Genomic DNA, 94483 nt, shown 5'->3' with positions numbered 1-94483 from the left:
TTCTGGTCAAAGGAAGTGGCATAAGCAAACATGCCGTACATATTGGTCACACTGCTGGTGTTCCAGGAGCTGATGTCCTGGTCAAAGGCAGTGGCATTCCAAAACATCATGTTCATATCGGTTATGTTACTGGTATTCCAGGAACTAATATCTGCGTTAAAGCTGCTTGCATAGCCAAACATTTTGTCCGTACTGCTAACACTGCTCAGGTCGGGAGCATCGGTGGCCTTAACCTCCATATTGCTACAGCCCCAAAATGCACCCTCCATCGTGCTCCAGGATATGCTGCCCCATTGGTCTACGGAAAGCAGCTTCTCCTTATCCCCTGTGTTGTTGAATTGTATCGCAGTAAGGGTCCCGTTCCCGGAAGCAGCATCCCGAAGGGCCACTTGTATCTTCCCGGAGGTATAGTTAAGCAGAGGGACATTCAAAGTGATGGTCCCGCTCTGGTCCAGCAGCTCATAGGTGCCGTCATTGCCCAGGTCCACATCGTAGGTCCCCACTGCGGGAATGGTAATGGAACTGCTGTTGGAGGTTCCGGGCTTGTTGGTGTCCCAGGTGGTGATGAACTCGGTCTGGGCATACAGGCCGGTGGTAATCAGGAAGGATGTAAAAAAGGTAAGTAAGGGCCGCTTCAGGCCCGTTGCGTAATTTGTCCCCATAATCTAAATCAGTTGTATGAATTCTCCTATTAAGCTAGTGCCTTATGCTCAACACTTTAAAAGGAAAGTAACAACTGTCTCTATTTGAAAATAAATGTGTGTTCCGAGTGGGGAGTAATAACAGCTTTCAATGAGCTCCTCATGACCTTCCGGAGGATAAGATTGCCGCCAATTTGCTCCGAAATAGGATTTTATGAGCGTTGAAATCCGAACCAATTGATAGGAATCTAGCTTATTTTTCTTAAAAATTTTATTTTCCTTTTTTCCCTTCTATTATTAACTTGTAGGAAATCAAAATGTTATGAGAGTTTCCTGTAGGAGTCGAATAAATCTTTGTGATTTTGTAATTCTCCTTTCCCTCCCAAATATTGCTTTTAACCAAGCTACTATGGTATAAACCGACGCTCTAATATGAAAACCCTCAAAAAAAAGAAATTAACCATAGCAGGTATCTCGGTATTCGCCTGCTGTCTTTCTCTTTGGTTCGTTTCCTGCCAAAGCCAAAAGGATGAATGGCAGCCGCTGTTCAATGGTAAAGATCTTGACGGATGGGTGGCAAAATTCCACCATCATGACTACGGTGACAACTATGCCAATACCTTTAGGGTGGTCAATGGGGCCATACAAGTGAATTACGATGATTATTCGGAGTTCAACGAGCGCTACGGACATCTGTTCTACAAGGAAGCTTTTTCTAAATTTCACTTAAAATTTGAATATCGATTTACGGATCAATGGATGCCGGATGCGCCGGACTATACCTATCGCAATAGCGGTATCATGTTTCACTCCCAGGACCCAAAAACCATATTAAAGGAACAGGATTGGCCAATTTCTGTGGAGTATCAGATGTTGGCGGATGAAGGTAAAGGGCCGCGGCCAACGGGTAATATGTGCTCCCCGGGTACTGAAGTGATTTTCGAAGGCTCCATGGATCCCAGACATTGCATCAGTTCAACTTCCGAAACCTATGCCTGGAACCAATGGGTTAAGGGAGAACTTGTGGTATACCGTGATTCATTAGTGATCCATAAGGTCAATGGCAAGGAGGTACTGCGGTACACACAACCCCAAATAGGTGGTGGGGTTGCCAATCGCTTTGACCGGGCTATCAAAATAGATGGAAAACTTCTAAGTGAGGGTTATATTGGCCTGCAAGCTGAGGGCCAAGGGGTGGAATTTAAGAATATTATGATCAAGGAGTTGGATTGATATCAGGAAGTCTTAGCACAAAACAAAGTCTTAGTAAATTTCGACCTTTATTTCATTACAAGTGGGCAAACTGGGTTAGTTCGCTTAGGACTAAAAATAAGAAACCCTGACGCTTCGGTCAGGGTTTCTCGGAATATGTGGTCCCACCTGGGCTCGAACCAGGGACCCCCTGATTATGAGTCAGGTGCTCTAACCAACTGAGCTATAGGACCATTGTAGTTAATAATATGTCTTGAACCGCCATTTTCTGTATCCCAATCTAAGATACAATTCTATTATTCAAGCAGTTCTGTCAGGTGCTCCCTGCCTGCCGATACCGACAGGTAGGCAGGTAACCAACTATACCCCGCCTGCCTCGTACAGTCGGGCAGGTATAAGACCGGTGTACTTTCAATAAGTTATTTTGAGGCCGTCGGTTCACTTTTCATCCACCCTCAAAATTCGGACTGCAATATTAGAATTTATTTTACTCCTGCGCAAATAGTATCCGCCGAAGCTTTAGCGTAGGAGGATTGTTCTTCTTTTTCCCCACCCTTGTCCTCCGTAGCTTTAGCGCAGGAGAATTCTTTACTATTTACCCCTCGACTGCGCTCGGGGTGACAAAAAGAACTTTCCTACTGCAAACTGCCAGCTGAATCTAGGCGTCCTGGCACAACTCCACCAGCACTCCATTGGAGCTCTTTGGGTGTAAAAAGGCAATCAGCTTATTGTCCGCTCCCTTTTTCGGGCTTTCATGCAACACCCTGAAACCTTCAGCCTTCAATCGCTCAATCTCCGCCTGAATATCATCCACCGCAAAAGCGATATGATGGATCCCCTCACCCTTTCTTTCCAGGAATTTGGCGATCGGACTGTCCGGATTTGTCGCTTCCAAGAGTTCTATTTTGTTCGGGCCCGACTGAAAAAATGAGGTGCGTACACCCTCCGAGGCCACTTCCTCTACCTTGTAATGCGCCTGGCCAAAAAGCTTTTCAAAAACGCGGTTAGAAGCCTCCAGGTCCTTTACCGCTATACCAATATGTTCTATTTTCTTCACTATCTTAGGTTCTACCACTAAATTACGCAATACTATCCGTATTTTTGCCCTATGGAAACACAAAGACAGAAAAAGATCGCCGGGGTTTTGCAAAAAGATCTGGCAGACATTTTACAGCGGGCAGCAACCGATGGTGGAATGAGGGGTACGCTGATCTCTGTTTCCAAAGTTTCAGTCACCACAGACCTGTCCATCGCCAAAGTCTATCTGAGTATTTTCCCTTCAAAGAACAGCGAAAAACTCATGGCGGGGGTTAAATCCAACCAACACCTTATAAAACACGAGCTGGCCCGGCGCACCCGAAATCAATTGAGACGTATCCCGGAACTCAGCTTCTTCCTGGACGATTCCCTGGACTATATAGACAAGATCGATCAATCCCTGAAAGGAGGCGATAACCCCATTGAAAAACCGGACCTCCTGGCAAAACGAAAAAAATCCTAGCCTTTCTGATTGAATTTCCCGGCTTACATAGCAAAGAGGTACCTGAGGTCCAAAAGCAGCCAAAATGCGGTAAACATTATCAACTTCATTACCTTCCTGGTCATTGTTATCGGGTCTGCCGCCTTGTTCATAGTACTATCAGGCTTTGCAGGCCTCAAAACCTTCAGCTTATCGTTTACCAACACCTTTGATCCCGACCTCAAGGCCACCCCGGCTTTCGGAAAGTCCTACACGCTAATTGCAGCTCAGGAGGAAGACCTGGCCAAAATTGAGGGAATCGCATCCTTCTCCAAAGAACTGGAAGAGCGGGTCTATCTAAATCACCAAAAGAAAAGCCATATCGCCTACATCAAAGGCGTAGACGAAAACTATATCCGTACCACAGGGGTAGACAGCACCATGTATATCGGACAATGGGGTATTGACGCCCAACAGGCAGTCGCCGGGATAGAAATTGCCAATCTGCTGGGGATGGCCGTGCAGGACTACCGCAGCCCCATGCTTATTCTTGCTCCCAAACCGGGAACGGGCTCCTTAAGGCCACAATCCTTCGGAGACCAGTTGTACAACCAACTTTCCGTAGTATTATCTGGTGTCTATGCCATAGAGGAGAACCTGGACAAAAAGTACGTGATCACTGCCCTGCCTCTGGTGCAGGCGCTACTTGAAAAAGACAGCACCCAGGTATCCGGGGTGAATTTTAAGTTGATGCCTGAAGCAGACGAGGAGGCAATTCGAAACCAGATCTATGAAGTATTGGGGGATGTTGTTCTCGTACAGGACAGACGGCAACTCAACAGTACGCTCTACCGTATGTTAAACACCGAAAACGTCGCTACCTACCTCATTTTTACCCTGGTTCTGATCATTGCCCTCTTCAATGTGGTTGGGGCCATCATCATGATGATACTGGACAAACAGCAAAACTCCAAAACCCTCTACAGCCTGGGTACCACCCTCAAAGAATTGCGAAGGATCTACTTTCTCCAGGGGGTTATGGTCACCAGTTTTGGCGGGTTGATAGGTGTAGTGGTCGCTTCCCTGCTGATTTGGTCCCAAATAGCATTCGGATGGTTGATGATCACTCCTTCCCTGGCCTATCCGGTTGAATTCCGCCCAATTAATGTGTTTATTGTACTGGCCACAATTGTAGTGTTGGGGGTGATCGCAGCTAAGATCGCCAGTAGCAGGGTAAACAGAAAAATGTTGGCCTGATCAGGCAAATACGTGATCTCCGAATTTTTCCAGAACCTCATCAAAAGCGGCAAATACATCCTCTGAGGCGTCGCTGGTAACCATTTTCATCCGATACTCCTTAAAGTTCGGAATACCTTTGAAGTAATTGGTGTAGTGACGCCTGGTCTCAAAAACCCCAAGCTTTTCGCCCTTCCAATCTATAGACATTTGCAGGTGCCTTCTGGCGGCGGTTACCCTTTCCTCCATAGTTGGCGGATCCAGGTGCTCACCGGTTGCCAAAAAGTGTTTTACCTCCTTGAAAAACCAGGGATAACCAATGCTGGCCCTGCCTATCATGGCCCCGTCCAGACCGTAATCGTCCCGCATCCGCTTTGCAGCCTCCGGACTGTCTACATCCCCGTTCCCAAAAACAGGAATATGCATTCTGGGGTTGTTCTTCACGGCGGCGATAGGGTCCCAATTGGCATTGCCCTTGTACATTTGCACCCTGGTACGCCCGTGGATAGCAATGGCCTTGCAGCCAACATCCTGCAGGCGTTCCGCCACCTCAACGATCTTAATGGAATCGTGGTCCCAACCCAGCCTGGTTTTAACGGTAACCGGCAAATGGGTGTGCTTTACCATGGCCTCAGTCAACTTAACCATGAGCGGAATATCTCTCAAAATCCCCGCTCCGGCTCCCTTGCATACCACTTTCTTAACAGGGCATCCAAAATTGATGTCGATGATATCCGGGTTGGATTTTTCTACGATCTCTACGGAACGCAACATGGAATCCAGGTTGGCACCGAAGATCTGTATACCTACCGGACGTTCTTTCTCATAAATGTCCAGCTTCATCACGCTTTTCGCCGCATCGCGGATCAGCCCCTCTGATGAAATGAATTCCGTATACACCACATCCGCACCCTGCTCTTTGCATAGCGCACGGAATGGCGGATCACTTACATCCTCCATAGGTGCGAGGAGCAAGGGAAAATCCGGAAGTTCTATCTTATCTATCTTTACCAACTGTCTCAGATATCTTTTGCGACTGCAAAATTAGTCAAAATTGCGCATTTGGGCCCATTTGCCGCATTTTCATGCATCGAAAAATAGCTTCATACCAAAAATAGAACAAACAATAACCGTATCTTTGCCCTCTCAAATTGGGCTAACAGCTCCTGTTGATAGGGTTCAACACTTATGAAGAACATTCGCAACTTTTGCATTATCGCACATATTGACCACGGTAAAAGTACCCTGGCAGACCGCCTGTTGGACTTTACCGGATCTGTAACTGAAAGGGAAAAGCAGGACCAGTTGCTGGACAATATGGACCTAGAGCGTGAAAGGGGGATCACCATTAAGAGTCACGCCATCCAGATGGAATACGAGTACCAGGGAGAATCCTATATCTTAAATCTAATAGATACTCCCGGACACGTGGATTTCTCATACGAGGTTTCCCGTTCCATTGCCGCCTGCGAGGGGGCATTATTGGTTGTCGACGCCGCCCAGAGCATACAAGCCCAGACCATCTCTAACCTTTACCTGGCTTTGGAAAACGATCTGGAGATCATACCCGTACTGAACAAGGTAGATCTACCCAGCGCCAATCCTGAAGAAGTTACAGACGATATTGTGGATCTGCTTGGATGCTCGGCTGAAGAAGTGATCCCGGCCAGTGCTAAGACCGGTATTGGAATTGAGGATATCCTGGAGGCCATCATAGAAAGGATCCCGGCTCCGGAAGGTAATCCGGAAGAGCCGTTGCAGGCCCTGGTTTTTGATTCGGTTTATAACCCATTCCGCGGAGTGGAAACATACTTCCGGGTGGTAAACGGGTCCATTCACAAGGGTCAAAAGATAAAATTCGTAGCTACCGGTAAGGACTATTTTGCCGATGAGGTGGGAACCTTGAAACTGACACAGCAACCCAAGCAACAGATCAATACCGGAGATGTGGGCTACCTCATCACCGGGATCAAGGATGCCCGAGAAGTTAAAGTCGGGGATACGATTACCGATGCCAACAAGCCCACAGATAATGCGATCGCCGGATTTGAGGATGTAAAACCTATGGTATTTGCAGGCATTTACCCTGTGGATACTGAGGATTTTGAGGAATTGCGTTCTTCCATGGAAAAGCTACAACTCAACGATGCCTCTCTTGTTTTTACCCCGGAAAGCAGTGCGGCCCTGGGCTTCGGATTTCGTTGTGGTTTCCTGGGGATGCTCCATATGGAGATCATTCAGGAGCGCCTGGAGCGGGAGTTCAATATGACTGTGATCACCACCGTTCCAAACGTAAGTTATCACGCCTATACCACTAAAAATACCGATCAGTCCATTATTGTTAATAACCCTTCCGACCTTCCCGATCCGTCTACGGTAGACCGGGTGGAGGAGCCTTATATTAAGGCCACGGTGATCACCAAGTCGGATTTTGTTGGAAATGTGATGTCGCTTTGCATTGAGAAGCGGGGCCAGATCACCAACCAGACTTACCTCACTCCGGAGCGGGTTGAATTGAATTTTGATATGCCGCTTGCGGAGATCGTCTTTGATTTCTACGACAGGCTAAAAACCGTCTCTAAGGGTTACGCTTCGTTTGACTACGCCCCGATCGGGATGCGGGTTTCTAAATTGGTGCGGGTAGATATACTGTTGAATGCCCAGCCCGTGGATGCGCTTTCGGCCCTGGTTCATGCGGATAACGCCTACCACATCGGTAAAAAAATGTGTGAAAAGCTCAAAGAGCTTATCCCAAGGCAGCAGTTTGACATTCCTATTCAGGCCGCTATCGGTTCCAAGATCATTTCCAGGGAAACCATCAAAGCGCTCCGTAAAGACGTGACCGCAAAATGTTACGGAGGGGATATTTCCCGAAAAAGAAAGCTTCTGGAAAAACAAAAGAAGGGTAAGAAACGCATGCGCCAGGTAGGCAATGTAGAGATCCCACAGCAAGCGTTTATGGCCGTACTTAAACTCAATGACTAGGGCTTTGCAGCACTGATCCGACCAGGGTAACAGCCAGCTCTGCTTTTTCTGACAATTTTTGCAAGGAATTAAATATTCCCGTATTTTGAAGGGTCAAAACCAAATAACTCGTTAGAGTTCTCCAAACCAAATGACCACATATATTGCCCAGTTTACGGCCAAACACCGTATTATTCAAATTGAACAGAATTCCATTTTTATCTGGCGCCAGGAAGGAGGTGAAATAGATGAAACCTTACTTTCGGACAAGATCACCCGGGAATCATCAGTGCATTTTTATCAACTTGTAGCAGGAAAGGGATACGAAATAGCCAGCAATGATATTTCAGTGACTGTATGGAAAACTGAGCCTTTTGCCGGATGATCGCCTTAGGCGGGTAAAGCCTTGTTTACAACGCTTTCCTCGTCGAACATTTTTCCGAGATAGACCAGCTGAAAGCCGTCTGTGATCGCCTGTACATCTTTGCTTTGGGATGAAATGATCTTGAGGTCTCCTTCAGGATCCTTGAGGAATATGGGTACGATATCATTATCTGAATTACTGATTGCCAGCAGTCGATCGTAGTGCGACTTGTCTTTCAGGGCTATCTCGTGAATCGCCGGAAATTTACGGCTGGCCTCTACAAGCTTGATGAAATCATCCGTATGGGAAAACAGCCCTTCACGGGGAGCCCCTTCCGGATTATTCATTTCCTCGTTGCTGACCAGGCGAAAAGATCCATTTTCGCCAAATTGCTTTTCAAACTTATCAATGGCGTACCGGTTGATCTCCGTATTGCCGGTCAACGCCATCAAATACCCCACATCACTTAGCTCAATATTGTCCGCAAGGGTGTCTGAATATACATTGGCGTTAATCGCTTCCAATCCCAATTCCTTAGCCTGTTCTACATTGGTAGGGTTATTGTCTATAAGCACTACATGCCGGTCATTCTTTTTCAGGTATTCTCCTATCAGTCTTGAAAACTCAGACGCGCCTATTATGAGGATACCGTTAGACTGTTGCAGGAATACTCCCAGTAACCTTGCGATATATCTCGCGGTGGTAGCGTTCAATAAGACCGTTCCCAAAACCACCATGAACACCAGCGGGGTGATGTATTCCGCGCCCGGCTCTCCTTTTATTAACAATTTAGAACCGAAAAGCGAAGCGATACCAGCTGCTACTATACCTCTGGGGCCCACCCATCCGATAAAGAGTTTTTCATTCGTTCTAAGTGAGGATCCCTGTGTACTCAAGAGTACCCCCAATGGCCTGACAACGAAAACTATTACCGCAAAGAGTATGGCTGTGTTCCAGTTGTAGATCAATTCCAGGTCGCTGATATTCATATTCGCCGCGAGCAGGATAAAAAGGATAGAGATCAACAAGACACTCAGGGATTCCTTAAAATATAGCAGTTCTTTGAGGTTTGGAAGATCCATATTTCCCATGACCATCCCCATGATCACCACAGCCAGCAGGCCGGATTCGTGTGCAAAAACATCTGATTCCACGAAGACCAGAAGCACCACCGAAAGCGACACCACATTGAGGAGGTAGTGAGGGATAAAATTACGCTTAATGGCAAACGCCAGGGCATGAGCAAATGTAAATCCGAAGGTAAAGCCAAACAAAATGATCTTTCCAAATTCTATCAGAGCAGTCTGGGTATAAGCCTGCCCTTCTCCCACACTGATAAACTCAAAAACAAGTACTGCAACCAGCGCGCCAATAGGGTCTATAAGGATCCCCTCCCATTTTAATACGGCTGATATATCCTTTTTTAAGGGAATATTTCTAAGAATGGGTGTAATTACCGTAGGACCGGTAACAATGATCAGGGCCGAAAACAAGAAAGACATCTGCCAGCTCAGGTCAAAAATAAAATGAGCGGCTATACCAGCCGCAAAAAAAGTAACCAGGGTCCCCACAGTGATCAGCTTGGTGATCACCGGACCAACATTCTGAATTTCAGAACGCTTTAGGGTTAAGCCCCCTTCAAAAAGTATTATGCTAATTGCCAGGGAAACAAAGTAATAAAGGCCTTCGCCCGGGAAAAGTCCGTTCTTTCCGTTCCAAATGGGTTCAATTAGCTTAGAACCATCTGCAGTAAACAAGGTAGCGATCGGTCCAACGAGCAGGCCAATGAGGATAAGCGGTAAGATTGCGGGTAGTTTCAACCGCCATGCCATCCATTGCGCCAATATTCCCAGGATAATAATCCCTGCCAGTTCTAACATGCCCTTGTTTTGTGCGAAATTTACTGTTTTTATTTTAGAAATGTGCTATCCTCAAACTGAGTCGTAACAGCCGTAGAAAAATAAGGACAATTGTGCAGCGAGGCCTTACCGGAAAATTTGGGGCCAAAAAGAATTCTTAAAAGGATATGTTAAAAAATCTGAGGGTCTCCACGCTATCCCTACAGCTTTTCTTATTTTGCAGCCGCTTAGAAAAATAGATAATGACCTTATACCCCATAGAGACAGGTAATTTTAAGTTAGATGGCGGCGCCATGTTTGGGGTAGTACCGAAATCGTTATGGACCAGGACCAACCCGGCAGACCATAATAATATGATAGACCTGGCCGCGAGAAGTTTACTTATAGAAGATGGCAACCGCCTTATACTAATAGATACCGGGCTAGGCTCCAAGCAATCCGAAAAATTCTTTAGTCATTATTACCTCTGGGGGGACCATTCCCTGGATCGATCCCTTGCCAGCGCGGGATTTCATCGGGACGACATTACGGATGTCTTTATGACCCATCTTCACTTTGATCACTGCGGAGGCAGTGTACAATGGAATAAGGATAGAACCGGCTATGAACCCGCATTTAAGAATGCGGTTTTTTGGTCTAACCAGGCGCATTGGGAATGGGCAACCCAACCAAACGCCCGGGAAAAGGCATCTTTTTTAAAGGAAAATCTGCTTCCTATGGAGGAGAGCGGACAGCTGAAGTTCATCCCTGATCCGGAATCGGATTTTGTAACAAGTTCGGAGCTGGGATTTGATATTCTCTTGGTCAACGGACATACGGATAAGCAAATGATCCCCCATATCTCCTACAAAGGAAAAACCCTGGTCTTTGCCGCAGATCTCATCCCTACTGCAGGGCATATTCCACTTCCTTATGTGATGGGATACGATACCAGGCCTTTGCTGACCCTGAAAGAGAAGGCGGTTTTCCTGGAAAAAGCGGTAGAAGAAGAGTACATCCTTTTTATGGAACACGATGCAGTGAACCAACTCTGCACCTTAAAGCAAACAGAAAAGGGCACCAGGCTCGATAAAAGCTATACATTCGATGAGATCTTTAATTAAAATACTATTTGGTATATTTCTCATTCCCTACCTGTCTTCCTGCCAGCAAGGGCCACTTAAAAGCACGGATTTTTCCGAAGAAGCTGCATTTACAAGTGGAATTGAAGGCCCGGCGGTAAATGCGGAAGGACTGCTTTTTGCCGTAAACTTTGAGAAAGAAGGCACTATAGGAAAAGTTGATCAAAACGGAAAGGGAGAATTGTACCTAACACTTCCCGAGGGCAGTATAGGCAACGGGATCCGTTTTGATGCTGATGGGAATATGTTTATAGCCGATTACAAAGGTCATTCTGTGTATAGGGTTAGCCCCGGAACTTCCGTTCCGGAGATATGGGTCAGGGACACCACCATGAATCAACCGAACGATCTGGCCATGGATTATAAAGGCGGCATTTACCTCAGCGATCCCAATTGGGCTGAAAGTACCGGAAATTTGTGGTATGTTTCTCCGGATCGCAAGCTGATACGATTAGAGGAAAATATGGGTACGACCAATGGGGTTGAGGTTAGTCCGGATGGAAAATACCTCTATGTTAACGAGTCCGTTCAAAGAAAAGTTTGGCGATATTCCATAGATGAAAATGGCAGGGTTTCAGGTAAAGCCCTCTTCCACTCCTTTGAGAATTTCGGGATGGATGGGATGCGATGCGATATGAAAGGAAATTTGTACATTACGCGCTATGGCAAGGGTACCGTAGCCATTCTAAACCCTGACGGAAAATTGCTTGAGGAAGTAATATTAAAAGGGAAAAAGCCTTCTAATATAACCTTTGGAGGTGCAGATGGTACTACCTGTTTTGTCACTTTGCAGGATCGGGGTTGCCTGGAGCAGTTCTCCGCACTAAATCCCGGAAATCATTACAATAAAATACACTAATAATTAGCAATCATATGAAGATCCGTTTTTTTAAATTACTCTGTGGTCCGGCTTTAGGGATACTTATACTAAGCGGCTGCGGAGGCACATCCCTTATACTTACTCCTGTAGAGAATATAGACAATGTACCCTTGAAGATCACGGAGCTCAGTGAATCTGAAAAGAGATCCTGGGGTCATGCAGACCTTACCACGGATACCATTCCCGGAATGAGTGTTAACCGCGCCTACAGAGATATCATCGGAACTAAAAAGGGTAAAAAAGTAATCGTAGCCGTAATCGATTCCGGAATGGACCTGGAGCACGAAGACCTTGATGGCGTTCTGTGGACCAATAAACGTGAAAGGCCAGGGAATGGGAAAGACGATGATAAGAATGGCTATGTTGATGACATTCACGGCTATAACTTTTTAGGTGCTTCATACAATGAGCAACTGGAATTTACCAGAATAGTAAAACTCAAACTGGCTGATGCCGATACTCAATTGAAGGCCAAAAGCCAATTAGACTCTGAAAGCTCACAGGCCAAACAGAATAAGCAACAATATGAGCAGATCCTGCAAACCGTGAAAAATGCCGATGAGGCAGTAAAAAAGCATCTTGGAAAAGACACCTACGATAAAGAGGATATTACCCAAATCAAAACGGAGGATCAGGCCATGCAACAGCATATTGGCGTTTTAATGCAGATGTATTCTTTTGCAGACAGTATTCCTGAAGTACTGGAAGAGCTTAAAGACGGTATTAACTATTTTTCCGAACAGCTCAACTACCACCTGAATGCGGAATTTGACGGACGTAAGCCCGTAGGTGATAATCCTTATGATTTTGATGACAAGGGATATGGCAATGGTAATCCTCAAAACATGCTCAAAGACGAAAGTCACGGAACACATGTTGCCGGGATTATCGGAGCTGAACGCGATAACGGAGTCGGGATGAAAGGAGTTGCCAATAACGTAGCGCTTATGAGCCTGAGAGCAGTCCCCAACGGAGACGAATACGATAAGGATATCGCCCTGGCGATCCGCTACGCGGTAGACAATGGAGCCAAAGTGATCAACGCCAGTTTTGGAAAGTCCTTTTCTCCCAATGCAGATTGGGTTTACGATGCCATTAAATACGCAGCGGAAAAAGACGTGCTTATCGTACATGCCGCGGGCAACGATGGGAACGACCTCGATAATCCCGCAAATCCAAACTTTCCGAATGACCAGATTAACAATGGCCCCGAATTTGCGGACAATGTGATCACGGTAGGTGCCCTGGCCAGCAAATACGGTTCGGAAATGGTGGCTTCTTATTCCAATTACGGAGCAATAAATGTGGATGTGTTTGCACCGGGTTCGGATATCTATTCCACCCAGCCCGGAAACAAATACGAGTTTAGTAACGGTACCTCATTTGCGGCACCGGGGGTTTCAGGGATAGCGGCGCTGATCCGCTCGCATTATCCAAAACTTACGGCTTCAGAAGTAAAAAAGATCATAATGACCTCTGGTCTCAGGGTAAAGACATCTATTATAGTATCCGGAGATGCTTCCAAGGCCAGTTATATGGACAAGATCTCAAAATCAGGAAGGATTGCCAATGCCTATAACGCTTTGATCATGGCGGAACAGGTCGCTAAAGGAAAACTAAAAGTCTAGCACAAACAAAAAGTATATGAAAAGATTGATGTGGCCTGTAATGGCGCTTTTGTTCACAGTGGGAGTTGCAGCACAGCAAAATTCCTACTGGCAGCAGCATGTAGATTACAAGATGGAGGTTAATATGGATGTGACCAACTTTCAGTATTCCGGGAAGCAGAAACTGGTTTATACCAACAATTCTCCGGATGTCCTGAACAAGGTATACTACCATATGTATTTTAACGCTTTTCAGCCGGGAAGTGAAATGGATATCAGGCTTCAGAACATCAAAGATCCTGACGGCCGTATGTTTGTAGATGGCAATAGCCGTATAGCCGCACTGAAACCGGAAGAGATCGGTTACCTCAGAGCCACTTCCCTTACCCAGGATGGTAAGGCGGTAGACTATTCCCTGGAAGGTACGGTTTTAGAAGTAAGTCTGGCCTCTCCCATACAGCCGGGATCTAAAACTACTTTTGATATGGTGTTCGAAGGGCAGGTACCCGTTCAGATCAGGCGTTCCGGAAGAAATAATGCCGAGGGGGTCGCACTTTCAATGAGCCAGTGGTATCCGAAACTGGCGGAATACGACTTTGAAGGTTGGCATGCAGACCCCTATATCGCCAGGGAGTTCCACGGGGTCTGGGGTGATTTTGATGTCAAGCTCACCATAGACAAGACCTATGTTGTTGGCGGAAGCGGTTATTTACAAAATCCCCAGCAGATAGGCCATGGCTACGAAGCGCCTGGCTCTAAAGTAGACCGCCCAAAAGGCAAAACGCTGACCTGGCATTTTATAGCGCCAAAGGTGCATGATTTTATGTGGGCCGCAGATCCGGAATACATTCACGACACTTTGCAGATGGAGAATGGCCCCTTACTGCATTTCCTCTATAAGAACGATGAGGATATCCTGGAGAACTGGAAGAATTTACAGCCCAAGACCGCGGACGCTATGACCTTCTTCAACAAGAATATTGGCACTTACCCCTACGATCAATACTCCGTAATCCAGGGTGGGGACGGCGGAATGGAATACGCTATGAGTACGCTGATAACGGGTAAACGTAGTTTTGGTAGTTTGGTGGGAGTCACCGTTCACGAGCTGGCGCATTCCTGGTTTCAGCACGTGCTGGCCACGAATGAAGCCAAGCACGCCTGGATGGATGAAGGCTTCACCACCTTTATTTCCAGCCTTTGCATGAATGAAATAATGGATCAGAATAAGGTTAACCCTTTTGAGGATTCCTACAAAGGCTATTTCGCCCTCACCCAATCCGGCAGGGAGCAGCCACAGGGCACTCATGCAGATCGCTACGACGTGAATTTCGCCTATGGCATCTCTGCTTACAGCAAGGGATCCGTCTTTCTCTCGCAACTTGGGTATGTTATTGGTCAGGATAAGCTTATGGAGACCATTCGGAAATACTATGACGATTTTAAATTCAAACATCCAACACCTAACGATTTCAAAAGGACCGCGGAAAAGGTTTCCGGGCTGGAATTAGGATGGTACCTGCAGGATTGGACGCAAACGACCAATACGATTGATTACGGTATAAAAGAAGTGTTAGCCGAAGGTGATAACACGCGGATAAACCTCGAAAGAATAGGGCTTATGCCTATGCCCGTAGACGTTCTGGTGGTTTATAAAGACGGGAGCAGGGAAACCTTTTATGCACCTTTGCGGGTTATGAGAGGAGAAAAAGAAAACCCCTATCCCGGGCTGGAACGCACTTTACTACCAGACTGGGCCTGGGCCTATCCATCTTACGGATTTCAGGTGGGCAGACCGCTGTCCGAGATCCAGGCGATCTCCATAGATCCCTCCCAACTCATGGCAGATGTAGACCGTGAGAATAACCTTTGGCAGGCCGAAGAACTGGATATTAAAGATTAGGCGCCCGGACGAAACCAGGATGTTTTCCTGTAGTCTTTGGTACGGGCAACACGCTCCCTGGAATTGAGTAGTATGCGGTCTTCTGCCAGTTCCCGGTTTCGGTATCCCAAAATATGGAAGAAGGGTTTGGTGAAAAAGCGGGCAATTCTGGTGTTGACCAGCAATTGCTCCTTTCTATTCCGGGATCGGGTAACACCTGGAAGCAATAGCAACAAATTCTCCAGGCGAAGTTTGCGCACTATTCTGGAAATCCACAGGGCCCAAATAGGGATCTTACGTATGAGAAAGAACCCTTCTTTTCCCTGAGCCTGGTAAAGCGGCATGAATAGAACAGCCTTTTTCTTTGTAAAAACTACCTTTCCGTTATGCTCGGCCAAAATGGTTCCCTTGGCGACATCTCCGAAACTTTCAAAACCTTCTATCATTTGGTATTTATCCCCGGGTTCTATCTGGTGTTTGTGAGTTACTTCATAAAAATTCCCAATACTTTCCTTTACCATACTGCCCAGTTCCGCCGAAAACCTCTCGTGGATCCTATGCCCATCATCCTTCATAAATCCGGTGTAAACCAATGTCAACCACATAAAGGCAATGGCAGCCTGAACAGCCTCCGGGTCGTTATGCTGGCCGGATTCAAAACCGAGAGAAACGTAACCCAGCGCATTGATATAACTCAACAAAGGTCCTTCCAGAAATTCTTCAATGCCCAAGATGACAGGTACAGGGAATTGTTTTGAAAAATCCCTGTTGATCAAGGCATCATTTATGGTTATAAAGGGAGCGGTTGGACTGGAGGTAGTATGAAGGTCAAAAAAATAGAAAGGTGGTGACCCCAGACTAAGGACCTTCTTAATGATGGAGTAAAGCTCCACAAGTTCAATTTCTTCCGTGGTCCTGGAAGCCTTCTCTTTCCCGGTGATCCTGGAGATTTCTTTGGTGGTCCAAAGCCGGTTCAGGTCCTGCTCCACAAACCGTTTGCCGATAGTACCGGCCGGTATATTTCCGTGGATCCCGAAGAGCGAACCCTTATATCGCTCCTGATTGCCCTCCAGGGTGGAGAATACATGCTGTATCGCTTTGAGTCCGGCAGGTTCATTGCCATGAATACCGCCGAAAAAAACCAGAGTAGGGCCTTCGGGTTTTATGATTTTCCCTATAAAGCGATCTTCTTCGGTATCAGGCAAGGGGTCTTGTTTTTTTAGGAGCAAAGTGTCAGAGGTCATTTGAAGTGATTATCCCTACCAACCGCTTTCCCTGGAGGACGGGCAGGCAGTTTATGTTGTTGGACTGCATTAAATCCTTAGCTTCGGCATGGCTGGCGGATTTGTCAATGGTGATCAGGTCGCGCTGCATCAAAGCATCAATACGTCCCCTCAGGATTTCAGGTTCATCCAGGTACTGCTCCATATCCTTCCAGCTTAGCAACCCTGAAAGCTCCTGTTTCTTATTCAATACGGGCATATGATGTATGTCCTTCCATTGCATGGTTTTCAGAACTAGTTCTAAACTGTCATTTTCGAGGACTGTAATAACCCTCGTATTCATAATGTCCTTCACCTTCCTGGCTTCGTCTTTTGTAGCAAACTCATCTCCACGTGGCAATTCCCACGCGTCTACAGCATATTTTTTGTTCTGCCTTTCATGCATTGCAGCCACCAGAATTCTAAGCGCTTCGGGTCTGTTGGCCTTCTTTCTTAAAGATCTGTAGGCCTCCGTGATCCATCGCGAGCCGCCGCGGGTTTTTGCCCTCCGTTCTATTACGGACAGATAACGCTCAACGTCTTTTGGCTCCAAGTCCATTTTGTAAAGTCCCTTATACGCCATGGGCAGGAGGGTGTCCAGAATAAGATCCCTGCTACTGCAAAGTTTACCATCCCAATAGAACTGAGATGCCATCCCGTACCTGGCGGCATTAAAAAAGTTGCCTTTTACGTCTTTGAAATCCATCCGCTCATGAACATTATCCCATTCCGCGGGCCTTCCCTGCATGATACCTACCCAGAACATCATATTAGCGATCTCATCCTCTGTTGTCGGTCCTGCAGGAATATAGCGGTTCTCTATTCGCAGATGGGGTAGCCCGTCCGTGATACCATAGCACGGGCGGTTCCATTTATAGATGGTTCCGTTTAGCAATCCAAGCGCCTTTAGTTTAGGGGTCATTCCTCCCTTGATCTCCTCCCAGCTTAAATCGTTGAAATCTCCTGTGATCAGGCTTCGATAACCGATAATTTCGTCTTTCAAAAAGTCCGCGATGGTCCCTTTTACCCACTGGTTGCCGAAACTTACCCTGGATTCCCGCTCGTTAAGCACAAAGGAACTGGGCCTGGTATCAATGCTCTGGGTAAAAAGTGCGATCCGCGTTTCTTCCCATAGTTCCTTACCCATTAGAAGTGGTGAGTTGGTACAAATGGACAATACCGGACCGGAAATGGCCTGTGCCCAATTGTAAGCGCTTATGAAATCTTCAGGATCTATTTGCAAATGCGCCTGGAAACTGGTGTTACAACCCTCGTACAATATAGAATCGTGATATAGGTTTATCTCGTCCACCCCTTTAATATGCAATTCGATGTCCTTCTGTCGGATCTCCTTTATGGATTTGTTCAAAAGATCGTATCGTTTGGCAGGGGTCATATAATCCTTTTCCAGGTGATCGGAGCCAATTGTTGGCAAAATACCGGTCAGTACAATTTTAGAATCGTGTTTGTCCGCTACCTGGCTTACCTTATCGAGCAATAGGTCTAACTGCCAGTGAAGTTCAGAAAAGCAGGAGCCTTTCAGCACCAGGGGATCCAGGTTGATCTCAAGATTATACCGCGTAAGTTCGTGAGTGAAATGGGGATCGTTTACCTCCTCGAGAATGTCTCCGGCATTGTTATTGGGTTCCCAATTGTTTTGCGTCACACAAAACTCTTGTTCCGCCCCTATTCGGATAGGTTTCCGCTCAAATCGTTTTTCTTTGATCAGAAATTCCAGAATCTCAATCTCCTTGAGCAACTGAGAGATATAATTGGCCTTGTCCGCGTGCCTTTCAAATCTTTTAACCTTAAGTTCTCCCATGTGAATAAATTAGCTAAAGAGCAAGGTAGACCGGTTTTTCCCGATTTTAAATGACAATTGTCATACGCAAGGGTCTCATTATATTTGCTAATTTTGATCTTTATGCGCTTTACCTTTCCCAAAAGTGAGAAACTGAAAAGCAAAAAGCTTATCGGGGAGTTGTTCTTAAATGGGCAAAGCATTACAGTATACCCTTTGCGTCTCGTTTACCTCAAATTATCAGATCCCGGCCCCGTTGCTATTCGCGCCGGAGTTTCCGTTCCTAAAAAAAAGTTCAAAAGCGCCGTAAAACGGAACCGTATCAAAAGGTTATTAAGGGAAAATTACAGGCTGAACAAACACCGTTTTTTTAACAACATAGAGGGAAACTTTGCGTTTCTATTTTTATATATTGGAAAAGAAATGCCGTCATACCGGCAGCTAGAGAAGAGTATGTCAGGCGTTATTCAAAAATTCTTAAGCAAAGAAGGCCATGCACAAATTGACCCGTAAAAAGATATTGATCCCGGTTTTTGCCGTTGTCCTGCTCATCGCAGGAAGTAGCTTTAAAAGCGATTTTTTCGAGATTGCCAAGCAAATCGAAATTTTCACCACGCTTTTCAAAGAGCTCAATATGAATTATGTGGATGAGACCAATCCGGCAGAGCTCATGGACACAGCCATTAAAAACATGCTAGAAGATCTGGACCCATACACCAAATTCCTCAATGAACAGGATGTTGAGGCTTATAAGATCAACAATGCCGGTGAATATTCGGGAATAGGGGCACTGGTCCGCTCCTATAATGAAAAACTGCTCATTGTAGAGCCCTACCAGGGTTATCCTGCGGACCAGGCAGGTCTCAAGGCAGGAGACGAGATCATCAAGATAGGGGATATTACCATTTCCGACTTTAAAGACGATGCCAGTGAGCTTTTGAAAGGCGCCAACAATACCAGTGTGGATGTGACTTTCCTGAGACAGGGAGAAACCAAGACCACCACCATAAAGCGCGAAGCCATAGAGGTAGATGCCGTACCCTACTACAAAATGGTAGGTCCTAATACCGGTTATATAGTTTTGTCTAAGTTCAATGCCAAGGCATCCTCCCAAACCAAGTCGGCCCTGATCGACCTTAAAGGTCAGGGTGCTGAAAAGATCATACTGGACCTTCGGGGCAATCCCGGCGGCTTGTTGTCAGAGGCCATCAACGTTACCAACCTTTTTGTTCCCAAGGGAGAGCTTATCGTTACCACAAAATCCAAGGTTAAAAAGTTTAACAGGGAATACAAGACCAGGAATAAGGCAGTGGATGAGGAGATCCCCTTAGTGGTACTTGTCAACGGAGGAAGTGCTTCCGCGAGTGAAATCGTTTCCGGCAGCCTTCAGGACCTGGACCGCGCGGTGATCATAGGAGCCAGGAGCTTTGGGAAAGGTCTGGTACAAAGGCCTTTAAGGCTTACCTACGGCACACAGCTAAAAGTTACTATTTCCAGGTATTATACGGCTTCGGGCAGATGTATTCAGGCGCTCGATTACTGGAACCGGGACGAGCAGGGTAATGCCGTAAGGAATACCCGCTTTAAGGACTTTACCACCAGAAACGGACGAAAAGTCCAGGACGGCGGGGGAGTGATGCCGGATGTAGAGGTGGCTGAAGCCAGAACCAATGTGCTAACACGTGCTTTGCTAAACAATCACGTGATCTTTGATTTCGCAACACAGTATTATTATGGTCACAAGTTGTCAGACGTTGGGTCCTTTAATTTTTCAGATTCGGACTTTAGTGATTTCAAGACCTTTGTATCTCAGAGTAATTTTGACTTTGAAACCAAAGCTGAGCGCGCTTTAAAGGAGGCAATGTACGGTGAGGACAAAGCCATTTTCGGATCGGATTTGCACGAAAGTTACAAGAGCCTGTTGGTTGAGATCAACAAGACCAAGCTAAGCGCACTGGACAAGCATCAAAAAGAGATTCAGAAGAATCTGGAAGATGAGATCCTCAAGCGTTATTTCTACAGGCAGGGTTTGTACGATTATTATCTGGACCACGACGAGGCTATCATGACAGCGTCCGCGATTTTGAAAGATAGTTCCAGATATTCAGAAATTCTGAGGTAGCTCCTACCCCTTCCCAATAGGCCGAAGCCCTTTTAAACAGGGCTGATACCAATTTGGTTTACCTTCTGATAAAATAGTATAGAGTAAATTCCTAACTTCATGCTATCTTGCTCAGTATGGAAAAAATGTCATGAAGGGACCCGGGATCTTTTTAGCGCAATTTGTGGGAGATGATGCTCCCTTTAACTCTCTTGTTTCCATGGCAAAATGGGCCTCAGATCTGGGGTACAAGGGAGTACAGGTCCCAAGCTGGGATCCCCGATTGTTCAACCTGGATCTGGCCGCTGAATCCAAAGCTTATTGCGACGAAATTAAAGGGTCACTCCGAGATGAGGGACTTGAGCTTATAGAACTGGCCTCCTATCTCCAAGGTCAGGTTTTGGCCATGCACCCTGCCTATCAAAAGTTATTTCAAGGCTTCTATCCCAAAGGCCTGAAGGGACAAGAATGTGTACGATGGGCCACAGCTGAACTTCAAAAAACTATCAGGGCTTCCGCTCATTTAGGCACTACCAATATTTCTGTAATGTCTGGCGGACTGGCCTGGCCCTACATTTACCCCTGGCCACAAAGATCTCCTGGTCTTATTGAAGATGCTTTTGACGAATTGGTTGCACGTTGGCTTCCCCTGCTTAACCAGGCTTCGGAGGCTGGAATTACCTTCGGTTATGAGCTGCACCCCGGTTCTGATTTGTTTGATGGCGCAACCTATCAAAAGTTCCTGGACAAAACAGATGAACATCCGGCTGCATGCCTTACTTATGACGCCAGCCACTTTCTATTGCAACAACTGGATTATCTTGATTTTATAAAGATCTTCAAGGATAGAATTAAGGCCTTTCACGTGAAAGACGCGGAATTCGTTCCGGATGGTATGACCGGTGTTTACGGAGGATATCTGGATTGGAAACAAAGGGCTGGCCGCTTCAGATCCCTTGGGGATGGTGAGATCAACTACAGCAGGATCTTTAGTATGCTCACCGCCGCCGGATATGAAGGCTGGGCCATAATGGAATGGGAATGCTGTATAAAAAGCCCGGAACAGGGCGCCACAGAAGGTGCCGAATTTATCAGCAGGCATATGATCGAACTAACAGATCGCGCTTTTGACGACTTTGCCGGAAGTGAAACCGATTCCCAACTGAACAATGAGTTATTGGGGCTCTCAGAAGAACCTTAAGTAGTGTCTAAAACGGTAAACATAGGAATTATAGGGACGCAGTTTATGGGAAAAGCCCATGCCAATGCCTATAACCAATTACCCCGGTTTTTTGATACCAGCGCAAATCCGGTTTTGCACACCGCCTGTTCCAGAAACCGGGAAAAAGCCAATGAATTTTCAGAACAATTTGGTTGGTCCAAAACAGAGACGGATTGGCGTAAAGTAGTAGCCAACGATGAGATTGATCTGATAGACATTTGCACCCCGAATCACTTACATCATCCCATCGTTATGGAAGCCGCAAAGCAGGGAAAAAATCTGCTTTGTGAAAAGCCAATGGCGCTCAATACCCGTGAAGCCAGGGAAATGCATGAAGCCGCTGAAGCCGCCGGAATAATTCACATGATGATCTTCAATTATCGCTATGTGCCGGCGCTGGCGCTGGCAAAAAAGATGATCTCAGAAGGAGATATCGGAAGGGTATATCACTTTAACGCGGTTTACTATCAGGATTGGCTTACAGATCCTGAGTTCCCTTATGTCTGGCGGCACAATGTTAAGGAAACCGGTTCCGGAGCACACGGGGATATGAATGCCCATATTGTTGACCTGGCCAGGCACCTGATAGGAGAGTTTGAGGCAGTAAGCGGAGTGCAGGAAGTATTCATCAAAGAAAGGCCAACAGGTAAAGGGAACGAAAAAGCTAAAGTTAGCGCGGATGATGCCACACTTTTTCTCGCCAGGTTTCGCCAGGGCGCATTGGGGACTTTCAATGCGACACGCTTCGCCAACGGCTTTAAAAATCACCTTAGAATAGAGATTTTTGGCAGTGGGGGAAGCCTGCTCTTCAATTTGGAGCGATTGAATGAACTACAGTACTTTTCCGCCGGTGATAATCCAGACAAACAGGGTTTCCGAAACATTCTGGTGACGGATAGATCTCACCCCTACCTCGAGGCCTGGTGGCCTCCAGGTCATATCCTGGGTTGGGAACACACTTTTGTACATCAGTTTTCGGAACTCATAGAAGGTATTTCCCTTAAAAAAGCGGTTACCCCCAACTTTTATGACGGACTAAAATGCCAGGAAGTCCTGGATAGTGTTGTCACTTCAGCTCAAAAAGAAAAATGGATTCCCATAGGAATAGATGATTAAAATATGATAGCGGACAAACAAATAACCACTTTGGAAAAAAAGGCCAGGGAAATACGAAGGGAGATCGTGGAGATGGTTTACAGGGCAAATTCCGGCCATGTTGGCGGCAGCCTGGGAGCTGCAGATATACTGACGGCGTTGTACTATCATTGTATGCGGATTGATCCGAAAAATCCGGACTGGGAAGATCGCGACAGATTCATACTTTCAAAGGGGCATTGTACTCCGGTGATATACGCGGTCCTGGCTGATTTGGGATATTTCCCAAAAGGAGACCTCCTCACTTTCAGAAGGCCCGGCTCTCATCTTCAGGGCCATCCCTACCAACCTAAAACCCCGGGCATAGATGCTTCTACCGGAACGCTGGGTATTGGCATTTCTACAGGAGTTGGAATGGCTTTGGGTGCCAAACTGAAAGGGAAAAAGCATTACTACTATATTCTTTGCGGCGACGGTGAAATACAGGAGGGCCAGGTCTGGGAAGCCGCGATGTTCGCAAACAAATACAAACTGGACAATATCATTGGTTTTGTAGACCGTAATTACCTGCAAACGGATGGATATTCAGAGAACGTTATGCCACTGGATCCTTTGGTCCCAAAATGGGAAAGTTTTGGCTGGGAGGTTTTTGAAATAGACGGGCACGACTTTCAGGCCATCATTGAAACGGTAGAAAAGGCGAAAACCATAGACAAACCGGTAATGATCATTGCGAATACCACAAAGGGAAAAGGGGTGAGCTTTATGGAAGGCCAGGCGGAATGGCATGGAAAACCCCCGGCCCGGAAGGAACGTGATAATGCTTTACTAGAACTTCAGTAGGATGGAATACAAACAAACACGGCTGGGGTACGCGGACGCTCTGATAGCCTTAGGGAAAGAAAACGAGAAAGTGGTGGTGCTGGACGCGGACGTTGCCAAGGCCACACTTACGGAAAAGTTTGAAGCCGTATTTCCCGAGCGTTTTTTCAATTGTGGGGTTCAGGAACAAAATATGCTTTCCGCAGCCGCAGGACTTGCACTGGAGGGTTTTGTCCCATTCGCTTCCACTTTTGGAGTATTTGCAACCTGCAGAGCCGGAGACCAGATGCGGAGTAGTATTGCCTATCCGAATCTCAATGTCAAAATAGGAGTAACACATTGTGGTATAAGTACCGGTGGTGATGGAGCGTCCCATCAATCCAACGAAGATATCGCCATGGCCCGTACCCTTCCCAATATGACAGTAATAGTTCCCGGCGACTATGAAGAGGCCCGTATGGCGACTCTGGCAGCGGCTAAAATGCAAGGCCCTGTCTACCTCAGGTTTGGAAGAGACAAATACCCTGTTGTTCCTCAAATTCACAACTCCTTTGAAATAGGTAAGGCAAAAGTATTACGCGAAGGCTCGGACATTACCATAGCTACAACCGGCATAATGGTCAGTGAGGGATTGAAAGCGGCTAATGAGCTTGCAGGTCTGGGTTATTCCGCGGAGGTGATCCATTTCCATACTATTAAACCCTTAGACTCCACAGCTGTCATTAGCTCCGCAAGAAAAACGAACGCTGTAGTAACCGCTGAAGAACATTCGATCATTGGCGGATTGGGCGAGGCCATCGCGGCGGTACTGGGTGAAAACCATCCCTGTGCTTTACGGAGAGTAGGAGTTCAGGATGTTTTTGGAGAATCCGGACAAAGTGACGAACTTTTGGACAAATACGGCCTGCGGGCCGGGAATATTGTAAAGGCCTCACTAGAAATACTGCGTTAAAACAACTAAAAAGAATGAAAGCGCTAGTTAAATACCAGAAGGGAGCAGGAAATGTTCGGCTGCAGGATATGCCCGATCCGGAAACAGATTCCGGGAAGGTAATTCTGGAGGTCAATTCCTGTGGAATTTGTGGTACAGACCTGCACGTATTTCACGACACTTTTAAAAACTATCCGCCGGTCATTCTGGGACATGAATTCTCAGGAAAGGTGGTAGACAAAGACCCGGCGCTTAAAGGTATTGATATTGGTTCTCGCTTTTCTGTTTTGGGCGCGATCGCTGTCTCCTGCGGCAATTGTGAGTATTGTAACAACGGGGAATTCATGTTTTGCCGGATCCGTCGCGGTATGGGGCATGGGGTTAACGGCGCTTTTACAAAATATGTTTCCGTTAGGCCGGATCAACTGTATTTTACCGCGGAACATGTCAGCGATGATGTCTCTGCCCTGGTGGAACCATTTGCTGTTGCCGTTCATGCGGTAGCGGAAATAGCCAGGGTTACTTATGGGGACACCGTCCTGCTTTCGGGTCCGGGCCCTATTGGTCTGCTGTGCCTGAAAATGCTGGTCGCCATGGGCATCAAAACCATTGTAGCAGGTACGAGTGAAGACCAGGAGCGGCTCAGGATCGCTGAAAATTACGGCGCTTTTAGAACCGTAATTGTGGAAAATGAGGATCTTCTTGAAGTTGTACAGGAAGAAACCGCAGGCCGGGGGGTTGATGTGGCTTTTGAAACAGCCGGCGCCCAGGCTTCCGCATCTAATTGCCTAAACGCACTGAGGCCTCTGGGCCAGTACATACAGGTAGGTCATTTCGGGAAAAGTGTTGTGCTTCCTTTTGATCTTTCCGCCTTTCGCCAATTGCATATCAAAGGTTCGGTTGGATATACCAGGGCTACCTGGGACAGGGCAATTTCAATTATTAATGAAGGTAAAATTAAACTTGAAGATGTGATTACACATCGTTTCAGCCTGGATGAATGGAAAACCGGTTTTGACCTACTGGAGCAAAAGAAATCTTTAAAAGTATTGTTGTATCCGGATTAATTCAACCCAATGGCATCCGAACTCAACCATCATAAGGCAAGCCTCGTTTTTGGTGCGGAGGCAATTCTCGGCGAAGGACCCGTCTGGGACCAGCGCAATCAAGTTCTTTACTGGGTAGATATAGAACAGGGCACTCTTCATGCCCACAATCCTTCGGATAATTCAAATCAACAATGGCATTTTGATGAAATGCTTGGAGCAGCAGTCCCGACAGATAATGGAAATATGTTGTTGGCCCTGGAAACCGGTCTGGCGGTTTTTCACTTTGGCAAAAGCACCATTGATCGCCTGGGGGTCCTGGAAAACGAGGATGCGGAACTGCGTTTCAATGATGGGAAGTGCGATCCTAACGGCAACTTCTGGGTGGGTACCATGCATAAGGAACTCCAGGCCGGAAAAGGCAATTTCTACAGGGTGACCCCTGCTCTTAATTCCTCCCTGCAAATACCGGGCACAACCATTTCCAACGGAATGGCCTGGTCTCCCGATCGCAGTACTTTTTACTATATCGATACCGGGGATTACTATGTGAGAGCCTATGATTACGAGCTTTCCAACAGCTCTATTACCAATGAACGCGTTCTTTTTAAGATCCCTGATGCGTATGGTGGCCCGGACGGGATGACCATAGATTCCGAAGGAAAGTTGTGGATCGCACACTGGGGAGGAGCATGCGTTCGCAGATGGGATCCGTTAAGCGGAAAAGTGCTGGAACGTATTGCTGTAAATGCCCCTCATGTAACTTCCTGCTGTTTTGCCGGACCGGAACTGAATATGTTGTATATTACAACTGCCAGAAGTGGTTTAACCCGGGAACAGCTGGCACAATTTCCGGATAGTGGAGGACTCTTTGCCTTCAAGACCGGAGTTTCGGGCTTAAAAACCAACTTTTTTAAAGATCACTAGATTGTATTCAGGATTGCAAGACAAAGTTGCTATCGTAACCGGAGCGGGTACGGGTATAGGTTTCGCCATAGTCGATCAGCTTTTGGGCCAGGGTGTTCATGTTGTTTTGAACGACATTGACGCGGAGCAGGGCGAAAGGTCTGTTCAGGCCCTGAGAGAGAGATCCAAAGGAAAGTGTTTGTTTTTTGGGGGTGATGCCGGCAATTTGAAGGTAATAGAGGAACTTGTAGCATTTACGCTTTCCAATTTCAAGAGGATTGACTTTGTCATTCCCAATGCCGGGATGACACTTTTCGGTGATTTTTTCGAGTTTACGGAAGAGAACTTCCAGCGGGTGGTCAACCTGAATTTGCAAGGTGCTTTTTTCCTGGTCCAAAAGACCGTGCCTGTAATGAAACAGCAAAATGAAGGTGGGAGAATAGTTCTGATGTCTTCCATAACCGGGATCAAGAGCTATCCTAACCTCACCGCGTATTCCATGACCAAGGCAGCCTTGCGGATGATGGCCCGCAACCTGGTGCTCGCCCTGGCACCGCATGAGATCACCATTAACGTCATTGCTCCCGGGGCTACGCTTACCGAGCGGACGGAACTGGAAGAACCCGATTACGCTGGGGCATGGGCGAAGTTGGTGCCCCGGGGAGTTGTAGGTAAGCCAGAGGACATCGCGAACACCTGCCTGTTCCTGTTATCAAAAGAAGCCGCACATATCAATGGGCAAACCATTGTAGTGGATGGTGGATGGACCGTTGTAGGGCGCTACCCGGGAGATCTGGATTAAATATCGGAGATGAGGTTCCTCAAGCTATTACTTATTTTATGCCTGTTTTGCTGTAAAGAAAAGACGGAAAAGACCGTTCAAAACTCCCATTTTACCCTTATACCCAGTACGGCTTCCCCCTATATTCAGGTTTTGGGAACGGTTCAGGATGCTGGTTCCCCTCAATTGGGATGCACGCGCGATTGCTGTAAAGATCTTTTTTTGGATCCGGATGAAACCCGAAAGGCGGTTTCGCTGGCATTGGTGGATCCCGAGTTTGGGAAGTCCTATTTGTTTGAGGCTACCCCGGATATCGGGCTGCAACTAAGAGTTCTAAAAGAAGATGCGCCAATTGCTCTGAACGAGATCCCCAATGGTATTTTTCTTACCCATGCCCATATTGGCCACTATTCCGGACTACAGTTCTTTGGAATGGAAGCAGCCAATACCAACGGGGCCAAGGTATTTGCCATGCCGAGAATGCAAAACTTCCTCAAAAACAACGGGCCCTGGAGCCAGTTAGTTAGCAGGGGTAATATCAAAATCCAAGCCCTGCAAGACCGGGAAACCATTGTATTGGGCCCTAACCTCTCCGTAACCCCTTTTACCGTACCCCATAGGGATGAGTATTCGGAAACCGTAGGATATCGTATTAAAGGGTCGGAGAAAAGCGTACTTTTTATCCCGGATATCGACAAATGGAGCCGCTGGGATCAGGACATCATTAAATTGATCTCTGAGGTGGACTACGCCTTTCTGGATGCCACCTTTTTTAGTACTGAAGAGGTAGGCCACAGGGATATCAGTGAGATTCCTCATCCACTCGTATCAGAAAGTCTTGATCTTTTTAAAGAACTGGAACCAAAGGAAAAAGAAAAGGTATTTTTTATCCACTTTAATCATACCAATCCATTGTTAGATTCAGAGAGTCCTGAAGCAAAAATGGTCATGGAGAATGGCTTCGGTATCGCGCAATTCAAACAACGAATAACACTCTGATCACGATGGATGCGAACCTCAGGCAGCAGCTCGAATTTCAGCTCGGCACCCGGATCAAGTCTGTTTTCCCCGTTTCCGGAGGCGATATTGCTACAGCGTATGGCCTGGAAACCGCGACAAACCGCTTTTTTTGCAAGCTCATGCCCGGAGACAACGGAAATCAAGTGCTGTCTTCTGAACGAGCCGGATTGGAGGCTATTAAGGAGAGTGGTACCGTCGCGACTCCGGAGGTCATGGGATTTGGACTGTCTGACGAATATGCTTTTCTGATCCTGGAATACATCCAGGCAAAAAGGCCTGAGGCTTCAGAAATGCGGCTTTTTGGAACTCAACTTGCCAAACTGCATCTCACCCCTTCTAAATTCTTTGGGTGGGATACGGACAACTTTATTGGGAGGTTGCCACAATCAAACAAAAAATCAAAAGACTGGGTTGCCTTCTACCTCGGTGAACGGCTGATGCCCCAATTGAATATGGCAAGAGATCATAACTTGCTGTCTGAGCGTGAAATACCTTCTGAAGACCGTATGCGATCCGCCCTGGAGAGACTGCTTGGGGGCATTTCACCAGTACTGATCCACGGTGATCTTTGGAGTGGTAATTATTTAATATCCGAAGATGGGGTGCCTTATCTGATAGATCCTTCCGTCTATTACGGTCACGGTGAAGTAGACCTGGCTATGAGCAGGCTTTTTGGAGGCTTCGGTCCGGAATTTTACCAGGGATACCATGAGATACATGCTTTAAAAGAAGGGCAGGCCCAAAGACAGGATCTGTATCAATTGTACTATCTGCTGGTGCATCTCAATCTTTTCGGGCGATCGTACTATCATTCGGTGGCCGGGATACTGAAGAAGTATTTTTGACAGGAGGTTTATTCCATACAGGGAATCGCTTCGTAGGAATTGCTGCCTTTCTTTTTTAGCATTCGGTATTCGGAGATCTCTTTTTGCAGGTCAAAATTTTCAAACTGGTAATCCGGCGTGTATTCCACCTCATCCCAAAAAGTAGTTTGAGGATCTTCCAAACGCCTATCTGCGGTGGTCCGCATCCAATGCACCAGAGATGATCTCAATTTTTTTACAATTGCCTCATACTCTGGTTTCGCTGCCATATTCCTGAGATTATAGGGGTCTTCTGAGAGTATGTATAACTCCTCCCCGGGTCTTTTGCCAAAGGCCAGATTATAATAATCCCCCTTTCCTGAGGCGCCTGCCCGCATTATCAGAAATTTGGAAATCGAATTGTCAATATCTCCAAACTGCCCGACAGATTGAAAGGTTTCCGGATCGCCAGCCGGCCATCGGTCAGGTTCAAAATTTCGGATATACAAATAATCTTTTGTTCTGACTGCCCGACATGGGTAGCTCTGGTTTCCCTTTCTGACGTTGGCGTGCCTTTCCCTTTCCAGGAAAACCGTATCCCTTTGTTTTGAAGAGGTCTTGCCGGCCATCTCTGAAAGTAGACTCCGGCCAGAGATCTCATCTGGTATTTCAAGCCCGGCCGCTTCCAGGAAGGTAGGTGCCAGATCTATAAGATTTACCATGGACGCTACTTTGATTCCTGAAATCACCTTGCCCTTCCAGTAGATGACCAGAGGCATTCTGGTGCCGTAGTCATAGAGATTAGCCTTTGCCCTGGGAAAGGGCATGCCGTTGTCGCTGGTCATGACCACCATCGTATTGTCCAATAGCCCTTTTTCCTTTAAGGAATTGATGATGTTACCGCATTCCCGGTCAAAGCGTTCCACCTCGAAATAATAATCCAAAATATCATTTCGAACACATTTCAGGTCAGGCAAAAAGCCTGGCACCTCAACCGCCATAGGATCCATGCCGGTCTTAATGCCGGAATTGGTATCGTAATCCCTATGCGGGTCGTTACTTCCAAACCAGTAACAAAAGGGTTGTCCCGGGGACCTTTCTTTTAGGAATGCATCAATATCCGTATAGTCTTTTCCCGCAGGATTGTGTTCATATCCTCCTCTTTCATAATCTCCGGGACCCCATCCTTTCCGACTCTTACCGGTATGGTAGCCTGCCTGCTGAAGCCTGCTTACCCAGTTTGGGTGCCTGTTGGAAATGATGGACCAAAGATTGCCCGCATCTTCCAGCTGATGAGGATATCTTCCGCTAAGGATAGCCGCTCTGGAAGGCGAGCAGGAGGGTGCCGCGCAAAAGGCATTCTCAAATAATACCCCTTCCCTGGCCAGCTTGTCGAACGTAGGAGTACGCACCACCTCATCACCATAGACGCCTGCATGCGGATAAGACCAGTCATCCGCGATCATAAACACAATATTTACTGGTTCCTGATTTTTTGGTGCAGGTTCGCTTTCAGCCAGATCTGCGGCAAGAAAGAGCAAGAAGGCAAGGAAGAACAACTTAAATTGTATTAGAGGACGCATTTCTAAGTGAATGATCTACAAGATAATAATTTGTCTTAAGCCCTATTAGGCGAAACCTATATTTTGTAGCTTTGATATCCTTAGGCCTAAAACCCCATGGAAGAAATAGAGCATCTGTTAAGTGGAGGACATCCGAATTCCCTGGGCAATACCGTTCAGGTTGTTGAAATGATTTTGGCAGATCCTTCAAAGTTCGATTTGCTCTTCAATACCTACTTTAGTAAAGATAAAGTGGTTCGCCTAAGGGTTTCCAACGCCATGAAACGCATTTGTAAGGCGAATAAATCGTTATTAGTTCCTTATATTGACCGTTTTCTGGATGAAATCGCCCTTATAGACCAGGCTTCTACCCAATGGACGCTTGCACAGTTGTTCTTAATGCTGGAAAAAGAACTCAACGATTCCCAAAAAAAGAAGGCAACAGGGCTTCTGAAGCGAAATATCGCCAGCCAGGATGACTGGATCGTATTGAATATGACTATGGAGACCCTGGGTCAATGGGCCGAAGGGGAGGAAAAACTCAAAAGTTTCGTGTTACCTCATCTTAATCGCCTCAAAAAGGACAAGCGAAAATCTGTAGCATCCAAGGCGAACAAGGTATTGGCCCGACTTGGTTGACCGCTGAATTGAGCATAGGTAAAAAGTGAACTTATAACATTATAGCAATCAGTAAACCAGCTGAATAAGAACTTTATAAAATGAAAAAAATACGCGTTTTAGTAGTGGGGTGTGGAAACATGGGGACCAGTCATGCCCGGGCTTATCATCAATTGGATGGCTTTGAGATTGCCGGGCTCGTCAGTCGTAAACCAGAAAGCAGGGAGCGACTTTCCAAGGAACTCGGTGGGCAGCCCACTTTTCAGGACTTCGATACCGCCCTTGCCGAAGCGAAACCCGATGCAGTTTCCATCAATACTTATCCGGATACCCATGCAACTTATATCAGAAAAAGCCTGGAAGCCGGTGCGCATGTTTTTGTGGAAAAACCACTTGCCCTTACCGTGGAAGACGCCCAGAGCCTGGTAGATCTGTCCATGGAAAAAGGGAAAAAAATGGTCGTTGGGTACATTCTAAGGGTACATCCTGCCTGGGCTAAATTTGTTGAAGTTGCCCAGGGCCTGGGCAAACCCCTGGTTATGCGGATGAATCTCAACCAGCAAAGTTCCGGCGGACAATGGTACACCCATAAGCAGTTAATGAATTCCATGTCTCCTATAGTAGACTGTGGTGTTCACTACGTGGATATTATGTGTTTGATGACCCGTTCCAACCCGGTCAGTGTAAGCGCTATAGGTGCCCGGCTTTCCGATGAGATAGCTGAGGAAATGTACAATTACGGACAACTGCAGGTGCGTTTTGAAGACGGTTCCGTTGGTTGGTACGAAGCCGCCTGGGGACCCATGATCAGTGAGACTTCTTTTTTTATTAAGGACGTTATGGGCCCCAAAGGCTGTGTTTCCATTGCTGAAGATGCCAAAGGGGATTCAGACGATATTGAAGGCCACACCAAAACCGGAGGCCTGTTATTGCATCACAGCGAATTGGACCAGGAGGGTAATTTCAAGTACAATGATGAACTTATCAACACCTCTGATGAACCGGATCACGATGGTTTATGCCTTTTGGAACAACAATATTTTTTAAAGGCAATTTCAGAAGACCTGGATCTTACCAATCATCTCAATGATGCCGTTAACAGCCTTAAAATCGTGCTGGCTGCAGACGAATCCTTCAAAACGAACAAAACCGTCATCCTTTAGGTTCTATGATACCATTACTAGAAAGGGCTGACAATTTTAAGGAACGCACCGCATTGCGCTCCGATAGCAGCTCCCTTTCCTATGGTGAACTTCTGGATACCGCACACATTGTAGCATCTCAGCTACTGAATGGAAGAGCAGACCTTTATGAATCCAGAATCGCATTTCTCATACCACCTTCCCCGGAATATACGGTAGTCCAGTGGGGCATCTGGAATGCAGGTGGCATAGCTGTTCCGCTCTGTGTATTACACCCCTTGCCTTCAATCCAATACGTTCTGGAAGACACAGAGGCGGAATACGTTATCGCCCATGATAATTATTACGAATTCCTTCAGCCACTGCAAGAGTCTACAGCAGTTAAACTGCTTCATCTGGATAGTGTTTTAAGCGGATCTGGAGGCGCATTACCTGAAATAAACCCGGGGCGTAACGCCATGATCCTTTATACCAGCGGTACCACCAGCAAGCCAAAAGGGGTGGTAACTACCCATAATAACATTTCGTCCCAAATCAAAACCTTGGTAGATGCCTGGGAGTGGGAAATGGATGATCATATCCTCAACGTACTCCCCTTGCACCACGTTCACGGGATCATAAACGTTATGAGCTGTGCGCTTTGGGTTGGCGCTTGTTGCGAGTTTCTGCCAAAATTCGATGCAAATAAGGTCTGGGATATCATGGCATCGGGAAGGTTATCTCTTTTTATGGCCGTGCCCACGATCTATTTTAAACTTATCTCTTATTGGGATAAGGCATCGGAAGAAGAACAAAAGCAACTTTCAAAGGCCGTTTCAGACTTACGGTTGATGGTTTCTGGTTCGGCCGCACTTCCGGTTCCGGTGCTAGAAAAATGGCAGGCAATTACAGGACATGTGCTCTTGGAACGCTATGGGATGACCGAGATCGGGATGGCCCTTTCTAACAGCTATAGGGGCGAACGCAGGCCCGGTTATGTAGGTAAGCCTTTACCCGGGGTGGAAATACGCCTTGTTGATGCAAATGGGAAGGAAATCCCTTCCGGAAGTCCCGGAGAGATCCAGGTAAAAGGCCCTTGTGTTTTTAAAGCTTACTGGAGAAAGGAACAGGCCACAAAAGAGGCTTTTACCGAAGATGGCTGGTTTAAAACAGGAGATATGGCGGAATTCAATGATGGTATATACAAAATTCTCGGGCGTAATAGTGTGGATATCATCAAATCTGGCGGATATAAGATCTCCGCTCTTCAGATTGAGGATGTGCTAAGACGGCATGAGGAAATTGAGGATTGCGCAGTGGTAGGCCTGCCTGATGAAGAATGGGGAGAAGTGATAGCGGCATGTTTGATAAGCACAAAACCCTCAGTAGATACCGATGCCATAACCGAATGGCTAAAAGGAGAACTTCCGGGATATCAGTTACCCCGAAAGTATGTGGTCCGGGAAGAACTCCCGAGGAACGTTCTGGGGAAAGTTACCAAACAAGCTGTAAAGCAATTTTTCTAATATGGATTTTCTAACTTTTTTTCCCTATCTCGGGATCCTTGTATTGATCTTCATCAACGCCTGGCTGGTACTTAAACGGAAGATCTATCTCAATGAGGAGAAAGATCAAGGTGCTGAATAAATATGGAATATTTTAAAGAGCGCTATCTCACCTTACTCCTCATTCTCATTTATATACTGGGGTGCCTGGCTATCGGCTGGTACTTTAAAAAAAAGGCTGCAAAAGACGTAGAGGGCTACTATATCGCGAAGAGAGAAATACCCGGTTGGGTGATCTCCCTTGCATTTTTCTCAACCTCAGCCAGTACAAACACCTATATCGGGCAGGCTGGAAAATCCTTTGAATTTGGCCTATCCTGGGCCTGGATGGGATTTATCTGGACCTTTTTCTGTATTATTTCCTGGCAACTGCTGGGCCCGAGGATGCGTTTTCAGTCGGCACGCCTCAGATCCTTTACCATTCCTGATTATTTTCACCTGAGATATAAAAGCAGGCTGGCAAAAACCATCAGGGTACTTTCCGCAGCCATAATTCTCTTCGCTACGCTCTGGTATATGGTGGGTATAGCCAAAGGCTGCGCTCATGTGCTGAGTTCCGTACTGGACATCCCCTATGAATACGGGGCTTTTTCCATTCTGTTCATCACCTGCGCTTATACCATATGGGGAGGTATGTACAGTGTTTTGTGGACGGATGCCATACAGGGCATTATTATGTTTGGGGTAGCAATCCTCATGCTGGCCATCCCATTTATTTATGTGGGTGGGGTTACGGAACTCTTTGATACCCTAAGGCAAACAGATCATAAAACCGCATCAGGTGCCGCCATAGGAGAAGGCCTGGTTAGTTTTGGGCAATTGGTACCCTTTCTTTACATACTAGGGATAGGCCTTGCCATAGGTATGAAGCAGATCTCCGAACCCAAAAACCTCATTCGCTTTTACTCCATAGACAATGCGAAGAGCATGCGTTTTGCTATGATATGGACCCCTTTTTTTTTAGGTATCTCCCTGGTTTGTGTAATGGGTCTCGGCGCCCTTGTTCACGCCATGGCTAGCGGTGAGGAAGCCACTTATCTTATCCGGAATACGGACGAGGTTATCGGTTTTATGTTGGATAAATTTGACAATGAACTGGTAAGCGGGATTTGTGTGGCAGGACTGTTCGCTGCCGGAATGTCTTCCCTGGCTTCGGTAATCATTATCATTGGAACCGCCTTTGTGAAAGACCTTTGGCATGTTGTGAGACCTATGCAGGAAAAGAAAATAATCACACGGACCAAATGGTTTATGGCATTTTACTGTGTCCTGGTTTACGCTTTTACCTTATTTCCCATTGCCGGCATAGTAGAGTTAACAGCTTTTGCCGGGGCCGTCTTCGCCGCCAGTTTTTTCCCGGCTATCTTTGGCGGACTATACCTAAAATGGGGAACAGATCTGGGAGCTCTGGTCTCTATGATCGTAGGGATGTTGACCAACATCATATGGCGTTTTGGGATTCGCTTTCGATATGAAGCCATGGAAGAAGTGCACGAAATTATACCCGCTTTTCTAATGTCTTTATTCTCCTATGTATTAGTCAGTAAACTGACCCATAACCGCAAACCGGACAGCGAACACCTGGGCCTTTTATTTGATACAGAACAAAAAGCCTAAATTGCAGTACGAATTTAAAGCCATGAGTAACTCATCGGAATTCGAAAAATATCGCCGGGTAGATATCGCAGAAATGCGGCCGTATATTGAAGGAGAGGAATTGTCTGAGTTTGTTTCCATTTCCGCAGCGGATATTGAAAACGGCAGCCCTAAGGTCGGGGATATGATCGCCAGAAACCCTGACGACCATCACGATCAATGGTTGGTAGCCAAAGAGTATTTCGAGAAGAATTTTGAAAAGGTCTCAAAGGGCAGCTAACATTCTAATATGAGGTATGCCATCTTCCAGGTAACCTTCCCCTACTTCAGAAAAGCCCAGGCTATTGTAAAAATCCTTTAGATAGGTCTGTGCAGAAACTTCAACTTCATCCTCCTTTATATTTTCCTTGACAGCTTTCAGGGAGGCCTTCATAATCTCATAGCCATAACCGTGTCCCCTATGCCCCGGGTCTACCACTACCCTGCCTATACTGGCCTTTTCCGCGTAGTCTCCAGCCTTAAAGATTCGCGTATAAGCTGCAAGTTCTCCCTTATTAGTCCCTAAAAGGTGTAAGGCTTTCTCATCTTTGGCATCTATGTCCTGGTAAACACAGTTCTGTTCCACTACAAATACCTCACTCCGCAATCTAAGAATCGCGTAAAGTTCCGTTGTATTAAGCTCTTCAAATCTTTTTATCTCAATCTTCATATCAGTCCTGTACAATCACTTTTTTGCTATCGCATTTCCCGTATTCCGGCTGGATATTGACATGGTTTATTCCAAATTTGTGATATACTTCCTCTTCGATCTGATCCAGAATTTTGTCAAATTCAGATAAATTTATATCCCGGTCAAAATCTATATGGGCTTCCAGGTGCACTTCTTCCTCATTGAGCTGCCAAATATGCACGTGATGCACATTCTTAACCGAACGTATGCTGCCTATCGCCTCTACAATTTTTTTCACTTCAATAGTGTCAGGGGTAAATAGCATTAGCACCCTAGTGGATTTTCGCAAGAGGTCATATCCAACATAAATAAGATATAGGGCGATTAGCAATGTCAGCAACGGATCTACCCAATAAACCGCATAGAGTTTCATCAGGATTCCCCCGATAAGAACCGCAACAGAAGCCATCATATCCGTTAGCAAATGCAAATATGCCGATCTCATATTCATATTCCTGTCGGAATCCTTTTTGAGCAGCAAAACACTGAAACCATTAGCCAGAATACCCAACAAAGACAACCAAATAACCAGATCTGATGCTATCTCTCTAGGATCCAGGAACCGCTCTATAGCTTCTTTGATCAGAATAACCGCCACAACTACCAATGTGGCCGCATTTACAAATGCGGCTATGATCTCCGCCCTTTTATAACCGAAAGTCTTGTTAGTTGAAGCTTCCCTTTTGGCTAATTTTGTAGCCGCATAACTTATGACAAGGGATAAGACATCCGAAAAATTGTGAAGCGCGTCCGAAAGCAGGGAAAGACTACCGGAAATAATGCCTCCTATAACCTGAGAAACAGTTATAAGTACATTGAGGATAATCGAAATAAAGAGGTTCCTCCCCTTTAAATCGGCATGACCATGATTATGGTGGCTATGCGAATGTCCCATGAATAGATTTTATCCCTTAAAGTTACGGGGATTTTGGCTGAAAAATGAAGCGCGGACGGCTTAAGAGCTACATGCAGGGAATTTTTTCTATCCTTCGTTCGTGCCTTCCCCCTGCAAAATCGGTTTCCAGAAAAGTCTTGACCATCTCCAAAGCCTGAGGAAGCGCGATAAATCGCGCAGGTAAACTTAGAATATTTGCGTCATTGTGTTCCCTGGCCAATGCGACGATCTCTTTGTTCCAGCATAAAGCAGCTCGTATTTTCTGATGCTTGTTCGCTGTCATTGAAGCCCCATTTCCACTACCGCATATGATGATACCCAACTCCGCCTTTCCCGAGGACACATCATCCGCTACAGGATGAATAAAATCCGGGTAATCCACACTATCGGTGCCATCAGTACCATAATTCTTAACTTCAATATGCATCGACTTAAGAAGGCCAAGTATAGCCAGTTTATACTCTGTTCCAGCGTGATCGTTACCTACGGATATTTTCATCTTTGATAGAATTTGTTATTACAAAAATACAAATCCTAAGGTGATTTGTCTTATCTATGTTTATTAACAAGGCCTCTAAAGCACAGATTTAACAGCTTTATTTATAGCGGTTTACATTTTACATGAATTGTTGAAGATCTGCGGAAAACAAATCATCTTTATATTTTGTTTTTTTCAAAAAAAATGACCTACAAAAAGAATGCGGTATCCTCCAACTCTATTTCTCAGAAGTTAACTTCAGGATTTGAGTATCAAAACGCGCTGAATTAACAATTTGGTAATGTTAACTTATCAAAAAATCCATGTTGAAACAGCTTATCAAAAAGGGTTAATAAAAAATATAATTCGTTGAATATTAGATAGAAATCCATGGTAAAAAATGTCAATAAAAATACATTTCAGTTGAAAGCAAGTTTTACTTAAATAACTTTTCCTAAATATTAACAAACAATCATAAGCCCTGGATTTATAAAATAATAACAAAAAGAAAATAAACATTATATAGTGTTTGTTTATAAGAAAAGGAAGGTTTTGAGAAAGCTGATAATTCTGAACTAAGGTCCTAGCTTTTTAATTTGTAATTTTCCGCCCAAATTGGATTTTAATGTCGAAAAGAACTAAGAGAGCTAAAAACCACCGTAAGAATGAAATAACCAAAGGAATTTTTACGGTCCTGGAGAAAGAACCGAACAGGAGCTTCAACTATAAACAGATCGCAGCCAAGCTCCGGATAACGGATACTGAAGGAAGGAATATGCTTATAAAAAGGCTGGGTCAACTACACGAAAAGAAAAGGATCCGCCAGGAAAACCGCGGAAAATTCAAGGCACTATCGGATAAAACCATATTTACAGGACAGGTAGATATCACCCTAAGAGGAAATGCCTATGTTTTGGTGGATAGTTTGCCCGAAGACATCTTTATCCCCGGATCAAAACTGGGAAGGGCATTTCACGGGGATACTGTGGAAGTATTTGTTTACCCTAAACGGAAATCGCAAAAGCTGGAAGGAGAGATCACCAGGGTGCTAAAGCGCAGGAAAACTTCTTTTGTCGGTATTGTAGATCTACAAAAGTCCTTTGCCTTTGTGACCCCTACGGATAACAGGATGTATACGGATATCTTTATTCCGATGGCAAAAATAGGCAAGGCTAAAGACGGGGATAAGGTCATTGTGGAGATCAATGAGTGGCCGGATAGCGCGGAGTCTCCCTTTGGTGAGATCATTGAAGTTCTAGGAAAGCCGGGGGATCATCATACAGAGATCCATGCTATTCTCGCGGAGTACGGATTACCTCATGAATTCCCGGTGGAAATTGAACGCTTTGCGAATGAGTTGGACACTTCCATAAAAAAAGAAGAGATCGCCAAACGAAGGGATATGCGGGATACGTTGACTTTCACTATAGATCCCAAGGACGCTAAAGATTTTGACGATGCCCTGTCCTTTACCGAGCTGGAGAACGGAGAATATGAGATAGGAATACATATCGCGGATGTATCGCACTATGTGCATCCGGACAGTATATTGGAAGAAGAGGCCTATCAACGGGCCACTTCGGTTTACCTGGTAGACAGAGTAGTGCCAATGTTACCGGAAGTACTTTCGAATAATGCCTGTTCGCTGCGACCCAGAGAAGAGAAATACACTTTCTCCGCGATTTTCAGGATGAATCAGAAGGCAGAGATACTCAATCAATGGTTTGGGCGAACAGTAATTAATTCTGATGAGCGTTTTGCGTATGAGGAAGCCCAGCATATTATCGAGACCAAAAGATCTGAGATCCCTAAAGAGATATCCATCAGGAAAGGCGCTTATCAGGTTAGCAAGGAGATCGTAAAGGCAATTGTCAGCCTGGACAGACTCGCGAAGATCATGCGGAAAGAACGTATGGGTGCGGGAGCCATTTCTTTTGACAAGGTGGAAGTGAAATTCTACCTGGACAAGGAAAATGAACCCAAGGGCATCTATTTTAAGGAAGCCAAGGACGCGAATAAGCTGATAGAGGAGTTCATGTTACTCGCGAATAAAAAGGTGGCGGAATTTATTGGGAAACAAAAACCTAAAAAGACTTTCGTATACCGAATTCACGACGAGCCGGATGAAGAGAAATTAATGGCCCTGAACGGCATTATTTCACGTTTTGGACATTCTCTTAACTTCCGTAATAAAAAGACGATCAGCGATTCTCTAAACCAGCTTCTGGAAGATGTTAAGGGGCAAAAGGAACAGAACCTGGTAGATACCCTGGCCGTAAGAAGTATGAGTAAGGCGGTTTATACCACTGAAAACATCGGACATTACGGCCTGGCATTTGAATATTACTCTCACTTTACTTCACCGATCAGGCGATATCCGGATATTATGGCGCACAGGTTATTACAACACTATCTGGATGGGGGCAATTCAGTAAAAGCTGAAAGGTACGAGGAAAAGTGCAGGCATTCCTCCGATATGGAAAACCTGGCCGCAAACGCTGAAAGGGATTCCATAAAGTACATGCAGATCAAGTTTATGCAAGATCATCAGGATGAAGAGTTCCTCGGGGTGATTTCAGGGGTTACGGAATGGGGGATCTATGTGGAGATCATCGAAAATAAATGTGAGGGAATGGTGAGAATTAGGGATATAAAAGATGATTATTATAACTTTGATGAACGGCAATACGCCATAATCGGGGAGCGGACAGGTAAAATGTACCAACTCGGAGATGAGGTGAAAGTGATGGTGAAGGAGACCGACTTATTGAAGCGCCACCTGGACTTTTCACTTTTAGGCAAAGTGGATTGAACCGTATTGCAAACGGCATTTTATCAGATATAAAATGAAGAAGTACAAATCTTTTTTCTGGCTTTGTTTCTTGCTTGCCAACCTTACGATTACACGGGGGCAGGAAGAAAAGATCACCCGGGAACTGGAGCGATTTACGGAAGTAAAGGCTTTTGACGGCCTTTCGGTAAATCTGATAAAATCCGATGCCAACAGGGCGGTAATAACAGGTGCAAATACTCAAAAAGTCGCCATTGTTAACAACAAGGGTGTTCTGAAGCTGCGCATGGAGATAGATAAGATATTCAGTGGCTACCGCACTTTCATCGATTTGTACTACACCGAGAAGATCGTGGTTATTGATGTGAATGAGGACGCCAGGATAAGTTCTAAAGAGACGCTGAGGCAGGATGTGCTGGAATTAAAAGCCCAGGAAGGCGGAGAAGTGGTGGTCAATGCAGAGGTTGAACAGTTATTGATCAAATCGGTGACCGGAGGAGTGATCAGGGCCGAGGGCTTTTCAGACAATCAGGACGTGCTCATCAATACCGGAGGCATATACGAAGGCAAGAATTTTAAAACCAAATTCACTACGGTAAATGTAAATGCCGGCTCTACTGCAGAGATCTTTGCCACGGATTATGTAAAGGCTACTGTTAAAGCCGGTGGGGAAGTTCAGGTCTGGGGCGACCCCTCTAAGATGGATGAGAAAACCGTTTTTGGCGGAAAAATAAATCGTATGTAACCCAGGAAAGCACCAATATGTTAGACGATGTACAAGCTGCGATTCCCCTGGGATTTTTTCTGAGTTTTGTAATTGGCCCTGTTTTTTTTGTGCTTTTGGAGACCAGTGCCACCAGAGGATTCCGCGCGGGCCTGGTTTTTGACCTGGGGGTGATACTGGCAGATATCTTTTTCTTGTTCATCGCGTATTTCAGTAGTTCTCAATTATTGGAGAATTTGAGCAATCAGCCAGGACTATATGTGTTCGGGGGGGTAATTTTACTGGTTTACGGCATTACCACCTTCTTTAAAAAGGATTCCAAAGCACAAAAACCGAGAATAACGCATAGAATGGGAGGTTACCTGGGCCTTTTTGCCAAGGGTTTCCTGCTGAACTTCATAAATATTGGGGTATTGGTATTCTGGCTGGGGGTGATAATAGTAGTAGGCCCCAGTTTGGATAACGATCCAAACCGTATTATGATCTTCTTTTCTTCTATGCTCCTGGCCTATCTTATCACGGATGTCTTTAAGATATTGCTTGCCAAACAATTAAAAAGAAAACTTACTCCGGAACGTATTCTATTGGCCAAAAAGGGTTTGGGGATCATATTGTTGATCTGTGGGATCGTATTCATCATCAAAGGGTTTTTACCCAAAGATCAATTAAATATACAGGAAGGGATTGAAAGGATAGAGCGCATCCGGGAATAAGCGCGAATCTTTAATAGTCAAAAAACAAAAAAACCGCCCATTATGAGCGGTTTTCCCTGAGGCATCGAGCGGATTCGAACCGCTGTACAAGCTTTTGCAGAGCTGTGCCTAGCCACTCGGCCACGATGCCATTCGTCCTGCAAATGTAGGGCTTTTTCGGAGTTTCAAAAAGAAATTTAGCTTCTCTTGGCTTCCAGAACTACCTGGACACTTTGAACGTCTCCACCAATAGGAGGGTTTATTTTTGCTACAGTTACTGAGGCTGTGAGCAGTAGCTCCAGTTCTGCAAAAAGACGGTCTATAATGCGTTTGGCCACATGCTCCAAAAGTTTGGATCGAATGGCCATTTCTTCTTTAACAATGCGGTTTATGTGGACGTAATCTATGGTGTCTGATAATTGATCGGAAAGGGAAGCTTTGCCAAGGTCCGCTCCTACCGTAACATCCACGCGATAGTCGCTGCCTATGATCGCCTCTTCCTCCAAACAGCCGTGGTAGCTGTACACCCGTATATTTTCCAGCTTTATTAGATCCATCAGATCCGGAATTTCTGCAAATCTAATGGAAACTGGGAAAAAGCCTCAGACAAGTAACAAAAAAGCTGCTTTTATCAATAAGTACAGCGGCAATTACTCAAGCCCTGGAACAGGTCTACACCCAGGGTAACCACATGGGTACCTGTACTAAAGCCAAGGATCTCATTAAGTATGATCTGATAGGAATACCCAAAGTAAAAATTACTCTTTTTGAGGCCTACGATAGGTGCGATATACAAGGGATCCCCGATCTGGTCGTTCAAAAAGCGGTAAGTCACCCCGGCATAGTAATAATCCTCAAAATCATACCAGCGGAATTTGGTATTCAGGTCGGTCACAGACCTTCCATCACTTTCAAACCACTGAAAGAAAACGGAGGGTTCTATTTCCAGACGGCTGTTCTTGTTCTTGGTATACCGGTATCCGGTGTAGACATAGTAATTTCGCAGCGCATTCGGTTCATTAAGGGCATCCACGAAGTTCGTAAGGTCCTTATTTAGCAAATTGGAAGCATTAAGGCTTAAGTAGAACTTGTCTTTACGGTATAGTACGCCGATATCAAAATTGTGGTTGTCCGTTCTTCGGTTGTCTACATTGGGGTCACCGCTTTGCTGTGCCTCCTCGTTCTCTACACGGAAACCGTTATAGTTATAGGATATTCCGAATGAGAAGAACTCATCATCGTAACGGTCCAGGGTGAGGTGGTGCGCAAAAGACAAGCGGGCACCTCTCTGACGGGTAAAGCCATTACTGTCATTGTACAATATCATGCCCAATCCGGATCTGTTCCCTAATCTGGCATCGGCGGCTAGGGACTGGGTATCCGGAGCATCTTCGATACCTACCCACTGGGTGAGCCCGTTAATACGTACTTTGATATGGTCTCCTATCCCAGCATAAGTAGGAGACATCACGAAGGGATTATCTGCCAGGTACTGGGAGAGTTGGGGTACGGTAAGCTCCTGGGCACTGGCTACCAATACACCAAAGATGGTGAGCAGGGATATTAACTTTCTGCGCATAATTCTGTAGGTTAAGATTTTTATCTGTACAGGGTAAAATGTCCGACAAATTCCCTGTCGTCACGTTCTCCCTGGAGCTTAATGATGTACCAGTAATCTCCGGTCGGAAGTTCGGTATTGTTATAAATACCGTCCCATCCACGGTCACCGTATCCCATTCGGTAGACCTCTCTACCATAACGGTCAAATATGATCATTAGTATCTCCGGGAAGATTTCAATATTCTCTGGAATCCAGTAATCATTCTGGCCATTTCCATCTGGGGTGAAAAAGGTCGGAATCTCAATATCAATGAACTCCATATCTATTTGTGCCGAAACCTCACAACCGTTCTCATCGATAACGGTTACTGTAAAGGTGTCCGTTCTGTTGATGAAATAAGTATTCTGGTTTCCATTATTCTCACCGTCAAAAATGAAGGTGTATTCCTGTCTTCCACCACTGGCTACTGCGGTGATTTCGTTGATCTGATTTTGTTCAAGCGTCAGGGTAAGAGGTTCAAAGCCTTCTATTTCAAAATCTACGGTCTGTATACATCCGTTAGCATGCGAAATTGCTACGAAATGGGATCCAGGCGCAATATTCCTGAAATCAGGGTTCAGTTGCATGTCCATTGGGTCCGTAGAATCCAGAGCGTACATGATGGATCCAAGTACCGACGGATCCTCCATGGTGATATTGATATAGTTGTCCGGAGTATCACCATCACATTCATAAACCGGTTCAACAACGGCATTGAGGTTTACTCCCGCTTCTATTTCAAAGATCACATTGGTTTCACAATCCTGGGCGTCCCTTATGAACATGGCATAAGTACCTGGCGCCAGGTCTGAGTATGTAAACAGATCCTGTACAAAATCGGCATCCGCATTGGAATTCAGCGCTGTGCGATACGGGGCAGTTCCTCCAGTGATGGTTACAGTAACCGAACCATCGTTATTACCAGCGCAGATCTCCGGAAGCGTAGTATAGCTAACATCCAGCGGAGTAGGTTCTACAAGGGTGAACTGGAAGGGTATAAAGCATCCGTTCTCATCCTGTGCGATTACATCGTAAACACCGGGTTCCAGGTCTGTAAAGACATTCTCCGTATCAAATTGATCCAGGTTAGGCGAAATCGCATAGTAAATAGTACCTGTTCCACCGGATACTTCTACTACGATTGTTCCATCGTTCTCTCCAAAGCAGGTTACATCTGTAAACTCCTGACGATCGATTTGAAGCGGAGCTGGTTCCGTGATCACTACAGGGCCATAGCTGGTTTCACAATCCACACTGGTTACCCGTACAAAGTAATTACCGGCGATCAGATTAGAGAATTGCCCATCAGGCTGAGGACCTGCAATTAAATTGGTCAGTCCGGCATCCGTGTAAAGTTCGTATGAATAGTTTCCTAGCCCTCCTGTGGCTGTGGCGATAAAACTGGCAGAGGCTTCACCTGTACAATTTACGGTTGCCGCGCTATCATCCACTGTAATATCCAGCGGGATGATAGGATCTATGGTTATCTCATTGGAGATCATGGCCTCACAGCCTGCGGCATCAATCACATAGAACTGGTAAGCGCCATCGGTAACGGTGACCACATGAGTATCCGGGCCGTTGAGCAGGTTAAAGGCACTATAGGTTACCTGATCCGTACTCCATTGGTAAGGCCCGGTACCACCTGTAGCCGTTAGTTCTATCTGAGCATTGTTGTTACAGGTCATTGCGCTCAGCTGTATCAGGGAACTCATTACCTCTGTTGGTTCAGTGATCACTGCCTGGTCGGTTTCATCATCACAATTCCAACCATCGGTTACCGTGATGGAATAGATGCCCGCTCCAAGATTGTCAAATATTGGGCTTACCTGGGCTCCACTGGTGAAGGTAATTGTAGTACCCGTGGCATCGTAATAGTTTAGTTGATACTGGTAAGAACCACTACCGTTGAGCACATTGATCGCGCTAACCGTACCGTTGGTATCTCCATAACAGGTCAGCATGGTATTAAGCGGCGTTATGTCTGCTGTAATTGGAATGGCCGGCACCAGGAAGTTCGGTAAATTCTGAACATCCGGACAGCCACCATTGTCTGTAACAGCAACGGTATAATCTCCCGCGGAAAGACCAGTAAATAACTGGCTGCTGGTTACGCCGTTTACAGGATAAGACTGCGTAGTGGTTGTATTGGTCAACACAATGTCATAAGGGGCGTAGCCTCCTGTGATCTCTACCAGGATCTCTCCCTGATCATCCGTACATGTAGCCTCCGCCACAGCGGTAACTGTCACATTTAGCGGCATATCAGGAGAACCGATGGTCACTGTATTGGAATCGTCATCACAGAAAGTGCTGGCCGCATCAGTTTCCACGACATTCACATAGAAATTACCCCCGGGCAGACCCGTAATGGTCCTTGGGTTAACGGAAGTATCCGTAGAAACCACACCTCCAACAGGATTTCCGAGGCTATCGAATATCTGATAGTCGTAGGTTCCGGTATAATTGTTAACCTGCAGGCTAAGTTCTCCATCAGTTCCTCCAAAACAAGTCACCTGGGTAGTCGCCGTCGCGATGACCTCAATCAGGTCATATGGTGCAATGGTATAAGGAGCTGTGTCTACATAACATCCCGTAGCATTGTCCGTTACCCGGAAGGTATAAGTTCCCGGAGCGTTTATTTCGTATCGGGCGGTAATCGGAGTTGGATTTCCAACAAAAGTACCGTTCGGATTACCCGTAGGTAGCAACTCATAGGTATAAGTATTGGCCGGGTTGCCATTGTCCGTAACTGTGATCTCCACCAATTCCGGGTTAGGGCAGGTAATCGCATTGATCTGGGCAACTGCAGCCGTAAAGACATTCAATGGATCCAGAACCACATTGTCTGTCTGGGCACATCCATTGGCGTCTGTAACATACACCGTAATGTTCTGTATTGCACCGTTATCTACAATATCAAAAGTATTGGAAGCCTGGAAGTTTACATTGTCAATACTGTACAAATAAGGCGCTGTTCCACCTCCGGCAGTAACGGTTATAGTGGATGTAGTCGCCGTATTGCTGGCATCGCAGGCAAATGCGGTTGCCACAGCACTTGCAGTCAATACTGCAGGCTCATTAATAACGATAGTTTGCCATTCCTCACAGCTCCTTCCGGAAAGCACCTGAACTTCGTAGGTGTTTGCGGCAAGGCCACTGAATGTTGGACTGGTTTGTGTAGGTTGCAACACAACAGTCCTGGTAGCGTCGTATAGGGTGTAAGTATAAACTGGTTGATCGTTTACACCTGGAGCTACTGGTAACAGATTTATTGTCACTTCCCCATCTGCAAGACCGTTACAGGAAACGTGAATCCTTGTAGGCACATCCAGCATTGGCAGTGTAGCCGCATCCAGATCCTGGGTGATGGTTTTGGTACAAACAGGTGTTGTCGTATTCAGATCCGTTACTACGAAGGTGTAGGTACCTGCCTGATCCAGGCCGGCAAACACTCCCGTAGCGTTAGATGCGGTTGTTACCAGATCCGGGAAAGTTACCGTGAAATCAAAGTTTCCAGAACCTCCGGCTACAGTAATAGTTACTTCGCCTTCAGGAGTTGTTAAACAATCGATAGGCTTAACCACAGTACTGGTCAGTTGCATTTCTTCATAAAGCACTTCAGGTCCAATAGTAGCGGTACAGGTCCACTGATCAGTGATCTGTACTTCGTAACTACCTTCACCCAATCCGGAGAATACGGTAGTGGTTTGCGGGGCACCGAAAGGTACGCCGTTACGGATCAGCTGGTAGGTATAGTTACTACCTTGTCCACCTGTGGTTCCGACTACTTCAAGTTCCCCTTCTAAGTTGGTACAGTTTTCCTGGTTGATCTGCAGGGTAGCGGTAATAGCGGCAGGGTCTGCCAGCACGATACCGTTTTGTACCTGTCTTTCACAACCACCACTATCTCTTACCCAGGCCTCATAGGTACCAGGGGCAAGGTTGGTAAACTCAGGTCCGGCTACATAGTCACCAGGTCCTGTAGGTGCTGCGGTACCGACGAAGTAGGTATAACCACCCCATCCACCGAGCACATCAATAATTTCAATAATACCGTCATTGCCCACACAGGTGATCGGGGTGACCTCGGTATTGGCCGTAATGTCAGCCGCGGGCCCTGCGATATTGAACAGGGCTGTATTGGTACAGTTCGGATGGTTGTTTTGGGTCACCTCTACCAGGTATTCCCCTGCAAACAGGGCAATAGGAGCCGTAGGCCCGTTGGTAGGGCTGGTACCGTTCTGCACCAGGATATCATCCGCGGTATTGGCTGGGGTACCATTGGTATCGTAGATGGTCCAGTCAAACGGACCAACATAGGTAGCATCGGTAAGCTCAAAGGTCACCTGTCCTGTTTGTGTACCGAAGCATTCCACATCACTGACCACATCGGCCACGATACTAAAGGTATTCGGATCGAGGATGGTCTCTGAAGCGGTGATGATACATCCGGTATTGATATGTCTGATCAAAAAGTCGTGTACCCCGACATCCAGTCCAGCAAAGACATTAGAGGCCTGGTAGTTGGCACCATTGTCAATACTGTATTCGAACAATGCGGTATTGTTATCGGTAGAGGTAACGGTGATGGTGATCTCCCCATCCATACCCGGGTTACAGGAGATCGGATTGGTAATGGCGGCGGTAGCAGTCAGCAGCTCGTCATAAGACTGAATGGCCGCGGTAGTACTACCCACACAACCGTTATCGTCATAAACATTGATGATATAGGTACCCCCTGCAACATTGGTTTCAGTGTAGACATTGTTAGGTCCGGACTGTACGATAACATCATCAGCCGTAGGCAGGGTACCCTGATCGTTGATAAACTCATAGATCACATAAGTACCACTTCCACCGGTAATAGCGGTATCATCAATGGTGATGGTAGCGTTCTCCGGATTGTTCCCTGTAGCACAAGCGAACTCTACTACAGAAGCATTGACATTGGCAATGGCATCAGGTTGCAGGATCACCTGAGTGATATCGGTAGTACATCCGTTAGCGGCAGTAGCCCGGATGGTATAGGTGATACCCGGAGCAGCGAGTCCTTCCAAAGCGGTAAAGCTAGCTGTGGTATTGGTGTTGGAGGTAGGCAGTATCGGGAAAGCGGCAGAGCTACCCGGTCCGGATATGATCTGGAAGGTAAACGGCCCTATTCCATTATCCAGTGCACTAACGTTGATGGTTCCATCATCCGCACCATTACAGGTCACATTGGTAAAGGAATCAACAGCTGGTACTGGCAATACAGCAGGATCCAGATCCTGGGTGATAGTTGCCACACACATATGTCCAACAGCCTGGTCTGTTATGGTAAAGGAATAGGTTCCTACCTGGGTCAGGCCGGTAAATACCCCTGTCGCATTTGTACTTGTTGTTACAAGGTCTGGCCAGGTAACCGTATAACTATAGGTTCCGGAACCACCTGTCTGGGTAATAGTGATCTCACCACCCGGACTTACAGAGCAGTCAATTGGTTTTACAACCGTTGCCACAGCATTGATCTCATCATAAAGCACTTCAGGTCCAATAGTAGCGGTACAGGTCCACTGATCAGTGATCTGTACTTCGTAACTACCTTCACCCAATCCGGAGAATACGGTAGTGGTTTGCGGGGCACCGAAAGGTACGCCGTTACGGATCAGCTGGTAGGTATAGTTACTACCTTGTCCACCTGTGGTTCCGACTACTTCAAGTTCCCCTTCTAAGTTGGTACAGTTTTCCTGGTTGATCTGCAGGGTAGCGGTAATAGCGGCAGGGTCTGCCAGCACGATACCGTTTTGTACCTGTCTTTCACAACCACCACTATCTCTTACCCAGGCCTCATAGGTACCAGGGGCAAGGTTGGTAAACTCAGGTCCGGCTACATAGTCACCAGGTCCTGTAGGTGCTGCGGTACCGACGAAGTAGGTATAACCACCCCATCCACCGAGCACATCAATAATTTCAATAATACCGTCATTGCCCACACAGGTGATCGGGGTGACCTCGGTATTGGCCGTAATGTCAGCCGCGGGCCCTGCGATATTGAACAGGGCTGTATTGGTACAGTTCGGATGGTTGTTTTGGGTCACCTCTACCAGGTATTCCCCTGCAAACAGGGCAATAGGAGCCGTAGGCCCGTTGGTAGGGCTGGTACCGTTCTGCACCAGGATATCATCCGCGGTATTGGCTGGGGTACCATTGGTATCGTAGATGGTCCAGTCAAACGGACCAACATAGGTAGCATCGGTAAGCTCAAAGGTCACCTGTCCTGTTTGTGTACCGAAGCATTCCACATCACTGACCACATCGGCCACGATACTAAAGGTATTCGGATCGAGGATGGTCTCTGAAGCGGTGATGATACATCCGGTATTGATATGTCTGATCAAAAAGTCGTGTACCCCGACATCCAGTCCAGCAAAGACATTAGAGGCCTGGTAGTTGGCACCATTGTCAATACTGTATTCGAACAATGCGGTATTGTTATCGGTAGAGGTAACGGTGATGGTGATCTCCCCATCCATACCCGGGTTACAGGAGATCGGATTGGTAATGGCGGCGGTAGCAGTCAGCAGCTCGTCATAAGACTGAATGGCCGCGGTAGTACTACCCACACAACCGTTATCGTCATAAACATTGATGATATAGGTACCACCGGCAACATTGGTTTCGATATACACATTGTTAGGTCCGGACTGTACGATAACATCATCAGCCGTAGGTACGGTCCCCTGATCATCGATAAACTCATAGATCACATAGGTACCACTTCCACCGGTAATAGCGGTATCATCAATGGTGATGGTAGCGTTCTCCGGATTGTTGCCTGTAGCACAAGCGAACTCTACTACTGAAGCATTGACATTGGCAATGGCATCAGGTTGCAGGATGGCCTGAGTGATATCCGTAGTACATCCGTTAGCGGCAGTAGCCCGAATGGTATAGGTGATACCCGGAGCAGCGAGTCCTTCCAAAGCGGTAAAGCCAGCCGTGGTATTGGTGTTGGAGGTAGGCAGTATCGGGAATACGGCAGAGCTACCCGGTCCGGATATGATCTGGAAGGTAAACGGCCCTATTCCATTATCCAGCGCACTAACGTTGATGGTTCCATCATCAGCACCATTACAGGTAACATCCGTAAAGGAGTCAATAGACGGTACTGGCGTTACTGCTGCAGGAACATTCACAATAATGGAGCCCAGACAGTTAGGAACTGCGGTACTGGTATCATAGATCGTGACCGTGTAAGCGCCGGCAGCACTGGCAAGGTTCCAAACGAAAGGATCAGATGGTAATGCGGTTCTGGCAACGTTTACTGGTCCTGTAATTTCGTAGTCGTAATTTCCGGAACCGGCTGTTACATCTATGGTTATTTCGGCATTCGGTGAAACGGAACAATCCAGAAGCTTGCTTAGTGTAGCATTAAACTGTAGCGGCGGTTGAATATCGAAGGTCTCCGTATCCGGACATCCGGTAAGATCTCTAACGGCAATAGTCTGCCCAAGTCCTGAACTTAATCCGCTAACGGTATATTGGTTACTACCGTTAAAAGTGATGTTTTGGAAAGGCCCTCCGTTTAAACTAAGTTGGTATGGAGTTAAACCTGCGACATCCAGTGTAACAAGTACTTCAAAGGTGCCTTCGGCAACGCACTCATCTACAATCGCCAGGGAAATATCAGGCCTTGCATCCAGCCCGACGGTAATATCAAAGTCTTGAATACAATCGTTAGAATCTTTAACGTAAACCGTATAATCATCATTGGCCAGGCCATCAAAATAACCTGTGGTATTGGTGCCTGTCCAGGTAGCGGCGGTTGGCGCGGCAGCTGTGTCTAACTCTAATTGAAATTCATACGACCCGGATCCGAATTGAGCAACAGCAGAGATGGTTCCGGTATCTGCACAATCTATGTCGTTAGTTGATGTTGCAGTAACGGAAAGTAAGTTAGTCGATTCGTCGATAGTGAAATCAGGTGAACTAATAGAACATCCGTTAAAAGCACCGCCAACTTCCGTCAATAAGATATAGTAAACACCAGGTGCCAGGGTCGCAAAGTTTGAAACTGTTATAGGTCCGGCCGGTGGATTTACGCCAGAAGTTCCTGTGAATCCTGTAGTGACGTTAGACTGTGCATTGAATATCTCATAAGTGACATCGGTGGCAGCCGCGTCAAAAGTGTCAAAGGTAAAGGTCACATTACCATCGTTAGCGCCCGTACAGGTTACATTGGCCTCCACAAGTGAGGTCACTGTCATATTTGATGGTGAATTGATCGGAGTTGCCGCCGTTTCAAAATAGTAGCAGTTTGTTGTAAGATCGTGAACTACAAAAGTATAGGTCACCCCTGGGATCAGACCGGTAAAGGTTGAAGTATCGCCTCCAACCACATCCGGCGCCTGGTAGGATGATGAATATGGCACGGCATAGGTTTCCAATATGGCGAACTCATAATTTCCACTACCAACCGCAGAAGAAACGGTAACTATCGCTGTACCACCTGCGGCACAACTTGCTGTAACCGTAGAAACATCAATATCAAGATCATTTGGTGGTGAGGCTATAATGTTTGTAGTCCTTAAATTACATCCATTGGCGTCAACAACATCTACCTCGTAAATCCCAAATTCCAGAATGGTGAAAGTGTAATCTTCACCACCGGCAGTTGTAGTATAGGAAGCAGAATATCCGTTATTTCCGGTAAGGTGATAGGTGTATTCCGCAACACCTCCTGTAAGTCCGGTTACACCAATTGAACCTGGGTCGGTTCCGGTTGCCGGGTTACAGGTAATTGGAACTAGGTTAATGCTATAACTAATTGCATTTGGTTCCGTTATGGTGACTGCAAATGGAGCAGAAACACATCCTTTATCATCAGTAATGGTTACTTCATAATTTCCTGCGGGTAAACCAGCGGTCTGGGTCCCATAATTCGTTGGTGTCCCGGTCTCCAAAACATTGATGACATAAGGAGGAGCTCCGATTGAAGTATCAATGACCACGTCCAAGGATCCGGTTGTATCTCCGTTACACAAGACATGAGTAGGAGTAACACTGGTTATTACCGGGGTGTCTGCCGGGGTAACAATTACAGCGTTGGTAACTACCGTACAGGCCGTAGGCGCGGTGGTGTCTGTTACTCTGAATTGATAAGTTCCGGCAGTATTTGTGCTAAATACATTTCCGGCAAAGCTGGTACTGTTATAAGTCACTCCGGCATCGTCTGACCATTCATAGGAATAAGCTCCAGACCCTCCGTTTGCATTTATGGTTATGGTAGCCGAGGCTAAACAAGTCAGGTCCGTGGTAAGCACCGAATTAGCCGTAAGCTGTGGATTAATAGTCACATTCTGTTGCGGAGCAACACATCCAAACTGATCTCTGACATCGATGGTATAAGCACCTGCAGCCAGATTGCTAAAGGTGTGTGTTGTAGCTGTAGCAGGTGTTGGGGTGATCCAGGGTCCTCCGTTAAGGCTAAACTGGAACCCTCCATTTCCTGGGATGGAGGTAACATCTACCTGTATGGTAGCGTCGTTAGCTCCGCTATAACAAGCTGTAGCGGTTGTGGTAAAGGTAGGGTTGTTCGGCGCCACCACAGTGATAACCGCATCAATAGGATCTTCACAACCATTGGTATCTCTTACCCGAACAATATAGTCTCCTGCGGCCAGTGCAGTAAAAGTAGTTCCGGCTTGGTAAGCGGTGATCACCCCACCTACCCCATCTTCAAGCTGGTATTCATAGGTAGGTGTTCCCCCTGTTGCCGAAGCGGTAATGGTAGCCCCGGTATTGTTACAGGTAAAGGGATCGGTAATGGAAGCGGCAGCCACAAGCACTGCAGGTTCTGTAAGTGTTTCGTTAAGGGTGATGGAACAGGTATTGTCCAGCACATCGCGCACCACGATGGTTACCAGTCCGGCACTGAGACCGTTGACGGTAATTGGGGAGGCGGTTTGCGGAGCGGAGAACCCACCTCCGTTGACGGAATATTCAAAGCCGTTAACGGCATCAAAGTTCTCTACTTCAAAAGTAATGGTGCCATCGGCAGCGGCATTACAACTCAGGTTTGTAAAGTTGGTGATGGATGCATCAAAGGCATTTCCAGGCTCAACGTTCACGGTAGTATCCACGGTACAACCGCTTCCGTAATTCACGGTAATGGTATGCGGTCCTACAGCGACATTGTTAAAGACATTGGAGGCCTGAGGGGCTCCGGCATCAATACTGTAGGTATAGGAAGGATCGTTAGGCAATACGGTTACATTACCGGTTCCGTCACAGTTGTAGGCCACCGAGGTAGACAAGGTAGGTTCTACCGGCAGTGGTGGGATGATGACATCAGGCAGAGTAATGAAACAGGTCACCGCATTGGCATCCCGAACCCTGATGGAGTACGTCCCATCAATAAGACCTGCAAAGACAGTTCCTCCAGTGGTCACAGCGGTCCAGGCACCACCGTTAAGGCTGTACTGGTAATCCCCGGAACCACCGGCAGTAGGGGTAACACTACCTACGGTAATTTCTCCGAGTTGGAGACAGGTATAAGTTTGTGTGATAGCGGCCTCAGCAACAAGTAGTGCAGGCTCGTTTACCACCACCGAAGCGGTTTGTTCACAACCATTGGTATCTCTTACCCTTACAGGATAGGTTCCTGCGGTAAGGTTGACAAAGTCTGCGGTAGTCTGATAGTTGGTCCCGTTGTCAATACTGTATTCAAAAGGGGCAGCTCCACCGGCAATGGCCAGGGAGATCTGTCCTGTAGCATCCCCAAAACAAAGGATATCGGTCACAGTTGGCGTGATAACGATAGGAGCATCCTGAGCGATCGTAATATCGAAAGCGGCCTCACAGAAGGTAACGACTCCGTTATTGTCTCTGACGTACACATCGTAATCTCCGGCCCCTGTAACGGTAATGGTGCTGGCAGCCCCGAAATCTCCGGGAACAGGTACCACGGCATCGGCCACCACAGCATAGACATAGTTCCCATCCCCACCCGCAGCGGTAATGCTGATATCGGTATCCGTACCACAAGAGGTAATATTAGGTGCTGAAGCTGACAGGCTCAGAGCTGGATTAATAGTCACGTTCTGTTGCGGAGCAGCACATCCAAACTGATCTCTGACGTCTATGGTATAGGCACCTGCAGCCAGGTTGCTAAAGGTGTGTGTTGTAGCGGTAGCCGGTGTTGGGGTGATCCAGGGTCCTCCGTTGAGGCTAAACTGGAACCCTCCATTTCCAGGGATGGAGGTAACATCTACCTGTATGGTAGCATCGTTAGCACCGCTATAACAAGCTGTCGCGGTAGTGGTAAAGGTAGGGTTGTTCGGCGCCACCACAGTGATAACCGCATCAATAGGATCTTCACAACCATTGGTATCTCTTACCCGAATAATATAGTCTCCTGCAGCCAGTGCGGTAAAAGTAGTTCCGGCTTGGTAAGCGGTGATCACCCCACCTACCCCATCTTCAAGCTGGTATTCATAGGTAGGTGTTCCCCCTGTTGCCGAAGCGGTAATGGTAGCCCCGGTATTGTTACAGGTAAAGGGATCGGTAATGGAAGCGGCAGCCACAAGCACTGCAGGTTCTGTAAGTGTTTCGTTAAGGGTGATGGAACAGGTATTGTCCAGCACATCGCGCACCACGATGGTTACCAGTCCGGCACTGAGACCGTTGACGGTAATTGGGGAGGCGGTTTGCGGAGCGGAGAACCCACCTCCGTTGACGGAATATTCAAAGCCGTTAACGGCATCAAAGTTCTCTACTTCAAAAGTAATGGTGCCATCGGCAGCGGCATTACAACTCAGGTTTGTAAAGTTGGTGATGGATGCATCAAAGGCATTTCCAGGCTCAACGTTCACGGTAGTATCCACGGTACAACCACTTCCGTAATTCACGGTAATGGTATGCGGTCCTACAGCGACATTGTTAAAGACATTGGAGGCCTGAGGGGCTCCGGCATCAATGCTGTAGGTATAGGAAGGATCGTTAGGCAATACGGTTACATTACCGGTTCCGTCACAGTTGTAGGCCACCGAGGTAGACAAGGTAGGTTCTACCGGCAGTGGTGGGATGATGACATCAGGCAGTGTAATGAAACAGGTCACCGCATTGGCATCCCGAACCCTGATGGAGTACGTCCCATCAATAAGACCTGCAAAGACAGTTCCTCCAGTGGTCACAGCGGTCCAGGCACCGCCGTTAAGGCTGTACTGGTAATCCCCGGAACCACCGGCAGTAGGGGTAACACTACCTACGGTAATTTCTCCGAGTTGGAGACAGGTATAAGTTTGTGTGATAGCGGCCTCAGCCACAAGTAGTGCAGGCTCGTTTACCACCACCGAAGCGGTTTGTTCACAACCATTGGTATCTCTTACCCTTACAGGATAGGTTCCTGCGGTAAGGTTGACAAAGTCTGCGGTAGTCTGATAGTTGGTTCCGTTGTCAATACTGTATTCAAAAGGGGCAGCTCCACCGGCAATGGCCAGGGAGATCTGTCCTGTAGCATCCCCAAAACAAAGGATATCGGTCACAGTTGGCGTGATAACGATAGGAGAATCCTGAGCGATCGTAATATCGAAAGCGGCCTCGCAGAAAGTAACGACTCCGTTATTGTCTCTGACGTACACATCGTAATCTCCGGCTCCTGTAACGGTAATGGTGCTGGCAGCCCCGAAATCTCCGGGAACAGGTACCACGGCATCGGCCACCACAGCATAGACATAGTTCCCATCCCCACCCGCAGCGGTAATGCTGATATCAGTATCCGTACCACAAGAGGTAATATTAGGGGCAGAGGCAGAAACCGTAAGCTCCGGATTAATGGTGATGGTATCTGTACCCGTACAGTTGTTGCCGTCTACAACATCCACCGTATAGGTGCCCGGACCTAATCCGGTAAATACGTTATTGGTATCATAAGCACCGCCGTTGATGCGGTATTGATAGTTTCCATCACCTCCGGAAGTAACAGTGGCTGTTAGTGTTAGCCCTACGCCTGAATCGTAACAAACATCGTTAGGGGTCACGGATAATACAGGGGCAATGGCTGCATTCAAGGTGAAAGTCGCGGTGTCCGTACATCCGTTGGCATCCGTTACCAGGGCGTTATAGAGGCCAGTCTGGGTTAAATTGTTAAAGTTACCCGTGGTATTAGTAACCACGGTGATACCATCAGGATAGGTCAGGCTGTAATCATAACTTCCCCAACCATCCGTAGCAACCAATATGGCGCTACCTGAATCGGTACATGTAGGTTGTGTCTCCGTAGCCGTCAGGTCTAATGCGGCTGCGGGACCATTTACGGTAAAGGAGGCCGTATCCGTACAGTTGGTATTATTATCTGTAACTGTAATCGAGTAAGTTCCGGCTGCCAGGTTAGGAAGCGGGATGGTCGTATTTGTTTCGGCATTCCCGTTAAATGTAGCGGGGCCGGTAATATTGTAATCGTAGCTGGTATTGAAACCGGAAACGGTGAACAATCCTTCCCCGTCTGTGCCCCCAAAGCAGGTGACATTGCTAATAAGTTGTCCTACAACATCTATTGGAGAAACCGGCGGAATGGTAAAGTTTTCATCATAGGTACAACCTTTATTGTCCGTTACTCTAAAAGTATAAGTGTCCGGTGCGAGCCCATCAAAGTCAGCCGAATTTCCGGTAATGGAAGTCGCGGCTATGGCGCTGGGCGCTATGATCTCAAATACAAAAGGGGTATTACCATCCACAACGGTAACCGTCACGTCTGAAGTAAGTGCCGGACAGTTTGGTGTGGTGGATGTAAATGTAAGGTCACTGGGTTCATTTAACGGATCCAGGGTTACGCTGTTGGTTACAAAGACGCATCCATTGGCATCACGAATAGTAATGCTGTAGGTTCCATCGGTCAATCCGGAAAAGGTCTCTGCCCCTGCTCCGGAAACAAAATTCACCCCGTCAATACTGTATTCATAAGGAGCAGTACCTCCGGCAGCTCCCTGGGCTTCAATAATTCCATTCTGAAGACAGGTATAATCCTGGACTATGGCAGCGGTACCGCTAACCGCATTAAGCGGGCCACTAATGGTAAAGTCCTCAAAGAAATCACAGGAAGAACTCCCTTTGCGCTGGTTAAGTCTCACCTGGTAATCCCCTTGAGGCAATCCTGTAAATTGCCCTGAAGAATTACTGTCAATCTCTGTTCCGGTATTGTCTATCAGAAAGAAGGTAACCTGATAGCCGTTGGTGTCTGTGACATTATAAGATATCGTCCCATCCGAAGCCCCAAAACAGGTTTCATCCGTTGAGCCTGTGGTATAAACTACATCGGGCACCAATGTAATGGTCACCTCATTGGAGAAGTCAGTACAGTTATTCCTGTCCACCACAACAAAGGTGTAGTTTCCGGGATCCAGTATATCAAAAATTACACTGGTTTGAAATTCTGATGCCGGAATAGAGGCCACATCCGGGTAAGATATCTGGGTGATCCCACCTTCATCCACATACTGCCAGATAGCATAAACGTGAGGGGTTTGCCCTCCGGTTGAATTCATTTGGATGTTTCCTTCCCTACAACTGATATGCTGTGAGATGGTCGCCTGAAGGTCCAGGTCACTTAAATCATTGATGGTTACCTGTTCCGTATGGTTACAGCCGTCATCGGTAGTAACCAGAATATCGTAGGTCCCAGGATTGAGGTTTTGAAAGGTATAGTTGTTATCGGATACCGGGCCATGGGTGTCCACGGTGGTACCCCCTTGTGAAATTTCGTAGGTGTACTGAGGTTCAACATTGAGAACGGAAATTGATATTTCACCCAGGCCGCTACAGTCCGTATCTCTTGTTGTAACATCTACCTGGAAATCCCTGTCCAGTATTCCTATATTATCCAGGAAGAATACACAACCGTCAACCACCCCTTGCTGGCGCATTTCTACTCTATATGCCCCGTTGGTAGTAATGTTAAAACTAGGGCCATTAGCAGCACTAAAAGGAACCAGTATAGTTCCGTTTGTAGCGTCCAGTAGCTGGTATTCATAATCTACCGGCATATTGGTTACCGTAATGTTACCAGGAGTAGTACAAATAATATCACTGCTGGTATATTGCGGATTTAAAGGGTTTTTAAAGATGTTAAAATAATATGTGGCAAAACATCCGTTCAGGTAGTTCACAGACATACGGTATTCCCCGGCATCCGAGGCCGTAAAGTCGTTTCCTGTGCCCACATTATTCCAGGTACAGGAGGCATCCCTGTTGGCACAATCCGGGATGGAAGCAGTACAACTTGCCTGATCCAGTTGTTCCCATACTATTGAGGTAGCGTCCGGAATGTTTACCTGAATTAGTTCGGTATCATTTAAACCGCAAAGGAAGATCTCTGGCAGTTCTTCCCCGTCATTCGGACAGATCAACACCTGCCCGTCCACCGTATTGGTGGTATCGTTGATAAGTTCAGAGATAGGGTTTGGCTGACCGGCTCCAAAGGCTACCACAGTGATAATTTCCTGGAAGCCTTTACAGGGGTCCGCTACGATCTTGTCTACAATGTAGGTGTTTGGCTGGGTTACCAGTAAGGTACTTGGGTCGTTATCCGGATCTCCGTCAGTGATCACGGTATCCCCGGCATCTATAAGTCCGTCGCCATTTTCATCTATATACCAGATATAGGAATCAAAGTTGTCCCCGGCATCAAGAACCACGTTGGCACCACATAATTCTACAGTCCTGCTGAAATCACAGGCAGAAAGGTCGTCCAACAGGAAGTTAGTAGCACCCGGAGTTACAAATCCGCAATTGTCAAAGTCCGATACACTGGGGTCATCACTGATCTGGTTGTCATTGATAACACCTTCATAGGTCGAGTAGGCGAGATTCTCGATCAGGTCTGTACAGGCGTCGATAAAATCGAAACAGTTTTCAGCTACCTCTACGCGCATCCGGATTGAAGAAAAAGGATCACCTTCTTCAACCAAATTATCGGGAATATTGAATAATACAGTTCGTGTGGCCGGGTCAAAAGTATAAGTTACTCCGGTTGGGAGTGTCATATTCGTTTCATCCAGAGTCACGTTTACAGGGAGTACGTCACGGATGGTATAATTCGTCGCATCGTCATTTCCGGTGTTCTGAAAAGAGAGGACATAGTCCAGAACTTGTCCGAGGTTTACCCCGGCTCCTGTAATATCGTTTCCTCCAATATCCTCAACCCTTTTCTCCAGAAGTATGTCTGGCTCAATGATATCAATACCAAAGGTTACAAGGAAAGAGGCAAACCAGTCGGAACTGGTAGAAAGCCTTAATGTAGCCTGGGTATCTCCATTGGCAATAAGGCTGTTAGAAGGGTTGTTGACATCAAAAATATCGGCATCATACCCCATAGAGTTGGTTCCGTTGATGTTCCTTGTGGTCACATTGTTCCCGTCTATGGTGATGTTGGCGTTGAAAAAGTTATTCGCCGGGTTTCCGGAATTACTCAGGTTAGTAAAACCTGGATTCATGGGGGTTTCTATGGAAAATGTATCTCCGCTAAGGCTGTATTCCCCTTCAATTACGTTAACCCCAATCCTGGCCTGTACTGGCCCAACAGGGATGGTGTTAAATCCAACTACATCAATATCTGCAACGGAGTCTCCTGAATTTGTGGTAACCCCTTCGTAACCGTCAAATACAGAGATGTACCTTCCAGGAAGGGTGGGGTTTTCGTAAATGATCACAAGCGTCCATCCTGCAACACCATAGGATGTCCTACCCCTGGTTCCTCTGACATTGGCTACGAAATACTCTCCATTAGGGTCTGCAAGTCCCTGCAGCAGGGTGGTCACATCCCTGAAACAAACATAGGGATCGTTGTTTACCGTATTGAACCCGTCTATAATGATCTCATCTTCTTCTCCTGCGGGATCAGCACTGTTGTCTGCTTGTATGTCGATATAACTACCACCGGGCATCCTGAATTTGATCTGTGTAAAATCATATCTATTGCTGTCGTTCGGCAGGGAACTGGTATATCTGGAGTTAACCACATCCCTGTCATAATTACCAGCCCAATATAAACCGGCCCAGTAGATCTGGGAACAGGCAGGTACAGTAAGCGTAGAACTACTGGAACTAAAGGTGGTAGGGTCTCCATCTATATCTACATACTCAATATGCAGGTTATTGTTGGAGCTGGTCCCATTGTAGTTATCGTTGGCATCGCGGGAATTGTTCCGACGGTTCATGACCGTATTAGACAGAAAGGTATAATCTCCCTTTATGTTAATGTAATTATTCCCTCCGTCATTCAGACGGGCAGAAAACGGAACTTCTTGTCCTCTTAAGGCCTGGAAGCCGACGAAGACAAGAAAGAGTAAAAGACAATGCCGTAGGTTAATGGTGGTTAAATTTGGTCGCATTTAGTTAGGTTATCAAGTTGGGTGTGACCCGCATGATCCACATTTTGTCTTCATACGAATCGTTTAGTTTGGAGTAGTAAGAAATGAGAGCGTTAGTCCAGGACTCATGTCGTTTTAAATACACATAGCGGTAGTTGTTTTCAGGGTTGATGAAATAACTGGCGCTGAGTCCTTGAGAGTTTAGTAGTTTTACAAATCGGTTGGCGTTTCTCGGGTTGGCAAATACATTTGCGATTATGTAGTAGCCTATACCTACCCCATCAATGTTGTAGGTCCTGTTCTCCTGGTTGGAGGCCACTTTATCCCGAACAATAACATTCTTGCGCAATACATCAGCCTCGTATTTAGAGGATTTTTCCTTGATCTTATCTGCATTGGCCGCGTAAGCTTCATTGGTGTAACGGTTCTGTACATTCATGATCCACAGGTCGCCGTCATAAGTTCCGTTTACTCCGGATTTATAAGCCTGAAGCGCTTCACTCCAGCTGTCATATCGCTCCAGATAAACGTATTTCATACCGTTGTTTGGGTTGTCTATATAATCCGCATTGATGCCCTGACTGTACAGATCATCCACAAATTTGTTTAGATAGTGTTCTCCGCGGTATACATTGGCCACCACATAATATCCATCTGCAACCCCGTCCAGGTCCCTGAATTTCTGACTCTTAACCCCAGTTTGCTGGGTAGCCTTCTTAATGGGTTTCTTCTGGATGCGATCGTTTTGTACCACAGGGTATTTTTTGATGGGCTCAGTCCTTTCCACTACATCGTTAGCGGCTATTTGATCTTGTTTCTCAGTAGGTTCTGTGATAACGACCGGATCCTTTTTGATCAGGGTTTTCTTAATGGTATTGGGTTCTTCTATATCCCTTTTCGTGGCAGGTGCCGGAGTATAGGCCAGGCTATTCTTATCCTCACCGTTCAGGTAAAGCTGCTGGGCTCGTTCTTCGATATCCGGCCTTTCCCCATTGGTCTCCTTTCTAACCATGCGCATGACCATCTCAAAACGCCTTTCCAGATCTCCCTGTCGGTTAGATTCAATAGTCTCCAGGGAATCTTGCCTGAACATCAATTCGGCCAGGATGGCATCGTTTTCGGCAAGGCGCTTTTTAAGTTCCTGAATTTCCTTGTCCTTGTCCGTTAGGGATTCTTCGGTTATTTCTTCGTCCTCCGAGTTGTTGACGAGGGCATCGTTATTATCTTCAAGCATTACACGATCTTCGGTAAGATTCGGAGTAAAGGAGTAAGCAAAAGATATTTCGTGGGTCAAGCCTAAATTGTCCAGATCGTTAGAAAGCCCTTTTTCCATAGTGTATCCAAGGGACAATCTTCTATTCAGATTGAATCCCAAACCGGCTGAAGCACCGTAAAAGCTGTCGTATCCTCCCTGAAGCCATCCGATCTTTGGAAGGTCAAGAATGATATTTCCACCCAGGACAAACTCGTCCTCCCCTACCTTTCTGGCCCTGGCCAGTGGCATCAAGCGCGCTTGCTCAAAGACACCGCTGCCATTTTCAAACTGATAGGTATATTGTAAATGTCCTGAAAAGGTCTTGTCCTTGAAATCTGTTATAGACTCACTGGTCTTTAAGTTGTAGTCAAAGAGGTTTTCCGCAAAGAGACCAAAGTCAAATGGCCCGTAAGAAATGTTGAAACCAGGTTGAAAAGTAAGCAAGGAGCTATCCTGAAATCCACTGAGGAATGGATCCACCTCTATGGGGTTTGCACGGCTTTCATCAAAACCACTGCTGTAGTACGAGACATTAGCACCAAAGGTAAAGTTACTTTTATCACTTAGTTTAATGCCATAGGCATAGTTAGCCAGCACACCATAGTTGCTTACGATACCTTCTCTCTGGTTGTATAAACTTAATCCTAAACCTGTTCTGTCATTGATCCTACCACTATAGCTCAGGAAATACATCTGATTATTATCATCAAAAGATACCGACTGGTTTCTGTGCAATAAATTGATGTACGATTTGTCTTCCCTTACCGTGGAAAAGGTTGGGTTGATCAGGAATCGATTGAACTTAAGCAGGTTCTGAGAGGGAACATCATAGCTTAGGAAGGGGTTATCTTCCTGGGCGCTTAGTTTAGGGGTAAGCGCAAAGATGCACACTAACAGGAATAGAATTCTAGTTTTCATTAGTTTGGTTATCGTATGATGGTAATCGTGCCTTGTTTCAAGACCTCCGAAGCGTTCCTGATCTTATAGAAAAAGACCATGTTCTGCCTTGGGAAGGACATTGAAGATTCCGGCCAGCTATTGTTATAGTCAAATTGATTTAGTATTTCTTCTCCTTTGTCATTGTAAATGATGACATTCACATCTGCCTTGTTGGAGTATGAATTCGGTAATATCCATTGGTCATTGATACCATCTCCGTTCACAGTGATCACATTGGGTACTCTGAATGTATCCAGGTATTCCACCTCAACAGTTCTGGTAACTTCGCAATTGCCAATAATGGCGGTCACGGCATAGGTTCCTTCTTCAGTAAAGTTTACCGAGGCAGTAGTGGCTATTTCTACATTGTTTATATCGAACCAACGATAGCTTTCACCTCCACTGGCGGTCACAGTCCTTGATCCTCCTTCAGGGAATACAACCACCCCTGCGGGATCTATTGTTATAAGGTCCGGATCTAATGGAGTGATCACGATCTCATTAGAAGGCAATGGACATCCGTTACGTTGAAGTACCAATTGGTATGTTCCTGGTTGGGTTACGTCTATAGAGGGTTCGGTAGTGTTTAGGTTAACCCCGTCCCTGAACCAGTCAAATGTTTCTCCGGTCAGGTCAGTAGGCGTATCGATAGTGATATCTTCTGAAGAATTACAGCTGATCAGACTTGTACTGTTAATGGTGAGGGTCTCGTTAACCAACAACTGCACAGAAAGCGCATTTGAGGTAGTATTGTAACTGCCGATACTACCATCCAGGGTATAGCTTCCATTCTCAGATATATCAGCCAGGCTGATGCTGCTGGAAGTAGCTCCTCCGACATTAGCACCGTCCTGTTGCCATTGATAGGTCATACTTGCCAGAAGTGATGAGGTAACATCCGTACGGGTTCCACCCGAATCCAGGGCGTTTATGGTGCTTACTTCCAGTACAATACTGGTGTTTTCACATGCAGTGTATGTAGAAGCGTAGTCTATCACTACTTCCAGGGAATCCGGAACAACCACTGTGGTTGTATCAGAATCCACAGAGGTAGAAGTACAGCTACCTCCGCTTAAGCTTACTCTGGCGAAATATACACCGGTCTCAGTTTCGTCTACTATTATGCTACTTGAGGTAGCTCCTGCAACCGGGTTTCCGTCCCTGTACCATTGATAGGTAGGAGAACTGGCATCTGTACTAACACTAAGCGTGGTTGTCTGACCTGGCAAGACTACCATATTGGCATCGTTGTCCCGGGTAACCGTAAAGTTCCCGGCGTTGGTCATGGTCACAGCGGCAGAACGTTCAAGGCAAATACCACTTCCTTCGATCTGTACCTGATAATCTCCTTCGAAACCGGAAACAGAAGCGTCTACGGTATAAGAGTCATCATCAACAGTAGGTGATGTTATGGCAGATCCGTCCTTATACCAGGTATAGGTGTAGCCCATCCCTGAGATATTGGCGTTAAGCACCTCGGTTTCTCCGCTACACAATGCGGTTTTGGCCGGGGGATTGATGGCAATACCCTGGCTGGTGGCCGTGGTCACGTCTATAATATTGGATAAGGTACCTCCACCGGCCGTGGAACAGGCACCGTAATCTATTTCTACCTGGTACATTCCGGCAGTACTCACCACAAGCTGATGAGATTTTTCACCGGATATTGGGGATCCGCTTCTATACCAGGTGTACTGGTAGCTGTAAGCGCCCGGAACATTATGTGGTGCTAGCGTTACCGCAGCCCCGTCGCATATCTCTATGGCTCCTCCGGGAGGAATGGTTCCGTTACCATCAGGGCTAATGAGGATAGCCGCATCAAAATCCCTGTAATACATTGGGTAGGGCGCAGACACGTCACCGGTTATGGCCGGGCTGGTACTGCGCACTCTCATTCTGTAACCTTCGCCTCGGGTGTCTGTTGGAAGTGCAAACTCGAAGAAAAAGGTAAAATTGGTGTTGTTCTGGTCGTCTCTGGCAAGCTCCACAGGGCTGGAAAAATCGCCCGTAGCATCAGAAAGCTCCAGGATAAATTCGTTATCGCTGTTCACCAATGGGAAATTCCAGGTGAACTCCACCCAGTAGTTGTTGAAAGAGGCAGAGGCACATGCCTTGTCCCAGGCTGAACTTCCTACAGGAGGATTCTGGTTCGGGGCAGGGACAGGAGCTTCGAGTGTCTGTGCACTTAACTGCAGGGATCCGAAGAACAAAAAGGACAATAAGAGAAACTGGTAGGTAAATAATTTTGGTTTCATAAGTAGTTGTAGTTTTGATACTACAGTTTTACCGGGCGTCAGATTTGGGTTCGGATAAACCGTATTCCTTAGGTTATGATAATCGATTTAGGGTCAAGATTAGGCTTTAAGTTATTGACATTATCATTTAAAAACAAATATGACACTTAATTATCGCGCGGGGAATTTAATGTTGTAGCACCGATTAATTTTGTTGTGAAACGGTTGGTTTTGTATGGATAGCTTTTTTGATGGGGCTTATCGCACCATTTTTCCTACCTTTGCTCCTTCAAAATTTAAGCCATGAGCGACGAATCCAGATCATTAAATTTTATAGAGCATATCATCGAGGATGACCTGTCTAATGGTATGCCTAAGGATGATCTACGCTTCCGCTTCCCTCCTGAGCCAAACGGCTACTTACATATAGGCCACGCCAGCTCCATTTGCCTGAATTTTGGCCTTGGAATGCGCTACGGGGCGCCAGTGAACCTGAGGTTTGACGATACCAACCCGGCCAAGGAAGAGCAGGAGTATGTGGAAGCCATCAAAAAAGACATCGAATGGCTTGGTTATGAGTGGGATACGGAGTGTTATGCTTCGGATTATTTTCAGCAGCTTTACGATTGGGCGGTAGTACTGATCAAAGAGGGAAAAGCCTATGTAGACAGTCAATCCTCAGAGGCAATGGCAGAGCAAAAAGGCACACCCACAACCCCGGGCACCAACAGCCCCTTCAGAGATAGATCCGTAGAGGAGAACCTGCAACTATTCGAGGGGATGAAAAATGGGGATTTTGATGAAAACACCCATGTTTTAAGGGCCAAAATAGATATGGCTTCTCCCAATATGCTGTTGCGGGATCCCATTATGTACCGCATACTGCACAGAGCGCATCACAGAACAAATACCGATTGGTGTATTTATCCCATGTACGACTGGACACATGGGGAAAGCGACTATATAGAGCAAATTACACATTCGCTTTGCACCCTGGAGTTTTTACCACACAGACCGCTGTATAACTGGTTTCTGGATCAGGTTACAGAGTCGGATAAGATAAGGCCAAAACAGCGGGAGTTCGCGCGCAGGAACCTTAGCCATACCGTTGTCAGCAAGCGCAAGCTGTTGAAATTGGTGGAAGAGGGTGTAGTATCTGGCTGGGACGATCCGCGTATGCCCACACTTTCAGGATTGCGAAGAAGGGGTTACACTCCCGAATCTATTCGCAGCTTCGCGGATACTATAGGCATCGCGAAAAGGGAAAATGTAGTAGATGTTTCCTTATTGGAGTTTCATGCAAGAGAGCATCTAAACAAAATTGCCCCTCGCGTGATGGGAGTCCTTAACCCTCTCAAGATTGTTATTACGAACTACCCTGAAGGTGAAGAAGAATGGTTAGAGGCGGAAAACAATCCTGAAGATCCGTCGGCCGGAAACCGCCAAGTGCCGTTTTCAAGAGAACTGTACATAGAAAAGGAAGACTTCAGGGAAGAGGCAAACCGCAAGTTTTTCAGGCTAAAATTAGGAGGAGAGGTGCGACTTAAGAACGCCTATATTATTAAGGCAGAGAGTTGTACAAAAGATACTGATGGGAATATTATAGAGGTTCAATGTACTTACGATCCTAAGAGTAAGAGTGGCAGCGGTACGGAAGAAAGCCTTCGAAAAGTCAAGGGAACACTGCACTGGGTTTCTGTAAAGCACGCCATCCCCGCGGAAGTCAGGTTATACGATAGATTGTTCACGGACGCGGTGCCTGACGGACATAAGGAAAAAGACTTTATGGAATTCCTGAATCCGAACTCTTTGGAAAAAGTCACTGCTTATCTTGAACCAAGTATGAAGGATGTTAATGAAGGTGACCAATTTCAGTTCCAGCGTCTCGGATATTTCAATGTGGACAAAGATTCTGAACCTGGTAAGCTGGTGTTCAATCGAACAGTCACTTTAAGAGATACCTGGGCCAAGATCGAGCAATCCAAGTGAGATAGATAACGCTTATCGATGTAATTATATCGATTGGTATTTTTTATGCAACCCCGCCTTTTTAGAGGAGTTATACCGGGTTTTTGACTCGATTGAATGTCCATGTGCCGCTCAGAAGTGATCAGGCGATACAGGGCTTTATTCAGTCTCAGGGGACATATGAGAAAAAAGGCTGTCTAAAAAGGGAAATTTGTCTGTTCGAGCGCAGTCGAGAACTAATTAAAGCTTCCGAAAATAAATTACATCTCGACAGCCCGTCCGAATGTCTTAGCCGGGCAGACGCTCGATGTGACTAATGCACATTCTTACTTTTTAGACAACCTCTTATTTTTATAGAAAAGAAAATCAAATATCCCCTTTGTCTTTGGATTTTTGTTTTTTCATGGCCTCGCCGATCTGATTGCTGGCTGTGAATGAAGCCACCATATTATTCAGCATGTCACTGCCGGCCTGGGGTGAATTCGGCAGCAGGATGAGGTTGGTGTTGGTTTCCTCACCAATAGACTGAAGGGTATCGTAATGTTGGGTAACTACGATAAGCGCGGAGGCTTCCTGCGAATTTATCCCGACTTTGTTCAATACCTCTACCGATTCTTCCAGTCCGCGGGCTATTTCCCGGCGCTGATCTGCTATACCCTGGCCTTGCAGTCTTTTGCTCTCTGCCTCGGCCTTTGCCTTTTCCACAATAAGGATCCTGGCCGCGTCACCTTCAAACTGGGCGGCGATCTTTTCTCGCTCTGAAGCATTAATCCGGTTCATGGCCGCTTTTACCTGAGCATCCGGATCTATGTCTGTGACCAGGGTCTTGATGATATCATAACCGTATTCCAACATGGCATCCTGCAATTCAGACTTTACCGCGATGGCAATGTCATCCTTCTTAACAAACACATCGTCCAGTTTCATTTTTGGAACTTCGGCACGCACCACATCAAAGACATAAGAGGTGATTTGATCATGTGGATATTCCAGTTTGTAAAATGCTTCGTAAACCTTGTCGCGGATCACCACGTATTGTACCGACACTTTCAGTTTTACAAATACGTCGTCCAGGGTTTTGGTTTCCACAATGACATCGAGTTGCTGTATTTTAAGACTTAGGCGTCCGGCGATCCGGTCTACCAGTGGAATTTTCATTTGTAAACCGGAATTCCGAATACTTTGAAACTTCCCAAATCGTTCGATCACAAAGGCGGTTTGTTGTTTGACTACAAAAAAAGAGGATAGCAGAATGACCAGCCCCAGAAAAATGATAGGAATAAGGATAAAATTGCCCATAACAATAATGTATTTAGTTAGTGAATGAATATAGTAAGACTTTATAATATCTGTAGTGAATTCGCCGTATTTGTTACAGTTTGGGCAAAATGAATAGAATGTGGAACTATACTGCCTGGAGGTATAATAAAGAATACCGCCAGCCGGTCAAAACAACTTAAGCGGATCTTTAAAGTGCGGTTATAGCCCTGCGGATGCGGGAAAGAGCGTCTTCTTTTCCAATTAATTCAATAATATCAAATAAATGCGGTCCTTTGAGATCACCGACAATCGCCAGGCGCAGTGGAGCCATAATCCTGCCAAAGGACAATTCCTGTTCGTCTATCCAATTTTTAACCTCACTCTCAATGGGCTGGGAACTGAACTCGGAAAGCGACTCAAGAATCGGCAACAACTGTTCCAGCAAACCGGATGTATCCGGTTTCCACTGCTTTTTTGCAGCTTTTTCATTGTAGTTTTCCGGCGCAACAAAGAAGTAAGATCCCAGCTCCCAAAATTCAGAAACAAAAAACGCCCTTTCTTTGATCAGGCCTACGATCTTCTCAAGATACCGCATATCGGACATGCGAGCCTGGGCGGTGGTTGAAACAGAAGACATCTGACTCAGTTGCTGTCCAAAGAGCTCTGCGAGAGAGGCGTCGCTTTTTTGTTGTAGATATTGATGATTGTACCACCTGGTCTTTTCCGGATCGAACCTGGCGCCTGCCTTGTTTACACGTTCCAGGCTAAAGGCGTCTATCAATTCCTCCAGGCTGAAGATCTCCTGCTCTGTTCCGGGATTCCATCCCAACATGGCCAGAAAATTGATCACAGCCTCCGGGAAATAGCCAGCTTCCCTATACCCTGATGACTCACCCCACGACAAGGGGAAAACGGGAAATCCGAGTTTTTCCCCATCTCTTTTACTGAGCTTTCCTTTGCCCACAGGCTTCATGATCAGGGGTAGATGCGCAAATTGAGGGGCTTGCCATTCAAAGGCTTCGTACAGTAGCTGATGTAGCGCCAGGGAAGGAAGCCACTCTTCTCCTCGGATAACATGGGTGATCTCCATCAGATGATCATCAACAATATTGGCCAGGTGATAAGTGGGCATACCATCACTTTTGAAGAGTATCTTATCGTCCAGAATATTGGTGTCTATACGGATCTCCCCACGGATAAGGTCGTGTAGGATGAGTTCTCTACCCTCCGGAGACTTAAAACGGATCACATAGGGTTCTCCGGATTCAATGCGTTTTTGAGTTTCCGCTTCACTAAGGGATAATGAGTTGGTTAGTTTTAAACGGTTGTGCCAGTTATAAATGAATGTTTTACCCTTGGCCTCGTGATCCTTGCGATGAAAGTCCAGTCGTTCAGCCGTATCAAAGGCATAGTAAGCCTGATTTTTACTAACAAGCTCATCTGCATATTTTTGGTAAAGTGTTTTGCGCTCGCTCTGACGGTATGGTCCAAATTCCCCTTCCTTCCCGGGGCCTTCATCGAAAGGTATTCCGCACCAGTTCAGGGCATCTACAATGTATTGCTCTGCTCCTTCCACATATCGGTTCTGATCGGTGTCCTCAATACGCAATACAAAAGTACCCTGATGCTTTTTAGCAAAAAGATAATTGAACAAGGCGGTTCGTACACCTCCGATATGTAAGGGGCCGGTGGGGCTAGGCGCAAAACGCACTCTTACAGCTTGACTCATAAATGCATAATTAGCGCTGCAAAGATAGGCCTAAGGGCGGTATCCCCAAAGGTCAGCTTTTCATTTCATCCGGAATCCTCGAATTCATGATCTTAAACCAAAGTGGGGGTAGAAAAGAGAGCACCATGGAGGTCGGATAACCAAAAGGCATTTGAGGAGAAACGTCGTGATAGTCCAGGATCTGATATTTCTTCGAAGACTTATAGTGGTGATCGCTATGCCTGGTCAATTCGTAGAGAATAATACGGCCCATGATGTGATTGCTGTTCCAGGAATGGACCTCCCGGACGCGCTCATACCTTCCTGAGGGTAGTTTTTTACGGAGCAGGCCGTAATGTTCTATATAGTTTACGGTTTCCAGTAAAAGGAAGCCTACTACCCCGGCAGCGAGCGCAATGAGAACTGCAAATTGCCCGAACATCAGAAAAATAGTCAATAAGTATAGTGCTTGAAATAAGGTATACCAGAGCATATCATTTTTAAGAGACCAAAATCCATTTTCTTCCTGCCTTAGCAACTTACTTTGAATTTTCCAGGCATTGAAATACTGCCGGATCACAGAGGTAAACCAGAAGGAATAAACTGTCTGGTTTATTTTCGCTGTGGCAGGATCTTCAGGGGTAGCGGCATGCACGTGATGCCCAAAATTGTGCTCTATATAAAAGTGCATATAGAAGGAAGGCAATAATAGGAGTTTGCCCAGGAAGCGTTCGTATGCTCTTGAGCGATGTCCTAATTCATGGCCTACATTGATGCCGTTCGCCCCAAGAACGATACCTACGGAAAACACCAGACCAATGATCTCCGAAGTTGTGTGATAGTTTGTACTGATATCCAAAAGGGTGTATAAGAGTATTCCGAAAACTACGGGAACATTGGCGTAGAGCATCCAGTCAAAAAAAGGATTGACCTTTTTGCGTTCTCTGACTTCTCCTTCGTGGTTGGAACTGTCCTGTGGAAGCAACAATTCCATTATAGGAATGAGCACAAAGGCATAAACAGGAGTAAAGTAGGTCCAATAGCCTTTAAAATACAAACCGATTAAGGCGGAAATCGGGATGGTCATAGCGGCGAGATACTTCAAATCTTTCATCCGTAGCTTTTTAACAAATTTTTGAGGCGGTATTTTGGTGGAACTGGTATCTTGGTATTAAATATACTCGATTCTGGATAGTTATCACAACATACTGGATAAACTCGGAGGCTTCATAAAGAAGTACTATTCCAAAATACTGGTCAAGGGAATACTCCTGTTCCTGTTTTTTGGCGGACTGGTATTCCTGACCGTATTGGCCCTGGAATATTTTTTATGGATGGGCTCTACCGGCAGGTTCCTGCTGTTGCTATTTTTTGTGGTTACCGGGCTTTTCCTGGCATCCAGGTATATCGTAATCCCGCTTATCTATTTGTTCCGCCTCAAACAGGGCATTAGCAATAAGCAGGCCTCTGTCTTGATTGGCCGTCACTTTCCGGAGGTGGACGATAAGTTATATAATCTTTTGGAGTTGGCGGAAGACCGCGACCAGACCGAGTTGTTACTCGCCAGTATTGAACAGAAATCGGCTCAGTTAAAGACCGTTCCTTTTAAGCATGCTATCAACCTTAGGGAAAACCTTAAGTATGCCAGATACCTGATTATCCCAATTGTGGTTGTGGGAATTATAGCCCTTTCAGGGAATTTCAATTCTTTTTTCGGTTCTTATGACAGGGTTGTTAATTATCAAACCGCCTATGAGCCCCCTGCGCCCTTCTCATTTAAGGTTCTTGCGGGTAAAACCAGGGTTTTGGAAAGCGAGGAATATACCGTTCAGGTAAGTACTGAAGGAGAGATCAGGCCGGAGAATGTCTTCATAGTAGTAAATGGTAGGGAATTCCTGTTACAACTTCAGGATGGCCTGTACCAATATACTTTCACCCCCCCGCTGCAGTCTTCTGAGTTCTTCTTTAGGGCGGATGAAGTCCGGTCTAAACCCTATTTTCTGGAAGCCCTGAAAGCTCCGGTGATTGAAGATTTTAAATTGCATCTGAAATATCCGGGCTATACCGGAAAAGTGGCGGAAGTGTTAAAGGGTACCGGAAATGCTACACTACCGGAGGGGACAGAAGTGCGCTGGGAAATAAAGGGAAAGCACACTGAGAATATCCAATGGAGCACAAAGGATACCGCCTTCTTTTTCGAGAAGCAAGAGGATGCGTTTGAATTTAAAAGGCGCATTTACAGCAATACCGATTATCAGCTGGCAACCTCCAATATACATGTAGACAAGTATGAAACCATGGATTACGAATTTAAAGTGGTCCGTGATGCCTATCCCAGTATCAGGGTAAACCAGGTTTTAGACTCGTTGAATCCCAACCTTTCTTATTATGTGGGTGAGGCTTCCGATGACTATAAGGTCTCCCATATTGACCTTGTCTATTATCCTATGGATGATGAAAAAAGCCTGCAAAGACTGCGTTTACGTAAACCTGATGCCAACTTTGATCAGTTTTATTACACCTTTCCGTCTGGTCTTTTACTGGAAGAAGGAAAGGAGTACGCCTTTTATTTTGAAGCGACGGATAACGATGCTATTCACGGGGGTAAGAAAGTAAAAAGCCGGGTATTTAATCGGGGCATCTTGGATGATAACCAGTTAAAAGACAAACAGTTAGAGTTCCAGCAGTCTATTTTAAACAATTTTGACAGGTCTTTGGAGGATTTGAAAGAACAAAAGGAGGTTCTTAAGGAGATCAACAAGGAACAAAAGGAAAAGAACAGCTTAAGCTTTAACGATCAGAATCAGGTTAAGGACTTTCTGCAAAAGCAACAGCAGCAGGAGGAAATGATGGAGAAGTTCAGTGAGCAGTTGAAAGAAAACCTTGAGAAAGGTAATCCTGATGACGAGATGAACAAGCTATTGAGAGAGCGACTGGAAAGAAGGGAATTAGAGGCTCAGAAAAATGCCAAGTTATTGGAAGAGCTCAAGGAGATATCGGATAAAATTGAGAAGGAAGAACTGTCTAAAAGGCTGGAAGAGCTTGCCAAAAAACAGCAGAATAGTGAGCGCAGTCTGGAGCAGCTACTGGAGTTGACCAAAAGGTATTATGTAACGGAAAAAGCCTCCCAACTGGCTGAAGAGCTTCGCAAATTGGCGGAGAAGCAGGAAGCCTTGTCAGAGGAAGGAAAAGAAAAGGAAGCGGAGTCCAAAGAACAAAGTGGACTAAATGAGGATTTTAAAAAGTTGGCAGAGGAACTTCGGGAGCTGGAAAAAGACAACAAGGATCTTAAAAAGCCTCTATCTCTGAATATTGACGAAGACAAAGAGGAAGATGTAAAAACGGATCAGAAGGAGGCTTTGGAGGAACTCAACAAGCAGGAAGAAGGGGAACAGTCACCGGAATCACAATCGGGTGACTCGAATTCGCCGGCTAATAAGGCAAACCAAAAGCAAAAATCGGCGGCTCAAAAGATGAAGGAGATGAGTGAATCCCTGAGTCAATCTTCTATGGCCGGTAGAGGCTCTACAATAACTGAGGATGCGGAAATGCTGCGACAAATTTTGGATAATCTGGTGATTTTTTCCCTTAAGCAAGAGAAGTTATACGAAAGCCTGGAAGGAATAGACCTGGATGTATCTAATTTCTCCAATACGGTAAGAGAGCAACAACGCTTAAGGGATCTGTTTGAACATGTAGATGATAGTCTGTTCGCACTTTCACTTAGGCGTGCGGAGTTGTCTGAGTTTGTAAACGAACAGATAACAGAGGTTTACTATAATATAGATAAGTCTGTAGGGAGCATTACAGAAAATCAGATTTATCAAGGCATTGCGTACCAGCAATATGTCTTGAACGCCTCTAATAGTCTCGCTGATTTCCTTGCCAGTTTGTTGGATAATATGCAACAAAGCCTCAGTCAGGGTTCGGGCTCCGGTGGCGGACAGGATGGTTTTCAGTTGCCTGATATCATCAAAGCGCAGGGAGAACTACAACAAAAAATGGGCCAGTCTGGCCAGTCTGGCAAAGAGGGTTCGGAAGGGCAGGAAGGTGAAGGACAGCAAGAAGGTTCTGGTAAGGAAGGAGAATCCGGAGAAGGTAAACAGGGACAAGAAGGTCAACAACCGGGTGAGGACGGTGAAGGTGGCAAAGAGGGCAAAGGTAAGGGCCAGGGACAGGAAGAGGGCTCCGGTGGCGGACAGGGTGAATTGGGAGAAGAGGAGCTGCGTGAGATATACGATATCTATAAAGAACAGCAACGCATCAGGCAGGAGTTGGAGAAGCAATTGGAAGATATGATCCGGCAAGGAGACAGGGACCTTGCCCGGAAGTTAATCCGTCAAATGGAGGCTTTTGAGAATGAACTGCTGGAGCGTGGTATTACGCAACGCACCATTAGCAAAATGAATACCATTAGGCATCAGTTGTTGAAGTTGGAAAACGCTGCCTTAAAGCAGGGAAATAGGCAGGAGCGCGAGAGCAAGGTAAATGAAGAATTCTATCGGAATCCTGTGCTTACCAAGCCGGAGCTGCTGGAGAAATATAAACAGGAAATTGAGATATTAAACCGACAGGCCTTACCTTTGCAGCAAATTTTTCAGAATAAGGTGAAGGACTATTTCAGAAAGGATGATTGAGTTTCATTATGAGTTGGATTTTGCTCTTGAGAATGATACCTATTATGCCGATTGGATTGCTAGAGTTATTAAGGGTGAGGGCAAGATCCCGGGTAAATTAAACTACATTTTTTGCTCTGATGAATACCTGTGGGATCTCAATAAGAAGTACCTGGATCATGACACCCTTACCGATATAATTACCTTTGAATATTCTGAACACGGACAAGTAAGCGGGGATATTTTTATCTCTGTGGATCGCGTTCGTGAAAATGCGGATACCTTGGATGTTAGCTTGATGGAAGAGTTAAGAAGGGTAATGGTACATGGCGTATTACACTTGTTGGGTTATGGGGATAAGACCGAAACTGAGAAGAAGGTAATGCGTGAGTTGGAAGAGGAAAAAATGAAATTGTTTCACGTGGAACAATAGGACCTATGTTTGAGAAAGAGTACGATGTTATTGTAGTTGGGGGCGGGCATGCTGGTGCTGAAGCTGTGGCGGCCGCTGCCAATATGGGATCCAAAACGCTGTTGGTCACTATGAACCTGCAGACTATTGGGCAGATGTCCTGTAATCCTGCAATGGGGGGTATTGCAAAAGGTCAGATCGTAAGAGAAATTGATGCCTTAGGAGGTTATAGTGGTATAGTGACCGATAGGTCGGCTATACAGTTTAAGATGCTTAATAAGTCTAAGGGCCCTGCTATGTGGAGTCCAAGGGCGCAAAATGATCGACTAAGATTTGCAGAGGAATGGAGATTACTGTTGGAGCAGACACCTAATGTGGATTTCTACCAGGAGATGGTAAAGGGATTGCTCGTAAAGAATGGTAAGGTAACCGGAGTCCGTACCTCATTAGGAATTGATATCAATGCGAAGTCCGTAGTTCTTACGAATGGAACTTTCCTCAATGGGCTTATTCATATTGGAGAGAAGCAATTTGGTGGAGGTCGGGCAGGCGAGAAGGCCGCTACTGGAATTACGGAACAGCTTACAGATTTTGGTTTTGATTCGGGTAGGATGAAGACGGGAACACCCCCTAGAGTGGATGGTCGTTCCTTAGATTATTCTGCTATGATCGTGCAGCCGGGAGATGAGAATCCTGAAAAGTTCTCCTACCTGGACACCCCTTTGCTAAAAGAACAACGGGATTGTTTTATGACACATACCAGTGCCGAAGTGCATGATCTGCTTAGGGAAGGTTTTGATCGGTCTCCAATGTTCAACGGCCGTATCAAAAGTATTGGACCTCGTTATTGTCCGTCTATTGAGGATAAGATAAACCGTTTTGCGGATAAGGATAGCCATCAGATTTTTGTAGAACCTGAAGGTTGGCATACCGTTGAGGTTTACGTAAACGGATTTTCTACTTCGCTGCCAGAGGATGTTCAATACAAGGCTTTGCGTTCCGTAAAAGGTTTTGAGAAGGTTAAATTCTTTAGGCCTGGCTACGCCATTGAATACGATTATTTTCCACCAACTCAGCTAAGACATACCCTGGAAACTAAGTTGATCGAGAATCTTTATTTTGCCGGTCAGATCAATGGCACAACCGGATATGAAGAGGCGGCCTCACAGGGTTTGATGGCAGGTATTAATGCACATCTAAAAAACAATGGAAAGGAAGCTTTTGTACTGAGAAGGGATGAAGCTTACATCGGGGTTTTGATTGATGATCTGATCACTAAGGGAACGGAAGAACCTTACAGAATGTTTACTTCTCGCGCGGAATACCGAACACTGCTTCGGCAGGATAATGCGGACCTCAGACTTACCCCAAAAAGTTTTGAGCTTGGTCTGGCTTCTGAGGAGCGGCTTAGGCGAATGGAGGAAAAGGAACGGAAATCAACTTCCTTCATAGAATTCTTTAAAAAGACCAGCTTTAATCCGGATCAACTTAACCCCATATTAGAAAGCCTGGATTCCGCCCCGGTAAAGCAGGCGGATAAGATGGTAAAAGTATTTTCCAGGCCTAAGGTAACTATGGATCATATGTTGCAATTGGAAGGTGTGGCTGATTTTGTAGCTGAGCATGAACTGGACAGAGAGGTGTTAGAGCAAACGGAGATCCAGGTAAAGTATTCCGGCTATATTGAAAAGGAGAAGAACAACGCAGACAAACTTCAACGGTTGGAGAATATCAAGATCCCTGCGGATTTTGACTACTCAAAACTAAAATCACTTTCCTTTGAAGCCCGTGAGAAGCTACAGCAGATCCAACCAGCCACCATCTCTCAGGCTTCCAGGATCAGCGGCGTTTCCCCAAGCGATATTAGTGTATTATTGGTTTATCTTGGAAGGTAAACAAGTGTTCCACGTGGAACAAACGGTATTTTTAATGGCTTAAAACTTCGGATGGGGTTGTTTTGGCTCGTTTTTTGTGTAAGCTAGTTTAACTGAAAATCGAGCCAACATGAAAAGATTACTACTCTGTATATGCCTGAGTATTGGCATCTCTTCCTGCATCCCTATTAGAATCGCCCCGAATATTAAAGACTATAAAATAACCAAAGGGAAAAAGTTTAAAAGAGGGCTACCTAAAAAGACCATGTTCATTTTTGAAGACCCTAAAGATGCTGACGACTTTTACCACTATGTCAACACCAAGTTTCAGTTGGATGATTATTATGTAGACGTACAAGTTCCCTTTGAAGCCGGAGGAAGTCATTATTACTTTTCCTTTTATGAAGTTGAGATCCCGGATAAGGCCATAAATCTATTTCCGCTCATTTTTGATGTGGCTGTGAGCGCCGCGGTAGGCTCGGATGAAGTGGAGCCTATCATGTCCGACGATGCGGAGGAGATCCTCAGAAATGGAAATTATTATATCGGCATTGAGGTTTTTAATGATGAGGAGAAGGATTGTCTGGCGGAAACTTCACTTTCAAGACCAATTGTTTTGAAGTATCTTCGGGAACTTAAAAAGGAGTACCTGGCTACGGACAATTACAATGAAATTGTATTTAAAAACTAAAGATCATGCCTTCAGCGGAGAGTCATTTGAATTGATGATTCGCGAAGATCTGGACATATTGGAGACCCGCCCCGTACCTGAAGATATTGATCGATATTACGAAGCAGAGGACTACATTTCACATTCAGACTCCAGGGAAACTCTTGTAGATCGCATTTATCAAATTGTAAAAAAGCACAATCTTAGGCGAAAAGTACGCTTGTTGGATTCCCTGTTAACCGAACCCAAATCACTTTTGGACTACGGCGCAGGTACGGGAGATTTTCTGCTGCTGGCCCGGGAAGCATCCTGGAAAGTCTCAGGAATAGAACCCAATGCCAGGGCAAGGGAAAATGCCAGACAAAAAGGAATGGACCTTCGGGCTAATTTGAATGAGATCTCATCTGGATCTTTTGATGTGATAACGCTTTGGCATGTATTGGAACATCTTCCTGATTTACAAAAGGCCATCTCTGCAATAAAAGAATTGCTAAGGGATGATGGTTATCTGGTAGTAGCCGTTCCAAATTTCAAAGCTTGGGATGCGAGACGCTACAAGGAGTTCTGGGCGGCTTATGATGTGCCAAGGCATTTATGGCATTTTTCCAGAGATGGAATTGAACAGCTTTTTAGTCAGCAAGGCATGAAACTGCATCAAACTAAACCCATGTACTTTGATGCTTTCTACGTTTCCCTGCTTTCCGAAAGATATAAGAAAAGTAGGTTTGCGCTTTTAAAGGGATTTTGGTCCGGACTGCGTTCAAATTTATCCGCTATGCGAACCGGAGAGTACTCTTCCCTGATTTATGTGCTTCAAAAAGCTTAAAAGGCATTTTAAGGCGATTTCCCGAGACTTTGACATATCCCCTTTACAAAAACCCTGTTCCCTTTTAAAAACCAATTTTGAGGCTGTTCTGAAAGCGGTTTAAAATAAGAAATACCGATCGAAATAAAAAAATCAATAAGAATTGCTTATTATTTCCATGGTGTAATGCCCGGGTGAAAAACGCCTGGGATCTTAAATATGAGAAAGCTCCCATAGGTTTCAAAAAGCTTTGCTATTTTTGCCCAACTAAAAAATGGACAAATGAAAAACTGGATTGTCGGATTGCTCTTTCTGACTTTGTTGAGTTGTGAGCAAAATAAAATAGGTTATGTAGACAATATCAAACTCATGGATGATTACCAGGAGAAGCAAGATATTGAGGCAAAGTACAAAACAAAAACAGATGCACTGAACAAAAAAAGGGACAGTGTCTCACAAGCCTTTCAAATAGAAGCACAGGCCTTTCAGGCCAAAGCCAGTTCCATGTCGCAAAAGAAAGCTCAGGAAGAATACGGAATATTGCAGCAGCGAGGCCAGTTTATCGGTCAGCAGCTTCAGCAGGAGGAACAACTGCTGCAACAACAGGGTCAGACAGAAATGGACAGCCTGGTAAGTAAGGTGAAAAGAGAAATCAGAGCCTATGGAAAAGCCAATGGATATACTTATGTCCTGGGCGGAGGAGAAGGAGGCAGTGTTCTTTACGGAACAGAAGCGATGGACCTTACAGAAGAGATCCTGAAGATCTTAAATGACAAATACGAGAAATAGTTCGTTTTAAGCGATTATTAGACTATCCTAAACTGAACTTTGTCTGTTCGAGCAGAGTCGAGAACTACATTGAGTCAAAACAATCTACTGTCAGTTCGAGCGGAGTCCAGAACTCTTAGGAATTAATTACATCTAAAATCCGGATCACCGCGCCCGGATGAGTCGGACGGACGGGCAGTGTAGAACTAAATTGCGCCAAAGAGATCTGCTGTCTGTTCGAGCGCAGTCGAGAACTCTTAGGAATTAACTGCATCCAAAATCCATAGCGGCCGCCCGTTGACTTCTGGCAGTGTAGAACTAAATTGCGCCAAAGAGATCTGCTGTCTGTTCGAGCGCAGTCGAGAACTCTTTAGAATTAATTGCATCTAAAATCCGGACGGTCTACCCGTTCCTATACGGGCGGACAGCAGACGAGACATCCACGAGCAATTTTTAAATCTTCTATTTACGATTGTAGCAGGAAAACCAGGAAAATGGCTGGGACGAAGTAAACCGCAATGGTCTTGGCTCCCTCGTAATCCTTAGCCATACGTTGGCCGAATAAGAGCATTAGCAGCGCCACACAAGAGAGTATGGCCCCGTAGAGTGCCATGGTGGATTCACCAATGATGAGCAATTGGTATAGGCCTATGGCACAGAGTATTCCCGCACTTACCTCAACCAGGAGCACCGTACCCAGTAAAACGGGGACAAGATTTCTTAAGGGTGTGTCTGAAAAGTGGTCCTTTAACCAGTTCAAATTACCGGTCCAGTCAAATACTTTGTCGATACCGCTTTGTAAAAAAGTGATGATAAGAAAGATGAGCAGTAAGATTTCGGTGGCGTTCTTAAGAAGGGATTCCATAATGCAGATTTAATTTAGGATTAGTGTAATACACTAAGCCGCTTTTTTATGAAGGAGCCGGGTAAGTCTTATGGAAAGATCTGTAAAAATGATCTTCGCATTCCCGTTGCGTTCTATATGATAAATGGCTGTTTCGATTTCGTGTACCAAACCTTCCACATTATTCTCATGCACAAAAGGGGCAAACTTTTGCAGTTGAAAGCCGTCTACATGGATCTGCATATAGGCCAGTTCATTCGCTTTATAATTGATTAGCATGGCCTGCCTGATGACCGCAAGACAGTATTTTAGGTAATTTTTTTGGGTTTCCCGCCCGGTTCGGGCAACTTCTTCACTCCAAAGGATCAGCTCGTGTATGGCCCCTTTATTCCCTTTCGCTTTAAAAGCGCTTCTTACCCATTGTACAAACCACTTTTCAAAGATCAGGTCTTCGGAATCCTTGTTCATCAGGTCTACGGCCTTATTGTAATTCCCGTTGGATTCGTGCGCTATCCGTCTCGCTTCTTTTGGAGCGAGCCCTTCTCTTATCAGGGCCTGGCCAATGGTATCTTCTGCCAGGGGTGGGAAGTGCAGTACCTGGCAACGTGAGCGTATGGTCTGCATAATCTGTTCTTCGTCTTCGGCTACCAGAATGATGACAGTTCCCGATGGCGGTTCCTCAATCAACTTCAGCAGTTTGTTGGCACAGGCGATATTCATTTTCTCAGCCATCCATATGATCATGAACTTGTATCCTCCTTCATAGGATTTCAGGGATAACTTTTTTACGATATCCATGGCTTCATCCACCCCGATCTGACCTTGCTTTTTTTCTATCCCGATTAATCGGTACCAGTCAAAAAGGTTTCCATACGGCTGTTCCTTGACGAACTGCCGCCATTCCTCCATAAAATGATTGCTCACCGCATGGCTTTTAACCTTGTCTGAATTGGAAACCGGAAAAGCAAAATGCAGGTCCGGATGGGTGAGAGACGCGCATTTCAGGTTGCAGGCCTCATCCCCATTCTCGTTCTCAGCCCCACTATTGGAACAAAGCACATACTGGGCATAACTGATGGCCGTGATCAACGTTCCGCAACCCTCCGGGCCAACGAACAATTGAGCGTGCGGTACTCTGCCGGATTCGGCACTGGAAATCAGATGATTCTTGATGTGTGAAAGACCTAAAATATCTCGGAAAAGCATATGGTTCCAAATATAAGCTTTTTGTTGTTCCAGTCTGCAAATTAATGGGTTCTCTGCTTTACCTTAAGCCGATTAATCTTTACATTTGCCACTCGCTAAACCCTTGCAAAATGGTAACAATTGACGATTTCGACTTTAAAGACAAAAAGGCACTAATTCGCGTAGACTTCAACGTTCCCCTAAACGCGGAATTCCAGGTAACGGATACCACAAGGATTGAAGCTGCCAAACCAACCATACTGAAAGTACTGGAAGATGGCGGCAGTGCCATCTTGATGAGCCATTTGGGGAGGCCAAAAGGAAGCCGGAATCCTGAAATGTCCTTAGGTCATATCTGTGACAAAGTCTCGGAAATCATTGGGGTTCAAGTCCATTTTGTGGAAGACTGTGTGGGGGACGAGGCACAGCAAGCCGCAGATGCCCTCAGAAGTGGTGAGGTATTATTATTAGAGAACCTTCGCTATCACGCTGAAGAAGAAAAAGGGGATACCGCATTTGCGGAGCAGCTGTCCGGACTAGGCGATATATACGTGAACGATGCCTTTGGTACTGCCCACCGTCCACACGCTTCTACGACCATAGTTGCGCAGTTCTTTCCGGGCAAAAAGTGCTTTGGATACCTTCTTGCTAACGAGATCAGGGCTATAGAAAAAGTGATGCAAACCGGTGAAAAACCGGTTACCGCCATATTGGGAGGAGCCAAGGTGTCTTCAAAGATCACTATCATAGAAAACATTCTGCCAAAAGTTGATCATCTGATCGTAGGTGGCGGTATGACTTACACCTTCGTTAAGGCACAGGGAGGATCCATCGGGGATTCCATTTGCGAAGATGATAAATTAGACCTTGCGTTGGAAATATTGGAAAAAGCGAAACAACAAGGGGTAAGTGTACATCTTCCTTCCGATGTGCTTGCCGCTGACGACTTTGCCAATGATGCCAAAACCCAGGTTGTTGCAGTGGATAGTATTCCGGATGGATGGCAAGGCCTGGATGCAGGGCCGGAATCCTTAAAACACTTCCGTAGAGTAATCGCGAATTCAAAGACCATACTTTGGAACGGACCTGTTGGGGTCTTTGAAATGGAGAATTTTTCCAAGGGTACTATCGCCATTGGCCACTTCATTGAGGAAGCCACAAAACAGGGTGCATTTTCCCTGGTAGGCGGGGGCGATTCCGTGGCTGCAGTTAAGCAATTCGGCTTTCAGGACAAGGTGAGTTATGTTTCTACCGGAGGTGGTGCAATGCTCGAAAGCCTGGAAGGGAAAACACTACCTGGAATTGCCGCAATATTAACGCCATAAGGGCGTTATCGATTAAAGACCCTATGGCAATTTTGGGGCTATTGTAAGCCGAATATTTTATTGTTTCAGAAAAAAACACGATTTTCGTTAGCCCCACAACAAAGTTCCAGCTTTATGACCTTGTTTAAAAAACTAGCATTGCTGCTCCCGGCTATGGCTATGACCCTTCAGCTGGTTGCTCAAGATAAAGATTCTGTGGTAACCAAAGACAGCCTTGCCTTGTCTAAAATCCCCCTTATTCAGGATACTACTGCTATGGACCTCAAAGGGGTAGAACAGATGGAGTTGATGGCGGCTCCAAAGGGGTTAGCGGATAACCAGCTTATCGCAAATACCGAAAAAAGAGGATATAATTTAAAAGACAATCCCGAAGCCGCGAGATACGACAGTCTCTGGATGCGGGAGCTAGCGGCTAACGCCCCTCTTTTTGTTGAGATGTATGACGAAATTGCGAATTGGGAACCGGATAGTACCAGTGCCAACACTATTGATACGGAAGTACTTAAAGCCCGTCTGGCCAAACTAAACGAAAAAACACCTTTTGACATATCTTATAATCCATCTCTGGAGAATGTGATCAAGTCCTTTCTTACCCGAAAGAAAGACCTGATGGAGCGAATGCTCACCGCAAGTCAGTTTTATTTCCCTATGTTCGAGCAGGAATTGGATAATATGGACATTCCGCTGGAGATCAAGTATCTGTCCATAGTGGAATCCGCGTTGAACCCAAGAGCGAAATCCAGGGTTGGGGCAACCGGACTCTGGCAGTTTATGTACGGAACAGGCAGGATGTATAAGTTGGATGTAAGCAGCTACGTAGATGAACGAAGCGATCCCATAATGTCTACCAAAGCCGCCTGCCAATACCTTTCCAAACTCTATGAGATCTTTGGGGATTGGGACCTGGCCCTGGCTGCCTATAACTCAGGCCCGGGAAATGTAAATAAGGCGATCAGAAGATCCGGTGGCCATAAGAACTACTGGAATATCCGTAGGTTTCTCCCCAGGGAAACCGCGGGCTATGTACCGGCCTTTTTGGCTACCATGTACATTTTTGAGTATGCGGAGGAGCATGGCCTTAAAATGAAGAACGCGGAAAGGCCTTACTTCAATACGGATACCATTCGCATAAAACAACTAATCACTTTTGATCAGATTTCGGAATTGGTAGGGATCAGCGTGGAAGAGCTCAAGGTGCTTAATCCTTCCTACAAGCTGAATATTATTCCTAAGATTGAAGGGAAACCTTATTATTTAAGGCTGCCCTATGATGCGATGGGGAAGTTCGTGGCCAATGAAGAAGCGATCTACGCCCATGTAGAAAAAGAATTAAAAAGCAAGGAATCTCCTCTGCCTCAACTAGTCAAAGCTCAGGACAGGATCCGCTATAAGGTTCGTAGCGGGGACTATCTGGGTAAGATCGCTGAACGCTACGGAGTGGGAGTAAGCCAGATCAAAAGGTGGAACGGGCTTAGGAGTAATAACCTCAGAGTCGGTCAACGCCTGACAATTTTCCCCAGAAAACCATATACAGCAGTAGCTGCAAAAAAATCCAAACCCAAATCCGCAACAGCGGCTGCTACCTCCATTCCAAATGGTGCCAAAGTACATACAGTAAGAAAAGGAGACTCACTTTGGACGATTTCCAGGCAATATCCTGGAATTACTGTTGAAAATTTACGAGAATGGAACGGTATTCGCGGTAACAATCTACAACCAGGGACCAAACTTAAATTGTGTGATTGTTCATCGTAAAGCAGTCGGTATATGAAACATTTTGGAACACTAGCATTACTATTTTTTCTCATCCTTTCCTCTTCTTGTAAGGAAAAAAACAGAAAAGTTTATAAACCACAATCTCTTGGCGCGATCAATACGGTGGCCGTGGTCATGGAAAGCCATTTATGGGAAAGTGAGGTTGGCGATAAAGTCCGGGAACACTTTGCCTCCCCTATCGTAGGGATGCCCTGGGAAGAACCGCTCTTTAGCATTGATTACATGCCTCAAAGGGTGTTTACCGGGACCACCAGACACCGCAGGGCGGTATTGTTCGTAAGCCTGGATTCTCTGAATGTGGCGCATATCAAAACGGATCTGTACGCTACCCCTCAAAAGATTGCCGTGATCAAGGGCACAGACCGGCAGGAACTCATAGATAATATAGAGCAAAATGCCAATCAGATCATCGCCTCCTTTCGCAATACGGAGATCGCAGAGGCTCAAGAGCGTTTTAAGCGATCCTTGAATAAGGACAAAGCCCTTGAAGAAAAGTTTGGGATAAAACTGAATTTCCCCTCCCTCTTTAAAGTTGGCAAGCAGGAAGATAACTTTGTTTGGATAGATATGGAGATCCCTAAGGGAACCATGAACATTATTGCCTATGAAATGCCTGGCAACAGTTTTGAAACGGATTCTACATTTGTTATGGACATTGTCCGGATGCGTGACTCTATAGGGGAGCGATATATCCCCGGACCGGATATTCCGGACAGGGTAACTTATATGATAACGGAAAAGGCCTTTGCGCCTTATGTCTTTGCAGCAACGATTGGGGATAAAAAGGCGGCCGAAGTTCGCGGTATCTGGGAAGTAAAGGGTTATCCCATGGCAGGTCCTTTCCTCACCTATATCATCAACGACAAGGAGAACAACCGAAAGATGGTTTTGGAAGGTTTTACCTTTGCACCGGCTACCAACAAAAGGGATTATATGTTTGAACTGGAAGCCATAATGAAAACGGTGCGGTTCAATTGATTTTATAAAACAAATGAATAAAAACCCGGGGTTTTGCCCCGGGTTTTTTATTGGCAATTGGCAGGAAATTTCCTTTATAGGACAAAAAAAGGCGCTTCTTATGAAGCGCCATCTGGTTGTTAGGTTGGTTTTTGTTTTTGGTCTTAATCAAAGGCGAAACCGGTTGCAACGCGGAACAAAAAAGCATAAAGCACAATAACAAAGCTCACGAAGCAAAACCAAGAGAACACTTTGAAGAAGTTCTTTACGATAGCATGCCCCAAATTTCTAAAGGCCTCCAGGTAAATTTCCTTAATAAGTAAGACGTGTTTCATTAGGTTAAGATTTAGTTTTTTTTAATGCATTTGGTTAGTATATATAACTGAAAATGCGGGGCTTAGGTATTTAGAAGTTGCGTTTTGTTGTGAAAGAAAGCAAAGGGGTTGTGAAAGTGAATGAATCTGCTCTGACCGTGGCTTTCGCAAGTCGGGGCGGGCAACAAAAAAGCCGCGGATCTTAGATCCGCGGCCTTGCTAAACAATACCATATTCCCCCAAATAGGTATCTACATGCTAACAATAATAAATTCTGAGCGTCTGTTCATCTGGTGTTTAGCACTGCTACATCTCACCGAACCATCACATTCGTTAAGCAGTCTCTCTTCACCATATCCTATGGCGCTTTCAATACGTTTTGGATCAATTCCTTTAGAGATCAGATAATCCCGGGTAGATTTAGCTCTTTGATCGGACAGGTACTTGTTATAGGCCCGCTTACCGCGTGAGTCCGTATGGGATTCTATCCGGATGACCATGTCCTGGTATTCGTTCATAACCTCAACCAGCTTATCCAGTTCTTTAGAAGCGTCTGATCGGATATAGTGCCTGTCAAAGTCAAAATAGATCATCTCCGTCTTAAGCTTTTTGATTCCGTCTTCAATGGCGATAAGCTCTTTCAATCTTTCCATGGACACTTGTGCCTCTACCAATTCATTATCCCTGGTTGTAATCAGCTGTTCGTTATCAAAATAATCGCCCTTAACGGTTTTCAGCGTATATTTTGTATTGCTGTCTAAGTCTTCAAATACAAAGCTTCCGTCTTCTCCGGTTACAATTTCCTTAAGTTTGCGGTTGTTCTCATCGAGCAGCATTACCAGAGCCTCCGGCATTACCTCCCCGCTTACGAGTTCTGTAACCACACCTGCTATGGCATTTTTATTGGCTTCTTCCGGGATCAGGCGTTTAAAGGAATAGATATCATCGTCTCCCTTACCTCCCCGTCGGTTAGAGGCGAAAAAACCTTTTTGAGTCTCTTCGTTGATGATGTATGAGAAATCATCCACCTTACTATTTACCGGTTTCCCGATATTCCGTACCCCACCAAAACCATTCTCTTCATCCAGGGTGGCCTCATAAATATCCAATCCACCTATTCCAACATGCCCGTCCGAAGAGAAATACAGTTTCCTGTCACTAATGAAAGGAAACATTTCCCTGCGTTCCGTATTGACCTCGGGACCAAGATTCCGGGGTTCCGAAAACTGCCCGTCGTCCAAAATATCAACCACAAAAATATCGGTCTCCCCTATGCTGCCAGGCATATCTGAGACAAAATACAACTGCTTGCCGTCCGGGCTCAATGCCGGATGTCCGGTTGAATAACTATCGCTGTTAAAAGACACTTCCCTGGCTTCCGTCCATTCGCCATCTCGCTTGGTAGACATGTAAATTTTCAAATGGTTAATGCCATTTTTATCTCTTTTCAGTTTCTTTCCATAATTGTTCCGGGTGAAATACATGGTCTCATTATCCGGAGAAAAGGCCACTGAAGCCTCGTGGTATTTGGTATTGATCTTTTTGGAAAACTTCACCGCATTTCTCACCTCATCGGATTCCTGATTGATCTTGGCAACATACAGGTCTAAATAGGGTTGGTTATTCCATTTATACCGTCTGGTAGAAAAAAATGAGGAATCCATGGCAGAAGCGAAAACCACCTTGTTTTCACTGTAGAACATAGGAGCAAAATCTGAGTATTCTGAGTTTACCGCGATATTTTTGATACTAAAGTTTTCCTCGGTTCCCAGGATATTATCCAAAACCTTTTCGTTTTTTGCTCTGCTGTACCTGTTTAGGGCAGCGGCTTCTTCCTTGGCCATCTGACGGTTGTACAGCCGCATTAATCTTTTAGCCCTGCTGTATTTACCCGTGCCTTTTAATGAATGGGCGTATTTGAACAGGTTGTCCGCAGACATCTCCTCCTTGTGCCTGGAATACAATATGTCATACCAGTAATAGGCACGCTCCATATTCGTATTGAAATAGTGCGAATCCCCGGCCTTTTGTATGACCTCAAAATGAGGTTCATTTTCGTTCTGGCTCAAAAATAGTTCGTAGAGTTCTGCAGCCTCAGCATACCACATTTTGGCAAAATACTGATCTGCCTTTTCCAATAGTTTGTCATTTAGCGGTTTGCCGGAAGATCTTTTGTTGAAGCGCCCCTTCTTTTCTGCCTGATTTGCAACTGGTCTATTGTCTTTCTCAGCCGCATTTTCGCTATCCGCCTTTTCCATACTCGAAATTAGCTCGGCAATCTCTCTTTCCGGCAGGCCAACTTTCAATATCCAGGTCTTGCCCTTATAGGATTTTTTACTTTTTGAAGTGTTCTGGGCAATCGCCTCTCGCCAGTCCTTATGAAAATTCAGGTAAACGTAGTGCATGCCGCCTCCGGGGTTGAATAGGGTCCCGGAATTAAATCTTTTCCTCTTTAATCCGTGGGCAAATCGCGAAGCATTCGAAGCCGCACCAAAAACTCCGGCTATAGTATAATAACCTTCATTGACACCTTTTATGGCCGCTATGCTGCGGTTTGCAATTTTTAGCCTTTTGGCTTCCGATTTAAAATCCGTTGCGTTTTTGGTGGACTTTACCTCAGTTGGCTCCGATGGGGTATTAGCAGACACAAGAGAAGGCTCTTCTGCAACCTGAAGTATCCATTTGGCCGCCTTGTGCTTACCTTCCAGGTTGGTAATACATCGGGAGATAGCTTCTTTCCAATCCCGTGAAAAATCCAGGGTGACGTAGTTTAAGTTGCTTTCCCGATGTCTGATTATCCTGGGACGCAGACCTTGTCTGCTAAGCTTCAGTACGGCTTTTTGCGCATTCTCTGGATTTCCAAAAACCCCGGCGACTATATAGTAGCCACTGGCAGCCATCTTAAAACCACTGAGTTTCCGGTTTGGGATCTTATGTTTTTTAGCAGCCCTGGTGAATTCATTTTCACCGGAATCCGTGTAGGCTGAAGCGCTAAGGTCTGTTCCCACATCGTGGCCGATGATTGGGGAATCCTTTGCAGCAAAGCTATTGACACACAGCAGCACCATGATCACGGAAAGTAGGCTGGTCAGAATTTTTCTCATCCGTTCGCTAAGACTTTTGGGGATAATCGTCTGTCCCGTTTTTTGGTTGGTTTCAGGTAATTGCCTGAAAATCAGAATTGATTAACTTCTAACGCCGAAAATAAGTGTTCTGATACTCCTGAATTATTTTTTGTTGTGAAAACAGGCATTTTTGTCGTGTACGACGAACTAATGTCTTTTTCCGATGAAATTGCAGGGGTTTTTAGGGAACTAATTGTGGTGTAGCACCTTATTTTATGGTAAACTATCGACAAACGGAACAAAGGTATTCCTCACAGGTCCGGGATCACAAATATAACGATAAGTATATTTTAAGATCGGGCAATAAAAAACATCTCCTAAGAGATGTTATAAGATTATGAAATGAAGGCGCACTGTTGGCCTACTGTTCTTTTTTCTCTTCGAGTTTATCATCCTCCTTGGAGGCATCCTTGAATTCCTTGATTCCGCTACCCAGTCCGCGCATCAATTCAGGAATTTTTTTGCCACCGAACAATAACAGCACCACCATTACGATAATCGCTATTTGCCAGGGTCCGATCGCTAAAAAGGTTAATAAAGATACCATGATGTAAAAATTTAATAGAAAACAAAGGTACTAAAAAAGTAATAAGTTACTGTTAATAGTAACGGCAACTTATATTTTTAATTGTTAAAGACTGTGATTTATATTTAAAACGTATCTATATTCATAGCGCCCTAGCACCGTGTTCTTATTTTTTGGTGAAAGAAGGGTTAGATTTATGTCGAATCTTATCTTTGTGAAATGGCCAAGAAGGGAAAAAAAAGAAAGGAAATAAAGCGGAAGCTCTTGCACAAGTATCGCCTGGTGATACTCAATGAGAGTACTTTCGAAGAAAAGATTTCCTTTAAGTTGAGCCGGCTCAATGTTTTTGTTACCGGTTCCCTCTTCATTATTGGCCTCATCGGCTTAACCACTTTACTAATTGCTTTTACCCCTTTACGGGAATACATCCCTGGTTATTCCTCTACAAAATTAAAGCGCCAGGCCACCGAATTGACCTATAAAACGGACTCCCTGGTGACTGTTCTAAATTATACCAACAGGTATTTGGATAATGTAAGAATGGTTCTCAAGGGGGATGTTGAAAATAACCAACTCAATCGGGATTCTCTTTTTGAACAGTTCAAAATAGATCCCTCCACAGTAGACCTTACGCCAATCCGGGAAGACTCATTGCTGCGCGCCGCCGTAGCCCTGGAAGATAAATACAATCTCTTTGAAAGAAACCTGGAGAATAGAAGTATGGTGTTGTTCTCTCCATTAGGCGGTTCAATAACCCAGGGATACGACGCGGAGAAAAAGCACTATGCGGTTGATGTGGCCGCAGCAATAGAAACCCCCATAAAAGCCGTGGCCAACGGCATAGTGATCTTTGCAGAATGGACCGCAGACACGGGCTACGTAATCATAATGGAACACGACAATAACCTTACCTCAGTTTATAAGCACAATGGATCTCTGAACAAGTCCCAGGGAGATATTGTTCAGGCGGGAGAAGTGATAGCTTCCGTTGGAAATACCGGAGAGCTGACCACCGGCCCCCATTTGCACTTTGAACTCTGGAGTAATGGAAGTCCGGTAAATCCGCTGGATTACGTCGATTTCAAATAGGGAATATGTCTTTAAAATCTTTTGCAGCCCGGATATTCGCCAAAAATATTGCCAGGAAAACTGCAAAATGGGCAGGCCAACCTCTTAAAACCCAGGAAAAGGTCTTTCAAAACCTGATCCGTACCGCCAGCAACACCAAATTTGGTCAGGATCATAATTTTGGTGGTATAACTTCTTATGCGGATTTTGCAAAACAGGTTCCCGTCAGGGATTACGAAGGTTTGCGCAGCTATGTGGACCAGGTTGTATCCGGATCCGAGTCCGTGCTTTGGCCGGGAAAACCCATCTATTTTGCCAAGACTTCCGGAACCACTTCCGGCAGCAAGTATATCCCCATAACCAAAGCCTCCATAAAAGAGCAGGTATTGGCATCCAGGAACGCTATCCTGAACTATATTCATGAAACAGGGAAAACCGACTTTGTCAATGGCAAGTGGATATTCCTTCAGGGAAGTCCGGAATTACAGGAGAAAAATGGCATTAAACTGGGAAGGCTTTCGGGCATATCCGCTCACTATGTTCCGTCTTATCTTCAAAAGAACAGGCTTCCGAGTTGGGAAACCAACTGTATAGAAGATTGGGAAACCAAAGTAAATGAAATCGTGAAGGAAACGGAAAATGAGAATATGACCCTTATAGCCGGCATTCCTTCCTGGGTGCAGATGTATTTTGAGAAGCTGAACGCCAAATCCAACAAAAAGGTGAGCGAAATTTTCCCGAATTTCCAACTCTTTATCTATGGTGGAGTAAACTACGCGCCCTATAAGACCAAGTTTGAAAACCTGATCGGGAAACCGGTAGACAGTATTGAATTGTTTCCGGCAAGCGAAGGCTTCTTTGCCTACCAGAATTCTCAGTCGGAGGAAGGTATGCTGTTGCTGTTGGATGCGGGGATCTTTTATGAGTTTATTCGCTCGGATGAATTTTTCGACGAGAATCCCCAAAGACTGACTTTAAAGGATGTGGAGACTGGTACAGACTATGTAATGATCATCTCTACCAATGCCGGACTCTGGGCTTATAACCTGGGAGATACCGTTCGGTTTACTTCGGTAAAGCCTTATAAGGTGGTTGTTTCAGGACGTATCAAACATTTTATTTCCGCCTTTGGGGAGCATGTAATTGCCAAGGAAGTGGAACAGGCCATGCAGGAAGCGCTTACAGCTACCCGGGCAAGTGTCAATGAATTCAGCGTGGCCCCCAAGATCACCCCCGATGAGGATGAATTGCCCTATCACGAGTGGTTCGTGGAGTTCGAATCCCTGCCTGAAGACATGGACAGGTTCAGAGAGCTCCTGGATCTGTCCCTTCAGAAACAGAACAGCTACTATTTCGATCTTATCGATGGGAAAATACTTCAAAGATTAAAAGTGACCCCGGTCCGGGTTGGAGGTTTTAGAGCCTATATGAAATCCATAGGAAAATTGGGTGGGCAAAATAAGGTACAACGCCTGGCCAATGACCGCAAGGTAGCCGATGGCCTACAGGAATTTGTTCAATAAGGAAGCGACTTAATTCTCCGGCTCGTCAAATACCCATTTATCCGCGTACATCCCGTAAACCAGTCCGAGCTCATTTTCAAATACGTATTTTTCGTCCTTTCCCGGATCAAAATTCACATTGTACACGTATACCTTTAGCCCATTTTCCTTAAGTTTCAGCAGAAAATCTGTCTGGCTTGGGATGATCCTCCTGGAAACCGCAACATATTTTACTTTGTTGATCGCCAGATAGGCCATTTTGTCTCCTGAAAGTCTGGCCAATGGTTCCTGGGAGATCATGGAAGTAATGTTGTTCTCAGCAGCTTCTTCAATGGCCAAGGGGCTAAAGAGCTCCATAATCAGCCGGTCACGGAATTGGAACTGATCCGCAAATCTAATGGGGTCGTCTACCTTATCCGTAATAAGAATCGCATCCGGGTGTGCGGCAAACCATTGGTTGATCCTCTTCATGTCCAGGGTAGTGTATTTGCCATAGATCTTATGCTTTAGGAATTCAGCATGGCTTACAGGCAGCGAGCCGCTGTAATCTGTAAATCTTGCCCACATTTTCCAATCGTGGGCCGCTACGTATTTCCCGTCTGAAGTCTCAATGATATCGAGCTCAAAAAGGCGAAACCCTTTTTTGTAGTTTTCGTCAAGGGCTTCACGGGAATTCGTTGATTTCACTCCGTTTACCTCACCTGCCGCATGGGCAATATACCGATCAGTACTGGGTTCAAAATCCCAGGAAGGCTTAGGAAAATAGATGGTTTTATCATCCAGGCGCGCAGGAATAGCCAGGTCCAGATGAATAGATATATCATGAACTTTCTCAGAGATTTTTCCCCCAAAGTTATGGGCTGTATAGGCCTGGCGGTTAACCAGCTGGCTCAGGGTCTTAAAACCCATAGCCCCGATCTCCCCACTGAACTTTTGCAGGCTTTTGGAAGCTGAGTCATGCGCCAGGATCATATATGTGCCCTTTCCATTGACAAGGGCCTTCAATATTTTGAGGAATTCCGCGGCGGACTCTTCGCTGCCATAGGTGTCAAAGGTTTTAAATTCATAAGTGTTGGAGGTCTGAAAATGGATTACGGTAAGCCCCCTGTTGATCTGTTCGGACACTCCATTAATCGTAAAACTGCTTCGTTTTTTAGCGTTAAAGCTGTAACTGTTCAGGAGGATGTGGCCATCGTTAATCGCCGTGGCGTTTTTCGGATTGCTGATCTCCTTAGGCTGATCTACAGCATCTTTCGCGCTTACAGCAGTGATGCACAAAAAGCAAAGCATTAACGGCAAGATCATTTTTATCCCTGGTCCTTTCCAGGGCGTGCCATTAGCGATCGAAGGTATTCGGGCTTTGGGAAACATAGGTGTTTTAAACTTGGGTACTTTCAGAATATCAACGCAGAAGCCGCGCTCTTATTGTAGGTTTTGGCAGAGTCAGGCACTGTAATCGGGCATAGAACCCCTTAGACATTTCAGGGGCATTAGGGAATAATAATAACAGACGGGATAATATCATAAATATTAAATGTAATTTTGCCTCAATTTATGAATAGCGTTAAACACACCACTACAAGGGCCCAGGAGTCTACTAACGCCATAGAAAGGCTCTACATTACCATGCGCCACCTGTTCAACCGGGGGTTTTATAAGCCGATGGGAGTTTCCGGAGAAACGCTTAGAAACGCCCTTCTGCTGCTTCGCCCGGAGATTTACGGTTCCATTGCCGAAGAAAAAGCGGAACTCAATGGGTTGATCTATGTATTGGAGCGACTTCCCGAAGGTATTGAACAGTGCAGATTCATAAACCTGACCTCCGATGAAGGCTATACACATTCCCACTTTAAGCCTATCATACCGCCAAAAAGACGTAGGAATTGTTACCGCATAGATGAGGAACAGATGAATATTGAGATTACCCGAGGGCGCTCAGACATCTATGATATTCTGACACACCTCACCTTTTTGTTCATTGAAGCTCAGAAGATCTGCAACAAGGTACTTATAGAGGATTCGGATAGAACTATCCGGGATTGGCAGAAACTGGAGGAAGCCATAAAACAGGAAAAGCTCAGTCAGGCTGCCAGGGAAGTAGCCCTTATCCATACGGCCAATATTTTAGGAAGACCTTTTCAGGAGGTACTGGAAGTATACCAAAATCTCGCCACCAAAACTGATCCGGAGCGTTTCCTGAAAATTATTTATTGGCTGGGAAAACTGGCCATAGATGAAGAGGTTGGTGGTGAAAAGCGGACCATAACCTTCAGTGCCCTGCTTAGGGAGCGCCTGGGGCACCATATTCACGGGGACCGATGGGCGAATACTATCAAAGAAACCCTCATCAAAAAAAGTTTGCTCAACAGACCTGTACATATTATCAGTGCTAATATGCACAGCGTGGTAAATTCCCTGTATGCCAGGAAATCGCTTAACAAGGAGTTTCCTAACAACGGGTCTCTGGAAATTTACGAGGCACTTAGCTCACCGAAAAATGAGCATTTGCGAAAAAAGGTCATAGCAACCGCCAAGCGAAACGGCATGATATCCATTGACGATCTGTCGGGGACCAATATTGATGTTCAGATCTTTGATATGGCCAAATTGGGTAAGG

65 protein-coding genes and 2 tRNA genes (1 of these 67 cut by a window edge) are annotated in these 94483 nt (G+C 45.8%); 41 read left to right on the top strand and 26 right to left on the bottom strand.

The window, feature by feature from the left end:
• Positions 1–662, bottom strand: a 662-nt coding sequence (locus GTQ38_RS03475) for a BspA family leucine-rich repeat surface protein (RefSeq protein ID WP_161433993.1), incomplete at its 3' end; no start/stop codon positions are given.
• A 411-nt stretch (positions 663–1073) separates the two neighbouring features.
• On the opposite strand from GTQ38_RS03475, the gene GTQ38_RS03470 reads away from it, so the two are divergent.
• Positions 1074–1874 carry a 3-keto-disaccharide hydrolase gene (locus GTQ38_RS03470; protein ID WP_161433991.1) on the top strand — a complete coding sequence of 267 codons (801 nt, stop codon included), beginning with the start codon at positions 1074–1076 and terminating at the stop codon, positions 1872–1874.
• A gap of 138 nt (positions 1875–2012) precedes the next feature.
• Here the strand turns inward: GTQ38_RS03470 and GTQ38_RS03465 are convergent.
• Both GTQ38_RS03465 and mce read right to left on the bottom strand, forming a co-directional pair.
• Positions 2013–2086, bottom strand: a tRNA-Ile gene (locus GTQ38_RS03465).
• A gap of 425 nt (positions 2087–2511) precedes the next feature.
• Complete coding sequence (mce, locus tag GTQ38_RS03460) at positions 2512–2910, bottom strand: methylmalonyl-CoA epimerase (protein WP_161433989.1); 399 nt, start codon at positions 2908–2910, stop codon at positions 2512–2514.
• Between the two features lie 51 nt (positions 2911–2961).
• Here mce and rbfA point away from each other — a divergent pair, with 51 nt between their 5' ends.
• Entirely contained in the window at positions 2962–3354 is a 393-nt protein-coding gene (gene rbfA, locus GTQ38_RS03455) for a 30S ribosome-binding factor RbfA (RefSeq protein ID WP_161433987.1), read from the top strand.
• Between the two features lie 9 nt (positions 3355–3363).
• Positions 3364–4569 (top strand): ABC transporter permease, encoded by a 1206-nt coding sequence (locus GTQ38_RS03450; protein WP_161433984.1) that lies wholly within the window; start codon positions 3364–3366, stop codon positions 4567–4569.
• Here GTQ38_RS03450 and dusB read toward each other — a convergent pair whose 3' ends face one another.
• Positions 4570–5562 (bottom strand): tRNA dihydrouridine synthase DusB, encoded by a 993-nt coding sequence (dusB, locus tag GTQ38_RS03445; protein WP_161433982.1) that lies wholly within the window; start codon positions 5560–5562, stop codon positions 4570–4572.
• A 174-nt stretch (positions 5563–5736) separates the two neighbouring features.
• Between dusB and lepA the strand changes: the two genes are divergently transcribed.
• Together lepA and GTQ38_RS03435 are read left to right on the top strand one after the other, a co-directional pair.
• A complete protein-coding gene (gene lepA / locus GTQ38_RS03440) occupies positions 5737–7533 on the top strand; it encodes a translation elongation factor 4 (protein WP_161433979.1) in 1797 nt (598 codons plus the stop codon).
• 130 nt (positions 7534–7663) lie between these two features.
• Positions 7664–7897: a GTP-binding protein LepA gene (locus tag GTQ38_RS03435; RefSeq protein ID WP_161433977.1), complete on the top strand. Its 234-nt coding sequence runs from the start codon at positions 7664–7666 to the stop codon at positions 7895–7897.
• Between the two features lie 5 nt (positions 7898–7902).
• Here the strand turns inward: GTQ38_RS03435 and GTQ38_RS03430 are convergent, their stop codons facing one another.
• The gene (locus tag GTQ38_RS03430) at positions 7903–9756 is read right to left on the bottom strand and encodes a cation:proton antiporter (RefSeq protein WP_161433975.1); all 1854 of its coding nucleotides are present in this window, start codon (positions 9754–9756) and stop codon (positions 7903–7905) included.
• 221 nt (positions 9757–9977) lie between these two features.
• Between GTQ38_RS03430 and GTQ38_RS03425 the strand changes: the two genes are divergently transcribed.
• The 4 genes from GTQ38_RS03425 to GTQ38_RS03410 are packed head-to-tail and all read left to right on the top strand — an operon-like array spanning position 9978 to position 15246.
• Positions 9978–10838, top strand: coding sequence for an MBL fold metallo-hydrolase (locus GTQ38_RS03425; protein ID WP_161433973.1), 861 nt, complete (start codon positions 9978–9980; stop codon positions 10836–10838).
• Complete coding sequence (locus GTQ38_RS03420; RefSeq protein WP_238857765.1) at positions 10822–11715, top strand: SMP-30/gluconolactonase/LRE family protein; 894 nt, start codon at positions 10822–10824, stop codon at positions 11713–11715. The genes GTQ38_RS03425 and GTQ38_RS03420 overlap by 17 nt, the downstream gene beginning before the upstream one ends.
• A gap of 14 nt (positions 11716–11729) precedes the next feature.
• Positions 11730–13364, top strand: coding sequence for a S8 family peptidase (locus GTQ38_RS03415; RefSeq protein ID WP_161433971.1), 1635 nt, complete (start codon positions 11730–11732; stop codon positions 13362–13364).
• A gap of 16 nt (positions 13365–13380) precedes the next feature.
• On the top strand, positions 13381–15246 hold the full coding sequence (locus tag GTQ38_RS03410; RefSeq protein WP_161433969.1) for a M1 family metallopeptidase: 1866 nt from the start codon (positions 13381–13383) through the stop codon (positions 15244–15246).
• On the opposite strand, the gene GTQ38_RS03405 is transcribed toward GTQ38_RS03410, so the two are convergent.
• Both GTQ38_RS03405 and GTQ38_RS03400 read right to left on the bottom strand, forming a co-directional pair.
• Positions 15243–16469 carry a succinylglutamate desuccinylase/aspartoacylase family protein gene (locus tag GTQ38_RS03405; protein WP_161433967.1) on the bottom strand — a complete coding sequence of 409 codons (1227 nt, stop codon included), beginning with the start codon at positions 16467–16469 and terminating at the stop codon, positions 15243–15245. The two genes, GTQ38_RS03410 and GTQ38_RS03405, sit on opposite strands and share 4 nt — an antisense overlap.
• Positions 16459–18309 carry a CBS domain-containing protein gene (locus GTQ38_RS03400; RefSeq protein ID WP_161433965.1) on the bottom strand — a complete coding sequence of 617 codons (1851 nt, stop codon included), beginning with the start codon at positions 18307–18309 and terminating at the stop codon, positions 16459–16461. Before GTQ38_RS03400 ends, GTQ38_RS03405 begins: the two co-directional genes overlap by 11 nt.
• Before the next feature lie 102 nt (positions 18310–18411).
• Between GTQ38_RS03400 and rnpA the strand changes: the two genes are divergently transcribed.
• From rnpA to GTQ38_RS03345, 11 genes are all read left to right on the top strand, one after another.
• Complete coding sequence (gene rnpA / locus GTQ38_RS03395; RefSeq protein WP_161433963.1) at positions 18412–18801, top strand: ribonuclease P protein component; 390 nt, start codon at positions 18412–18414, stop codon at positions 18799–18801.
• Positions 18782–20410 (top strand): S41 family peptidase, encoded by a 1629-nt coding sequence (locus tag GTQ38_RS03390; protein WP_161433962.1) that lies wholly within the window; start codon positions 18782–18784, stop codon positions 20408–20410. The genes rnpA and GTQ38_RS03390 overlap by 20 nt, the downstream gene beginning before the upstream one ends.
• A 130-nt stretch (positions 20411–20540) precedes the next feature.
• Positions 20541–21590 (top strand): sugar phosphate isomerase/epimerase family protein, encoded by a 1050-nt coding sequence (locus GTQ38_RS03385; RefSeq protein WP_161433960.1) that lies wholly within the window; start codon positions 20541–20543, stop codon positions 21588–21590.
• A 3-nt stretch (positions 21591–21593) separates the two neighbouring features.
• Positions 21594–22727, top strand: coding sequence for a Gfo/Idh/MocA family protein (locus GTQ38_RS21170; RefSeq protein ID WP_161433958.1), 1134 nt, complete (start codon positions 21594–21596; stop codon positions 22725–22727).
• A gap of 3 nt (positions 22728–22730) precedes the next feature.
• Positions 22731–23549 (top strand): transketolase, encoded by an 819-nt coding sequence (locus GTQ38_RS03375; protein WP_238857764.1) that lies wholly within the window; start codon positions 22731–22733, stop codon positions 23547–23549.
• A gap of 1 nt (position 23550) precedes the next feature.
• Complete coding sequence (locus GTQ38_RS03370) at positions 23551–24480, top strand: transketolase family protein (RefSeq protein WP_161433956.1); 930 nt, start codon at positions 23551–23553, stop codon at positions 24478–24480.
• A 14-nt stretch (positions 24481–24494) separates the two neighbouring features.
• Complete coding sequence (locus tag GTQ38_RS03365) at positions 24495–25526, top strand: zinc-dependent alcohol dehydrogenase (RefSeq protein ID WP_161433954.1); 1032 nt, start codon at positions 24495–24497, stop codon at positions 25524–25526.
• 9 nt (positions 25527–25535) lie between these two features.
• Positions 25536–26432, top strand: coding sequence for an SMP-30/gluconolactonase/LRE family protein (locus GTQ38_RS03360; RefSeq protein ID WP_161433952.1), 897 nt, complete (start codon positions 25536–25538; stop codon positions 26430–26432).
• Between the two features lie 13 nt (positions 26433–26445).
• Entirely contained in the window at positions 26446–27213 is a 768-nt protein-coding gene (locus GTQ38_RS03355) for an SDR family NAD(P)-dependent oxidoreductase (protein WP_238857763.1), read from the top strand.
• A 9-nt stretch (positions 27214–27222) separates the two neighbouring features.
• Positions 27223–28191, top strand: a complete 969-nt coding sequence (locus GTQ38_RS03350; RefSeq protein WP_161433948.1) for an MBL fold metallo-hydrolase — start codon at positions 27223–27225, stop codon at positions 28189–28191.
• Positions 28192–28196: 5 nt separating this feature from the next.
• On the top strand, positions 28197–29057 hold the full coding sequence (locus GTQ38_RS03345; protein WP_161433946.1) for a fructosamine kinase family protein: 861 nt from the start codon (positions 28197–28199) through the stop codon (positions 29055–29057).
• A gap of 8 nt (positions 29058–29065) precedes the next feature.
• Here the strand turns inward: GTQ38_RS03345 and GTQ38_RS03340 are convergent, their stop codons facing one another.
• A complete protein-coding gene (locus tag GTQ38_RS03340) occupies positions 29066–30598 on the bottom strand; it encodes a sulfatase family protein (protein ID WP_161433944.1) in 1533 nt (510 codons plus the stop codon).
• 96 nt (positions 30599–30694) lie between these two features.
• Between GTQ38_RS03340 and GTQ38_RS03335 the strand changes: the two genes are divergently transcribed.
• From GTQ38_RS03335 to GTQ38_RS03315, 5 genes are all read left to right on the top strand, one after another.
• Positions 30695–31216, top strand: a complete 522-nt coding sequence (locus GTQ38_RS03335; protein ID WP_161433943.1) for a hypothetical protein — start codon at positions 30695–30697, stop codon at positions 31214–31216.
• An 80-nt stretch (positions 31217–31296) separates the two neighbouring features.
• Positions 31297–32358, top strand: coding sequence for a Gfo/Idh/MocA family protein (locus tag GTQ38_RS03330; protein WP_161433941.1), 1062 nt, complete (start codon positions 31297–31299; stop codon positions 32356–32358).
• A 5-nt stretch (positions 32359–32363) separates the two neighbouring features.
• Positions 32364–33842, top strand: a complete 1479-nt coding sequence (locus GTQ38_RS03325; RefSeq protein WP_161433939.1) for an acyl-CoA synthetase — start codon at positions 32364–32366, stop codon at positions 33840–33842.
• Between the two features lie 123 nt (positions 33843–33965).
• On the top strand, positions 33966–35498 hold the full coding sequence (locus GTQ38_RS03320) for a sodium:solute symporter family transporter (protein ID WP_161433937.1): 1533 nt from the start codon (positions 33966–33968) through the stop codon (positions 35496–35498).
• A 1-nt stretch (position 35499) separates the two neighbouring features.
• The gene (locus tag GTQ38_RS03315; protein ID WP_161433935.1) at positions 35500–35757 is read left to right on the top strand and encodes a hypothetical protein; all 258 of its coding nucleotides are present in this window, start codon (positions 35500–35502) and stop codon (positions 35755–35757) included.
• On the opposite strand, the gene GTQ38_RS03310 is transcribed toward GTQ38_RS03315, so the two are convergent.
• From GTQ38_RS03310 to GTQ38_RS03300, 3 genes are all read right to left on the bottom strand, one after another.
• Entirely contained in the window at positions 35743–36186 is a 444-nt protein-coding gene (locus tag GTQ38_RS03310) for a GNAT family N-acetyltransferase (RefSeq protein WP_161433933.1), read from the bottom strand. The two genes, GTQ38_RS03315 and GTQ38_RS03310, sit on opposite strands and share 15 nt — an antisense overlap.
• Position 36187: 1 nt before the next feature.
• On the bottom strand, positions 36188–37102 hold the full coding sequence (locus GTQ38_RS03305; RefSeq protein ID WP_161433931.1) for a cation diffusion facilitator family transporter: 915 nt from the start codon (positions 37100–37102) through the stop codon (positions 36188–36190).
• 67 nt (positions 37103–37169) lie between these two features.
• On the bottom strand, positions 37170–37601 hold the full coding sequence (locus GTQ38_RS03300) for an RpiB/LacA/LacB family sugar-phosphate isomerase (RefSeq protein WP_161433929.1): 432 nt from the start codon (positions 37599–37601) through the stop codon (positions 37170–37172).
• Between the two features lie 604 nt (positions 37602–38205).
• Between GTQ38_RS03300 and rnr the strand changes: the two genes are divergently transcribed.
• The 3 genes from rnr to GTQ38_RS03285 are packed head-to-tail and all read left to right on the top strand — an operon-like array spanning position 38206 to position 41808.
• Positions 38206–40392 (top strand): ribonuclease R, encoded by a 2187-nt coding sequence (gene rnr, locus GTQ38_RS03295; RefSeq protein ID WP_161433928.1) that lies wholly within the window; start codon positions 38206–38208, stop codon positions 40390–40392.
• Positions 40393–40426: 34 nt separating this feature from the next.
• Positions 40427–41116: a head GIN domain-containing protein gene (locus GTQ38_RS03290; protein ID WP_161433926.1), complete on the top strand. Its 690-nt coding sequence runs from the start codon at positions 40427–40429 to the stop codon at positions 41114–41116.
• 17 nt (positions 41117–41133) lie between these two features.
• Positions 41134–41808 (top strand): LysE family translocator, encoded by a 675-nt coding sequence (locus tag GTQ38_RS03285; RefSeq protein ID WP_161433924.1) that lies wholly within the window; start codon positions 41134–41136, stop codon positions 41806–41808.
• Positions 41809–41867: 59 nt separating this feature from the next.
• On the opposite strand, the gene GTQ38_RS03280 is transcribed toward GTQ38_RS03285, so the two are convergent.
• The 6 genes from GTQ38_RS03280 to GTQ38_RS03255 all read right to left on the bottom strand — a co-directional run bounded on the left by GTQ38_RS03280 (position 41868) and on the right by GTQ38_RS03255 (position 65184).
• Positions 41868–41938 (bottom strand) — tRNA-Cys (locus GTQ38_RS03280).
• 46 nt (positions 41939–41984) lie between these two features.
• On the bottom strand, positions 41985–42344 hold the full coding sequence (folB, locus tag GTQ38_RS03275) for a dihydroneopterin aldolase (protein ID WP_161433922.1): 360 nt from the start codon (positions 42342–42344) through the stop codon (positions 41985–41987).
• A gap of 74 nt (positions 42345–42418) precedes the next feature.
• Complete coding sequence (locus tag GTQ38_RS03270) at positions 42419–43366, bottom strand: PorP/SprF family type IX secretion system membrane protein (RefSeq protein ID WP_161433920.1); 948 nt, start codon at positions 43364–43366, stop codon at positions 42419–42421.
• Positions 43367–43386: 20 nt separating this feature from the next.
• Positions 43387–60756 carry a T9SS type B sorting domain-containing protein gene (locus GTQ38_RS03265; RefSeq protein WP_161433918.1) on the bottom strand — a complete coding sequence of 5790 codons (17370 nt, stop codon included), beginning with the start codon at positions 60754–60756 and terminating at the stop codon, positions 43387–43389.
• Positions 60757–60760: 4 nt separating this feature from the next.
• On the bottom strand, positions 60761–62908 hold the full coding sequence (locus GTQ38_RS03260) for a PorP/SprF family type IX secretion system membrane protein (protein ID WP_161433916.1): 2148 nt from the start codon (positions 62906–62908) through the stop codon (positions 60761–60763).
• 8 nt (positions 62909–62916) lie between these two features.
• A complete protein-coding gene (locus GTQ38_RS03255) occupies positions 62917–65184 on the bottom strand; it encodes a T9SS type B sorting domain-containing protein (protein WP_238857762.1) in 2268 nt (755 codons plus the stop codon).
• Positions 65185–65466: 282 nt separating this feature from the next.
• On the opposite strand from GTQ38_RS03255, the gene GTQ38_RS03250 reads away from it, so the two are divergent.
• Positions 65467–67152 carry a glutamine--tRNA ligase/YqeY domain fusion protein gene (locus GTQ38_RS03250; RefSeq protein ID WP_161433914.1) on the top strand — a complete coding sequence of 562 codons (1686 nt, stop codon included), beginning with the start codon at positions 65467–65469 and terminating at the stop codon, positions 67150–67152.
• 345 nt (positions 67153–67497) lie between these two features.
• Here the strand turns inward: GTQ38_RS03250 and GTQ38_RS03245 are convergent, their stop codons facing one another.
• The 3 genes from GTQ38_RS03245 to GTQ38_RS03235 all read right to left on the bottom strand — a co-directional run bounded on the left by GTQ38_RS03245 (position 67498) and on the right by GTQ38_RS03235 (position 71213).
• Positions 67498–68430, bottom strand: coding sequence for an SPFH domain-containing protein (locus GTQ38_RS03245; RefSeq protein ID WP_161433912.1), 933 nt, complete (start codon positions 68428–68430; stop codon positions 67498–67500).
• Between the two features lie 169 nt (positions 68431–68599).
• Positions 68600–70120, bottom strand: a complete 1521-nt coding sequence (gene gltX, locus GTQ38_RS03240; protein ID WP_161433911.1) for a glutamate--tRNA ligase — start codon at positions 70118–70120, stop codon at positions 68600–68602.
• A 52-nt stretch (positions 70121–70172) separates the two neighbouring features.
• Positions 70173–71213: an alkane 1-monooxygenase gene (locus tag GTQ38_RS03235; RefSeq protein ID WP_161433909.1), complete on the bottom strand. Its 1041-nt coding sequence runs from the start codon at positions 71211–71213 to the stop codon at positions 70173–70175.
• A gap of 220 nt (positions 71214–71433) precedes the next feature.
• Here GTQ38_RS03235 and GTQ38_RS03230 point away from each other — a divergent pair, with 220 nt between their 5' ends.
• The 6 genes from GTQ38_RS03230 (at position 71434) to GTQ38_RS03205 (ending at position 79265) form a co-directional block, all read left to right on the top strand.
• Positions 71434–74736 (top strand): DUF4175 family protein, encoded by a 3303-nt coding sequence (locus GTQ38_RS03230; RefSeq protein ID WP_238857761.1) that lies wholly within the window; start codon positions 71434–71436, stop codon positions 74734–74736.
• Positions 74729–75148, top strand: a complete 420-nt coding sequence (gene ybeY, locus GTQ38_RS03225) for an rRNA maturation RNase YbeY (RefSeq protein ID WP_161433907.1) — start codon at positions 74729–74731, stop codon at positions 75146–75148. Before GTQ38_RS03230 ends, ybeY begins: the two co-directional genes overlap by 8 nt.
• 5 nt (positions 75149–75153) lie before the next feature.
• Positions 75154–77022, top strand: coding sequence for a tRNA uridine-5-carboxymethylaminomethyl(34) synthesis enzyme MnmG (gene mnmG / locus GTQ38_RS03220; protein ID WP_161433905.1), 1869 nt, complete (start codon positions 75154–75156; stop codon positions 77020–77022).
• A 109-nt stretch (positions 77023–77131) separates the two neighbouring features.
• Positions 77132–77692 (top strand): hypothetical protein, encoded by a 561-nt coding sequence (locus tag GTQ38_RS03215; protein ID WP_161433903.1) that lies wholly within the window; start codon positions 77132–77134, stop codon positions 77690–77692.
• Positions 77670–78497 (top strand): class I SAM-dependent methyltransferase, encoded by an 828-nt coding sequence (locus tag GTQ38_RS03210; protein ID WP_161433901.1) that lies wholly within the window; start codon positions 77670–77672, stop codon positions 78495–78497. The genes GTQ38_RS03215 and GTQ38_RS03210 overlap by 23 nt, the downstream gene beginning before the upstream one ends.
• 261 nt (positions 78498–78758) lie before the next feature.
• Positions 78759–79265: an OmpH family outer membrane protein gene (locus GTQ38_RS03205; protein WP_161433899.1), complete on the top strand. Its 507-nt coding sequence runs from the start codon at positions 78759–78761 to the stop codon at positions 79263–79265.
• Positions 79266–79710: 445 nt separating this feature from the next.
• Here the strand turns inward: GTQ38_RS03205 and GTQ38_RS03200 are convergent, their stop codons facing one another.
• Entirely contained in the window at positions 79711–80109 is a 399-nt protein-coding gene (locus tag GTQ38_RS03200; RefSeq protein ID WP_161433897.1) for a DoxX family membrane protein, read from the bottom strand.
• Between the two features lie 33 nt (positions 80110–80142).
• Positions 80143–81294, bottom strand: a complete 1152-nt coding sequence (locus tag GTQ38_RS03195) for a DNA polymerase III subunit (protein ID WP_161433894.1) — start codon at positions 81292–81294, stop codon at positions 80143–80145.
• Between the two features lie 110 nt (positions 81295–81404).
• On the opposite strand from GTQ38_RS03195, the gene GTQ38_RS03190 reads away from it, so the two are divergent.
• The 3 genes from GTQ38_RS03190 (at position 81405) to GTQ38_RS03180 (ending at position 85352) form a co-directional block, all read left to right on the top strand.
• Positions 81405–82598, top strand: a complete 1194-nt coding sequence (locus GTQ38_RS03190; protein ID WP_161433892.1) for a phosphoglycerate kinase — start codon at positions 81405–81407, stop codon at positions 82596–82598.
• Between the two features lie 114 nt (positions 82599–82712).
• Complete coding sequence (locus GTQ38_RS03185) at positions 82713–84353, top strand: LysM peptidoglycan-binding domain-containing protein (RefSeq protein WP_238857760.1); 1641 nt, start codon at positions 82713–82715, stop codon at positions 84351–84353.
• Between the two features lie 12 nt (positions 84354–84365).
• Entirely contained in the window at positions 84366–85352 is a 987-nt protein-coding gene (locus GTQ38_RS03180) for a DUF4837 family protein (protein WP_161433890.1), read from the top strand.
• A gap of 143 nt (positions 85353–85495) precedes the next feature.
• Here GTQ38_RS03180 and GTQ38_RS21165 read toward each other — a convergent pair whose 3' ends face one another.
• The 3 genes from GTQ38_RS21165 to GTQ38_RS03170 all read right to left on the bottom strand — a co-directional run bounded on the left by GTQ38_RS21165 (position 85496) and on the right by GTQ38_RS03170 (position 89317).
• Entirely contained in the window at positions 85496–85666 is a 171-nt protein-coding gene (locus GTQ38_RS21165; protein ID WP_317169033.1) for a DUF6747 family protein, read from the bottom strand.
• A gap of 230 nt (positions 85667–85896) precedes the next feature.
• Complete coding sequence (locus GTQ38_RS03175; RefSeq protein ID WP_238857759.1) at positions 85897–88749, bottom strand: OmpA family protein; 2853 nt, start codon at positions 88747–88749, stop codon at positions 85897–85899.
• A gap of 382 nt (positions 88750–89131) precedes the next feature.
• A complete protein-coding gene (locus GTQ38_RS03170) occupies positions 89132–89317 on the bottom strand; it encodes a twin-arginine translocase TatA/TatE family subunit (protein ID WP_161433889.1) in 186 nt (61 codons plus the stop codon).
• A 198-nt stretch (positions 89318–89515) separates the two neighbouring features.
• Between GTQ38_RS03170 and GTQ38_RS03165 the strand changes: the two genes are divergently transcribed.
• Both GTQ38_RS03165 and GTQ38_RS03160 read left to right on the top strand, forming a co-directional pair.
• Positions 89516–90385 carry a M23 family metallopeptidase gene (locus GTQ38_RS03165; protein ID WP_161433887.1) on the top strand — a complete coding sequence of 290 codons (870 nt, stop codon included), beginning with the start codon at positions 89516–89518 and terminating at the stop codon, positions 90383–90385.
• A gap of 5 nt (positions 90386–90390) precedes the next feature.
• Positions 90391–91887, top strand: coding sequence for a GH3 auxin-responsive promoter family protein (locus tag GTQ38_RS03160; RefSeq protein WP_161433885.1), 1497 nt, complete (start codon positions 90391–90393; stop codon positions 91885–91887).
• Positions 91888–91896: 9 nt separating this feature from the next.
• Here the strand turns inward: GTQ38_RS03160 and GTQ38_RS03155 are convergent, their stop codons facing one another.
• Positions 91897–93237, bottom strand: a complete 1341-nt coding sequence (locus tag GTQ38_RS03155) for a hypothetical protein (protein ID WP_161433883.1) — start codon at positions 93235–93237, stop codon at positions 91897–91899.
• 183 nt (positions 93238–93420) lie between these two features.
• Here GTQ38_RS03155 and GTQ38_RS03150 point away from each other — a divergent pair, with 183 nt between their 5' ends.
• Positions 93421–94483: the 5' portion of a DUF6909 family protein gene (locus GTQ38_RS03150; RefSeq protein WP_161433881.1), read on the top strand. Its footprint extends 629 nt past the window's final position; only the first 1063 of its 1692 coding nucleotides appear in the window; its start codon is at positions 93421–93423; the stop codon falls past the right edge of the window.

The organism is Poritiphilus flavus (assembly GCF_009901585.1).
Lineage (GTDB): Bacteria > Bacteroidota > Bacteroidia > Flavobacteriales > Flavobacteriaceae > Poritiphilus > Poritiphilus flavus.
Note: the sequence above shows the minus strand (reverse complement) of the source record. Positions and strands in the feature narration are given on the sequence as shown.

What these genes read in the sequence shown, in the direction of transcription:
- GTQ38_RS03470 (WP_161433991.1), top strand. Translation starts at nt 1,074, where the DNA reads ATGAAAACCCTCAAAAAAAAGAAATTAACCATAGCAGGTATCTCGGTA.
- rbfA (WP_161433987.1), top strand. Translation starts at nt 2,962, where the DNA reads ATGGAAACACAAAGACAGAAAAAGATCGCCGGGGTTTTGCAAAAAGAT.
- lepA (WP_161433979.1), top strand. Translation starts at nt 5,737, where the DNA reads ATGAAGAACATTCGCAACTTTTGCATTATCGCACATATTGACCACGGT.
- GTQ38_RS03435 (WP_161433977.1), top strand. Translation starts at nt 7,664, where the DNA reads ATGACCACATATATTGCCCAGTTTACGGCCAAACACCGTATTATTCAA.
- GTQ38_RS03430 (WP_161433975.1), bottom strand. Translation starts at nt 9,756, where the DNA reads ATGTTAGAACTGGCAGGGATTATTATCCTGGGAATATTGGCGCAATGG.
- GTQ38_RS03425 (WP_161433973.1), top strand. Translation starts at nt 9,978, where the DNA reads ATGACCTTATACCCCATAGAGACAGGTAATTTTAAGTTAGATGGCGGC.
- GTQ38_RS03420 (WP_238857765.1), top strand. Translation starts at nt 10,822, where the DNA reads ATGAGATCTTTAATTAAAATACTATTTGGTATATTTCTCATTCCCTAC.
- GTQ38_RS03415 (WP_161433971.1), top strand. Translation starts at nt 11,730, where the DNA reads ATGAAGATCCGTTTTTTTAAATTACTCTGTGGTCCGGCTTTAGGGATA.
- GTQ38_RS03410 (WP_161433969.1), top strand. Translation starts at nt 13,381, where the DNA reads ATGAAAAGATTGATGTGGCCTGTAATGGCGCTTTTGTTCACAGTGGGA.
- GTQ38_RS03405 (WP_161433967.1), bottom strand. Translation starts at nt 16,469, where the DNA reads ATGACCTCTGACACTTTGCTCCTAAAAAAACAAGACCCCTTGCCTGAT.
- GTQ38_RS03400 (WP_161433965.1), bottom strand. Translation starts at nt 18,309, where the DNA reads ATGGGAGAACTTAAGGTTAAAAGATTTGAAAGGCACGCGGACAAGGCC.
- rnpA (WP_161433963.1), top strand. Translation starts at nt 18,412, where the DNA reads ATGCGCTTTACCTTTCCCAAAAGTGAGAAACTGAAAAGCAAAAAGCTT.
- GTQ38_RS03390 (WP_161433962.1), top strand. Translation starts at nt 18,782, where the DNA reads ATGCACAAATTGACCCGTAAAAAGATATTGATCCCGGTTTTTGCCGTT.
- GTQ38_RS03385 (WP_161433960.1), top strand. Translation starts at nt 20,541, where the DNA reads ATGAAGGGACCCGGGATCTTTTTAGCGCAATTTGTGGGAGATGATGCT.
- GTQ38_RS03375 (WP_238857764.1), top strand. Translation starts at nt 22,731, where the DNA reads ATGATAGCGGACAAACAAATAACCACTTTGGAAAAAAAGGCCAGGGAA.
- GTQ38_RS03370 (WP_161433956.1), top strand. Translation starts at nt 23,551, where the DNA reads ATGGAATACAAACAAACACGGCTGGGGTACGCGGACGCTCTGATAGCC.
- GTQ38_RS03365 (WP_161433954.1), top strand. Translation starts at nt 24,495, where the DNA reads ATGAAAGCGCTAGTTAAATACCAGAAGGGAGCAGGAAATGTTCGGCTG.
- GTQ38_RS03360 (WP_161433952.1), top strand. Translation starts at nt 25,536, where the DNA reads ATGGCATCCGAACTCAACCATCATAAGGCAAGCCTCGTTTTTGGTGCG.
- GTQ38_RS03350 (WP_161433948.1), top strand. Translation starts at nt 27,223, where the DNA reads ATGAGGTTCCTCAAGCTATTACTTATTTTATGCCTGTTTTGCTGTAAA.
- GTQ38_RS03345 (WP_161433946.1), top strand. Translation starts at nt 28,197, where the DNA reads ATGGATGCGAACCTCAGGCAGCAGCTCGAATTTCAGCTCGGCACCCGG.
- GTQ38_RS03340 (WP_161433944.1), bottom strand. Translation starts at nt 30,598, where the DNA reads ATGCGTCCTCTAATACAATTTAAGTTGTTCTTCCTTGCCTTCTTGCTC.
- GTQ38_RS03335 (WP_161433943.1), top strand. Translation starts at nt 30,695, where the DNA reads ATGGAAGAAATAGAGCATCTGTTAAGTGGAGGACATCCGAATTCCCTG.
- GTQ38_RS03330 (WP_161433941.1), top strand. Translation starts at nt 31,297, where the DNA reads ATGAAAAAAATACGCGTTTTAGTAGTGGGGTGTGGAAACATGGGGACC.
- GTQ38_RS03325 (WP_161433939.1), top strand. Translation starts at nt 32,364, where the DNA reads ATGATACCATTACTAGAAAGGGCTGACAATTTTAAGGAACGCACCGCA.
- GTQ38_RS03320 (WP_161433937.1), top strand. Translation starts at nt 33,966, where the DNA reads ATGGAATATTTTAAAGAGCGCTATCTCACCTTACTCCTCATTCTCATT.
- GTQ38_RS03310 (WP_161433933.1), bottom strand. Translation starts at nt 36,186, where the DNA reads ATGAAGATTGAGATAAAAAGATTTGAAGAGCTTAATACAACGGAACTT.
- GTQ38_RS03305 (WP_161433931.1), bottom strand. Translation starts at nt 37,102, where the DNA reads ATGGGACATTCGCATAGCCACCATAATCATGGTCATGCCGATTTAAAG.
- GTQ38_RS03300 (WP_161433929.1), bottom strand. Translation starts at nt 37,601, where the DNA reads ATGAAAATATCCGTAGGTAACGATCACGCTGGAACAGAGTATAAACTG.
- rnr (WP_161433928.1), top strand. Translation starts at nt 38,206, where the DNA reads ATGTCGAAAAGAACTAAGAGAGCTAAAAACCACCGTAAGAATGAAATA.
- GTQ38_RS03290 (WP_161433926.1), top strand. Translation starts at nt 40,427, where the DNA reads ATGAAGAAGTACAAATCTTTTTTCTGGCTTTGTTTCTTGCTTGCCAAC.
- GTQ38_RS03285 (WP_161433924.1), top strand. Translation starts at nt 41,134, where the DNA reads ATGTTAGACGATGTACAAGCTGCGATTCCCCTGGGATTTTTTCTGAGT.
- folB (WP_161433922.1), bottom strand. Translation starts at nt 42,344, where the DNA reads ATGGATCTAATAAAGCTGGAAAATATACGGGTGTACAGCTACCACGGC.
- GTQ38_RS03270 (WP_161433920.1), bottom strand. Translation starts at nt 43,366, where the DNA reads ATGCGCAGAAAGTTAATATCCCTGCTCACCATCTTTGGTGTATTGGTA.
- GTQ38_RS03265 (WP_161433918.1), bottom strand. Translation starts at nt 60,756, where the DNA reads ATGCGACCAAATTTAACCACCATTAACCTACGGCATTGTCTTTTACTC.
- GTQ38_RS03260 (WP_161433916.1), bottom strand. Translation starts at nt 62,908, where the DNA reads ATGAAAACTAGAATTCTATTCCTGTTAGTGTGCATCTTTGCGCTTACC.
- GTQ38_RS03255 (WP_238857762.1), bottom strand. Translation starts at nt 65,184, where the DNA reads ATGAAACCAAAATTATTTACCTACCAGTTTCTCTTATTGTCCTTTTTG.
- GTQ38_RS03250 (WP_161433914.1), top strand. Translation starts at nt 65,467, where the DNA reads ATGAGCGACGAATCCAGATCATTAAATTTTATAGAGCATATCATCGAG.
- GTQ38_RS03245 (WP_161433912.1), bottom strand. Translation starts at nt 68,430, where the DNA reads ATGGGCAATTTTATCCTTATTCCTATCATTTTTCTGGGGCTGGTCATT.
- gltX (WP_161433911.1), bottom strand. Translation starts at nt 70,120, where the DNA reads ATGAGTCAAGCTGTAAGAGTGCGTTTTGCGCCTAGCCCCACCGGCCCC.
- GTQ38_RS03235 (WP_161433909.1), bottom strand. Translation starts at nt 71,213, where the DNA reads ATGAAAGATTTGAAGTATCTCGCCGCTATGACCATCCCGATTTCCGCC.
- GTQ38_RS03230 (WP_238857761.1), top strand. Translation starts at nt 71,434, where the DNA reads ATGGGCTCTACCGGCAGGTTCCTGCTGTTGCTATTTTTTGTGGTTACC.
- ybeY (WP_161433907.1), top strand. Translation starts at nt 74,729, where the DNA reads ATGATTGAGTTTCATTATGAGTTGGATTTTGCTCTTGAGAATGATACC.
- mnmG (WP_161433905.1), top strand. Translation starts at nt 75,154, where the DNA reads ATGTTTGAGAAAGAGTACGATGTTATTGTAGTTGGGGGCGGGCATGCT.
- GTQ38_RS03215 (WP_161433903.1), top strand. Translation starts at nt 77,132, where the DNA reads ATGAAAAGATTACTACTCTGTATATGCCTGAGTATTGGCATCTCTTCC.
- GTQ38_RS03210 (WP_161433901.1), top strand. Translation starts at nt 77,670, where the DNA reads ATGAAATTGTATTTAAAAACTAAAGATCATGCCTTCAGCGGAGAGTCA.
- GTQ38_RS03205 (WP_161433899.1), top strand. Translation starts at nt 78,759, where the DNA reads ATGAAAAACTGGATTGTCGGATTGCTCTTTCTGACTTTGTTGAGTTGT.
- GTQ38_RS03200 (WP_161433897.1), bottom strand. Translation starts at nt 80,109, where the DNA reads ATGGAATCCCTTCTTAAGAACGCCACCGAAATCTTACTGCTCATCTTT.
- GTQ38_RS03195 (WP_161433894.1), bottom strand. Translation starts at nt 81,294, where the DNA reads ATGCTTTTCCGAGATATTTTAGGTCTTTCACACATCAAGAATCATCTG.
- GTQ38_RS03190 (WP_161433892.1), top strand. Translation starts at nt 81,405, where the DNA reads ATGGTAACAATTGACGATTTCGACTTTAAAGACAAAAAGGCACTAATT.
- GTQ38_RS03185 (WP_238857760.1), top strand. Translation starts at nt 82,713, where the DNA reads ATGACCTTGTTTAAAAAACTAGCATTGCTGCTCCCGGCTATGGCTATG.
- GTQ38_RS03180 (WP_161433890.1), top strand. Translation starts at nt 84,366, where the DNA reads ATGAAACATTTTGGAACACTAGCATTACTATTTTTTCTCATCCTTTCC.
- GTQ38_RS21165 (WP_317169033.1), bottom strand. Translation starts at nt 85,666, where the DNA reads ATGAAACACGTCTTACTTATTAAGGAAATTTACCTGGAGGCCTTTAGA.
- GTQ38_RS03175 (WP_238857759.1), bottom strand. Translation starts at nt 88,749, where the DNA reads ATGAGAAAAATTCTGACCAGCCTACTTTCCGTGATCATGGTGCTGCTG.
- GTQ38_RS03170 (WP_161433889.1), bottom strand. Translation starts at nt 89,317, where the DNA reads ATGGTATCTTTATTAACCTTTTTAGCGATCGGACCCTGGCAAATAGCG.
- GTQ38_RS03165 (WP_161433887.1), top strand. Translation starts at nt 89,516, where the DNA reads ATGGCCAAGAAGGGAAAAAAAAGAAAGGAAATAAAGCGGAAGCTCTTG.
- GTQ38_RS03160 (WP_161433885.1), top strand. Translation starts at nt 90,391, where the DNA reads ATGTCTTTAAAATCTTTTGCAGCCCGGATATTCGCCAAAAATATTGCC.
- GTQ38_RS03155 (WP_161433883.1), bottom strand. Translation starts at nt 93,237, where the DNA reads ATGTTTCCCAAAGCCCGAATACCTTCGATCGCTAATGGCACGCCCTGG.